Annotated in this window: 113 protein-coding genes and 3 pseudogenes (1 of these 116 only partly in view); 60 read left to right on the forward strand and 56 right to left on the reverse strand. The window is 62.8% G+C overall.

Features of this window, described 5'->3' with window-relative positions; translation table 11 throughout:
* Positions 1-183: 183 nt before the first annotated feature.
* Entirely contained in the window at positions 184-3,690 is a 3,507-nt protein-coding gene (carB, locus tag AC0L2D_RS21850) for a carbamoyl-phosphate synthase large subunit (protein ID WP_127385076.1), read from the forward strand.
* 96 nt (positions 3,691-3,786) lie between these two features.
* On the opposite strand, the gene AC0L2D_RS21855 is transcribed toward carB, so the two are convergent.
* The 5 genes from AC0L2D_RS21855 to AC0L2D_RS21875 form a co-directional block, all read right to left on the reverse strand.
* A complete protein-coding gene (locus AC0L2D_RS21855) occupies positions 3,787-4,812 on the reverse strand; it encodes a reverse transcriptase family protein (RefSeq protein WP_473542368.1) in 1,026 nt (341 codons plus the stop codon).
* A gap of 574 nt (positions 4,813-5,386) precedes the next feature.
* On the reverse strand, positions 5,387-6,160 hold the full coding sequence (locus AC0L2D_RS21860; protein ID WP_127809593.1) for a phosphoribosyltransferase-like protein: 774 nt from the start codon (positions 6,158-6,160) through the stop codon (positions 5,387-5,389).
* A 283-nt stretch (positions 6,161-6,443) separates the two neighbouring features.
* Positions 6,444-6,836: a RidA family protein gene (locus AC0L2D_RS21865; protein WP_127414963.1), complete on the reverse strand. Its 393-nt coding sequence runs from the start codon at positions 6,834-6,836 to the stop codon at positions 6,444-6,446.
* Between the two features lie 225 nt (positions 6,837-7,061).
* The gene (locus AC0L2D_RS21870) at positions 7,062-7,517 is read right to left on the reverse strand and encodes a DUF6644 family protein (protein WP_275952462.1); all 456 of its coding nucleotides are present in this window, start codon (positions 7,515-7,517) and stop codon (positions 7,062-7,064) included.
* Entirely contained in the window at positions 7,518-7,901 is a 384-nt protein-coding gene (locus AC0L2D_RS21875) for a DUF6152 family protein (RefSeq protein ID WP_275952461.1), read from the reverse strand.
* A gap of 212 nt (positions 7,902-8,113) precedes the next feature.
* Here AC0L2D_RS21875 and AC0L2D_RS21880 point away from each other — a divergent pair, with 212 nt between their 5' ends.
* On the forward strand, positions 8,114-8,434 hold the full coding sequence (locus AC0L2D_RS21880; protein ID WP_063168796.1) for a DUF1476 domain-containing protein: 321 nt from the start codon (positions 8,114-8,116) through the stop codon (positions 8,432-8,434).
* A gap of 161 nt (positions 8,435-8,595) precedes the next feature.
* Here the strand turns inward: AC0L2D_RS21880 and AC0L2D_RS21885 are convergent, their stop codons facing one another.
* Both AC0L2D_RS21885 and AC0L2D_RS21890 read right to left on the reverse strand, forming a co-directional pair.
* A complete protein-coding gene (locus tag AC0L2D_RS21885; RefSeq protein WP_013530103.1) occupies positions 8,596-9,150 on the reverse strand; it encodes a DUF4142 domain-containing protein in 555 nt (184 codons plus the stop codon).
* 134 nt (positions 9,151-9,284) lie between these two features.
* Complete coding sequence (locus tag AC0L2D_RS21890) at positions 9,285-10,028, reverse strand: DUF899 family protein (RefSeq protein WP_063172894.1); 744 nt, start codon at positions 10,026-10,028, stop codon at positions 9,285-9,287.
* 145 nt (positions 10,029-10,173) lie between these two features.
* Between AC0L2D_RS21890 and AC0L2D_RS21895 the strand changes: the two genes are divergently transcribed.
* On the forward strand, positions 10,174-10,509 hold the full coding sequence (locus tag AC0L2D_RS21895; protein ID WP_063172895.1) for a hypothetical protein: 336 nt from the start codon (positions 10,174-10,176) through the stop codon (positions 10,507-10,509).
* Between the two features lie 28 nt (positions 10,510-10,537).
* Here AC0L2D_RS21895 and AC0L2D_RS21900 read toward each other — a convergent pair whose 3' ends face one another.
* The 5 genes from AC0L2D_RS21900 to AC0L2D_RS21920 all read right to left on the reverse strand — a co-directional run bounded on the left by AC0L2D_RS21900 (position 10,538) and on the right by AC0L2D_RS21920 (position 15,325).
* Positions 10,538-11,362 carry a carbohydrate ABC transporter permease gene (locus AC0L2D_RS21900; RefSeq protein ID WP_063172896.1) on the reverse strand — a complete coding sequence of 275 codons (825 nt, stop codon included), beginning with the start codon at positions 11,360-11,362 and terminating at the stop codon, positions 10,538-10,540.
* A gap of 1 nt (position 11,363) precedes the next feature.
* The gene (locus tag AC0L2D_RS21905; protein WP_395316729.1) at positions 11,364-12,317 is read right to left on the reverse strand and encodes a carbohydrate ABC transporter permease; all 954 of its coding nucleotides are present in this window, start codon (positions 12,315-12,317) and stop codon (positions 11,364-11,366) included.
* 55 nt (positions 12,318-12,372) lie between these two features.
* A complete protein-coding gene (locus tag AC0L2D_RS21910) occupies positions 12,373-13,641 on the reverse strand; it encodes an ABC transporter substrate-binding protein (RefSeq protein WP_063172898.1) in 1,269 nt (422 codons plus the stop codon).
* 284 nt (positions 13,642-13,925) lie between these two features.
* Positions 13,926-14,414, reverse strand: a complete 489-nt coding sequence (locus AC0L2D_RS21915; RefSeq protein ID WP_063172899.1) for a GNAT family N-acetyltransferase — start codon at positions 14,412-14,414, stop codon at positions 13,926-13,928.
* A gap of 5 nt (positions 14,415-14,419) precedes the next feature.
* Positions 14,420-15,325, reverse strand: a complete 906-nt coding sequence (locus AC0L2D_RS21920; protein ID WP_027162099.1) for a lytic transglycosylase domain-containing protein — start codon at positions 15,323-15,325, stop codon at positions 14,420-14,422.
* A 181-nt stretch (positions 15,326-15,506) separates the two neighbouring features.
* Here AC0L2D_RS21920 and AC0L2D_RS21925 point away from each other — a divergent pair, with 181 nt between their 5' ends.
* A complete protein-coding gene (locus AC0L2D_RS21925; RefSeq protein ID WP_013530095.1) occupies positions 15,507-16,076 on the forward strand; it encodes a methylated-DNA--[protein]-cysteine S-methyltransferase in 570 nt (189 codons plus the stop codon).
* 30 nt (positions 16,077-16,106) lie between these two features.
* On the opposite strand, the gene AC0L2D_RS21930 is transcribed toward AC0L2D_RS21925, so the two are convergent.
* From AC0L2D_RS21930 to AC0L2D_RS21940, 3 genes are read right to left on the reverse strand one after another with little or no spacing between them, the layout of a single operon-like run.
* The gene (locus tag AC0L2D_RS21930; RefSeq protein ID WP_013530094.1) at positions 16,107-16,595 is read right to left on the reverse strand and encodes a nuclear transport factor 2 family protein; all 489 of its coding nucleotides are present in this window, start codon (positions 16,593-16,595) and stop codon (positions 16,107-16,109) included.
* A 26-nt stretch (positions 16,596-16,621) separates the two neighbouring features.
* Complete coding sequence (locus tag AC0L2D_RS21935; protein WP_013530093.1) at positions 16,622-17,011, reverse strand: nuclear transport factor 2 family protein; 390 nt, start codon at positions 17,009-17,011, stop codon at positions 16,622-16,624.
* Between the two features lies 1 nt (position 17,012).
* Complete coding sequence (locus AC0L2D_RS21940; RefSeq protein WP_473542374.1) at positions 17,013-17,915, reverse strand: MBL fold metallo-hydrolase; 903 nt, start codon at positions 17,913-17,915, stop codon at positions 17,013-17,015.
* Between the two features lie 149 nt (positions 17,916-18,064).
* On the opposite strand from AC0L2D_RS21940, the gene AC0L2D_RS21945 reads away from it, so the two are divergent.
* Complete coding sequence (locus tag AC0L2D_RS21945) at positions 18,065-18,955, forward strand: LysR family transcriptional regulator (RefSeq protein ID WP_024504141.1); 891 nt, start codon at positions 18,065-18,067, stop codon at positions 18,953-18,955.
* A gap of 26 nt (positions 18,956-18,981) precedes the next feature.
* On the opposite strand, the gene AC0L2D_RS21950 is transcribed toward AC0L2D_RS21945, so the two are convergent.
* Positions 18,982-19,311: a hypothetical protein gene (locus AC0L2D_RS21950; protein ID WP_013530090.1), complete on the reverse strand. Its 330-nt coding sequence runs from the start codon at positions 19,309-19,311 to the stop codon at positions 18,982-18,984.
* 274 nt (positions 19,312-19,585) lie between these two features.
* Between AC0L2D_RS21950 and AC0L2D_RS21955 the strand changes: the two genes are divergently transcribed.
* The 3 genes from AC0L2D_RS21955 to AC0L2D_RS21965 all read left to right on the forward strand — a co-directional run bounded on the left by AC0L2D_RS21955 (position 19,586) and on the right by AC0L2D_RS21965 (position 20,521).
* Positions 19,586-19,798, forward strand: a complete 213-nt coding sequence (locus AC0L2D_RS21955; RefSeq protein WP_010910991.1) for a cold-shock protein — start codon at positions 19,586-19,588, stop codon at positions 19,796-19,798.
* A gap of 271 nt (positions 19,799-20,069) precedes the next feature.
* Positions 20,070-20,270, forward strand: a complete 201-nt coding sequence (locus AC0L2D_RS21960; RefSeq protein ID WP_013530089.1) for a hypothetical protein — start codon at positions 20,070-20,072, stop codon at positions 20,268-20,270.
* Positions 20,267-20,521: a type II toxin-antitoxin system RelE family toxin gene (locus tag AC0L2D_RS21965; protein WP_473542376.1), complete on the forward strand. Its 255-nt coding sequence runs from the start codon at positions 20,267-20,269 to the stop codon at positions 20,519-20,521. The genes AC0L2D_RS21960 and AC0L2D_RS21965 overlap by 4 nt, the downstream gene beginning before the upstream one ends.
* 22 nt (positions 20,522-20,543) lie before the next feature.
* Here AC0L2D_RS21965 and AC0L2D_RS21970 read toward each other — a convergent pair whose 3' ends face one another.
* The 3 genes from AC0L2D_RS21970 to AC0L2D_RS21980 all read right to left on the reverse strand — a co-directional run bounded on the left by AC0L2D_RS21970 (position 20,544) and on the right by AC0L2D_RS21980 (position 23,003).
* The gene (locus AC0L2D_RS21970; protein WP_473542378.1) at positions 20,544-21,152 is read right to left on the reverse strand and encodes a glutathione S-transferase family protein; all 609 of its coding nucleotides are present in this window, start codon (positions 21,150-21,152) and stop codon (positions 20,544-20,546) included.
* Positions 21,153-21,264: 112 nt separating this feature from the next.
* Positions 21,265-22,113: an EAL domain-containing protein gene (locus AC0L2D_RS21975; RefSeq protein WP_027162105.1), complete on the reverse strand. Its 849-nt coding sequence runs from the start codon at positions 22,111-22,113 to the stop codon at positions 21,265-21,267.
* Complete coding sequence (locus AC0L2D_RS21980) at positions 22,110-23,003, reverse strand: EAL domain-containing protein (RefSeq protein WP_063168805.1); 894 nt, start codon at positions 23,001-23,003, stop codon at positions 22,110-22,112. Before AC0L2D_RS21980 ends, AC0L2D_RS21975 begins: the two co-directional genes overlap by 4 nt.
* A 207-nt stretch (positions 23,004-23,210) precedes the next feature.
* Between AC0L2D_RS21980 and AC0L2D_RS21985 the strand changes: the two genes are divergently transcribed.
* Positions 23,211-24,413 (forward strand): pyridoxal phosphate-dependent aminotransferase, encoded by a 1,203-nt coding sequence (locus AC0L2D_RS21985; protein WP_064994526.1) that lies wholly within the window; start codon positions 23,211-23,213, stop codon positions 24,411-24,413.
* Positions 24,414-24,473: 60 nt separating this feature from the next.
* Here AC0L2D_RS21985 and AC0L2D_RS21990 read toward each other — a convergent pair whose 3' ends face one another.
* Positions 24,474-25,991: an MFS transporter gene (locus tag AC0L2D_RS21990; RefSeq protein WP_473542381.1), complete on the reverse strand. Its 1,518-nt coding sequence runs from the start codon at positions 25,989-25,991 to the stop codon at positions 24,474-24,476.
* A 178-nt stretch (positions 25,992-26,169) separates the two neighbouring features.
* Entirely contained in the window at positions 26,170-26,565 is a 396-nt protein-coding gene (locus tag AC0L2D_RS21995) for a (R)-mandelonitrile lyase (protein WP_063172902.1), read from the reverse strand.
* A 310-nt stretch (positions 26,566-26,875) separates the two neighbouring features.
* Between AC0L2D_RS21995 and AC0L2D_RS22000 the strand changes: the two genes are divergently transcribed.
* Complete coding sequence (locus tag AC0L2D_RS22000; protein WP_473542383.1) at positions 26,876-28,927, forward strand: elongation factor G; 2,052 nt, start codon at positions 26,876-26,878, stop codon at positions 28,925-28,927.
* A 720-nt stretch (positions 28,928-29,647) separates the two neighbouring features.
* Positions 29,648-30,145, forward strand: a complete 498-nt coding sequence (locus AC0L2D_RS22005) for a methyltransferase family protein (protein ID WP_473542385.1) — start codon at positions 29,648-29,650, stop codon at positions 30,143-30,145.
* A gap of 66 nt (positions 30,146-30,211) precedes the next feature.
* On the opposite strand, the gene AC0L2D_RS22010 is transcribed toward AC0L2D_RS22005, so the two are convergent.
* Together AC0L2D_RS22010 and trxB are read right to left on the reverse strand one after the other, a co-directional pair.
* Positions 30,212-31,108 carry a LysR family transcriptional regulator gene (locus AC0L2D_RS22010; protein ID WP_013530079.1) on the reverse strand — a complete coding sequence of 299 codons (897 nt, stop codon included), beginning with the start codon at positions 31,106-31,108 and terminating at the stop codon, positions 30,212-30,214.
* Between the two features lie 79 nt (positions 31,109-31,187).
* Positions 31,188-32,162 carry a thioredoxin-disulfide reductase gene (gene trxB, locus AC0L2D_RS22015; protein WP_013530078.1) on the reverse strand — a complete coding sequence of 325 codons (975 nt, stop codon included), beginning with the start codon at positions 32,160-32,162 and terminating at the stop codon, positions 31,188-31,190.
* Positions 32,163-32,411: 249 nt separating this feature from the next.
* On the opposite strand from trxB, the gene AC0L2D_RS22020 reads away from it, so the two are divergent.
* Together AC0L2D_RS22020 and AC0L2D_RS22025 are read left to right on the forward strand one after the other, a co-directional pair.
* Positions 32,412-32,891 (forward strand): Lrp/AsnC family transcriptional regulator, encoded by a 480-nt coding sequence (locus AC0L2D_RS22020; protein ID WP_013530077.1) that lies wholly within the window; start codon positions 32,412-32,414, stop codon positions 32,889-32,891.
* A 253-nt stretch (positions 32,892-33,144) separates the two neighbouring features.
* Complete coding sequence (locus AC0L2D_RS22025; protein WP_063168809.1) at positions 33,145-33,939, forward strand: glycosyltransferase family 2 protein; 795 nt, start codon at positions 33,145-33,147, stop codon at positions 33,937-33,939.
* Positions 33,940-33,943: 4 nt separating this feature from the next.
* Here the strand turns inward: AC0L2D_RS22025 and AC0L2D_RS22030 are convergent, their stop codons facing one another.
* The 6 genes from AC0L2D_RS22030 to AC0L2D_RS22055 form a co-directional block, all read right to left on the reverse strand.
* Positions 33,944-34,603, reverse strand: a complete 660-nt coding sequence (locus tag AC0L2D_RS22030) for an HAD-IIIA family hydrolase (RefSeq protein ID WP_127368154.1) — start codon at positions 34,601-34,603, stop codon at positions 33,944-33,946.
* Entirely contained in the window at positions 34,596-35,168 is a 573-nt protein-coding gene (locus AC0L2D_RS22035; protein ID WP_024504153.1) for a D-sedoheptulose-7-phosphate isomerase, read from the reverse strand. Before AC0L2D_RS22035 ends, AC0L2D_RS22030 begins: the two co-directional genes overlap by 8 nt.
* Positions 35,169-35,175: 7 nt before the next feature.
* The gene (gene rfaE1 / locus AC0L2D_RS22040) at positions 35,176-36,669 is read right to left on the reverse strand and encodes a D-glycero-beta-D-manno-heptose-7-phosphate kinase (protein WP_473542389.1); all 1,494 of its coding nucleotides are present in this window, start codon (positions 36,667-36,669) and stop codon (positions 35,176-35,178) included.
* A 140-nt stretch (positions 36,670-36,809) separates the two neighbouring features.
* Positions 36,810-37,442, reverse strand: a complete 633-nt coding sequence (locus AC0L2D_RS22045; protein ID WP_024504155.1) for a LysE family translocator — start codon at positions 37,440-37,442, stop codon at positions 36,810-36,812.
* Positions 37,443-37,478: 36 nt separating this feature from the next.
* Complete coding sequence (locus tag AC0L2D_RS22050; RefSeq protein ID WP_473542390.1) at positions 37,479-37,892, reverse strand: hypothetical protein; 414 nt, start codon at positions 37,890-37,892, stop codon at positions 37,479-37,481.
* Entirely contained in the window at positions 37,885-38,298 is a 414-nt protein-coding gene (locus AC0L2D_RS22055; RefSeq protein WP_224675156.1) for a type II toxin-antitoxin system Phd/YefM family antitoxin, read from the reverse strand. The genes AC0L2D_RS22050 and AC0L2D_RS22055 overlap by 8 nt, the downstream gene beginning before the upstream one ends.
* On the opposite strand from AC0L2D_RS22055, the gene rfaD reads away from it, so the two are divergent.
* Genes rfaD through waaC form a run of 3 tightly spaced genes read left to right on the forward strand, consistent with a single transcriptional unit; the run spans position 38,270 to position 41,177 of the window.
* Positions 38,270-39,226, forward strand: coding sequence for an ADP-glyceromanno-heptose 6-epimerase (gene rfaD, locus AC0L2D_RS22060; RefSeq protein WP_063170316.1), 957 nt, complete (start codon positions 38,270-38,272; stop codon positions 39,224-39,226). The genes AC0L2D_RS22055 and rfaD overlap by 29 nt on opposite strands.
* Positions 39,199-40,206 carry a lipopolysaccharide heptosyltransferase II gene (gene waaF / locus AC0L2D_RS22065; RefSeq protein WP_473542393.1) on the forward strand — a complete coding sequence of 336 codons (1,008 nt, stop codon included), beginning with the start codon at positions 39,199-39,201 and terminating at the stop codon, positions 40,204-40,206. The genes rfaD and waaF overlap by 28 nt, the downstream gene beginning before the upstream one ends.
* On the forward strand, positions 40,203-41,177 hold the full coding sequence (waaC, locus tag AC0L2D_RS22070; protein WP_337121383.1) for a lipopolysaccharide heptosyltransferase I: 975 nt from the start codon (positions 40,203-40,205) through the stop codon (positions 41,175-41,177). The genes waaF and waaC overlap by 4 nt, the downstream gene beginning before the upstream one ends.
* A 239-nt stretch (positions 41,178-41,416) precedes the next feature.
* Here waaC and greA read toward each other — a convergent pair whose 3' ends face one another.
* Both greA and AC0L2D_RS22080 read right to left on the reverse strand, forming a co-directional pair.
* Complete coding sequence (gene greA / locus AC0L2D_RS22075; RefSeq protein WP_013530066.1) at positions 41,417-41,890, reverse strand: transcription elongation factor GreA; 474 nt, start codon at positions 41,888-41,890, stop codon at positions 41,417-41,419.
* Positions 41,891-42,161: 271 nt separating this feature from the next.
* Positions 42,162-42,695: a tetratricopeptide repeat protein gene (locus tag AC0L2D_RS22080; protein WP_473542396.1), complete on the reverse strand. Its 534-nt coding sequence runs from the start codon at positions 42,693-42,695 to the stop codon at positions 42,162-42,164.
* Positions 42,696-42,838: 143 nt separating this feature from the next.
* Between AC0L2D_RS22080 and AC0L2D_RS22085 the strand changes: the two genes are divergently transcribed.
* From AC0L2D_RS22085 to AC0L2D_RS22100, 4 genes are all read left to right on the forward strand, one after another.
* On the forward strand, positions 42,839-43,264 hold the full coding sequence (locus AC0L2D_RS22085) for a DUF3775 domain-containing protein (protein WP_013530064.1): 426 nt from the start codon (positions 42,839-42,841) through the stop codon (positions 43,262-43,264).
* Between the two features lie 132 nt (positions 43,265-43,396).
* The gene (locus tag AC0L2D_RS22090; RefSeq protein WP_473542508.1) at positions 43,397-44,536 is read left to right on the forward strand and encodes an extensin-like domain-containing protein; all 1,140 of its coding nucleotides are present in this window, start codon (positions 43,397-43,399) and stop codon (positions 44,534-44,536) included.
* Between the two features lie 116 nt (positions 44,537-44,652).
* Positions 44,653-45,459 (forward strand): extensin-like domain-containing protein, encoded by an 807-nt coding sequence (locus AC0L2D_RS22095; RefSeq protein ID WP_027162117.1) that lies wholly within the window; start codon positions 44,653-44,655, stop codon positions 45,457-45,459.
* Positions 45,460-45,533: 74 nt separating this feature from the next.
* Entirely contained in the window at positions 45,534-46,241 is a 708-nt protein-coding gene (locus AC0L2D_RS22100; RefSeq protein WP_063168816.1) for an LssY C-terminal domain-containing protein, read from the forward strand.
* An 11-nt stretch (positions 46,242-46,252) separates the two neighbouring features.
* Here the strand turns inward: AC0L2D_RS22100 and AC0L2D_RS22105 are convergent, their stop codons facing one another.
* Positions 46,253-47,275, reverse strand: coding sequence for a zinc-dependent alcohol dehydrogenase family protein (locus tag AC0L2D_RS22105; protein ID WP_063172910.1), 1,023 nt, complete (start codon positions 47,273-47,275; stop codon positions 46,253-46,255).
* Between the two features lie 127 nt (positions 47,276-47,402).
* Here AC0L2D_RS22105 and AC0L2D_RS22110 point away from each other — a divergent pair, with 127 nt between their 5' ends.
* Positions 47,403-48,317 carry a LysR family transcriptional regulator gene (locus AC0L2D_RS22110; RefSeq protein ID WP_063172911.1) on the forward strand — a complete coding sequence of 305 codons (915 nt, stop codon included), beginning with the start codon at positions 47,403-47,405 and terminating at the stop codon, positions 48,315-48,317.
* 75 nt (positions 48,318-48,392) lie between these two features.
* Positions 48,393-49,694: a hemolysin family protein gene (locus AC0L2D_RS22115; protein ID WP_013530058.1), complete on the forward strand. Its 1,302-nt coding sequence runs from the start codon at positions 48,393-48,395 to the stop codon at positions 49,692-49,694.
* Positions 49,695-49,721: 27 nt separating this feature from the next.
* Here the strand turns inward: AC0L2D_RS22115 and AC0L2D_RS22120 are convergent, their stop codons facing one another.
* Positions 49,722-49,964 carry a DUF1127 domain-containing protein gene (locus AC0L2D_RS22120; RefSeq protein ID WP_013530057.1) on the reverse strand — a complete coding sequence of 81 codons (243 nt, stop codon included), beginning with the start codon at positions 49,962-49,964 and terminating at the stop codon, positions 49,722-49,724.
* A gap of 138 nt (positions 49,965-50,102) precedes the next feature.
* Between AC0L2D_RS22120 and AC0L2D_RS22125 the strand changes: the two genes are divergently transcribed.
* The gene (locus tag AC0L2D_RS22125) at positions 50,103-51,611 is read left to right on the forward strand and encodes a winged helix-turn-helix domain-containing tetratricopeptide repeat protein (RefSeq protein ID WP_013530056.1); all 1,509 of its coding nucleotides are present in this window, start codon (positions 50,103-50,105) and stop codon (positions 51,609-51,611) included.
* 44 nt (positions 51,612-51,655) lie between these two features.
* Here the strand turns inward: AC0L2D_RS22125 and AC0L2D_RS22130 are convergent, their stop codons facing one another.
* Entirely contained in the window at positions 51,656-52,252 is a 597-nt protein-coding gene (locus AC0L2D_RS22130) for a CGNR zinc finger domain-containing protein (protein ID WP_473542400.1), read from the reverse strand.
* A 117-nt stretch (positions 52,253-52,369) separates the two neighbouring features.
* Between AC0L2D_RS22130 and AC0L2D_RS22135 the strand changes: the two genes are divergently transcribed.
* Positions 52,370-53,278, forward strand: a complete 909-nt coding sequence (locus tag AC0L2D_RS22135) for an alpha/beta fold hydrolase (RefSeq protein WP_063172914.1) — start codon at positions 52,370-52,372, stop codon at positions 53,276-53,278.
* A gap of 10 nt (positions 53,279-53,288) precedes the next feature.
* Here the strand turns inward: AC0L2D_RS22135 and AC0L2D_RS22140 are convergent, their stop codons facing one another.
* On the reverse strand, positions 53,289-54,215 hold the full coding sequence (locus AC0L2D_RS22140) for a DMT family transporter (protein ID WP_013530053.1): 927 nt from the start codon (positions 54,213-54,215) through the stop codon (positions 53,289-53,291).
* Positions 54,216-54,581: 366 nt separating this feature from the next.
* Between AC0L2D_RS22140 and AC0L2D_RS22145 the strand changes: the two genes are divergently transcribed.
* A complete protein-coding gene (locus AC0L2D_RS22145; RefSeq protein ID WP_244506977.1) occupies positions 54,582-55,304 on the forward strand; it encodes an MBL fold metallo-hydrolase in 723 nt (240 codons plus the stop codon).
* A 60-nt stretch (positions 55,305-55,364) separates the two neighbouring features.
* On the opposite strand, the gene AC0L2D_RS22150 is transcribed toward AC0L2D_RS22145, so the two are convergent.
* Positions 55,365-55,970, reverse strand: coding sequence for an NADPH-dependent FMN reductase (locus AC0L2D_RS22150; RefSeq protein ID WP_013530052.1), 606 nt, complete (start codon positions 55,968-55,970; stop codon positions 55,365-55,367).
* Positions 55,971-56,059: 89 nt separating this feature from the next.
* On the opposite strand from AC0L2D_RS22150, the gene AC0L2D_RS22155 reads away from it, so the two are divergent.
* Positions 56,060-56,428, forward strand: coding sequence for a winged helix-turn-helix transcriptional regulator (locus AC0L2D_RS22155; RefSeq protein ID WP_024504168.1), 369 nt, complete (start codon positions 56,060-56,062; stop codon positions 56,426-56,428).
* A gap of 151 nt (positions 56,429-56,579) precedes the next feature.
* Here AC0L2D_RS22155 and AC0L2D_RS22160 read toward each other — a convergent pair whose 3' ends face one another.
* Positions 56,580-56,783, reverse strand: a complete 204-nt coding sequence (locus AC0L2D_RS22160) for a hypothetical protein (RefSeq protein ID WP_081714341.1) — start codon at positions 56,781-56,783, stop codon at positions 56,580-56,582.
* Positions 56,784-57,004: 221 nt separating this feature from the next.
* Here AC0L2D_RS22160 and AC0L2D_RS22165 point away from each other — a divergent pair, with 221 nt between their 5' ends.
* The 3 genes from AC0L2D_RS22165 (at position 57,005) to AC0L2D_RS22175 (ending at position 63,446) form a co-directional block, all read left to right on the forward strand.
* Positions 57,005-57,742, forward strand: coding sequence for a response regulator (locus AC0L2D_RS22165; protein WP_473542403.1), 738 nt, complete (start codon positions 57,005-57,007; stop codon positions 57,740-57,742).
* On the forward strand, positions 57,652-59,547 hold the full coding sequence (locus AC0L2D_RS22170; RefSeq protein ID WP_473542405.1) for a sensor histidine kinase: 1,896 nt from the start codon (positions 57,652-57,654) through the stop codon (positions 59,545-59,547). The genes AC0L2D_RS22165 and AC0L2D_RS22170 overlap by 91 nt, the downstream gene beginning before the upstream one ends.
* A gap of 116 nt (positions 59,548-59,663) precedes the next feature.
* Entirely contained in the window at positions 59,664-63,446 is a 3,783-nt protein-coding gene (locus AC0L2D_RS22175; RefSeq protein ID WP_473542407.1) for an autotransporter domain-containing protein, read from the forward strand.
* A gap of 14 nt (positions 63,447-63,460) precedes the next feature.
* Here AC0L2D_RS22175 and AC0L2D_RS22180 read toward each other — a convergent pair whose 3' ends face one another.
* Entirely contained in the window at positions 63,461-63,856 is a 396-nt protein-coding gene (locus AC0L2D_RS22180; RefSeq protein WP_013530049.1) for an acyl-CoA thioesterase, read from the reverse strand.
* Between the two features lie 367 nt (positions 63,857-64,223).
* Positions 64,224-65,165, reverse strand: a complete 942-nt coding sequence (locus AC0L2D_RS22185) for a phosphoribosylaminoimidazolesuccinocarboxamide synthase (RefSeq protein ID WP_013530048.1) — start codon at positions 65,163-65,165, stop codon at positions 64,224-64,226.
* 238 nt (positions 65,166-65,403) lie between these two features.
* Between AC0L2D_RS22185 and AC0L2D_RS22190 the strand changes: the two genes are divergently transcribed.
* The 3 genes from AC0L2D_RS22190 to AC0L2D_RS22200 are packed head-to-tail and all read left to right on the forward strand — an operon-like array spanning position 65,404 to position 69,265.
* On the forward strand, positions 65,404-67,020 hold the full coding sequence (locus AC0L2D_RS22190) for a GMC family oxidoreductase (protein WP_473542409.1): 1,617 nt from the start codon (positions 65,404-65,406) through the stop codon (positions 67,018-67,020).
* Positions 67,017-68,228 (forward strand): mandelate racemase/muconate lactonizing enzyme family protein, encoded by a 1,212-nt coding sequence (locus AC0L2D_RS22195; protein WP_013530046.1) that lies wholly within the window; start codon positions 67,017-67,019, stop codon positions 68,226-68,228. Before AC0L2D_RS22190 ends, AC0L2D_RS22195 begins: the two co-directional genes overlap by 4 nt.
* Positions 68,225-69,265 (forward strand): NAD(P)-dependent oxidoreductase, encoded by a 1,041-nt coding sequence (locus AC0L2D_RS22200; protein WP_473542411.1) that lies wholly within the window; start codon positions 68,225-68,227, stop codon positions 69,263-69,265. The genes AC0L2D_RS22195 and AC0L2D_RS22200 overlap by 4 nt, the downstream gene beginning before the upstream one ends.
* A 79-nt stretch (positions 69,266-69,344) precedes the next feature.
* Here the strand turns inward: AC0L2D_RS22200 and AC0L2D_RS22205 are convergent, their stop codons facing one another.
* Positions 69,345-70,283: a diacylglycerol/lipid kinase family protein gene (locus tag AC0L2D_RS22205; protein WP_473542413.1), complete on the reverse strand. Its 939-nt coding sequence runs from the start codon at positions 70,281-70,283 to the stop codon at positions 69,345-69,347.
* Positions 70,284-71,142: 859 nt separating this feature from the next.
* Here AC0L2D_RS22205 and AC0L2D_RS22210 point away from each other — a divergent pair.
* The 3 genes from AC0L2D_RS22210 to AC0L2D_RS22220 all read left to right on the forward strand — a co-directional run bounded on the left by AC0L2D_RS22210 (position 71,143) and on the right by AC0L2D_RS22220 (position 73,386).
* The gene (locus AC0L2D_RS22210) at positions 71,143-71,577 is read left to right on the forward strand and encodes a DUF4383 domain-containing protein (protein ID WP_013530043.1); all 435 of its coding nucleotides are present in this window, start codon (positions 71,143-71,145) and stop codon (positions 71,575-71,577) included.
* Between the two features lie 6 nt (positions 71,578-71,583).
* Positions 71,584-72,714 carry a hypothetical protein gene (locus AC0L2D_RS22215; RefSeq protein WP_024504177.1) on the forward strand — a complete coding sequence of 377 codons (1,131 nt, stop codon included), beginning with the start codon at positions 71,584-71,586 and terminating at the stop codon, positions 72,712-72,714.
* A 150-nt stretch (positions 72,715-72,864) separates the two neighbouring features.
* Positions 72,865-73,386 (forward strand): hypothetical protein, encoded by a 522-nt coding sequence (locus AC0L2D_RS22220; RefSeq protein ID WP_013530041.1) that lies wholly within the window; start codon positions 72,865-72,867, stop codon positions 73,384-73,386.
* A 33-nt stretch (positions 73,387-73,419) separates the two neighbouring features.
* Here AC0L2D_RS22220 and AC0L2D_RS22225 read toward each other — a convergent pair whose 3' ends face one another.
* The 5 genes from AC0L2D_RS22225 to AC0L2D_RS22245 form a co-directional block, all read right to left on the reverse strand.
* Entirely contained in the window at positions 73,420-73,950 is a 531-nt protein-coding gene (locus tag AC0L2D_RS22225) for a dihydrofolate reductase family protein (RefSeq protein WP_063172923.1), read from the reverse strand.
* Between the two features lie 89 nt (positions 73,951-74,039).
* Positions 74,040-74,672 carry a hypothetical protein gene (locus tag AC0L2D_RS22230; RefSeq protein ID WP_473542415.1) on the reverse strand — a complete coding sequence of 211 codons (633 nt, stop codon included), beginning with the start codon at positions 74,670-74,672 and terminating at the stop codon, positions 74,040-74,042.
* Positions 74,673-74,689: 17 nt separating this feature from the next.
* On the reverse strand, positions 74,690-76,312 hold the full coding sequence (locus AC0L2D_RS22235) for an FAD-binding oxidoreductase (protein ID WP_473542417.1): 1,623 nt from the start codon (positions 76,310-76,312) through the stop codon (positions 74,690-74,692).
* Positions 76,313-76,499: 187 nt separating this feature from the next.
* Positions 76,500-76,742 (reverse strand): DUF1344 domain-containing protein, encoded by a 243-nt coding sequence (locus AC0L2D_RS22240; protein ID WP_473542419.1) that lies wholly within the window; start codon positions 76,740-76,742, stop codon positions 76,500-76,502.
* Between the two features lie 172 nt (positions 76,743-76,914).
* Positions 76,915-77,175: a hypothetical protein gene (locus AC0L2D_RS22245; protein ID WP_473542421.1), complete on the reverse strand. Its 261-nt coding sequence runs from the start codon at positions 77,173-77,175 to the stop codon at positions 76,915-76,917.
* 14 nt (positions 77,176-77,189) lie between these two features.
* Here AC0L2D_RS22245 and AC0L2D_RS22250 point away from each other — a divergent pair, with 14 nt between their 5' ends.
* The gene (locus AC0L2D_RS22250) at positions 77,190-77,684 is read left to right on the forward strand and encodes a YegJ family protein (protein ID WP_013530036.1); all 495 of its coding nucleotides are present in this window, start codon (positions 77,190-77,192) and stop codon (positions 77,682-77,684) included.
* 13 nt (positions 77,685-77,697) lie between these two features.
* Here the strand turns inward: AC0L2D_RS22250 and AC0L2D_RS22255 are convergent, their stop codons facing one another.
* Together AC0L2D_RS22255 and AC0L2D_RS22260 are read right to left on the reverse strand one after the other, a co-directional pair.
* Positions 77,698-78,648, reverse strand: coding sequence for a hypothetical protein (locus AC0L2D_RS22255; RefSeq protein WP_473542422.1), 951 nt, complete (start codon positions 78,646-78,648; stop codon positions 77,698-77,700).
* Between the two features lie 83 nt (positions 78,649-78,731).
* On the reverse strand, positions 78,732-79,787 hold the full coding sequence (locus AC0L2D_RS22260; RefSeq protein WP_473542423.1) for a CapA family protein: 1,056 nt from the start codon (positions 79,785-79,787) through the stop codon (positions 78,732-78,734).
* Between the two features lie 107 nt (positions 79,788-79,894).
* Between AC0L2D_RS22260 and AC0L2D_RS22265 the strand changes: the two genes are divergently transcribed.
* The 7 genes and pseudogenes from AC0L2D_RS22265 (at position 79,895) to AC0L2D_RS22295 (ending at position 89,356) form a co-directional block, all read left to right on the forward strand.
* Entirely contained in the window at positions 79,895-81,160 is a 1,266-nt protein-coding gene (locus AC0L2D_RS22265) for a hypothetical protein (protein ID WP_473542425.1), read from the forward strand.
* Between the two features lie 533 nt (positions 81,161-81,693).
* A complete protein-coding gene (locus AC0L2D_RS22270; protein ID WP_473542426.1) occupies positions 81,694-83,202 on the forward strand; it encodes a DUF2778 domain-containing protein in 1,509 nt (502 codons plus the stop codon).
* Positions 83,203-83,327: 125 nt separating this feature from the next.
* Positions 83,328-86,465, forward strand: coding sequence for an excinuclease ABC subunit UvrB (gene uvrB, locus AC0L2D_RS22275; protein ID WP_473542428.1), 3,138 nt, complete (start codon positions 83,328-83,330; stop codon positions 86,463-86,465).
* A 339-nt stretch (positions 86,466-86,804) separates the two neighbouring features.
* Complete coding sequence (locus AC0L2D_RS22280) at positions 86,805-88,331, forward strand: ABC-F family ATP-binding cassette domain-containing protein (RefSeq protein ID WP_473542430.1); 1,527 nt, start codon at positions 86,805-86,807, stop codon at positions 88,329-88,331.
* Positions 88,332-88,459: 128 nt separating this feature from the next.
* A pseudogene (locus tag AC0L2D_RS22285) lies at positions 88,460-88,742 on the forward strand (type II toxin-antitoxin system RelE/ParE family toxin).
* Positions 88,743-88,754: 12 nt separating this feature from the next.
* Positions 88,755-89,039: pseudogene (locus AC0L2D_RS22290) on the forward strand (HigA family addiction module antitoxin); the annotation flags it as partial.
* Positions 89,040-89,197: 158 nt separating this feature from the next.
* Entirely contained in the window at positions 89,198-89,356 is a 159-nt protein-coding gene (locus tag AC0L2D_RS22295) for a hypothetical protein (RefSeq protein ID WP_013530026.1), read from the forward strand.
* A 16-nt stretch (positions 89,357-89,372) separates the two neighbouring features.
* Here the strand turns inward: AC0L2D_RS22295 and AC0L2D_RS22300 are convergent, their stop codons facing one another.
* The gene (locus tag AC0L2D_RS22300; RefSeq protein WP_473542432.1) at positions 89,373-89,987 is read right to left on the reverse strand and encodes a glutathione S-transferase family protein; all 615 of its coding nucleotides are present in this window, start codon (positions 89,985-89,987) and stop codon (positions 89,373-89,375) included.
* Positions 89,988-90,224: 237 nt separating this feature from the next.
* Here AC0L2D_RS22300 and AC0L2D_RS22305 point away from each other — a divergent pair, with 237 nt between their 5' ends.
* Together AC0L2D_RS22305 and AC0L2D_RS22310 are read left to right on the forward strand one after the other, a co-directional pair.
* Positions 90,225-90,653, forward strand: a complete 429-nt coding sequence (locus AC0L2D_RS22305) for a VOC family protein (RefSeq protein WP_013530024.1) — start codon at positions 90,225-90,227, stop codon at positions 90,651-90,653.
* A 74-nt stretch (positions 90,654-90,727) separates the two neighbouring features.
* Entirely contained in the window at positions 90,728-91,081 is a 354-nt protein-coding gene (locus tag AC0L2D_RS22310; RefSeq protein ID WP_024504189.1) for a DUF1428 domain-containing protein, read from the forward strand.
* Between the two features lie 67 nt (positions 91,082-91,148).
* Here the strand turns inward: AC0L2D_RS22310 and AC0L2D_RS22315 are convergent, their stop codons facing one another.
* Positions 91,149-92,771, reverse strand: a complete 1,623-nt coding sequence (locus tag AC0L2D_RS22315) for a tetratricopeptide repeat-containing sulfotransferase family protein (protein WP_473542434.1) — start codon at positions 92,769-92,771, stop codon at positions 91,149-91,151.
* 195 nt (positions 92,772-92,966) lie between these two features.
* On the opposite strand from AC0L2D_RS22315, the pseudogene AC0L2D_RS22320 reads away from it, so the two are divergent.
* Positions 92,967-93,407 (forward strand): annotated as a pseudogene (locus AC0L2D_RS22320) (EAL domain-containing protein); the annotation flags it as partial.
* A gap of 31 nt (positions 93,408-93,438) precedes the next feature.
* Here AC0L2D_RS22320 and AC0L2D_RS22325 read toward each other — a convergent pair.
* Positions 93,439-93,861: a Kazal-type serine protease inhibitor domain-containing protein gene (locus tag AC0L2D_RS22325; RefSeq protein ID WP_473542510.1), complete on the reverse strand. Its 423-nt coding sequence runs from the start codon at positions 93,859-93,861 to the stop codon at positions 93,439-93,441.
* Between the two features lie 501 nt (positions 93,862-94,362).
* On the opposite strand from AC0L2D_RS22325, the gene AC0L2D_RS22330 reads away from it, so the two are divergent.
* From AC0L2D_RS22330 to AC0L2D_RS22340, 3 genes are all read left to right on the forward strand, one after another.
* The gene (locus tag AC0L2D_RS22330; RefSeq protein WP_006202520.1) at positions 94,363-94,575 is read left to right on the forward strand and encodes a cold-shock protein; all 213 of its coding nucleotides are present in this window, start codon (positions 94,363-94,365) and stop codon (positions 94,573-94,575) included.
* A 320-nt stretch (positions 94,576-94,895) separates the two neighbouring features.
* Entirely contained in the window at positions 94,896-95,108 is a 213-nt protein-coding gene (locus AC0L2D_RS22335) for a cold-shock protein (protein WP_013530020.1), read from the forward strand.
* A gap of 183 nt (positions 95,109-95,291) precedes the next feature.
* A complete protein-coding gene (locus AC0L2D_RS22340) occupies positions 95,292-95,723 on the forward strand; it encodes a BA14K family protein (protein ID WP_013530019.1) in 432 nt (143 codons plus the stop codon).
* A gap of 127 nt (positions 95,724-95,850) precedes the next feature.
* Here AC0L2D_RS22340 and AC0L2D_RS22345 read toward each other — a convergent pair whose 3' ends face one another.
* The 3 genes from AC0L2D_RS22345 to AC0L2D_RS22355 all read right to left on the reverse strand — a co-directional run bounded on the left by AC0L2D_RS22345 (position 95,851) and on the right by AC0L2D_RS22355 (position 97,983).
* Positions 95,851-96,489: an MBL fold metallo-hydrolase gene (locus AC0L2D_RS22345; protein WP_473542437.1), complete on the reverse strand. Its 639-nt coding sequence runs from the start codon at positions 96,487-96,489 to the stop codon at positions 95,851-95,853.
* 137 nt (positions 96,490-96,626) lie between these two features.
* Entirely contained in the window at positions 96,627-96,944 is a 318-nt protein-coding gene (locus AC0L2D_RS22350) for a hypothetical protein (RefSeq protein ID WP_013530017.1), read from the reverse strand.
* Positions 96,945-97,089: 145 nt separating this feature from the next.
* The gene (locus AC0L2D_RS22355; RefSeq protein WP_013530016.1) at positions 97,090-97,983 is read right to left on the reverse strand and encodes a branched-chain amino acid aminotransferase; all 894 of its coding nucleotides are present in this window, start codon (positions 97,981-97,983) and stop codon (positions 97,090-97,092) included.
* A gap of 246 nt (positions 97,984-98,229) precedes the next feature.
* On the opposite strand from AC0L2D_RS22355, the gene AC0L2D_RS22360 reads away from it, so the two are divergent.
* The 5 genes from AC0L2D_RS22360 (at position 98,230) to AC0L2D_RS22380 (ending at position 104,040) form a co-directional block, all read left to right on the forward strand.
* The gene (locus AC0L2D_RS22360; RefSeq protein WP_024505623.1) at positions 98,230-98,763 is read left to right on the forward strand and encodes a MarR family winged helix-turn-helix transcriptional regulator; all 534 of its coding nucleotides are present in this window, start codon (positions 98,230-98,232) and stop codon (positions 98,761-98,763) included.
* The gene (locus tag AC0L2D_RS22365; RefSeq protein ID WP_013530014.1) at positions 98,750-99,469 is read left to right on the forward strand and encodes a response regulator; all 720 of its coding nucleotides are present in this window, start codon (positions 98,750-98,752) and stop codon (positions 99,467-99,469) included. Before AC0L2D_RS22360 ends, AC0L2D_RS22365 begins: the two co-directional genes overlap by 14 nt.
* 49 nt (positions 99,470-99,518) lie before the next feature.
* Positions 99,519-100,934 (forward strand): ATP-binding protein, encoded by a 1,416-nt coding sequence (locus AC0L2D_RS22370; protein ID WP_013530013.1) that lies wholly within the window; start codon positions 99,519-99,521, stop codon positions 100,932-100,934.
* Positions 100,935-101,154: 220 nt separating this feature from the next.
* On the forward strand, positions 101,155-102,177 hold the full coding sequence (locus AC0L2D_RS22375; protein ID WP_027162148.1) for a glycosyltransferase family 4 protein: 1,023 nt from the start codon (positions 101,155-101,157) through the stop codon (positions 102,175-102,177).
* A gap of 288 nt (positions 102,178-102,465) precedes the next feature.
* Positions 102,466-104,040 (forward strand): hypothetical protein, encoded by a 1,575-nt coding sequence (locus AC0L2D_RS22380; protein WP_473542441.1) that lies wholly within the window; start codon positions 102,466-102,468, stop codon positions 104,038-104,040.
* Between the two features lie 114 nt (positions 104,041-104,154).
* Here AC0L2D_RS22380 and AC0L2D_RS22385 read toward each other — a convergent pair whose 3' ends face one another.
* From AC0L2D_RS22385 to AC0L2D_RS22395, 3 genes are all read right to left on the reverse strand, one after another.
* Positions 104,155-104,514, reverse strand: coding sequence for a tRNA-binding protein (locus tag AC0L2D_RS22385; RefSeq protein ID WP_013530010.1), 360 nt, complete (start codon positions 104,512-104,514; stop codon positions 104,155-104,157).
* A 27-nt stretch (positions 104,515-104,541) separates the two neighbouring features.
* The gene (locus AC0L2D_RS22390) at positions 104,542-105,042 is read right to left on the reverse strand and encodes a type III secretion system chaperone family protein (RefSeq protein WP_013530009.1); all 501 of its coding nucleotides are present in this window, start codon (positions 105,040-105,042) and stop codon (positions 104,542-104,544) included.
* Positions 105,043-105,386: 344 nt separating this feature from the next.
* Positions 105,387-105,689 (reverse strand): accessory factor UbiK family protein, encoded by a 303-nt coding sequence (locus AC0L2D_RS22395; RefSeq protein WP_013530008.1) that lies wholly within the window; start codon positions 105,687-105,689, stop codon positions 105,387-105,389.
* A 169-nt stretch (positions 105,690-105,858) separates the two neighbouring features.
* Here AC0L2D_RS22395 and lgt point away from each other — a divergent pair, with 169 nt between their 5' ends.
* The 6 genes from lgt to AC0L2D_RS22425 form a co-directional block, all read left to right on the forward strand.
* Positions 105,859-106,713, forward strand: coding sequence for a prolipoprotein diacylglyceryl transferase (gene lgt / locus AC0L2D_RS22400; RefSeq protein ID WP_337121363.1), 855 nt, complete (start codon positions 105,859-105,861; stop codon positions 106,711-106,713).
* A complete protein-coding gene (locus AC0L2D_RS22405; RefSeq protein ID WP_473542444.1) occupies positions 106,710-107,801 on the forward strand; it encodes a class I SAM-dependent methyltransferase in 1,092 nt (363 codons plus the stop codon). The genes lgt and AC0L2D_RS22405 overlap by 4 nt, the downstream gene beginning before the upstream one ends.
* A gap of 105 nt (positions 107,802-107,906) precedes the next feature.
* Positions 107,907-108,701, forward strand: a complete 795-nt coding sequence (gene pgeF, locus AC0L2D_RS22410) for a peptidoglycan editing factor PgeF (protein ID WP_127370313.1) — start codon at positions 107,907-107,909, stop codon at positions 108,699-108,701.
* Positions 108,701-109,852, forward strand: coding sequence for a M24 family metallopeptidase (locus AC0L2D_RS22415; protein ID WP_013530004.1), 1,152 nt, complete (start codon positions 108,701-108,703; stop codon positions 109,850-109,852). The genes pgeF and AC0L2D_RS22415 overlap by 1 nt, the downstream gene beginning before the upstream one ends.
* Before the next feature lie 43 nt (positions 109,853-109,895).
* Entirely contained in the window at positions 109,896-110,525 is a 630-nt protein-coding gene (locus tag AC0L2D_RS22420; protein WP_473542446.1) for a hypothetical protein, read from the forward strand.
* Between the two features lie 236 nt (positions 110,526-110,761).
* Positions 110,762-111,132 carry the 5' end (the start) of a ribose-phosphate pyrophosphokinase gene (locus tag AC0L2D_RS22425; protein WP_013530002.1) on the forward strand. Its footprint extends 565 nt past the window's final position, so 371 of the gene's 936 nt are visible here — the first part of the coding sequence; the start codon lies at positions 110,762-110,764; its stop codon lies off the right edge, out of view.

The following is a 111,132-nucleotide window of genomic DNA, read 5'->3' on the forward strand; positions in this document are numbered from 1 at the left end:
CTATTCCCCTATTCCCCTATTCCCCTATTCCCCTATTCCCCTACCTCGCATTTTCGGGGTTACATCAGTCAAAACTCTTCCCTATAAGGCCCTCCTAGCCTGATACCAGAATCGCGAGCACAACCGGCCGGGTCTTCCCGTCCCGGTTTTTTGTGCAAGCCGCCCGCCGAACGGACCTTTGACATGCCAAGACGCACTGACATCAAGTCGATCCTGATCATCGGGGCCGGCCCCATCGTCATCGGCCAGGCCTGCGAATTCGACTATTCCGGCACGCAGGCCTGCAAGGCGCTGAAGGAGGAAGGCTTCCGCGTCATCCTGGTCAATTCCAACCCGGCCACCATCATGACCGACCCGGAACTGGCCGACGCCACCTATATCGAGCCGATTACGCCGGAAGTCGTGGCCAAGATCATCGCCAAGGAGCGGCCCGACGCGCTGCTGCCGACCATGGGCGGCCAGACCGCGCTCAACACCGCTCTGTCGCTGCGCCGCATGGGCGTGCTCGAGCGCTACAATGTCGAGATGATCGGGGCCGATGCTACCGCCATCGACAAGGCCGAGGACCGCGCGCTGTTTCGCGAGGCGATGAAGAAGATCGGCCTGGAAACGCCGAAGTCGATGCTGGCCAACGCCACCGACGTCAAGAACACCGACCGCAAGACGCATGAGGCCGAGCGCGCGGCGCTCAAGGCCGAGAAGCCGGCCGATCTCGACGCCGCGCTCGATGCGCTGGAAACCCGCTGGAACCTCGGCGAAGGCGACCGCAAGCAGCGCTATATCAGCCATGGCATGGCGATCGCCGCCCAGGCGCTCGACCATGTCGGCCTGCCGGCCATCATCCGCCCGTCCTTCACCATGGGCGGCACCGGCGGCGGCATCGCCTACAACCGCGCCGAATTCTACGAGATCGTCCAGTCCGGCCTCGACGCCTCGCCGACCACCGAAGTGCTGATCGAGGAGAGCGTGCTCGGCTGGAAGGAGTATGAGATGGAGGTCGTCCGCGACAGAGCGGACAATTGCATCATCGTCTGCTCGATCGAGAACATCGACCCGATGGGCGTGCATACCGGCGATTCGATTACCGTCGCCCCTGCCCTGACGCTGACCGACAAAGAATACCAGATGATGCGCAACGCCTCGATCGCGGTGCTGCGCGAGATCGGCGTCGAGACCGGCGGCTCCAACGTGCAGTTCGCCGTCAACCCGGCCGATGGCCGCCTCGTCGTCATCGAGATGAACCCGCGCGTCTCGCGCTCGTCGGCCCTGGCCTCGAAGGCGACCGGTTTCCCGATCGCCAAGATCGCCGCAAAGCTCGCCGTTGGCTACACGCTGGACGAGCTGGAGAACGACATCACCGGCGGCGCCACGCCCGCCTCGTTCGAACCGAGCATCGATTACGTCGTCACGAAGATCCCGCGTTTCGCCTTCGAGAAATTCCCCGGCGCCGAGCCGGTGCTGACCACCGCCATGAAGTCGGTGGGCGAAGTCATGGCCATCGGCCGCACCTTCCAGGAATCGCTGCAGAAGGCGCTGCGTGGACTGGAAACCGGCCTGACTGGTCTGGACGAGATCGAAATCCCCGGTCTCAGCCATGGGGGCCTCGGTTCCGCCAATCATGCCGACGACCGCAACGCCATTCGTGCGGCGCTCGGCACGCCGACGCCCGACCGGCTGCGCATGGTGGCGCAGGCGATCCGCATGGGCACCTCGTTGGAAGACGTGCACGCCATGTGCAAGATCGACCCGTGGTTCCTCGAACAGATCGCCGGCATCGTCGCCATGGAAGCCCGCATCCGCGAGCACGGCATTCCCGAGGATGCCGTCAACCTGCGCATGCTGAAGGCCATGGGTTTCTCCGATGCCCGCCTCGCGTCGCTGACGAAGACCGACGCCGAAGTGATTCAGAAAGCTCGCGAAAAGCTCGACGTTCATCCTGTTTATAAACGCATCGACACTTGTGCGGCCGAGTTCGCCTCGCCCACCGCCTACATGTACTCGACCTATGAAGTGCCGTTCGCCGGCGCGCTGGCCAACGAGGCGCAGGTGTCGTCGCGCAAGAAGGTCGTCATCCTCGGCGGCGGCCCCAACCGCATCGGCCAGGGCATCGAGTTCGACTATTGCTGCTGCCACGCCGCCTTCGCGCTGCGCGACGCCGGCTATGAAGCGATCATGATCAACTGCAACCCGGAGACCGTGTCGACCGACTACGACACATCGGACCGGCTCTATTTCGAGCCGCTGACGGCGGAAGACGTGCTGGAGATCCTGCGCGCCGAACAGGCCTCGGGCGAACTGGTCGGCGTCATCGTCCAGTTCGGCGGCCAGACGCCGCTGAAGCTGGCGGACGCGCTGGAGAAGGCCGGCATCCCGATCCTCGGCACCTCGCCCGACATGATCGATCTCGCCGAAGACCGCGACCGCTTCCAGAAGCTGCTGCACAAGCTCGGCCTCAGCCAGCCGAAGAACGGCATCGCCTATTCGGTCGAGCAGGCCCGACTCGTTGCCGGCGAGCTTGGCTTCCCGCTGGTGGTGCGCCCGTCCTATGTGCTGGGCGGCCGCGCCATGCAGATCATCCATGACGAGGGCATGCTGCAGACCTACCTGCTCGACACCGTGCCCGGCCTGGTGCCGGAGGACATCAAGCAGAAATACCCCAACGACAAGACCGGTCAGATCAACACGCTGCTGGGCAAGAACCCGCTGCTGTTCGACACCTATCTCAGTGGCGCCATCGAGGTCGATGTCGACTGCCTCTGCGACGGCAAGGCGACCTTCGTCTCCGGCATTTTGGAGCACATCGAGGAAGCCGGCATCCATTCGGGCGACAGCGCCTGCTCGCTACCGGTGCACTCGCTGCCTTCCGAACTGGTCGACGAGCTGGAGCGCCAGACGGCAGCCCTTGCCCGCGCGCTCAATGTCGGCGGCCTGATGAACGTGCAGTACGCGATCAAGGACGGCACGGTCTATGTGCTGGAGGTCAACCCGCGCGCATCGCGCACCGTGCCCTTCGTCGCCAAGACCATCGGGCGGCCGATCGCGAAAATCGCCGCCCGGATCATGGCCGGCGAAAAACTGGAAGACGCCTTCGCCCATTACGGCGCCATGCCCGACCCCAGGAACCCCGGCCACATCGCGGTCAAGGAAGCGGTGTTCCCCTTCGCCCGCTTCCCCGGCGTCGACATATTGCTCGGCCCGGAAATGCGCTCGACCGGCGAAGTCATGGGCCTCGACCGCGATTTCGCGCTGGCCTTCGCCAAGAGCCAGCTCGGCGCCGGCGTCGACCTGCCGCGCTCCGGCACGCTGTTCGTCTCGGTGCGCGACGAGGACAAGAAAGGCATCCTGCCGGCGGTGAAGCGCCTGGCCGGCCTCGGCTTCAAGGTGCTGGCGACCTCAGGCACCGCCCGCTTCCTCGCCGAGAATGGCGTCGACGCCCAGAAAATCAACAAGGTGCTGGAAGGCCGCCCCCACATCGAAGACGCCATCCGCAACCGCCAGGTCCAGATCGTCTTCAACACGACGGATGGCCAGAAGGCAGTGTCGGACTCCAAGTCACTGCGGAGAGCAACGCTGATGCAGAAGGTGCCGTATTACACGACACTGTCGGGTGCTGCGGCGGTGGCGGAAGCGATCGCGGCGCTGAAGGCGGGGAGCCTCGAAGTCAGGCCGCTGCAGGAGTATTTTGCGTAAAGCTCAACAGATTGAGGTGACCGCATCAAGATTATGGCTACTCAGAGGGAGATCCGATTTTACGGATAAACCACCAAGAAAAATTGAAATTGCGATTTACTTCAATGGCTTCAGCTTGAGAATTTCTTTCCCGAGGCGGGCTGTCTCATTGTGAGGTTCGATAGATAGCCAGTACTCTATCTGACCCAAGAGTCTATATTTATAGATTGGGTCAGATATTCCTGCGTTATTTTTATGAGATTCAATTCCATACCTATTGATATAATGGATGGCTTGCCTCAAATTTCTACGCGATTCCTTTGGCAGTCTCAGCTCTCCACCGGAAATCGAAATGCCAGTGATGATTTTCTTTTGACCCTCAAAGGCAAGGACAGTCTTTTCCTCAGCGATTTCGAGGCCAAAATTCGACAAGCAGTCGCTAAGAAACGGAAAGGCACTCTCGGGTATTAGATCTCCGGAGAGGCAGATATCGTCCGCGTACCTCGAAAACAGAAGCCCATTTTGGTTACAAAATTCTGCAATCCGCACATCAGCCTGAAGCATCACGATATTACTAATCGCCGGACTAGTTGGGGCTCCCTGCGGAAGCACATCATCTAAAGTACACACCCTCGACAAATAATATGATATCTTTGGCGAGTATCCAACTCCAAGAAAAATATCATCGACCGCTGCATATTTGATAGAGCCAAAGAAATCTCGAATATCTATTTTTAAAATACATTTCGACGCAGCGTGCAATTTCGCATTGCCAACGGTGTTGCGCCCCTTAACAAACCCAAAAGCCGACGGATGCAGGCTGAGCTTCGAGAGAATTTCGTCCAAAATCCATCGCTGCAGCCCCGCCAGAAATGGTCGAGGTACAAAAAGGGAGCGTTCTCCGCCCCTCCGCTTTGGGATACTTCTAGGACTGTAGTAGCGGCGGTTGTCCAGAGCTACGCTCGCTATGAACTTCGCCTCAAGTCCGGAATGCCAAGCCATGTGCTGAATATCTAAGATTACAGGAAGGCCTTGTGCCTCTAACCGTTCCGCGTACGCTATGAGACCCCGTTTGGCTGCATGCTTAAGTGGCCAACGGAAAGTTCTTTGCTTTAAAAATTCACTGTATGGCTGCACCGGCACCAAGTCACCACATAATATACATATTAGTAATCGACTGCTTCATCGACAAATAACAATGTTAGTTGTCTGAGGTTCGTAGAACCTCTCGGTAATCTTCTTCGATTGCCGAATGGGCTTAACTCTAGCCTAAGTCGCCGAGGCGAATCCACCTCGTTGCGCTAGTTCCTTAATGCCGGTGCAAACTCGCTGATTCAGAAACCTCAGTCTGCCGTCTCTCCCAGTTTTGTCAAGAAGTCGAGCTCAAGGCTGGACATTCTGGGGACATACAAATCAAAGTCCTCGGCACGCGGCCGGCGCTGCGGAACGTATCTCCATTCCTTGTCAGCTCTAGGCCTCATGAAGAGCTCAGGCGCATGGGCGTCAATCCAAGCTACGCCCTGCGGCAGAAGCCTAATTCTAAGTCCCACCTCGTCATGCTCGATCGTCGCAATCTCATTGGCCTGCAGGAAATCCACACATTCGAGCATCTGGAGCGGAGACAGCCGATACCTTTTATGAAATTGGTAACCGTCAACCCATCCGCGATTGCGATATATCTCTCGCAATACCTCCAATATGAAGGTAGGATAGGTCATCACCTGAGCCTTTTAAAAATTGTCTTTCTCGGTTTGTAGTCTTTATATACAGGCCACCAGAATATTGGAAAAACATTGTTTGGGCAATTGTGATTGTGCACAGAAAACAAGGCCTCAGACGACCCATACCCCATAGAGGGCATGAACTGACCTTTGTATATCGCCGCGAGATTCTTTTCCAAGGATTTCATGATCTTTCGCTTCGAACTCACGTCTGCACCCTCGTATCTGTCCGATATTCCGCGATTGAGCCAAATTTCTGAATGATAGTCCAGGCCAAGGCCATCCAGTCGAGATTTTGCAGCAGCCATACCGGCAATAGCTAGAAGATATACCCTATTATCTTTGTACTGGCTATTTTTGACATATTCGACAAATTTCGTTGCTTGGCGCTCGATAGTCTTTCCAGTCCCGAAGAAATCATCAAACAGTACGTAATTCTTTCCATTTCCAAATGCATCACTGTAGCCGACCAAAGAGTTTCTGAAATTCTTCTCAGACCAGCCATCGACGGAGCTAAAATCATTCTTTAACTGCTGCAAAAAAGCCTGAGATCCATCGGCTTCATGGTCGTCGCTCACGGCAAAGAAAATGGTATTCTTTGCAGACAGCGACCATTTCTCTTGGACATGAGCAGAAACAGATTTCGTTATGTCCACCATATCGAAGGATGTTATTACTTTAAAATTGTTTACAAGATCTATAATTAAGTCGCGAGACTCAGCATCATGGCAATCATTCCAAAGCCTAACGAGAGCGTCATATTCACTCATCAACCATCTGCATTTTTTGCAGATGTCAAAGAGTACTTTAAAATCACCAGAGTCCATAAAATGAGTCGCGCGAGGCGCATCTGCGATGTTTTTAGTCAGAGTTAAGCTCCCCGAATTTGACGCGACAATCTACCCATTTCGGTATCTTTCAGGCAATAGCGGCGGTCGGAAATTGAACTCACCCGACGCAATTGCGAAAGCACTATACTTAAGTTGAAATATCCGCCCTTAAGCCCGCTTCTTCGCTCTACCAGGGTCAAAATCTGGTGGTGAGAGCCACCCCTCACGCCACCGCCACGCACTCAATCTCAATATCAAACTCCATCGGCCATGACGCCACAGGCACAAAACTCCGCGCCGGCGGGTTGACGCTGAAGTACCTGGCATAGACCCGGTTGATGGCGTTGTAGAAGCCGGAATTGACGGCGTAGATGCGCACCATCACCACGTTTTCCAGCGAGGTGCCGGCCGCTTCCAGGCAATGCTTCAGCGCCTTCAGCGACGCCTCGGTCTGCACCTCGATGTCGCCGCGCACCATCTCGCCGGTCACCATATCCACCGGCGGCGTCGCCGAGATGAACACGAAGCCGTTGGCCTTCACCGCCGTCGAGCACGGCAGCCCGAGCGCCCGCACCTTGGCCGACATGACGGGCACTTCGATGATTTGTTTGGTCATGGTGTTTCTCCTTGGGTTGTAAGGGAGCTTATCTCGGCACGGGCGGAACGCCAGCGCCGTTCTTCCCTTCTCCCCTTGTGGGAGAAGGTGGATCGGCGCGATAGCGCCGAGACGGATGAGGGGTGTTCCAGCGGAGTGAGACGTCGGCGTTCCCTGGAACACCCCTCATCCGACCTCGCTTCGCGAGGCCACCTTCTCCCACAGGGGGAGAAGGCCAGTGCGGCGCTAGAGAAATCCGATGAACCGTCCGGCGAAAAGCACTGATGTCCACAGCAGTATCGAGAGCACAGCCAGGATGGTGCTGCCGGCCAGCTCGTCACCGCCTCTGGCGAAGCGCAGGAAGGTGAAAAAATTGACGCCGGCGAGAAGGATGAGTGCCATCTTGGCGAGGAAAACCGGCATCGCCGCATAGGTGCTCGCCTTGACCGAAAACAGCAGCGAGCCTGTGACGAGCGCACCCGCGAATGCACTTAATGTAATGCGGCGCAGCAGCGCGACGAATGCGGCTTGCGGCAGCGAACGGAAGGCGCCGCAGATCCTCAGGTCCATGAGGAGGACGCTGGTCAACAGCGCGCCGATCGACATGATGTGGAGCGCATTGACGATGGGGTAGGCAATGAAGGAGCCCTTCAGCCACCGCGCCAACGCAAGATGCTCGATGCCAGCGAGGAGCTCGGCCATTTACGCCGGCGGCACGCGGTCGGGATAGACATCATACGTCTTGCCGCCGACGATGAGGCGCACCGCTTTCATGCGCTTTTCGCTCGCCTCGAGCGAGCGGTTGCCGATCGCGGTCACCTCGTCGCCGACCTTGGCCACCTCCTCCGTGAAGCCGGCGGCGATCGTGCGTGATGGCGGCGCCATCTCCACCCGCCAGGCCTCACCCTCCGCGTCGACATCCAGCGTGGCGTGCGGATTGCCGATATAGATGGCCGTGATCTTGCCCTTGAGTTCGAAAAACCCATCCTGTGTCCACGACCAGCCGTGATGGGCATAGGCCGCGGTGCCGGCGGCAAGCATCACGGCCGCCGTCAGCGCGACGCTGCGAATTGCCTTGAACTGCATCGCTCGTCTCCTCGGTTCATCCCGCAGGCACTTGAGAGTAGGACACGGCGCGGCAACGTCAAATCATATCGAGCGAAAGACTGGACCGCCAAGCGCCCGCCCAATCGCCGGCATGACGCCTTGTTAATGACACCCATGCACACCACTCTCTCTTTCCTGGCCGTTCTTCCCCTGGGCTGAAGATCGGACTCCCATCGGAAACGAGGCGAACCATGAGCAGCATGAGAGACCGTCAGGAAGGCTTCGAAAAGAAGTTTGCGATGGACGAGGAAACGAAGTTCAGGGCCATGGCGCGCCGCAACAAGCTGCTCGGCCTGTGGGCCGCCGAAAAGCTCGGCAAATCCGGTGCTGACGCCGACGCCTATGCCAAGGAGGTCGTGCACGCGGATTTCGAAGAGGCAGGCGACAACGATGTGTTCCGCAAGGTCCGCGCCGACTTCGACGCGGCGGGCATCGCCCAGTCGGATGGCCAGATACGCACCGCCATGGAAGAGCTGCTGGTGACCGCGGTCGAGCAGATCAGGTCGACCTGAGCGCCGCTCAGCCTTGATCGGTATAGGGCGTGCCGTGCTTAAGGCACAGGGCCATATTGTGGTGTTGGTTGGCCAAGCGGGCTGGCTTCCATCGTAGCGCTCTACGGCGCCCCCCTCTGTCCTGCCGGGCAGGACAGAGGGGGGCGCCATAGTGAACGCCCTCACCCCTGATGCGCGGCGGCCAGTTCCTTCACGTGTTTTTCGTGCATCTGCAGCGTCGGCAGGGTTTTCTTGGCGAATTCCTTCATTGCCGGGTCGTCGCCGGATTTCGCATAGCCGCTGAACAGCGCGACGGCTTCCTTGTGGGCGTTGGTCTGCATCTCGATGTATTTGGCCTGGAATTGATCGCCGCTGGCACTCTTCAGCTCATCGAGCATCTTCTGCTCCTTGGGCTGCAGGGCCGGACCGGACGGTGCGGTGGCCGAGGTTGTCTGGCCCTGGGCAAGCGCCGCCTTGAATTCCTCGCCGGCCTTGGTGTGATCGGCGATCATCTGTTTGGCGAACGCCTTGACGTCGGCGTCGGTTGCCTGTTGCTCGGCGAGCTTGCTGGACTCGATCTCGAACTCATTGGCGCTCGGCACCGTCTTGATGAAGGTCGAAGTGTCGACCTTCGTCGTGGCGGCGAGCGGCGTGGTCGTGGCGGTCGTGTTCGACTGGGCAAAGGCCGGCGCGCCGGCAAGCAATGCTGCTGCGGTCAGAATGGTAAGCGTCTTCATGGCATGTCTCCGGTTGGAATTGTCCCTCGGACAATCCAACGTCGCTTGGGCACTCCGGTTGCAGGTCATGAGGAAGAAGCCTGCGCATGTCGCCTCGATCGGCCCGAACCGCGGCGGCTGACCAGAGCTGCCTTTCAGTGGCAACACGCCTCGCCATATTGCAGCTGCTCGTTCCAGTTTGGACGCCCCTCAGGCGTGAAATCCATCAGGTTCCAAAGCGTTTCGCAGGTGCCGAGGCCACGCGGATCCTGACCGGGCTCCGTCGGTGCGAAATCCAGTTCCGAACTCCAGAAATGGCGTATGCCGTCGGGGTCGCGGTGAAACACCGACAGCAGCGGGATCTGTGAGCCGTCGGCCGCCTCCGCATTGTAGTCGCGCTTGAAGCTGTTGGAAGCCGAAGATACCAGCCGCATGTTGCGCCAGCCCCGATCTCGACCGAGCGTGACCAGGTTTTCGAGCGCGGTCTTGCCCACCACCGCGAAATTGAAGCCGGCCGCCTGGAGATGGCCGACGGCGCCGTCGAACTGGTCGAGTAGCGCCGTACAGGACGGACATGGCTGGTCCTGCCGGGCAAGCCTGGCCGTGCCGCCGCTGGTCGCGACGTCGCGCTTCTCCTGCGGGTGACGCGGAAACATCATGTTGTAGAGGATCAGGCTGTTCTTGCCGGGCGAAAACAGCTCCGACAGTTTTATTGTCGCGGGCCTGCCCTGGGCATCCAGCCCGTCGAACTCATAATCCTGGCGGATCAACCCGCCCGGCGGCAGCGCGCGCCGGGCCTCGGCGACCTCTTCCATGGCGCGGCGCAGCTCGATTTCCTTCTTCAGCAATTTTTCGCGCGCGGTGCGGTATTTCGCGGATTCGTTGGGAAAGGTGATCATGATCGGCTCCTTCAAGTCGCGGCGCCGGCGTCCCGGCGCGGTTGCTCTGCGACCCAAGGACGTTTGGCGGTGATCGGCTCCGACATTTATTGCCCATGGTGATATGTCGTAATCCCTGTTCGGGCAGCGTGATCCGGGGGACGAAATGCACGACGACGAGACCGATCTGCGCTGCCCGCAAGTGGTGGCCGACAATGCCGCCAAGGGCCTCAGGCTGCGCGGAGAATTCGGCCGCGGCGGCACCGAGATCGGCGTCGCCCGCGCCACCGAACTGAAAAACCGGGAAAAGCTCGCGCCCTCCACCATTCGCCGCATGGTCAGCTATTTCGCCCGCCACGAGGTCGACAAGCGCGGCAGGAACTACGGCAATGAGCAGAACCCTTCGGCCGGCTACATCGCCTGGCTGCTGTGGGGCGGCGACGAAGGCCGCGCCTGGGCGCTTGATCTCAAGCAGAAGATCGGCAACGCGCCGGACATCTGACAACGGTCCGCACTACGCCGACCGCTCCTCACCCCTTCACACCGCCGGCGGTCAGGCCGGAGACGATCTTGCGCTGGAAGATCAGCACCAGCACCACCAGCGGCACCGTGACGATCACCGAGGCGGCCATGATGTTGCCCCACGGGATCTCGAACTGCGAGTTGCCGGAGAGCAGCGCGATCGCCACCGGCACGGTCCGCTGTGCGTTGTTGGAGGTGAAGGTCAGGGCAAACAGGAACTCGTTCCACGCACCGATGAAGGCCAGCAGGCCGGTGGTCGCCAGCGCCGGCCACATCAGCGGCAGGAAGACCCGGGTGACGATGATCCACGGCGTGGCGCCATCGAGGATCGCCGCCTCCTCGACCTCGACCGGCAGGTCGCGGACGAAGGTGGTGAGCACCCAGACGGTGAACGGCAAGGTGAAGATCATGTAGGAGAAGATCAGCGCGAACAGCGAATTGTAGAGGCCGAACATGCGGACCAGTTCGAACAGCCCGGCCAGCAGCGCCACCTGCGGGAACATCGACACCGACAGGATGATGAACAGCAGGGCCGAGCGGCCGCGGAATCGAATGCGCGCCAGCGCGTAGGCTGATGTGACGCCGAGCAACAGCGACAGCGCGACGACTGCGCCGGAGACGAAGAGCGAGTTCGCGAGGTTGCGCACGAAGGCGCCCTCGGTCAGCACATTCCGGTAATTGGCGAAACTGATCGTCGTTGGCCACAGATCAGCCCGGAACAGATCGGTCCCGGATTTCAGGCTGGTGACGATCGCGTAATAGAACGGGAACACCGCGACGAAGACGATTGCCCCGACCAGCAGGTAAAAGGCCGTGCGCTTCACGATCCACATCTCAGCGGTCCCCGTCCAGGCTGATCCGGCCGATCCGGATGGTGACGATGGTAAGCAGAGCGAGAATGAGGAAGAGCAGGGTCGAGGCGGCGGAGCCATAGGCGAACTTGTCGAACTCGAACAGGTTCTCGCGGGCGAACACCGACATCGACTTGGTGTGCACATTGTTGGGCGTCAGCACATAGATCAGGTCGAAGATGCGCAGTGCATCGAGCGCGCGGAAGATCACCGCCACCAACAGCGCGGGGCGGATCAGCGGCAAGGTCACCCGCCAGAAGATCTGCCAGGGGTTGGCGCCGTCGAGCCTGGCGACCTCGATGATCTCCCTCGGCAGCATCTGCAGCGCGGCCAGGATGAGCAGCGTCATGAATGGCGTCGCCTTCCAGATATCGACGATGAGGACCGCCGCCATCGCGGTGTCGGCGTTGGCCGTCCAGGCGATCTTGGTGCTGATCAGGCCAAGATTGAGCAGCACCACATTGATGATGCCGAACTGGTCGTTGAGCATCCATTGCCACATCTTCGCCGAGACGATCGTCGGGATCGCCCAGGGGATCAGGATCGCCGCCCTGACGATGCCGCGGCCTCTGAATTCGGCGTTGAGAACCAGGGCAACGATGGTGCCGAGGATGGTCTCACAGGTCACCGAAATGAGGGTGAACCGCACCGTGTTCCAGACGGCACGCCACCAGACAGGGTCGACCAGCAACCCGTCATAGAGGGTCCGGCCGCTTGGCATGTGAAGTACCGAAAAGTAATTGGCGAAGCCGACCCATTGGCGCGCGTCGAGATCGGCCAGCGAGGCGTCGGTGAAGCTGAAATAGACCGTGCGGGCAAGCGGCCAGCCGGCCGCCGCGGCGAGCACCAGAAGCATTGGCGCCAGGAAAAGCCACGCCGAGCGAACGCGCTGTGCCCTCAACGGCGCGTGCGCGGCCTTGGCTGTTTCCGGTTTCATCCCTGTCATCTCGCTCCGCTCGCTGCGGTCCCGCCGGCCGGCTGTCCCGGTATCGTCACCAGCCTCGGCCCTTCAGCTTGGTCAGCGTCGCTTCGAGGTCGGCCAGATTGTCGGCGGCAGTGCCGTCGCCCGAGAGAGTGTTGTGAACGGCGTTCCAGAACTGGCTCGACGCCTCGTTGTATTTGATCCTGGTGGCGGCCGACGGGCGCGGCACCGCATTGAGAAAGATCTGCTTCCAGCGCGGAATAATCGGGTGTTGCCTGGCGATGTCGGCATCGTCATACAGCGCCTGGATGGTCGGCAGATTGGACGTCTTCAGCGCGCGGTATTTCTGCATCGCGGGCGAGGCAATGAACTTGACCAGCTCGATCGCGGCATCCGGATGCTTCGAATATTTGGAGACCGCGAGGTTCCAGCCACCCAACGTCGCGACCGGTCGGGCGCCTTCGCCGGTGCCGGCCGGCAGCGGCGCCACGTCGAACTTGCCCTTGATCGGCGAGCCCTCGCCGTTGCCGAGCGCATAGGCATAGGGCCAGTTGCGCATGAACACCGCGTTGCCGGTCTGCCAGACGCCGCGCGATTCCTCTTCCTGGTAGGCGAGCACGCCGGGCGGCGCGATGGTCCCAACCCAGCCCTTGACCATATCGAGCACCGCCGCCGCTTTTGGATTGCTGATGGAGATGGAGCCGTCCGGCTCGATGATCTGGCCGCCGCCATTCGACATCACCCATTCGAGCGCGTCGCAGGTCAGCCCCTCATAGGCGTTGCCCTGAAAGACGAAGCCCCAGATATCCCGATTGCCGGCTGCACGTTCCTTATCCATGACCAGCCTGGCGGTGTCCGCCAGTTCCTTCCAGGTGGCCGGCACCTTGGCGCCATATTTGTCGAGGAGATCCTTGCGGTAGTAGAGCGCCGGCGCATCGGTGAAGATCGGCAAGGCGACGAGCTTGCCATTGACGGTCTGCGACCGGATGATCGACGGGAAATGCTCGGCCACGATGTCCCTGGTCGCTGCGGTCAAATCGACGAGCTGGCTGGCGAGCTGCGGCGCCCAGATCACGTCCGTCTGGTAGACGTCGATGTCGCTGTTTCCGGCGGCAAGCCACAGCCGGTACTGGCCGAACTGGTCGGTCCCGGACGTCGGCATGACGACGATGTTGACCTTGTTGCCGCTGTCTTTCTCGTAACGGTCGAGGATCTCGCGCAGCACCTTGATGCCGTCGCCGGTATCGCCCGACACCATCGACAGCTCGACGGCCCGCGCCGGCGTACCAACCAGCATGGCGGCGACGCCGAGCGCCAGGAATGCGTGAGAAAACTTCATGGTGATGGACGTCCCTCCGCGGCCGGCCACGGAAAATCCTCCCACGCGCCGGCAGCTTGTCAGGCCCTCACCTCCCATTGAATGCGAAGCGGCGCTTTGGGTTCCCAAATCGCGCCGTTCCTGCGTGAGGCGACACCCATCAGGGGGTGTTGAGATTCAGGTCAGGCCGAGTCGAAAATGGTGGTTTCCGAGAACCGGAGCGGAGCGTACTTTTGGGTACGTGAGCACCGGAAGCGCAGGAAGCCATCATTTGCAGGCCGGCATCACCTGAATATCAGCACACCCTAGCCTTCCCAGGCGACAGGCATCATATCCAGCCGCTCATAGAGCCGGACGGCGGCGGGATTCTCGACCGTGTTGGTCTTGAGGTCGACATGGTCGGCGCCGCGTTCGCGAAAAACGGCGAAGGCGTGCCACATCAGCGCTTCGGCAACACCCTTGCCGCGCGCCTCGGGATGAACGGCAAGATCCTTGACGAAGGCGCGGGTCCAGCACAGCGCCGCCGCCGCCAGCCGGCCCTTGGCGTCGATGACGAGGAAGCACAGCGCCGGGTCGAATTCGGGATCGTCCGCGATACGCGGCCACCACTCGTCGAACGGACCATCGGCGCCGTCATCGAACACTTCCGTCAAAAGCGCATGCAGGGCGGGCGCGTCACCAGGCTCGAAACTGCGCATGACAAAGCCGTCGGGCCAGTGCGGCGGAACCAGCGTCTCGTCGAGGATCTTGCGCAGCCGGATGTCGTTCAGGGCCGGCGGGCGCGGTTCAGGCATCGCGCTCAGGCGTCGGGTTGCAGGCGACGGCGCTGGCGGTCGCGGCCAAGGCCGGTCGCCTCGAGCAGGCCCTTGCGCTTGGCGTCGTAATAATAGCCGGTCTGATAGAGCCAGTCGGCCTTCTTGGCGTTGCCGCCGGCCACCAGCCAGGCGCCGCGCAGATATTTGACCGCGTATTTTAGATTGGTTTCGGCGTCGAACAGGCCCTTGGCCGGTCCGTCATAGCCCATGCCGCGTGCCGTCGCGTGCTTGATCTGCATCAGTCCCCAATGGCCGTTGTTGTAGGCTTTCGGGTTGAAGGTGCTCTCGCGGTTGACGACATGGCGCACCAGGTCCACCGGCACCTGGTAGATCGCCGCATATTTCTCGATCAGCCGCTCGACATCGCCACGCACGCCCGTCGCGTGTTCTTCTTGCACGGGCCCTGCCGGAAACTGGACCAGGGCCGCCGGGTTCTGCGGCACGACATAGGCGACCTGCTGGACGCCGGGCATGCGGTCGCCCTTGGCGGTTGCCGGCACGATCAGCCCCGCGGTCGTATAAGTCTCGGCCGCCTTGACCGGTTCGTTCGCATTTGCCGGCGGCGGCGCCTGCCAGGCATTGGCGGTCATAACCGCAGGCACGGCTGGTGCCGCCGGTGTCGATCCGGCAAAAGCGGCGGTCGCCGCAGCCGGCTGTGCGGCGGAATCGGGCGGCAGCTCGGCCGTCTGAACGGGGGCGATCCCCGATGATTCCGGCAGCACCGAAACCGTCTCCGGCAGAGGCACGGTGAAGCCGGCATCAGCGCCGGCGGCGGTCGCTGTTTCGGTGAGAGCAGGCGCGGACTTCATCTGCGAGGTCGACGTGCAGCCGCTGATGCCGGCGGCGGCCAGGATCACGCCGATCGCGATAAGGTTGAGTTTTGCTGGCAAGCCGCGCTCGGGTCCGGTTTGTCGGGTTGTTAAGAAATCCCTTACACCAGCGATTCAGGCCGGGCAATCGGGGCGATCAGGTGGTTTTCGGGTGGCGAGACGCGGGCGGCGATGCCATATTGTTCCGGATATGTACTGGGACGAATCCCGGATTTCGCCACTTTGCGGGAAGGAACGCATCATGGTCACGACAGCTTCGATCACGGCCGGCCACGCAGTGTTAGAAACAGTGATCGGTTTCATGGGCATTGCCTGGAGCGAAAAGGGCCTGATCCGGCTCTGCCTGCCCGAACGCAGCCGCGAAGCGGTGGAACGGCGCCTGCTGCGTCACGGTGGCGTTTCCGCTTCCACGGCGCAGCCGCCATGGGTGGTCGAGCTGATCGCAGCGATCAAGGCCTATGCGGCGGGCGAGGATGTCGATTTCTCCGCCGTACCGGTCGATCTCGACGGCGTCGACGATTTCCGCCTCGCCATTTACGACGCGGCGCGAAAACTCTCCTTCGGCGAAACCACCACCTATGGCGAGCTGGCCAAGACCGCCGGCCATGCCGGGCTCGCCCGCGAAACCGGGGCCGCCCTTGGCGCCAATCCGGTGCCGCTGGTCATCCCTTGCCATCGCATCCTTGCCGCCGGCGGCAAGATCGGCGGCTTCTCGGCGCCGGGCGGCTCGGTCACCAAGGAGAAGATGCTGGCCATGGAAGGCGTGCGCGTCGGCCCGCCGCCCCCGGCGCAGGTATCGTTCGGGTTTTGAGCGGCGGCCGGCGTTGGCAGAAGGCCTGGATCAGTACATCGGTCGCTTATTGACCGGGTTGGCGGGCACCGGCTGCATCACGTCCCAATGCTCGGCGATCTTGCCGTTTTCAACGCGAAAAATGTCCACGATGACGGTCTCCGGCATGTTGCCTGCCTTCGGTTGAACGACCTGGGTCATGACGAGGTCGCCTTCGGCGATCACCCGCTTGAAGTCGACTTTTTGTTTTGGCCAATTGGCGACACCCATGCTTTCGAGAAGCTTTTTGACCGAGTCTCGGCCATCCGTCATCGTCGGGTTATGCTGAATGTAAGCCTCGGCCCAATAGCGGTCCAGCGCGGCAAGGTCATGGTCGCCGAACAGCGCCTGATAGGCTTTCAGGACAAGCGTCCTGTTTTTTTGAGTCAATTCATGCTGTTGCAGCACCTGCTTGACCGGCTTGGTGTTTCCCGCATGCGCCGCGGCGGTGAGCGCCGCGACCGCGAAAGCGGCCGCCGCGAAGGATTTAAGTTGCAGCACGGATGTCTCCCTCGGTTGCTTCGGTGTCAGGCCAGTGCGCGCGCAACGAGCACCGTGTCGACATACTGCCGCATGCGGATGATCTTGCCGTCCCGCAGTTCGTAGAGATGAGCGAAGGGGGCCGTCATGGATTTTCCCGTCGCCTTATATGTACCGGAATACACGCCGAAGGCCGCCACCCGGTCGCCATCGGCAATGAAGCTGTGCACGTCGGCGTGGTATCCGATCCACTCCGAGCCGAGCCGCTTGAAGACCCCCTGCATCAGGGCCTCGATGCCGACATAGGTGCCGGCATAGGGGAATCCTTCCGCCTCGGTCCATTCGATGTCGGCGGAAAGAACGGCCAGCAGATTGCGGCCGTTCTCCTCGGAAGTTCCCTCGTAGGTTCCACGGATCAAATCGAGGTTCGTCGCCATATCAGCCCCACTTCATCTCGCCCTTGGCGACCTTGGATCCGACATCGAGGGCGACGCCCATACCGAGGCCGGGGAAGCGGGTCTCCATGGCGGCCTTCAACGCGGCGCTGTCTGCCGCCTTGTCCAGTTCTTCCTCGAAGGTGAGGAGATAGGACTTGGTGAACTCCACCGCCGAAGGACCGATCGCGGCATCGGGGGCCATGTGGCCGGGCACCACGACAGCGGGCTTGCGGGCGGCAATCGCGTCCAGCGTCTTGATCCAGGCGGCACGGCTTTCCCTGGTCTGCGTGTCGGCGGTCCAGACGTGAACGCCCGAGAAGATCATCACCCCGCCGAAAACGGCATTGAGCGACGGCACGAACAGATAGCGGCGGTTGGCCAATCCTTCTTCCGCATTGACGATCTCTACAGTCTCGCCATCGACCGTCAGCGTTGCGCCGTCGAATGCCTCGGGGAGGACGATGTCGGAAAGCGCCTGCGGGCCATTTTCCTTCAGTTGCGGACCCCAGACGGCGAGCTTCTTCTCCACATTGCCCGTGATGGCTTCCAGCGTGGCGGAGGCAGCGATGACTTTTGCCTCCGGGAAGGCGTCCCGCACCGGCTTCAGGCCGAAGTAGTAATCGGGATCGGACTGAGTGACATAGATGGTGGTCAGCTTCTTGCCGGTGGCCTTGATGGCATCGGCGAGCGCCTTGCCGTCCGGATAGGTGAAGCCGCCGTCGATCAACAGGGCTTCGCTCGGCCCCGACAGCAGCACCGGCGCACGGAAGAAACCGTTTGGACCCGCCGGGAAGTGTTTCCAGCCAAGCTTGGCGCCGGCGGCCTGGCCGCTGTCGATGGGCGCGAAAACGGCGGTTGCGCCGAGGGCCAATGAGGTCTTCATGATCTGTCTCCTCGTGAACATGGAATATCTCCGTTGAATGAAAGGGGATCGGGTGCGGCTACGGGCCCGCAGGGCGGACGGTAGACGGCACGGTAAGCCCTCTGGATTAATCAATAAATTGGCCGTAATAATACAAACTGTATGTTGAAAGCTTACAATGAGCCTTCGTGGTGGAATCGATAAACCTCAATCGCCTCGCCTATTTTGCCACCGTGGTCGACGCAGGTTCCTTTACCCGCGCGGCCGAGCGGCTTGGCATCACGAAAACAGTCGTCAGCCAACAAGTCGCTCGCCTCGAGGCTGAGCTGCGGACCACGCTTCTCGTGCGCACGACGCGAAGGGTCGAGCCGACGGAAGCAGGCCGTCTTCTGCATGCACGCTGCGTTCTGATCCTGCGGGATGTCGAAGAAGCGGTCGCCGAGGTTGGCGAGGCCAACGCCGAGGTGGCCGGTGTGCTGCGTGTCTCCGCGTCCAATGACTATGGCGCGATCGTGCTGGCCCCGATCGCCGCCCGCTTTCGCCAGAGATTTCCGGCCTGCGGCGTCGAACTGGTCATTTCCGATGCCATAATTGACTTGATCGGCAACAAGATCGACCTGTCCATCCGGGTTGGCTGGCTGGATGACTCCAGCCAGCAGGCGCGACGCATCGGCACCTTCCGGCAAATCCTGGTCGCGTCGCGGGATTTCGCGGCCGGGATCAGGGTGGACAAGCCGGAAGATCTTTCTTCCTTGCCGCTCGTTGCCAATGCCGTGCTTCGCAAGCCGTTCACCTGGAACTTCACCCGAGGCGATTCCGAGCCGCGCACCATCACCCTGCGCGAGGCGTTCTCCATCAACTCGACGCCCGCCGTACTGGAAGCGACGCTCGCCGGCGGCGGACTGGCAGTTCTGCCGGACTATCTGGTCGTCGACTATCTATCGCAGGGGCGCCTCGTCCACGTGCTCCCCGACTGGGCGCTGCCCTCCGGCGGCATTCACGTGGTCTATCCGGCGGCGCGCTTTCGCCCGCAAAAGGTGACGCAATTCGTATCCATGCTCACGGAGCATATCCGGGATTGAGAGCAATGGCTGCCGGTCGACAAGCGCTAGTTGTTATGGAAGAACCGCCGGCGGAAATGCCGGTCGTTATCCGGCCGCTTGCAGTTGTAGACCGGGCAGGACTTTGTGTCGGCGCTCGGTACGTAGGCTCGTGTCCTCACCTCGCCCATGCTGCAGAATCGCTGGTTCTGCACATAGCGGTCGTAGAGCGGCAGTCCCGGCACCCGCTTCGACTGGTAGCGCAGGATGACCGCCCCCTGCCGGGCGATCGTCGCCTGAACCTTGCCGCAGCTCATACGCGTCGGGTCGTAGCGCGAGATCGCCTGAGCCTGAGCGGCGACAAGCGTCAGGCAGGCGGCAAGCAGAATGGTTTTCATGGTCCTCTCCCTGATCCGCCGCCCAGGGACGTCGCGATCCGTCGTGACGCTCTCACGCGATTGGGGCGGCCATTGGGCAGCGCCCTGATCACGGCTTTCTCACACAGTCTTGTTTTTTGTGCGAAAGCAGCCTATATGCCTTCCATTGATATTTCGGCCGATCGATCCGGGCCTCGCGATAATCGCGTTTGCTGACGTCTATCTCCAAAATCTCGATGCACACCGGCTGGACCTCGGTCCGGTCAATCTAAAGCAAATGTGAAGGACTATCTAAATGGCAACTGGAACGGTCAAGTGGTTCAACGCCACCAAGGGCTTCGGCTTCATTCAGCCTGACGCGGGCGGCGCGGACGTATTCGTCCACATCTCCGCTGTCGAGCGTGCTGGACTGTCGACCCTGGTCGAAGGCCAGAAGATCAACTTCGAGATCGAGCAGGACCGCCGCACTGGCAAGTCGTCCGCTGGATCTCTGAGCAAGGCAGCCTGATTTTGCGATAGCGCGCGCCGGGCGAGAGTTCGGGGCGCGCGGCAAGTCACGGATGTACTGACAGTCGCGCGAGAAGCGCGCTGGAGCGGAAAGACCCGACAAGCTGGATCAGCAGATAGCTGCCAGCCCGGACCGGACGCTCCCGATCAGGCTACCAAGCATGGGAAGGCGGGATTTATCCCGCCTTTTTTGCTGTCTGGGTTAGGTGGCGCAGCCTGCACTATGGTTCCAACTTGTGGTACTTTTAGCCCAGTAGTGGTACCATTCGGCCATGACCAAACTTGAGCAGATCGAAAAATCCGTCGCCGAACTGAGCCCCGAGGAACTGAAGGCGTTTGCCGCCTGGTTCGAGGCGCTCCAGGCGGATATGTGGGACCGGCAGATGGAAGCCGACGCGAAGGCGGGCCGTTTGGACAGGCTTGCCGAACAGGCGCTGGCTGACCATCGCGCTGGTCGGACGCGGCCTCTGTGAACCACGTCGCCTCTCCATCGTTCTGGGAGGCTTATGAAAAACTGCCATCGTCAATCAGAGCAAAGGCGGACAGGCGTTTTGCCCGACTGCGTTCCGATCCTTTTCATCCCTCACTGCATTTCAAACAGGTCGGTCGCTATTGGTCGGCGCGAGTTGACGAAAACTATCGGGCTGTTGCCATACGCAACAATGAAGATGTGATCTGGTTCTGGGTCGGCACCCACGCCGACTACGACCCTTTGTTGAAATAGCCCCTCCTTCAGGAGGAGAAGGCTACCCCACCCACTCGATCGGCACATGCCCCGGATCCGCTTCCACTCGGCCAAGCCATGCCGACACCGCCGGATAGGCGTCGAGCTGGAAACCGCCCTGCTCCGCCGTATGCGTATAGGCATAGAGCGCGATGTCGGCGACGCTGAGCGCGCTGCCGGCGAAGAAGGCATTGTTTTCCAGATGCCTGTTCATCACGCCGAGCGCCTTGTTGCCGCGCTCCAGCGTCACCGCCAGCCGCTCCGGGGTCGCATCCCCAGCACGTTCGGGAAAGGTCAGCAGCGCCTTGCGCACGGCGATGTAGGGCTCGTGGCTGTATTGTTCGAAGAACAGCCATTGATACGCGAGCCCACGCTCATACCTGTCCGCCGGCAGGAAGCGTGTGCCTTCCGCGAGATAGAGCAGGATGGCGTTGGATTCGGCCAGCCGCCGGCCATCGTCGAACTCGAGCAGCGGAACCATGGCGTTCGGGTTCTTGGCGACAAAGTCGGCTTTGCGTGTGTCGCCTGTGTGCGAACTCACCTCGACGTTGGTGAAGGTCAGGCCAAGCTTCGCCATCAGCAGGCGCGGCTTGTAGCAATTGCCGCTGTCGATCATGCCGTAAAGTATCATGGCTGTTCCCCCGAGCACTGTCTCCGCGCGATTATCGCAGCGGCGGCGGACTCAACCAATGATTTGTTTTGTCGCGACGATCAGCGCCGCTGATGTGTGAATAGTGGCGCCCCTAGCCGAACAGCGGGACGACATTGCCGCCGGTACCCAGCAGCGTGTCGATGTTGAGTGGCTCTTCCTCGAAAACGGTCCCCGCCAAGGCTGGGCGGGCGAGGAGAAAACCCTGCAGCAGGTCGACGCCGCCTTCGAGCGCGACGCGCAGATGGGTGGGCTGCTCGATGCCTTCGACCAGCACCTTGGCGCCGCGGTCATGCAAGCTGGAAACCAGCGGGCGGAAGAACCGTTCGGCGGCAGCGTGGCGACAGAACTCCGCGAACCAGGTGCCGTCGATCTTGACGATGTCGGGCTTGAGCAGGCTCACCCGCTCCTCGGTCGAGTGCCCGGTGCCGAAATCGTCGATGGCGATGCGGATGCCGTCGCGCCGCATTTCGCGCACCAGCCGCGCGAGAAGCGCGTCGTCCGCCGCCTGTTCGGTGATTTCGCAGACCAGCATGGCCGGCGCCAGGCCGAACTCGCCGAGATGCCTGGTCATCAGGCGAATCTCGGCCAGTGCCCGCCCGGCATGGTCGTTGATCAACGGATTGTAGTTGAAGAACAGGTCGAGCCCGTCGACGCCGATATTGCGAAAATTCCTGAGATGCAGCGCCCGGCACATGGTTTCCACAAACAGCCGGTCCGAGACGGCAACGCTTTCGAAGAACATCTTTGGCGCGCCGGGGCGGCCCGCACGGTGCGGCTCGATCAGGGCTTCGGCCGCGACCGCGTGAAGGAACCGGCCGCGCGGCGCGAAAATCGGCTGATAGGCGCTGCGCAGCCGGAACTCGCCATACATGCCGTATTCGATGCCGACTTCGTCGACCCGGATCGCATCGCCGACATTGCGCCGCCGATCACCTCTCATGTCGCCACGCGGCGCCCGAAGGCCTTGACCGGCCGCGCCGAAGGCGTTGCCACGGCAGCAGCAGACGTGTCGACGGCAGCAGCGACAGGCGCCTGCCCGGCCTTGTCGAAGACGCCAAAGCTGGTCGGCGCCAATTCGGGTCGCGCCAGCACGAAACCCTGCACCATCGACGCACCCGATTTCTCGGCGAGCTCCAGTTGCCAGCCCTCCTCGATGCCTTCGAACACCGTATGGATGCCTTGCTCCTCGAAGTTCTTCACCATGGTGGTCAGCAACGCGAAGCCGGCGCCGGACTCCATCAGCTGCGTGATCCAGTAGGCATCGAACTTGACGATATCCGGCTTCAACTCCTTGACCCGGTTGATGTCGGAATCGTCGGCGCCATAGTCGTCGACGGCGATGCGAAAACCGTTGGCTCTCAGTGCCGCGACGAAACCGTGCAAGGCTTCCTGCGACGCCGATCGCTGCTCGGTCACCTCGCAGACGACGCGGCGCGGGTCGATGCCGGCTTCGTGCAGCACGAGCCGCATTTCGCGCAAGGCAGCGTCGGCAACAGTGCGTTCGGTGAACACCGACGGGTCGAAATTGACAAAGATCGACGCTTCCTGCGGCAGGCAGGCACCGGCGTTGAGAAGATGCAGCGTCCTGGTCAGCGCCTCGATATGCAGCCGGTCGGCGGCCGGACAGGTCGAGAAGAAATTCATCGGCGATTGTGGCTCGCCGTCGCGGAACGGTCGGATCAGCCCTTCGAACGCGACCACCGACAGCTTGCCTTCCTTGAAGGCGAAGATCGGCTGGAAAGCGCTTTGCAACGTGTAGATGCCCCAGACACCGGTGGAGGTGCCGTCGTCCTGACGGATGATGTGGGCAAGCCCGACGCTGCGCGACACGGTTCCTCGCTCCGCAATTGGTCTGCGATCCTGCCACTCAAGCCTCTACCGCTCGTTAATGAATTTATTGTTGCCGACCCCGGGTCCGATCACAGCTCCTTGAGACCTGGATCAGCCGACAATGCTTGCGTTGCGCGAAATCATGCGACATGAGAAGCGCCGCGGTCGCTCCTGGCCGCGCCGATCTTCCATGGAGACGTCAAGCTCATGGCCTTTCTTGCCGACACCCTTTCGCGCGTGAAGCCTTCCGCCACCATCGCGGTCACGCAGAAAGCGCGCGAGCTGAAAAATGCCGGCCGTGACATTATTGGCCTCGGCGCCGGCGAGCCGGATTTCGACACGCCCGACAACATCAAGAATGCGGCAATCGAGGCGATCCGCCGCGGCGAAACCAAGTATCCGCCGGTTTCGGGCATCGTGCCGCTGCGCGAGGCGATCGCAAAAAAGTTTAAGCGCGAGAACAATCTCGACTACAAGCCCGAGCAGACCATCGTCGGTACGGGCGGCAAGCAGATCCTGTTCAATGCCTTCATGGCGACGCTGAACCCCGGCGACGAGGTCATCATTCCTCGCCCCTACTGGGTCAGCTACCCCGAGATGGTGGCGATCTGCGGCGGCACCTCCGTGTTTGCCGACACCTCGATCGACAACGGCTTCAAACTGACCGCTTCCGTGCTGGAAAAGGCGATCACGCCGAAGACCAAATGGCTGCTGATGAACTCGCCGTCGAACCCGTCGGGTGCCGCCTATACCGAGGCCGAACTGCGCGCTCTGGCCGACGTGCTGTTGAAGCATCCGCATGTCTGGACGCTGACCGACGACATGTACGAGCACCTGACCTATGGCGATTTCGTCTTCAAGACCATCGCCGAGGTCGAGCCTAAGCTCTACGAGCGCACGCTGACCATGAACGGCGTGTCGAAAGCCTATGCAATGACCGGCTGGCGCATCGGTTATGCGGCGGGCCCGGTCCAACTGATCAAAGCGATGGACATGATCCAGGGTCAGCAGACATCGGGCGCCTGCACCATCGCGCAATGGGCATCCGTCGAGGCGCTGAATGGCCCGCAGGATTTCATCGCCAAAAACAAGGCGATCTTTCAAGGCCGTCGCGACCTCGTCGTCTCGATGCTCAACCAGGCGCGCGGCATCACCTGTCCGTCGCCGGAAGGGGCCTTCTATGTCTATCCCTCCTGCGCCCAGTTGATCGGCAAGAAGACCAAGGCCGGCAAGCCGATCGACACCGACGAAACCTTCTGCTCGGAATTGCTCGAAGCCGAGGGCGTCGCGGTTGTGTTCGGCTCGGCCTTCGGCCTCGGCCCCAACTTCCGCATCTCCTACGCCACCTCGGAGACGCTTCTGGAGGAAGCCTGCACGCGCATCCAGCGCTTTACGGCTTCGCTGACCTGAGCGGCGCACTTTGAACGCAGAACCCGGCTTCACTGCCGGGTTTTCAATGGGCCGTCAGCCTCACGCCTCGTGCTTGGTCTCTTTGGCCGAGCGCGCTTCGGCCGGCGCCAGCACGGCAACCAGCAGTGCGGCGGTGAGGAACGCGCCGATCGCTGCCGTCAGCATGGCGGCATGGAAGCCGCCGGCATAGGCGGCAGCATAGAGTTCATGCACGCCGCTTACGCCCATCGCCGCATCGGTTGCGAAATCATGCCGCGAAATTGCAGCACGGGCGACCGCTTCCGCGTTGGCGACACCGGCATCGCCGAGATACCCGGTCAAAAGGTTGGTTGCCCGCATGCTCATCAAGGCGCCGAGCAAGGCGATGCCGATGGCAAGACCGCTCTGGCGGGTGGCATTGATGACCGCCGACACCATGCCCGAGCGTTCGCGCGGCGCATAGGACATGGCGGCAGCGCTGCCGGTCGGGATTGCAAGCGCATTGCCGAGGCCGCCGATGGCGAACAGAAGGCACAGCGTCGCGTAGGACGTCGAAGGACCGGCCCAGCACATGCCGAGCATGGACAGGCCGATAGCAACATAGCCGATGGTCATCAGCGCGGAGTGACCATAGCGCGCGCTCAGCCTGCCGATCCACGGCGACACCACGATCTGGACGATGAAGGCCGGCGCCATGCGCAGGCCGGTCTGCGTCGGCGACCAGCCCTGCACCTGCTGCAGGAACATCGAGAAGAAGAAGACGCTGGAATAGGAGGTGAAGCCGAGCGCGAACGAAGCGACATTGGCGACGGCAAAGCGGACGTCACGGAAGAGGCCAAGCGGCAGCATCGGCCGTGCGGTGCGCGCCTCGAAGCCGAGGAAAGCACCCAGGCCGACGACACCTGCGATGAGCGCCGTGACCGTCCTTGGCTCGCCCCAACCATTCTCGCCGGCCGAGATCAGGCCAAAGGTCAGCGCCCCCAGCCACAGGATGCTGAGAGCCAGGCCGACGAGATCGAGATGGGCATGTTCGGGATGCGCCGTCTCGTTGATCGAAGCAGCACCGAGCGCGATCGTGATCAGACCAAGCGGCAGGTTGATCAGGAAGATGCTTTGCCAGCCGACGGTCTCGACCAGGATGCCACCGAGGACGGGACCAACGAGCAGAGAGATGGCGGCGAACGACGCCCAGCCGCCAATGACGCCGGCGCGCTGGCGCGCATCGGGAAAGGCTTGCGTCAGGATCGACAGCGCGCCTGGAATGAGCAGCGAGCCGGCGATGCCCTGTACGACCCGGCCAGCCAGCAGCACCGGCAAATTGGGCGCGACGGCGCAGATCAGCGAGCCGGCCACGAAGATGCCGACGCCGGCCAGCCATGAGCGCTTGCGGCCATAGCGGTCGCCGATCAGGCCGGACGACAGCATGAAGGCCGACAGGCACAGCGTGTAGGCGTCGACCACCCATTGCAGGCCGCCGAAATCGGTTTGCAACGCCTGCTGGATGGTCGGCAGCGCGACATTGACGATGCTGACGTCGAGCAGAGCCACGAACGAACCAAGATAGACAGCGGCGACCAGGGGCAAACGGTGCTTTGACATGGCTAGTCCGGACGTGAGTTTCGCAAATTACTGACCGACGGTCAGTTGAACGGGCGACATGGCGCTGTCGATCCGGCGATTGAGTATGGCCTGCGCCATGGTACGAGACTCGCCGCGAGTCGCCCTCTTCTAATAATATCGCGGCTGAATAGAAGCCGGGTTCCTGCGGACTGAGCATTCAGCCGTCATATTGTTCCGATGTCACCGCTTCCAGCCAGTCGGCATGGACGCCGTCGAGCGCCTCCTGCATGGCGATATGCGTCATCGCCGATTTCGGCGCCGCGCCATGCCAGTGTTTTTCGCCAGGCGCGAACGAGATGACGTCGCCCGCCCTGATCTGCTGGATCGGGCCGCCCCACGTCTGGGCAAGCCCGGCGCCCACCGTCACGTAGAGCGTCTGGCCAAGCGGATGCGTATGCCAGTGGGTGCGCGCGCCCGGCTCGAAGCTGACCAGCGTGGCTCGTAGCCGCGCCGGCGCCTCTTTCTCGATGATCGGCGTCTGCAGCACCCGGCCGGTGAAGTATTTTTCCGGCGCGATGACGGTCGGCACGCTGCCGCAGGCAATGATCTTCATGGGTCGATGGTCCTTCAAAACAGCGGGCGACGGGTCGCCTGCTTCAGTTTCCGCCGATATCGGCCGACGTGCAACAGCTTCCGGCTGCCAGCCCCCTATATGGCCAGCACGGGTCCACGGCCGAGCAAAGGATTTCTATTTTCCTTGCCCTGCCGGCAAACAAGTGGGACGATGGCTTTGGGCAGGTGGACTTGAAAAGAACCCCGCCCGCGACGGTCGAACAGGCCGGCCGCCGCTCAGGACCGATTGACCACGCCTGAACCATGCATGCCAGTCGGTCCTGCGGGAAACGCCTGAGTGGAGGTCAGTCATGGGTACTCGCGCCGGAGGACGACGCACGGGACCGAAATGCATTGCCATAGTCGGTCCCTTCGCAAGCGGTAAGACGACACTTCTCGAAGCCATATTGGCCCGTACGGGCTCAATTCCCCGACAAAATCCCGTTTCATCAGGCAACACCGTTTCAGATCATTCGCCCGAGGCGCGCGCCCACGCCATGAGCGTCGAGGCGACGATCGCCACCACCGAATTCATGGGCGAGCAGATCACCTTCGTCGACTGTCCCGGCTCCATCGAATTCTCTTTCGAAGCCGAACCGGTGCTGGCCGCCTGCGACCTCGCGGTGGTCGTGGCCGAGGCCGATGAAAAGAAGATCCCTGCCCTGCAACTGATCATGCGCAAGCTCGACGATCTCGGCGTGCCGCGCATCCTGTTTCTCAACAAGGTCGACAAGGCAATCACCGGCGTGCGCGACACGCTGAAGATGCTGCAGCCGGCCAGTGCCGTGCCATTGCTGCTGCGCCAGATTCCGCTGCGCAAGGACGGCGTCGTCATTGGTTCGATCGACCTGGCGCTGGAGCGCGCCTACATCTATCGCGAATATGCCGAAAGCGAGGTGGCGCAGATTCCCGGCGACGAGAAGGCGCGCGAGCTCGAAGCGCGTTTCTCGATGCTGGAGACGCTGGCCGACCATGATGACCAGTTGATGGAACAGCTGCTCGAGGAGATCGAACCGCCCAAGGACGCGATCTTCGACGATCTCGCCGCCGACCTGCGCGACGGCGCGGTGACGCCGGTGCTGATCGGCACCGCCGAGAAAGGCAACGGCGTGCTGCGTCTCCTGAAGGCGATCCGCCACGACGCACCCGACATCGAGGCGACCCGCAAGCGGCTCGGCGCACCCGACGGCGCGGCCACCCTGGTCCAGGTGATGAAGACCATCCACACCTCGCATGGCGGCAAGCTGTCGGTGTCGCGCATCCTCTCCGGCCAGGTCGTCGACGGTTCCGAACTCTGGCTGCCCGGCGGCGACACGGCCAAGGTTTCCGGCATCTACCGGATGCTCGGCAAGGACCAGTCCAAGCTCTCCATCGCCAAGGCCGGCGATACGGTCGCGCTGGGCAAGCTGGACGAGGTCAAGACCGGCCAGACGCTGAGTTCGGCCAAGGGCGGCATCAAGCCGCTCGTCCAGTTCGAGCCGCCGCAGCCGGTCTTCGCCTTCGCGCTCCGCCCCAAGGAGCGCAAGGACGAAGTGAAGATGTCGGCTGCCATCCAGCGGCTGGCCGAGGAGGACCCCTCGCTCAGCCTGCGCCACAACCAGGACTCGGCTGAAACCGTGCTGTCGGGCCATGGCGAGATGCATCTGCGCGTGGTGCGCGAGCGGCTGGAAGGCAAGAACCAGATACCGGTCGAAGGCCATCCGCCGGCGGTGCCCTATCGCGAGACGATCCGCAAATCGGCGCAACAGCGCGGCCGTCACAAGAAACAGTCCGGCGGACATGGCCAGTTCGGTGACGTGGTGATCGAGATCAAGCCGCTGCCGCGCGGTTCCGGCTTCCAGTTCACCGACACCATCACCGGCGGCGTCGTGCCCAAGACCTACATCCAGTCGGTCGAGACCGGGGTGCGCGACTATCTGAAATCCGGGCCGCTGGGCTTTCCGGTCGTGGATGTCGCAGTCAACCTGTCGGACGGCTCCTACCATGCGGTCGATTCCTCCGACATGGCCTTCCAGATGGCGGCCAGGCTGGCAATGAAGGAAGGCATGGCCGCGTGCTTGCCGGTGCTCCTGGAGCCTGTGATGAAGGTCGAGATCGTCACACCCTCCGACGCCACCTCGAAGATCATCGCTCTCATCCCGCAACGGCGCGGCCAGATACTCGGCTACGACGCGCGGCCTGGCTGGCTAGGATGGGATGTCGTCGAGGCAACCATGCCGCAAGCCGAGATCGGCGACCTGATCATCGAGTTGCGCTCGGCGACCGCGGGCGTCGCCAGCTACCGTGCCGTCTTCGATCACATGGCCGAACTCACCGGCCGTCTGGCCGACGAGGCGATGAACACCAACGGCAAGGCTGCCTGATGGCGTGGCGTTCCTCTCGAACCTGATTCGAGGGCACAAAAGAAAACGACGTCCGGCGGGGACCGGACGTCGTTTTGTTCGCGGACCGTTTCCTTGGGAGGTAAAACGGCAGGTCCGCCGCATTTGGTGCCGCCGAGTTCGGCGGAAAAAACAGTTCGGACGCGGTAGCCGCCTGAGCCCGGGCCGTACGAGTGATGCCCCCATCTCCCGTCCGAACCACACCGCGTCCTATGATCCACATAGCAGGTCGCGGGCGTCCGGGCTATGTTACCAGAGGTTACATGTCACCGTTACGTGGCAATTGTGATGGAATTTTTTGCCGGCCCAGCAGAGCACAGGCAACAAAAAAGCCGGATCAATGAAGATCCGGCTGAGTTTGATTGGAGTGCCTGTTAAGGCTAACCTCCAGAGGGGAACACTCGAGGGCGCTAATGGGAGGAGAACGCGCCCAGGAGATGATCTATATATGTGCTCATCATGCCCAAGAAACAAGCATCTATTTTGCAACACACGCATGCAAAAAGACGCAGGCTGTGGTCTAACCCATTCCAGAAGCCAATAGGACCAGCAGAATCGTCGAAATGGGCCGCCGAATCGGGCAATTGCAACTACAGAATTGCCGATCTCGGCTGGCTTTCGGCTCAAAATGCCAAAACCGGGCAATGATGTGGAAGCAGGCAGCAGGCGTGCATTTCTGAGGCAATCGGGAGGAAGCAGCCAATGCGGACGTTTTCGGCGATCGCCGGCAGTGCGGCCTTCTTCATCGCGGCGCCCTGCGTGGTTGCCGGGCTGGTGCCCTGGCTGTTGACAGATCGCTGGGGCTTGCCGTGGTCTGGTCTGCCGGGCTTTGTTCCTGCCGGCGGGCTTCTGATCGCCGTCGCGATCGCAGCACTGCTTCATGCCTTCGGTCGATTCGCGCTTGAGGGCCTCGGCACGCCCGCTCCGGTCGCGCCAACCGAGAGGCTGGTGATCGGCGGCATCTACCGTCATGTCCGCAACCCGATGTATGTCGCCGTGCTGTCGATCGTCCTCGGCCAGGCATTGCTGTTCTCGAGCTGGACGCTGGCCGCTTATGCGGTCATCGGCGCGATCGCCATGGGCTCTTTCGTGCGGTTCTACGAGGAGCCGACTTTGGCTCATCGGTACGGCGCCGAATACGACGCCTACCGCCGCAACGTACCCGGCTGGTTGCCTCGACTGTCGCCCTGGCGGGGGTAGGTGAAACCGGCAGCGCCGTCTCAGGGCATGTTGAGGCTCAGGTCGGGCCAGGCAATCGACATGTCCTTAGAATGACCAGCTTCTCGCCTTGGCGATGATAAAGTCCCGGAACACGTGCAGCTTGGCCTGGTTCTTCATCGCGTCCGGATAAGCAAAATAGGTGTCGAAAGACGGCACCTCGGTCTCCGGCAGCAGCTGCACGAGGTCGGAGTCCTTGCTGATCACATAGTCGGGCAGCATGGCGATACCGGCACCGCCCTGCACCGCCCGCTTGATCGACAATATGTCGTTGATCTGCAGCGTCGGCACCCTTTGCCCGCCTTCGAAATCACCGACCGTTTCCAGCCAGTTCAGCTCCGACAGATGCGACGGCACCGGCACGCCGAAGGTGACGATGCGATGGGCCTTCAGCTCGGCGACGGAAGACGGCCTGCCATGCTTGGCGACATAGGATGGGGCCGCGTAGAGGTGGAAATGCACGGTGAACAGGCGGCGCTGGATCAGGTCCGGCTGCTGCGGCTGGCGCAGCCGAATGGCGCAATCGGCCTGGCGCATGGTGAGATCGAGCTCCTCGTTGGCGAGGATCAACTGCAGGCTGATTTCAGGATAGAGTTCGATGAATTCCTGCACCCGCTCGGTTAGCCAGCCGGCGCCCAGCCCCACCGTCGTCGTTACCCGCAGCACGCCCGACGGGCGATCCTTGGTCTCGGTCAGCCGGGACTTGATGGTCTCCAGCTTCATCAGCACGTCATGCGCCGTGCGAAACAGCATCTCACCCTGCTCGGTCAACACCAGCCCGCGGGCGTGGCGGTTGAACAGCGGCACGCCGACATCATGCTCGAGCGCGCTGACCTGCCGCGAGATCGCCGATTGTGACAGATGCAATGTCTCGGCCGCATGGGTAAACGACCCCGCCTCCGCCGCAGCGTGAAACACGCGTAGCTTGTCCCAGTCCAACGCCATGATTCCCCTCGTTCTGTTTTGGCGTCTGAATGAAAAATCAGGCTTTTACACGGCGTTTCTAAGCCGCTCTCTGAACTCTCTACTCGGCCGCTTCGCGATGCACTTCGATGCCGGCCAGATACTTCTCCGCCTCGAGTGCGGCCATGCAGCCAAGCCCCGCTGCCGTCACCGCCTGGCGGTAGATATCGTCGGTCACATCGCCGGCCGCGAACACGCCCGGCACATCGGTGCGGGTCGAATCCGGCGCCGTCCACAGATAGCCGTTCGGCTTCTGCTTGAGCTTGCCGGCGAACAGTTCAACCGCCGGCGCATGGCCGATGGCCACGAACACGCCGTCGATCTTGAGGTGCGACACCTCGCCGGTCACCGCATGCTTGAGCTTCAGCCCTTCGACCGAGGGCGGCAGCGGCGTCTTGCCGGGCCGACCGGTGATCTCGTCGACGATCGTGTCCCAGATGACGCGGACATTGTCCTTCTTCAGAAGCCGCTCGCGCAGGATACGTTCGGCGCGAAAATCGCTGCGCCTGTGGATCACCGTCACGCTCTTGGCGAGATTGGACAGATAGAGCGCCTCTTCCACCGCCGAATTGCCGCCGCCGATCACCGCGACATCCTTGCCCCGGTAGAAGAAGCCGTCGCAGGTGGCGCAGGCCGAGACTCCAAAACCCATAAAGTCCTGCTCGGTCGGGATGCCCAGCCATTTCGCTTGCGCGCCGGTCGCGATGATCAGCGCGTCGGCGGTGTAGGTGGTGCCGGAATCGCCCTTGGCACGGAACGGTCGCACGTTGAGGTCGACCTCGGTGATGATGTCGTTGATGATGTCGGTGCCGACATGCTCGGCCTGTTTCAGCATCTGCTCCATCAGCCACGGACCCTGGATCGGGTCGGCGAAGCCGGGATAGTTCTCGACATCGGTGGTGATCATCAACTGCCCGCCCTGCTGCAGGCCGGCGACCAGCATCGGCTTCAGCATGGCGCGGGCGGCGTAGACCGCCGCCGTATAGCCGGCCGGGCCGGAACCGATGATGAGAACGGGCGCGTGCTTGGTGGTCATCTAAAGCCTCTGCGGAGGGCTGCCGGCAATTGCGGCATGGAAAACTCGATCATTGTCGCGCGTAATGTAAGTGTTGCCCACGACGCCAGCAAGGCAAGTTGGAGTTCGTCCCCGGAAAGCTTTGTCACACCCTGTCGCCTGCGGATCCCGCGAAATATTCCGGGCGAAGGATGGAATGGACAGCGAAGTCGTTTAATTACAAAATCACGCAAGATTCTTGCGTATTGCCCCTCAGGATCGAGAGCCCCCATGCCGCTCAAGGCCGACCTCGACGCCATCGACTGGAAGATCCTGCGCGAATTGCAGGGCGACGGCCGCATGACCAATGTCGAACTGTCGAACCGCGTCGGCATTTCGGCACCGCCATGCCTGCGCCGCGTCAAGCGCCTGGAGGAAGCCGGCATCATCCGTGGCTACCGCGCTCTGCTCAACGCACCAGCGCTCGGCCTTGATGTCGTTGCCTTCTGCCTGGTCGGCCTGCATCATCAAGCCGATGCCGAGCTGCGCATCTTTGCCGAGCGCACCCGCGGCTGGCCGATCGTACGCGACGCCTGGATGGTGTCGGGCGAATCGGATTTCCTGTTGCATTGCGTGGCGAGCGACCTCGGCGCCTTCCAGAGCTTCGTCATCGAGGAACTGACCTCGACCCCGAATGTCGACACGGTGCGCACAGCGCTCACCATCCGCCGGGTCAAGGACGAAGGCTTGGTCTCGTTCGCACAGCCTTGAGCCGGTTGAACCGCAACCGGCTTTCGCCGATGCGGCTTGAACGCCTCGCCATATCAGCGCCGCTTTAGCGTTCGATAGGCACTTCTGTGAGGCCGGATGTCCTGCCGTAGCCGCCTTGCTGGTTTCCTAGAGCAATTCCAGAAAAAGTGTGTAACGGTTTTCCTGGGAAAAGCGCATAGCGCTTTCGGGATTGCATAATACAGGTGGCGCAGGGCAGCCCAATTCCGAGAACAGTGTGCCGTGGGGTGGGACGATGACTCGATTTTCTAGCCCGGTTTCGGCGCTGGTCATCTGTATGAACGAGGCCGACATGATCGGCGAATGCCTGGAGAGCGTCGACTTCTGCGCCGAGATCATCGTCGTCGATTCAGGCTCGACGGACAGCACTCTGGACGTCGTCAATGCGTTCATCGCCAAGGGCTACCCGATAAGGCTGTTTCACAATGATTGGCCGGGCTTTCCTCGTCAGCGGCAATTCGCGCTCGATCAGGCTACGCAACCGTGGTGCCTTTCGATTGAAGCCGACGAGGCCATCGATGACGTTCTCAGGCAGTCGATCACGAATGTGACGCAGCTTGGGAACGATGCTTTCGACGGATGGTACATCAGGCGCCGCGACAAGCTGAAGGGTTATGGTTATGCGCACCGCTGGGTGCTTCACAACAGGCTGCTGCGTCTTTTCCGGCGCGACAAGGCGACCATGGACCTCAATCTGCGGGTCCATGAGTCGTTCGAGGTGCCGGGCGAAACCGGCACCATAGAAAATGGCGTGCTGCTGCATCGCCGCGAAATGACTATTGCCGAGGATCTGGCGAGAGCCAACACCTACTCCAGCCTCAAGGTCGCCACGCTGGTCGAACGAGCCAAGAAGCCTGGCCTGATAAGACTGGTGCTGTCGCCGCTTGGCAACTTCCTGAAGTTTTACCTGGCCAAGCGCTACTTCCTGTGCGGCCGGCACGGGTTCGTCTATTCGATGCTGGTGATGGTGTATTCGTTCGCCACCGAGGCCAAGCTCTATGAAGCCTGGCGAGACAACGATCGGGTATAGACCGTTAGGGCGCGCCCGAGGCGGCCCCAAGTCCAGCTATTGCGGCGAGCAGGCCGTCGAAGTCCGCGCGGTCGCACCAAGGCCGAATTGTGAAGCCCCGTCGGACAGCCGCTTGCCCGTCTACCAGCCAGCCCTGCGAGAGGCCGGCGCGTTGACCCGCCTCCATGTCGGCCTCCTTGTCGCCGACGATCAGCGAACGCCGCAGATCGAGCCCGAGGCGCCTGGCCGCCTCCAGCAGCATGCCCGGATTGGGCTTGCGCATCGGATGATCTGCGGCCGCGAGCGGGCCGGAGCCCGCCTCGTGATAGGCGCAGGCAAGGACCATGTCGACGAACGCATTGTCGGCGCGTAGCAGTTCGAGCACGCGGCCATTGACGGCGGCGAAATCGCTCCAGCCGAAATAGCCGCGCGCGATGCCGGACTGGTTGGTGACGACGATGACGGGAATGCCGGCCCCGTTGGCGGCGGCTATCACCGCGGCTATATCCGCGCGCAGCACCATTTCGCCAGGATCATCCGGATAGCCCGTATCGATATTGATGGTGCCGTCGCGATCGAGGAACAGCGCCGGCGAGCCGGCGGCGAACACCTTTGAGCCGACCTGCTCGACCCACAGGCCCGGCTCAGCCAGCGGATAGCGGCCAGAGGTCGTGGGATCAGCCATTGCTGAGGCGCGCTTCGACCACCTCGCACAGATGATGATAAAGGCACAGATGCCCCTGCTGGATGATCGGCGTCGAGGTCGACGGAACGTTGAGCAGGATATCGGACAGAGGCTTCAGCTTGCCGCCGGTATCGCCGGTCATGCCGATCACCGTCATGTCCATCCTCCGTGCCTGTTCGGCGGCGGCGAGGATGCTCGGCGAATTGCCGCTGGTCGAGATTGCCAGAAGCACGCCGCCGGCCGCGCCATGTGCCTCGACCTGGCGCGAAAACACCGTGTCGAAGCCATAGTCGTTGCCCCAGGCGGTCAGCACCGCCGCATTGGCCGGCAGCGCGATGACATTGTAGGCCTTGCGCTCCTTGAGAAAGCGGCCGACCAGTTCGCCGGCAATGTGGATGGCGTCGCTGGCCGAGCCGCCATTGCCGGCGATGAGCAAGGCCTTCCCCGACGAAAGCGCCGTCACCACCGCGCTCGCCGCCCGCTCCATCTCACCGGTCAGGTCCCGTTCGACCATGGCTGATATGGCAGCCGCCGAGCGGACAAGGTAATCGTTCAAGTCGGACATGAAACCCTCAGTTTGTGGTGCCGCCGGCGCGCAATTTGCCAATGGTGTTGGTGGTGCTTTTTCCAGCGACGAGATCGACCAGCACGACGCGTCCGCCGGCCTTCTGCACCACATCGGCGCCGACCACGGTATCGACCGTGTAATCGGCGCCCTTGACCAGTATGTCGGGCAGCAGCGCTTCGATCAGCGCCAGCGGCGTATCTTCCTCGAACACCACGACCGCGTCGACCGAGGCGAGTGCTGCCAGCACGCAGGCGCGGTCGTGCTGGTCGTTGACCGGCCGGCCGGCGCCCTTCAGGCGCCGCACCGAGGCATCGCTGTTGAGGCCGAGCACCAGCCGGTCGCACTGGCTTCGCGCCGCGTGCAGCAAGCTGACATGGCCGGCATGCAGGATGTCGAAGCAACCATTGGTGAAGCCGACGCTCAGGCCCTCTTCCTTCCACGCCGCCACCATGCGGGCGGCCGATGTGGCGTCGAGGATGGCGTCCTTGTGGGCGGTCGGCCCATGTGAACGGAACAGCGCACCGGTGAGTTCCTCGACCGTCAGCCGCGCTGTGCCGCGTTTTCCCACAACGACGCCACCAGCGGCATTGGCGATCGAAGCGGCCATGACCGTATCGGCGCCTACGGCCAGCGCCAGCGCGAAGCTCGCGATCACCGTATCGCCGGCGCCCGAAACGTCGAACACTTCGCGCGCCTGGGTGGCGATGTGGCGCGCCTCGTCGGGGCCGACCACGCTCATGCCCTTTTCGCTGCGCGTCGCAACGACGAAATCGAAACCATGTGCCGAAATCAGCTGGCGCGCGGCAGCTACGATTTCGTCATCGGCGAACACCGCATGGCCGACGGCCTCGCCGAGTTCCTTGCGGTTGGGGGTGATGGCGGTCGCCCCGGCATAGCGCGCGTAATCGCGGCCCTTCGGGTCGACCAGCACCGGCTTTCCAGCCTCGCGGCAGATGGCGATCAAGTCGCTGGCGACGCCATCGAGCAGGATGCCTTTTCCGTAATCGGACAGGATGACGATGTCGGCGTGCGCCAGCGCGGCGCGAAAATGCCGGATCAGGCCGGCTCGCTCCGCGGCGCCGAGTGGCTTGATCTCCTCTTCATCGAAACGCAGCACCTGCTGGTTGAGCGCGCTGAAGCGGCTTTTGCACGATGTCATGCGACCACGCTCCTGCGCGAGGCCCGCCGTATCGGCGCCAAGTTCCCGCAGCATCCGCACCAGACTGTCGCCCGCCAGATCGGCTCCGATGACGGAAACGGGGACAGCGGCAGCGCCGAGCGAAACGATGTTGGCCACGACATTGCCGGCGCCGCCCATGGTCGAGGTCTCGCCGCGCCCATGCAGCACCGGGATCGGCGCTTCCGGCGAGATCCGCTCGATGACGCCGTTGACGAAACGATCGAGGATGAAGTCGCCGACCACCAGCACGGTGGCCTGGCCGAACCGCGCAATGGCGCGGTGCAATGGTTCTGGAGAAGGCGGATTGTGCTTGATCATGTCACTGGCAACGCGAGGGTAAGGCAAATCTCAATCGTGATGAAAATTGTCAATTTACGGGCCGGATCGTTCATGCCTGCCGATATACCGCAAATCCACGCAGCGCAACGTCAGGACATGACCCGCGACTGTCCGATGCGTCAGCTCTTCTGCAGGGCAACATGGACACCCAGCCCGACCAGCACCGCCCCTCCCGCCCGCTGCATCAGCCGCTGGGCGCGGCTCGAACGCCGCAGGCGGCCGATCACGGCACCCGCCAGGAACACGCAGACGATATCGGCCGAGGAGAACATCAGATTGACTATCGTGCCGAGCACGACGAACTGCAGCCAGACCGGAAACGCCGCCGAGGCGTCGATGAATTGCGGCAGGAACGCCATGAAGAAGATCGCTGTCTTCGGATTGAGCACCTCGACGGTGATGCTCTCGAAAAAGGCGCGCCGCGCCGATTTGCGCTCGATCGCGGGCAGCGCCGCATCGCCGTCCGCGCGCTTGCGAAACAGCGAGATGCCAAGCCAGATCAGATAGAGCGCACCGACCAGCTTGACCGCCAGGTAGAGCGTCGGCACGGCATGAAACAGCACCGACAGCCCGGCGGCCGCGGCGAAAACATGCACGTAGCCGCCCAGATGAATGCCCAGCGCCGCCGTCAGGCCGGACCAGCGGCCGCGCGCCATCGTCTGCGCGGCGGCATAGAGCATGGCCGGGCCTGGAATGTAGGCGAAGATCGCCGTGGTGGCGAAAAACGCGATGAGCAGTTCGGTCGATGGCATTTTGGGTCCCTCACGATCGTGCTCTGCCCTGTCGATTCAGTCCGCGCGCGGGATTGCTTTGGACTGACCCGTGCGGACAACCGCAGTAAAAGCGAACATAATTTTCTTGTGAAATGACGGGCTGAACGCGCCAATTCGCGCACCCGGCTCGAAATAGGCCGACGCTTCCAGGATATCATGATTGTACTCAACGACCATGACCCAAAGGGGCATAGGATCGAGGCCCGCACGGTGGCGTTCAATTTCCGGGATGCTGACTGCAACGCGATCACGACCCGGCTGTGTGGAAGTGATTGCAAGTATGAAGAGGTTGGTACCCCCGGCTTTCCCAGGAAGGACAGCCACAAAGGCCACAGGCCGTGACTTCCGGCCTTCGGTCTCGCCGTCTCCGTGTTGGCGATGCCAAAGATATGGATATCGCCAGACGTCCGCAGCAGCGGGTTTAATCACGGTCCAATTCCGCGGCGTACTCCTCGAGCATCTCGACATGTTCGGTCGGGGCGTCCTTCGCAGCGTAGACGCGGCGGCTGTCGTTGCCGAAGCGCGCTTCGTAGGCCTCGATGCTCATCAGGACGTATCTCGGCTTGTTGTGGCGAGTGATGGAGACCGGCTGCTGGCTGGCAGCTGCAAGCACATCTCCAAGATTCTGTTTCAGATCGGTCGACGGATAGTTTTTCATGGGATACCCTGTTTTGTCCATAATAGACAAAATGGACAAAACAGACAAGCGCATAAAATGGCAGGACAGGCGCATGCACCTGGCTTTGTCGACAGCCCGGCTAGCCTCCCCTATAAGGACCGGAATCGCAAGCAACCAGAGGTCCTTCATGATCATCGTCACGGGCGGCGCCGGCATGATCGGCTCCAACATCGTCGCCGCGCTGAATGCCGAAGGGCATGACGACATCCTCGTCGTCGACGACCTTACCGACGGTCACAAGATCGTCAATCTTGCCGATCTCAAGATCGCCGACTATCTCGACAAGGACGATTTCCTGCCCCGCATGGAGGCCGGCTCGCTCGGCCGCATCGAGGCCGTGTTCCACCAGGGCGCCTGCTCGACCACCACCGAGTGGAACGGCAAATTCATGATGGAGGTGAATTACGCCTTCTCGAAACGGTTGCTGCATGCAAGCCAGAGTTTGCGCGTGCCTTTCCTTTATGCCTCCTCGGCTTCCGTCTATGGCGGCGGCTCGGAGTTCCTCGAGGATCCCGCGTTGGAACGGCCGCTCAACGTATACGCCTATTCCAAGAAGCTGTTCGACGACTATGTCAGGCGAACCGTGTTCGCCGGGCAGGCCGACCATTCACAGGTCGTGGGCTTGCGCTACTTCAACGTCTATGGCCCGCGCGAAGCGCACAAGGGCGCCATGGCCTCCGTCGCCTTCCATCTGTTCAACCAGGTCGAGCGAGGCGAGAACCCGAAACTGTTCGGCGCCTATGACGGGTTCGGACCCGGCGAACAAAGCCGTGACTTCATCCATGTCGGCGATGTCGCCGACGTCAATCTGTGGCTGTGGAAACGGGGCTCAAGCGGCATCTTCAATTGCGGCACCGGCCGTGCCCAGCCCTTCCGCGCCATCGCCGAAACGGTGATCGACACGTTGGGTAAAGGGGAGATTGAATTCATCCCCTTTCCCGACCATCTCAAGGGCAGCTACCAGAGCTTTACGCAAGCTGATATGTCCCGTTTGCGCGCGGCCGGTTACAATGGTCAATTCCGGACAGTGGAAACCGGTGTCAGAGACTATGTCGAATGGCTGAAAGCCCAACGATCCTCGTGATCGGCCCACGCTGGGTGGGCGACATGGTGATGGCGCAGTGCCTGTTTTCGGCGCTGAAGGAGTTGCATCCCAACGCCGCCATCGATGTGCTGGCTCCGGCCTGGGCAGCACCCCTGGTCAAGCGCATGCCCGAAATCCGCCAGCAGATCGATTTTCCGCTCAAACCCGGCGCGCTCGAATTCACCCATCGCCGCCGCTTCGGCCGCCTGCTGCGCGGCCGCTACGACATGGCCTATATCCTGCCGGGCAGCTGGAAGTCGGCGCTGATTCCGTTCTTTGCCCGCATTCCGCGCCGTGTCGGCAATCTGCGCGAGATGCGCTATGGCCTGCTGACCGACATCGTGCCATTGCCCGACAGCATCAAACGACGCACCGCGCAGGCCTATTTCGGCCTTGCCCAAGGCGGCAGTTTCCGGGCGCCACGGCTTAGCGTGGACACGAAAAACCAGGTCGACCTGCTCGGCCGTTTCGGGCTGGCGCCGCAGAAATTCGTGGCCCTGATGCCCGGTGCGGAATTCGGCCCTGCCAAGCGCTGGCCCAGCGAAAGCTATGCCGGGCTTGCCAGCGGTTTCATGGGCAAAGGCTTGAAGGTTGCGCTGTTCGGCTCGAAGAACGACCGCGACGTGACGGCGGAGATCGCAGCCCTGGCCCCCGGCGTCGTCGACCTCGCCGGACAGACGCGGCTGGAGGACGCCATCGACCTGATATCCGCCGCCAGGCTGGCTGTGTCCAATGACAGCGGACTGATGCATGTCGCGGCCGCCGTCGGCACGCCGATCGTCGCCGTCTACGGCTCGACCTCGCCCGAAAACACGCCACCGCTGGCGGAGCGCCGCGAGCTGGTCTGGCTCGGCCTGTCGTGCTCGCCCTGCCACCAGAAGGTCTGTCCGCTCGGCCACCTCAACTGCCTGAAGACGCTGGAAGTCGGCCAGGTCGCGGCAGCGGCGGACCGGCTGCTGGAAATTCCGGCCGCGGCATGAAGGTGCTGATCGTCAAGACGTCGTCGATGGGCGATGTCATCCACACCTTTCCGGCGGTCGAGGATGCCCGTCGCCACCGCCCGGACCTGACCTTCGACTGGTGCGTCGAAGAGGCATTCGCCGGAATCGTCGCGCTTCACCCGGCGATCGACAAGATTCATACGGTGGCGATCCGGCGCTGGCGCAAGGCGCTGCTTGACGGCGCCACCTGGCGCGAGGCGGCCGCCCTGCGCCGCACCTTGCGCAATTGCCGCTACGATCTGGTCATCGACGCGCAAGGCCTGCTGAAATCGGCCCTGGTGGCAAGACAGGCGGGCTCACCCATTGCCGGCTTCGACCGTTCGAGCGCGCGCGAACCCTCGGCGACGCTGTTCTACGATGCCACGTATGCCGTCCCGCGCGATCTCCACGCCATCGAACGGACGCGGCGGTTGTTTGGCCTGGCGCTCGCCTATCAGCCCGATCTTTCGACGCTGGACTCCGGCATCGTGCCGCCCGCCGGCACCCTGGCGGGCACTTCTGGAAAAACCGCCTTCCTGCTGCACGGAACCAGCCGCGAAGACAAGAAATGGCCGGCCGAAGACTGGATCGGAACCGCCCGCCTCCTGATTGAGCGGGGGATGACGCCGGTCACGACCTGGTCGAACGAGCGTGAGAAAACCGTGGCCGAGGCAATCGCAGGCGCCGTGCCGTCAACGATCGTGGTACCGAAATCGCCGCTGTCCGAAATCGCCGCGACTATCGGCGGCTCGACGCTGGTTATCGGCGCCGACACCGGGCTGACCCATCTTGCCAGTGCCTTTGGCCTGCCGACGGTCGCAATTTTCCTGGCAACAGAGCCGGGTCTGACCGGCCCGCGCGGACGCTACGCATCGACACTGCTGGCCTCGCATGGGGGGCGTGTTGTGCCGGTGCAGGTAGTGGCGGAAGCAGAAAAGCTATTGGCACTTAAACTACAAGCGCCGGCATAGGACCTTTCAGAATTCGCTCTGGCGAGTCGAATAGCGTGGTTCTTCGAGAACCGGAGCGGCGCGTACTTAAAGTACGTGAGCACCGGAAGCGCAGAAAACCGCCCGCGCATGCCCCCGAAAATCGTAATTGATTTTCGGAAAGGGATCATGCGCTAACTGAAAATCCTACAGCGTCCTTTGCGCGTCCGAGAGGACGCGCGGCGCTGTAGTCGGCCGCCAGAGTAGAATTATCAAAGGTCCTAGATGAACTGCACCTGGACGATCTCATACCCCCTGGCGCCGCCAGGCGCGTTGACCTCGATGGCGTCGCCGACTTCCTTGCCGATGAGCGCACGCGCGATCGGCGAGGAGATCGAGATGCGGCCGGACTTCACGTCCGCCTCCTGGTCGCCGACGATCCGGTAGGTCTTCTTTTCCTCGGTGTCCTCGTCGACCAGCACCACGGTGGCGCCGAACTTGATCTTGTCGCCGCTGAGCTTGCTGACGTCGATCACCTCGGCGCGCGCAATATAATCTTCAAGCTCGTTGACGCGGCCCTCGTTGAGGCTCTGCGCCTCTTTGGCGGCATGATATTCGGCATTTTCGGACAGGTCGCCATGCGAGCGCGCTTCGGAGATCGCCTCGATGATGCGCGGCCGCTCTTCCTGCTGGCGCCAGCGCAGTTCTTCCTTCAATGACGCGAACCCCTCGCCTGTCATCGGGACCTTGTTCATGATGCCTGCCTTTCCTGCTGCCACCCCCGCGTATCGGGGAAAGCCTTGTCGATGGGTACAAAAAGAAAACGGGTCCGGCAGCCTCGAGCTTACGGAACCGTTTCACCGCAATTTCCCTGAATATAGCAATGTCAGCGGGTTTTTCACGCCCAAAAATCGGTTTTGCTAAAATCATCCCCGTTTTCATCAGTCGGGGGCGATGAATGAGACCGGGGGCAACAAAAAACGGCCGCGATCGCTCGCGGCCGCTTGGAAGAGCCCTGGGATCTTTTCAGCTTCTCATGAAATGGTCGATCTGCTCGGCCAGCATGCCATATTCACGCGAACCCTTGCCGGTCCGCTTCTCGATTTCCATCAACTGCTGCTGGGCGCCGGCCAGATCGCCGATCTGCAGATGCGCTTCGCCGAGATATTCGCGCACCAGCGTGTAGTTCGGATCGATGCGCAGCGCTTCCTCGTAATAGCCGAGGCCGACGGTGACGCGGCCGGAATGGCGGTGCGAATAGCCGAGATAGTTGAGGATGCGCGGATCCTGCTTGTTGGCGGCGAGGCTGAGCACGGCAATCGCCTCGTCATAGCGCCCGGCCATCGCCAGCGCGTGGCCTGCATCATAGATGCTGTCGTCGTCGAGCATGCCTTCCTGGGGCGCGACGCACTTTTTCTTCTTCTTGTCCCAGACCTGGCCCTTCTTGCACTGGGTGACGGTTTCGTCACTGGCGCCGCTGCCGGCGGCGTACACGGGAACAGCGAGGAACTGCAGCGCGAGAAGCGCGGTCGCAGCCTGGATCAGCATTCTTTTATGCATCGAAACCTCCTGGAGGGGTGAGAATGCAATACTAACGCCGGTCGGCTTGCGTTTCATCCCGGAAAAATGCGGGCGGGAGAACATCAGGTGACGGATGCCGCAAATCCGCTATCATCCGGCAAACGACCTGAGGGAGACGGCCCTTGCAGCGGCGGCTTGAAAAGGACTGGGAGCTTTCGATCGGCCCCGACACGGTGCGCCTGTTCATCCTCAAGGCCAAGGCACTGAGTGCGGCCGTCAATGAAGACTATGCCGATGGCGCCGAGCACGAGGTCGAACTCGACGGCGAGTCCCATGTCAACCATCACCATGACGGCCTTGCCGAGGAAAGCTCCGAGAACCTGACCGAAGAGGAGCTGCGCGAGCTGATCAACGACCTCAATGTCGATGAAGCAGCCGAGCTGATCGCGTTGGCCTGGGTCGGTCGCGGCGACTACGACGCCACCGAATGGGCGGACGCGCTGGCCGCCGCGCGCGAACGCGCCAACAAGCGCACCGCGAAATACCTGCTTGGCATGCCGCTGCTCGCCGACTGGCTGGAGGAAGGGCTGGAAGCGATCGGTGCGTAACGGAGCGGTTACCGTTCGTGATGCGGCCAAGGCAACCACCTTGCGTCGGCGCCGTTGAGGGCGATGGGGTCGATCGTCTTTTCCCGAATATGCAGGATTGCGTTGACCGTGGCCGTCACGGCCTTGCTGGTGATGCCGGTCGAGGCGAGACATCGCCATCGGCATCATAAGCCCCCGACGCCGCGGGTCGAGCAGCCGCTGACACCACGAGCCGACCAGCCCCTGAAACCAAGGGGCGGAAAGCGTTTGAAACCACGGCGCCACCGGCAGGTCACGCCAAAGCAGACACAGCAGAAAACGCAGACATCGCTGCCCTCGCCTGCCGATGTTCCCGTGCCCGTGCCCGAACCCGGCACTCCGATAACCCAACCCGGCATTCCGGTGCCCGAACCACGCCCGGCGGACGCACCAAAGGCTGAAGCTGCAAAGACCGAGGAGCAAAAGCGCGTAGGGCCGAAGGCCGCGGAAGCGCCCGACCGTTTCAAGGAAGAAAAATCCCGCCAGGAAAAGCAGGCACGTCCCGAGCCATTGGCTCCGGAGCCATCAACCGGGGAAAACGAGCCGGAGCCGCCGGACGTCGCGCCAACGCCGACACGAAAGCCTGACATTGCAGAACCCGAGGCCCAGCCGCCAACCGTCGCCCCGCAGCCACCGCAAAAGCCGGCGGACGCGGACGAGGAGAAGATGCTGCCCGATCCGCGCTCGGCCGACGTGCCAGATGAAAAAATGCCGGCCGAGGAAGTCGCATGCCGCGAACGGCTAAAGACGCTCGGCGTCGAATTCGAAGAGCACAAGGCGGAAAGCCAGCCCGAAATCGGCTGTTCGATTCCCTACCCCATCGTGCTGAAGACCCTTGGAAAGTCGATCGCGATTGCCCCAGGCACCGAGCTCAACTGCAAGATGGCCGAGGCGACGGCGCGTTTTGCCGCCGATGTCATCCAGCCGGCGGCAAAGGCCGAATTCGGTGCGGACCTGAAATCGATCGGCCAGGCATCGGCTTTTGTCTGCCGGCCACGCAACGGCACACGAAAACTGTCGGAACACGCGTTCGGCAACGCGCTCGACATCGCCAGCTTCACGCTGTCGGACGGCAAGAAGATCGAGGTCGGCCCGGCGCCGCCGGAGAAAGACGCCAAATTCCTCAACAATGTTCGCAAGGCCGCCTGCGGACCCTTCAAGACGGTGCTCGGCCCAGGCGCCGACGCCGATCATTCCCTGCATTTCCATCTCGATCTCGAACCGCGCCGTCATGGCGGAACGTTCTGCCAGTGATCATGGCTGATCCAGGCCGCGTGCCGCAATTCGGCCGCAGGCATGAACGCGGACGCTGAGTTTTCCTTTACCCTTGATCGTTAAAATGCCGGATATCCATCAACGGGATTCCGCCAATGGCCGGCAAATTTCGGGCCGTGTTTTTCGCCACCGCGCGCCAGTCAAAATATGCAGCAATGCTGACCGCCGGTCTGGCGCTGGCGGCGCTTTCCGCCTGCAACACCGGCAGTGTGCTGTCGCTGCAGCCGGCCGTCGACGTCGGCGCGCAGACGGCTGCCGTGCCGCAATATGCCGGCATGCAGAAGCTTGTCCCTTCCAATCCGTACATGACGCAGGCCGCTTATCCGCGCATGGACGAGCCGATGTCGCCCGTCGAGCAGATGCCGGCCAGCGAAACCGACTGCCGTCAGCAATTGAAGCGCCTCGATGTCGCCTACACCGATCTGGCGCCGATCCATGAAGGCCAGTGCGGCATCGATTATCCGGTCAAGGTCTCGGCCATCGGCAACATCCAGATGAAACCCGCCGCAACCCTGACCTGCGACATGGCAGCTACCTTTGCCGGCTGGACGAAGAACGAACTCGTTCCCTCCGCCCGCTGGCGTTATTTCTCCGGCGTCAGGACCATACACCAGGGCTCCAGCTATTCCTGCCGCCGGATTGCCGGCGAAGGCGTCCTGTCCGAACACGGCAAGGGCAATGCGCTCGACGTCATGAGCATCGAGCTCAACAATGGCGACGACATCGACGTGCGCAAGCCCGGCCTGTTCGCCTTCCGCACCCGTGGCTTCCTCAACAATGTGCGCGCCGACGGCTGCCAGTACTTCACCACCGTGCTCGGCCCCGGCTACAATTACGACCACCGCAACCATTTTCATTTCGACATCAAGAACCGCAAGAACGGTTATCGCGCCTGCCGTTAGATCGGTGCCGGGTATCCTTTGCCTGAATGCCATGACAACGCCTAATGTGATGCAGGAACATTTGAGCGGCATTCATGGGTCAACGAAGCGTTCGGCGACGCATTATGATCTGGGCGGCGACCTTGTTGGCCGCGTATCTGGCGCTCGCCTATTTCGCCGCACCGGAATTCTGGACGTTCCGCGATCGAGGTTTTCGCACGCATCGCTTCGAGATGCTGACGCACACGCCGCAAGGCATTCCGGGCGACCCGATCAATGTCGGCCTTGTCGGCACGCAGAAGGAGGTGGTCCACGCCTTTGCCGTCGCCGGCTGGGACACCGCCGACGCCGTCACCCTGAAGACCGCGATCGAGATCGGTGAGAGCGTGCTGTTCGACCACCCCTATCCCGATGCGCCGGTCAGCAGGCTGCTGTTCGATGGCCGTGCCCAGGATCTCGCCTTCGAAAAGCCGGAGGGCATCAGCGCCGACCGCCGGCATCATGTCCGCTTCTGGCAGACCGATGCAAGCGGCGACGATGGCCGGCCGCTGTGGCTGGGCTCGGCCAGCTTCGATCGCGGCGTCGGCTTCAGCCACGACACCGGCGCCGTCACCCACCATATCGGCCCCGACATCGACGCCGAGCGCGATTTCCTGATGCGCGACCTGGCCACTGCCGGCATGCTGCTCTCGACCAGCGACATATCGGGCGTCGGCGCCACCAAGGCGGGACGCAATGGCGGCGGCGATCCCTATTTCACGGACGGCGAGGCAATTGTCGGCGTGTTGAAGCAGTTGCCATGACATCGCAAAAGTCAGGTCGTCGTGATCACGATCTTGCCGAACGGCCCTTTCTCCAGATGTTGCAAGGCCTGCGGCACCTCATCGAAGCCAAAGACCTTGTCGATGACCGGCTTGATCGCCAGCGCCTCGATCGCCTGATTCATGCGCTCGAAAGCACGGCGATGGCCGATCGACAGGCCCTGCACGGTGATGCGGTTGCGCATGAAGGGCAGGATGGGAAAGCTGAGCTCCATCGCGCCCAGCAGGCCGATGATCGACAGCCGGCCGTCGGCGGCCAGCGCGTTCAGAGATCGCCGTGCATTGTCGCCGCCGACCATTTCCAGCACGTGGTTCACGCCCAGCCCGTTCGTCAGTTCACGCGCGGCATCGTCCCAGGCCGGTTGCGTGCGGTAGTTGATCCCTTGCCAGGCGCCAAGCTTTCTCGCCCGCTCAAGCTTCTCATCGCTGCTTGAGGTGACGATGGCGCGCAGGCCGAACGCAGTGGCGAACTGCAGCGCAAACAGCGACACGCCGCCGGTGCCCTGGATCAGAATGGTCTGACCCGGCACCGGTTTGGTCGCCTCGGCCATGGCGAACCAGGCCGTCAGCGCCGCGATCGGCAATGTCGCGGCCTCAATGTCGCCGAGCGACGGCGGCGCCAGCACCGCGGCGTCCTCGCCGAAGATGACATGATCGGAAAGCATGCCCGACAGCGACGACCCCAGCGTGTGCTTATGCAGCACCGGCGGTGCGTCGCCATCCGGCCAATCGGCGATCACCTGGCCAAGCACGCGCTGGCCGACCTGAAAGCGGCTGACCGCACTGCCGACGGCCACCACTTCGCCCACCGCGTCGGATGTCGGCACGAAGGGAAAGGCAAGGTCGGGGATCAGCACGCCGTCCACGATCATCTTGTCCTTGTAGTTGAGCGATACGGCCTTGGTCCGCACCAGCAAATCGTGCGGCCCTGGCTCGGGCACCTTGCCTTCCACCTGGCTTAGCCTCGACAGGCCAAAACCGCTCATCTGCCAGGATCTGTTGATTGGGGTGCTCATGTCGTCTCGCGCTCCGTGCATTGATGCCAGGCGGGACATTTATGCCTTTCGACTATAGAAAATAGTGCTTCCGTGCGGTATAATTTGACACTGATTGCGGACTAAAAGTCGACAATAGGAAATTGCCATGGAAACGGCCGACCTGCAAGGCACCGTTGCGTTTGTTCAGGCGGTGGAGGCCGGCAGCTTCACTAGCGCCGGCGAGCGGCTGCATGTGACGAAGTCGGCGATCGGCAAATCGATCGCGCAGCTGGAGCAGAGGCTCGGCGTTCGCTTGCTGAACCGCACCACCCGCAGTCTCAGCCCGACCAGCGAAGGCATCGGCTACTATGAAGCCTGCGTCCGGGCCCTGGCCGAGATCGAAGCCGCACAGTCGCTGCTCGCCTCGCGTCGGCAGGTCCCGTCTGGCCGGCTTCGGGTCGACGTGCCGCTGGCCTTCGGCCGACGCTGCGTCGCTCCCGTGCTGTTCGAGATTTCGAGGAAATTTCCGGACCTGACGGTTGAAGTCTCCTTCAATGACCGCCGCGTCGACCTGATCGAGGAGGGCATCGACCTGGCGATCCGCATGGGCGAACTCGACGACAGCCTGTCGCTAGCGGCCAGGCGCCTCTACGCTCAGCGCTCGGCCATATGCGCGGCTCGCGACTATCTCGACAGGCATGGCCGGCCGCAATCGGTCGAGGATCTCGCCGACCACAGCGTCATTGGCTACGGTCGCGAGGGCATCGTCCGCCCCTGGGTGATCAGACATTCCGACGGCCATCTCGCAACCTTCGTGCCCAAGGCGCGGCTCGTTCTCGGCCATGGCGAACCGATGCTGGATGCGGCGCTCGCCGGCTGCGGCATCGCCTTCCTGCCGACATGGCTGGCCGCCGACAGCCTCAAAAGCGGCGATCTCGAAATGGTGCTGTCGGAATGCCTGGTCGAGAACATCGTCGTGCATGCCGTCTGGCCGGTGACGCGCGCGCTCACGCCAAAGGTGCGGGTTGTCGTCGACGCCCTCGTCGAACATTTTTCGGCGCCGCCCTGGGATGCCGCGTGAGCGAAATACCGGTCATTTCTCAAAAATCACGCCGGACTATTTTCGAAGACCGCGCCACAATGCTATTGACCGCTCATGTTATACGTCGAAATCGCTATCGTGGTCGTCCTCATCTGCGTGAACGGCCTTTTGTCGATGTCCGAGCTCGCCATCGTCTCGTCGCGCCCGGCCAGGCTGAAAGCGATGATCGACCGCGGCACCAATGGCGCCGGCCGCGCCCTTGATCTTGGCTCAAATCCCGGCAAGTTCCTGTCCTCGGTGCAGATCGGCATCACCTTGGTCGGCGTCCTCTCCGGCGCCTTTTCCGGCGCCACGCTCGGCGAACGGCTGGCGCAGTTCCTGGCTTCGACCGGCATCCGCGAGACTGTCGCCGACCCGCTCGGCGTCGGCATCGTCGTTGCTATCATCACCTATTTCTCGCTGATCGTCGGCGAGCTGGTGCCCAAGCAGATCGCGTTGCGTGATCCCGAGCGGGTCGCAGCCAGGGTCGCTCCGGCGATGACCATCCTCGCCACGGTCTCGGCGCCGCTGGTCTTCCTGCTCGACTTCTCCGGCCGCACCATATTGTGGCTGCTCGGCCAGCGCGGCGAAAGCGAGGAAAAGGTCACCGACGAGGAGATCAAGATGCTGGTCGCCGAGGCCGAGCATCACGGCACCATCGAATCCGACGAGCGGCGCATGATCGCCGGCGTCATGCGGCTTGGCGACCGCGCCGTGCGCGCGGTGATGACGCCGCGCACCGAAGTCGACTGGATCAATCTGCAATCCGACGAGGCGGCCATCCGCAAGCTGCTCATGGAAACCCAGCATTCGCGCCTGCCGGCAGGCGACGGCGGCGTCGACGTCATGGTCGGCGTCGTCCAGACGCGTGATGTGCTGGCCGCACTGCTTGCCGGCCGCGTGCTCGATCCGCGCAGGCATGTGCGCGCAGCCCCCATCGTCTACGACCAGGCCGACGCGCTCGATGTGCTGCAGAAGCTAAAGGAATCCGACGTGCCGATGGCGCTGGTGCATGACGAATACGGCCATTTCGAAGGCATCGTCACCCCGGCCGACATTCTGGAAGCCATCACCGGCGTGTTCCGCGCCGACACCGACGCCGGCGACGAGGAAAACGCGGTCAAGCGCGAGGACGGCTCGTGGCTGCTCGCCGGCTACATGCAGGCCGACGAGATGGCCGACATTCTCGGCATCGACCTGCCGGAAAACCGCGATTACGAAACCGTTGCCGGCTATGTGCTGTCGCATATGCACCATCTGCCGGCGACTGGCGAATGCGTCGACGCGCAGGGCTGGCGCTTCGAGGTGGTCGATCTCGACGGCCGCCGCATCGACAAGCTGATCGCCACCCGCCTGGCCGGCGCCCCGGTGCGCTGACGGTCGACGCAATTGCGGCATTTCGCTCTATCGTTCCCAGAAGGACTTGGCGATCTCTCCCTCGACCTGCTGTATCGTCAGGCCGATGTCGTCGATCAGATGCGGATTGTCCTTCGACATTTGCCTGAGCTGCCAGCGAAAGCGTATCCGCTCGCGCCAGGTCCGATCGTGCCAGCTCGCGATGATGCTTCGCAGGGTCTTCAGGAGCCGGCGCGATGCCGGCCGCACAGGCGTTCCCGGCCGCGCTGCACAAGTGAGGGTATTGGTCATGGCAACCTCCATATGGTTTGAGGGCCTGGGCTCTCGATGGGGTTGAATTCTGCGCGATACGGACGGCGCCGTAATTAAGCCCTCCCAAATAGTTCCCAAAACTTCCAAACGAGCTAGAGCGGCCCTATAGATGCGCCTATGCAGGGATCGCGTTTTGCCTTTGGTCCGTTCGTGCTTGATCCGCGTGCGGGAACGCTGCTTCGGAACGATGTCCCCGTTGCCGTCGGCTATCGCGGGCTGAGCCTGCTTGCGGCACTCGTCGGGCGGCCCGGCGAAATCCTCGGAAAAGCCGAACTGATGGACGCCGCGTGGCCGGGCACGGCCGTCGAGGAAGGCAATCTCACCGTCCAGATCGCGCAGCTGCGCAAGCTGCTTGGCCCCGTCGGCGACAACGGCGAATGGATATCCACCGTTCCGCGCGTCGGCTACCGTTTCACGGGGGCCGTCGAACAGCTGGGCGAGGCCAGGCGAAAACCCTTGCCGCTGCCCGACAAACCGTCGATAGCCGTGCTGCCCTTCGTCAATTTCAGCAACGATCCCGAGCAGGATCCCTTCGTGGATGGGTTGACGGAAGACCTGATCACCGACCTGTCCAGAATCTCCGGCCTGTTCGTCATCGCCCGCAACTCGACCTTTGCCTACAAGGGAAAAGCGATGGACGTGCGCGAGATCGCCGGGGATCTTGGCGTGCGCTACCTGTTGGAAGGCAGTGCAAGACGCGCCGCGGGGCGCGTGCGCATCAACGCACAGCTGGTCGACGCCATGAGTGGCGATCATCTGTGGGCGGAACGCTTCGATCGCGGCCTGGAGGATATCTTTGCCGTTCAAGACGAGGTGACAGCCAAGATCGTGGAAGCGCTGCTTGGCCGGCTGCGCGCGCCGCCGCCGCGCAATCGGCCGCGAAATCTGGAGGCCTACGACCTCTGCGTGCGGGCGCGAAAGCTGATCGACGACTCGCCGCAGATGGCGCAGGAAGCGCATCTGATGCTGACGCGCGCGGTGTCGCTCGATCCTGATTATGCCGAGCCCTATCGTTGGCTTGCCATGAACCACTGGATGGGACAGGTGCATTGGGGCGGACCAACCGAGGCTGCCCGCAGCGTTGCCCTGGAGCTGGCGCGCAAGGCCGTGGCGATCGATCCCAACGACGCCGGTTGTCGCTGGATCCTGGCTTATCTGCTTGCTTATGAGCGCAGCTTCACTGAAGCGGATGCGGAATTCGCCAAAGCGATCGAGCTCGACCCGAACGAGGCCGACACCTGGGCGGCATTGTCCGACATCGCGGTCCTGGCCGGACGGGTCGAAGAGGGCCTCGAGCACATCGGCAAGGCGTTCCGGCTGAACCCGTTTCCGGCGAGCTGGTACTATCTGACGCTCGGCCAGGCGCAATATGCGGCGCGCGACTACCAAGCCGCTATCGAGACGTTGCGCCGTGACGAGACCTATCGCACAAGCTCACGCCGTTTCCTGGCGGCAAGCATGGCCCAACTCGGCCGGCTCGACGAGGCGCGCGCAGAGGCTGAACTGTTCCTCGTCGGCAACCCGCATTTCACAACCCATCACTGGGCGACGACCGAGCCATTCCGCGACGCCGCTACGCTCGAGCATTTCGTCGATGGTTTTCGCAAGGCCGGTCTTCCGGAGTGACGCGCCGGCATCCGGCCGCCCGCAGCAAAGGCGACGTGGTGGGTCTAGACGTCGGCATGATCTCGGTGGCGCGACACCTTCTCGCGGTTGCCGCAGGTGCGCATGCTGCACCAGCGCCGCTTGCCGCCTCGCGACGTATCGAGGAAAAGCCAGCCACAGCGAGGGCAGGAATGCAGCCTGTCGCGCGGCAGGGTGAAGAACGCTTGGATGGACAGCATGGCCAGCAACGCGGTGACGGCGTCCGGATCGCGCCACCGGCCAAGGGCAAGCTCCGGCCTGGTGCCATCCAGCTCGATAGACCCGGCGGCAAGCGAGCTTGCCGTGCGCGAGAACAACACGCCGAGCGGTTCGACCGCAGCCGGTTTGCCCGCGGCGATTGGATCGAAAACCTGAAATGACGCCTCCCGCATTTCGCGGACCCCTTCCACGAACCGCCCATCCGCTATCTCGGCAACGGCCTGCGCCTGACGATCGTCGGCAAGCCCTGAGGCGCTGAACCAGTTCGCAACATCCCGGACGGACTTGAAGAGTTCATTGTCTGTTGCCGGCGCCCGCCGGTCGAACACGGCGTTCGACAGGTCCAAAGCGGGATGCCCGCCTATGAAGTGATCCGGTACCCATTCGGTGTATTCATCGCCCATGGAACATAACCTCATTAACCGGATTATACGGTTACATGATGTAACCACTATCATACGGATACGTGGTGTCAAAGCCATCGCGTCGCCAGATTGGCGCGGAACCCTGGGAGGGAGAGGATGTGCAGCAATCGTTACAAGACCCGCCACGAAACCATCAATGTCGACGGCCTCGACATCTTCTACCGTCATGCCGGCGATCCCGGCAGACCGGCAATCCTGCTGCTGCACGGATATCCGACTTCGTCGCACGTCTATCGCAATGTCATCGAACCGCTGGCGGAGACAGCCTATGTGGTGGCGCCGGATCTGCCCGGTTTCGGCTTTTCGTCCGCCCCTTCCATCGATGCCTATGACTACACGTTCGACAACCTGGCCAGCACGATCGAAGCCTTCATCGAGGCCCTCGGCCTCCAGCGATTCTTCCTCCACATCACTGACTTCGGCACGCCCGTCGGCTATCATCTCGCCACACGGCGGCCGGATCGCATCCTCGGCCTGATCGCCCAGGACAGCAACGCTCATGACGAGGGGCTGGGACCGGAATGGGACGCGCCGAAGGCGTTCTTCGCCGAACCGACTGAAGAAAACCGCGCCAAACTGCCGGACTGGATGAATTTCGAGGGGACTCGAAACCAATATATCGGCGGTCTCCCCGAGCGTCTGAAAGTGTTGTTTCCGCCCGAGGGTTGGTATCTCGATACGGAGCGCCTGGCGAGGCCCGGCAACACCGACATTCAGTTCGAACTCTTCACCGATTATGGCTCGCACATCGCGCGCTTCCCGGCCATCCAGGCCTATCTCCGCGACCAACAGCCAGCATGCCTGGTGCTGTGGGGGCGCCACGACGCCTTCTTCGCGCTGGACGAGATCATGGCCTACAGCCGCGATCTCGACGCCGTCGAAATCCATGTCTTTGAGAGCGGGCACATGCTTCTCGAAACGCATCATCGCCAATGCGCGGCTCTCATCGCTCACTTCATGCACGAGGTGGAGACTGGGGTATTTCGCGATCCTGCGGGGCGTTGAACGTCGACGTTCAAACCGCCACTTCGATGGGCTCGGCAAGCCTGGGATTGGCCCGCGCGGCGATCAGGCACCCGGCGACGATCAGGCACGCTCCCGTCAGCGTGGTCCAGGTCGCCTCCTCGCCGAAGAAGAACCAGCCAAGCGCAACCGCCCAGATGAAGGCCGAGTATTCCGTCGGGATCAGATATTGCGCTTCGGCGCGGGCGTAGGACCAGCTCATCAGGAATTGCCCGGCGAGCGACAGCACCGTCACCCCGGCCAAAGGAAGCCAAAGATCGCTCGGCAGGGCGACGGCGAGCCAGGGTGCCGCGAGGCCGAGCAGGATGGCAACGCAAAGGTTCTGGAACAGCATGATCTCGATCGGCTTGGCCAACTGCGCCTGTTGCCGGGCGAGGATCAGATTGTATCCGTAGAACACGGTCGATACGAGCACCGCTGCCGTGCCGAGCATGGCGTCCTGCGAATAGTCTGCCTGCCCGAACTGGCCGGCCATGATGATGGCGACGCCGGCGATGCCGGCCAACGATGCCCAGACAGCCTGGCGTCGGATCCGTTCGCCCAGCAGCAGCGCGGCGAGAAACAGCGCAAACAAGGGCGCCACGAAGCTGAGCCCGATCGCCTCCGCGAGCGGCAGCCTGGCCAAGCCCCAGAAGAAGGATATCAGCACGACGCCGACAATTGCGGCACGCAGCGCATGCAGCCTCAGCACCGGAATGGTCGGCTTTAAGCGTGGTCCCGCCAACCAGGCTGCGCCCGCGACCACGGCCGCGACCATGCTGCGCCACAGCAAGGTGTTGTAGACCCCGACCGCGATGACCAGGATCTTCATCGCCGCATCCATCCCGGACAGCAGGAAGATCGCAAGCGCGCATACGAGCACCGGGATCATCGGGGAAACGGCGCCGGTCAGGCTGGATGTCTTCACGGCTTCACTCATGTGACGGATCGCAGCCGGATATATCAGGGCAAAGGGCGCGACCAGATGGCAGCCCGGTCGATGTAGCAGTCCAACCCCGATTGGGCCGAGGCTATCGTGACATCAGGGTATCAGCACCATGCCGGCGAGTTGAACGAAACGGACCGCCTCGCCGACTGCATCATCCGGCCACGGCAGGCGACGCACGCACCCATGGCACAGATCGAATTGACGGGGCGGGTTGCCGACGCAGCTGGCCCGTCGCATGTTGCCGGTTGTCTGCAGAACGGATCGGAAAAAATGCACCGCATGGCTTCGGGCGACCTTTATCAGACCTACGATCTTGGTGACTTGCGCATCACCTCCTTGCGCGATGGCTATGTCGACATGCCGATCGGACGGCTTCGGCAACCCGGCGACAAGCCATTTGGCGATGAATTGCCGCAACAAGTCGCATTGGTTGGTGGTCAACTCAGACTGTCCGTCAATGCCTTCGCGATTGACGATGGATACGGAATCATCCTGATCGATACCGGTGCCTCGAACGCCTGGCATCCCACCATGGGCCGACTTCCCGAGGCGCTGGACGAAGCTGGCATCGATGCCGGACGAGTCCGTGCCGTCTGTTTCACCCACACCCATCTCGACCACATCCATGGTCTTGTGCTTGCCGACGGCCGCGACGCTTTCCCGCGCCTGGCGCGTTTGCTCGTTCCCGGGGAAGAACTCGGCTTTTTTCGCGCCGAAGCGCGGCTCGAACGATTTCACGGCATGGCGGAACCCTTCGAAGCCGGAGACCGTATCGGGACACATGTCGACATTGTCGAAGCCCATGGCCATGAAGCGGGACACAGCTGCTTTCGTGTTTCGAGCGGTGGCGAACGCATTCTGATTTGGGGCGACACCGTTCACGTCCCATCGCTTCAGTTCGATCGACCTGAGGTGACGTGGGAATTCGATGCCGATCAGGACCAGGCGCGCGAAAGCCGGTTGCGGTTGCTGGCGCTTGCTGCCGACGATCATTGTTTCGTTGCCGGCGCGCATCTGGATTCGCCCGGTGTCGGCCGCGTCGTCCGATCCGGCGCCAGCTTTCGGTTTGAGCCGTTATAATTGAAAAAGGGCGGCGCAAGCGCCGCCCCGGATCCTTGGGAGGATAATTCGAACCGGCGGTCAGGCCGCCTTGACTTCCTCGGCGACGGCATCGGCCTGACGCGCTGCCTTGAGCACCTTGGCCCACCAGGCAACGTCGTTGACCAGCGCCGTGGCGGCCTGGTTCAGATGCTCGAGGTCTTCCAGCTTCTTCTCGCCCTGGCGGACGGCGAGGAAATCGCCCCAGGCGATATGGACGGCCGACTTGACCGGCGCCATCTGCAATTCGACGGCATGAAGGCGGAGCTGTTCGACGGCGCGAGCGCCACCGACGCTGCCATAGCCGACGAAGCCGGCCGGCTTCTTGTTCCATTCGTTGGCGGCGTAGTCGATGGCATTCTTCAGCACGGCGGTCGGGCCATGATTGTATTCGGCGGCGGTGAAGATGAAGCCGTCGAATTCGGCGACCTTCTTCTGCCAGCGCTGTGCCACTTCGTTCTGCGACGGCGCCCATGCGGAGGATGCGACCTCGTCGAAGAACGGCAGCGGGAAGTCGCGAAGGTCGACGATCTCGACATCGATGTCGGCATGCGACTTGGCGATCTTGGCGATCCACTGGGTTGGCACATCGGCGAAACGAGCGGCGCGCGTCGATCCGACGACGATGGCAATTTTGGGTTTGGACATAAGGGCTCTCCTTGCACGAAGTACTGGTATCATTTGGATACCTGCGCTATATGAGATACTGCAAACGCGATGCACAAGAAGGCACTTTTTTGTTACCGAGGCACCCACACCGCTCTGAAGACTGCCGCGCCATCTCGGAAATCCTGCAGCGCGTCGGCGACAAATGGACCGTTCTGGTCGTCGGCAAGCTGGGCGACGGACCGCTGCGTTTCAACGAATTGCGCGCAGCCGTCGGCGGCATCTCGCAGAAGATGCTGACCACCACCTTGCGCGGGCTGGAGCGTGACGGCTTCGTCACCCGCACCGTGTTTCCAACCATTCCGCCGCGCGTCGATTATGAGCTGACCGAGCTCGGCCACGAGCTGCTGATCCCCGTCAGCGCACTGAGCGAATGGGCGCGCGCCAACACCATGCGCGTCAAGGCGGCGCGCGAAAAATTCGACGGCGCCCGCGTCTGAAACCCTTGCGCGGCAAGGGATTCAGCCCCGCACGCAACATCCGGCTTGTCTGATCGGAAATTCTATCTCGGCTGCGCGGATCGTTGAACCGAATGCACGCGCCGGTTTGGCTGGCGGATTGCCGCTCATGCGGTCCCCTGACGGCTGCCGCTCAGGCTCCTGATGCGCGCACATCGCATCGCGCGGCGGCACAGGTATCACACCGTGCGCCCCGCTCGCCAGGAGCCTGTCCTCCACGCGTGCAGGCGACGCGCGAGATGTCTTCCTTCACCTCCGCGTAAGCGGTCACGCCGAGCAGGCAGGTCGTCGCGACCAGGGCCGCCACGAGCCAACCGTTCAGCAGATGTTGACGCATTGTCTCTCCTCCGATTGCAGCAGGATCGGGCATGGAGGCAACCGTTGGATGTCGCGAAACCGGTCCGCTACACGGCTCCAGTTACAAACGGCCATGCCCGGCTCGCTCTACCTGATCCCAGCTATGTCGGCGGCAACCGATCCATGGCAGACTGGGTACGATCGGCTGGGTATTTTCCGCCCGGCCGCTACAGGTGAAAGCCGCCATTCGCGTCGAGGCTCATGTCGTACAAGGAATATTCCGCCATCGACCTGCCCCCATCGGAAGCACTGCTGCCGAGCCCGCTGCTTGTCGTCGAGGACGAGCCGATGATGCAGGTGCGGTTGCGCTCGATACTGAAGGGCCTTGGCTATGCTCAGGAGGAGCTGTTTTTCGCCGGGTCGATCGCGCAGGCCAGGACCCTGCTCGTCGACCAGCCCTTTGCCATGACGCTGGTCGATGTCGGCCTGCCCGACGGCAACGGCATCGACCTCATCGGCTCCCTGCACGAGCACGACGCGGCGCTGCCGATCCTCGTCATCTCGGCCTGGAGCAACGAAAACACCATCCTCGAAGCCCTGCGCGCCGGGGCGACCGGCTATCTCTTGAAGGAGCGCGACGACGTCGAGCTTTCGCTTTCGATTCGCAGCACCATTCGCGGCGGCGCGCCGATCGATCCCTTCATCGCCCGGCGCATCCTGGAACTGGTGTCGGCGCCGGCGCCGTCCGGGCGTGCCCGTTCTTCCACCGACAGGCCGGGGCGCGGCAAGCCCGCCGCGGCCCCGCCTCTCTTGACGCCGCGCGAGGTCGAGATCCTGAACCTCGTTGCCAAGGGGCTCACCAATCGAGAGATTTCGGGAGTCCTTTCCCTCTCCAGGTTCACGGTCGAATGCCACATTCGCAACATCTACAAGAAGCTGTCGGTGAAATCCCGGACGGAAGCGATCTTCGAGGCACGGTCGCAAGGCTTCTTGCCCTGATATTCCTGCTCCTCGTGCCGGGCGGCATCGCCTTTGCCGCCGGCGGGGCCGTGCCGTTCAAGACGATCGAGGCCGTGCGATCCGGCTGGGACGCCGCCGCGCCGCCGGCCACCGGCTGGACCAGCGTGACCTTGCCCGACGACTGGACGGCGCGCTGGCCCGGTTTCGACGGCGTGGTCTGGTATCGCCTCACCTTCGACAGGCCCGACGCGGCCGAACCGCTAGGCCTGGCGCTGAACTACTGGACACTGGCCGGATCGATCTCCGTCAACGGCGCGGAACTCGGCCGCGACGAATCCCTCGTCGAGCCGTTGACGCGCTCATGGAACGTGCCCCGCTACTGGCAGCTCGCGGACCCGGTCCTGCATGCCGGCACCAACACGCTGCTGATCAGGGTCTCGGGCCTGGCGCCATACCAGCCAGGCCTTGGTCCGGTCCTGATCGGCCCGCCTTCGGCGACGCGTGCCCATTTTGTCCAGCAATTCTGGATTCGCCGCGAACTGCCGGTCTTCTATCTCGGCGTCACCGCGGCGCTTGGCACCTTTTTCTTCGTCGTCTGGCTGCTGCGCCGAAGCTTGAAGGCCTATGGCTGGTTCGCCCTGATGACGATTGCGTGGTTTTGCTATTCGCTCAATTTCGTGGTGACGAGCCCCTGGCCGTTCGGGGCGACCGACACCTGGCAGCGTTTTATCATGCTCTCCTTCATGGTCATGGCCGCCGCCTTCGTGCTGTTTGTCATCCGCTTTGCCGAGCGCCGCTTTCCCAGGGGGGAAGCCGTGCTGTGGGCCGCGCTGGCGATCGGCGCCGCGGCCCTGTTTGCCACGCCGCATTCCCAACTCGGCCCGATGCTCAACCTGCTGGCCTTGTTCTGGTCGCTGCTTTACATCGGCGCCTGTTTCCTGTCTATCGGCCTGACCTGGCGCAGCAATCGGCTGGACCACATCGTCCTTCACATCGTCAACGCGCTCACCATCGTGGCCATCCTGCATGACCTGATGACCTATCTCGGCATCCTTCTTGGCAATGTCTACTACGTCACGCTGACATCCCACTTTCAGATGGTCGGCATGGCGCTGGTGCTGGCCTGGAACTTCGTCGCCAACATGCGCCGCATCGAGGGGTTCAACGATGAGCTCACGGCCAAGATCGAAACCGCCAGGGAAGAACTCGCCCTCACGCTGCATCAGCAGCATGAGGTCACCCTGGCCAACACCAGGCTGGCCGAGCGCGTCTCCCTTTCCCACAATCTGCACGATGGCATGGGCGGCACCCTGGTCAATTCGATCGCCATGCTGGAGCATGCGCCGCAGAACCTGCCGGCCGATCGCTTCCTGTCCGTCCTCAAGGAACTGCGCGACGAGTTGCGGGTCATCATCGACACCGCCGCCGACGACCAGACGGGCGGCCAGTCGCTGGCCGAGTGGATCGCGCCGCTGCGCCGCCGCCACACGCTGGCATGCGAAAGCCGCGACATCGATTGCGTGTGGAACCTGACCGGGCTGGAGGACTGCCACCTGTCGCCCGCGCGAAGCCTCGATCTCGTCCGCATCCTGCAGGAAGGCCTGACCAACGTGCTCAAGCACAGCCAGGCAAGCCGCGTCGTCATCGACCTGCACCGGCGCGGCGAGACGCTGAGCCTGGCCATAAACGACAATGGCGTCGGCTTCGATGCCGCCTCGCAAGCGCCCGTCCCGGGCACCGGCCTGCGCTCGATGCGGGCACGGGCCGGACGGCTGGGCGGTACGCTCGACACGCGGTCGCGGCGCGGCGAAACCGTGCTGGCCTTGCATGTGCCCGCGGCCTGACCGGCCGATCCCGGCGCGGCGGGCATAGCTAGTTTCAACGATACCCGCCCTTGGTCTCGGGTGCTATGCCCGGGGACATGCACGACTGCGTCGGTGCTGATCTGGGGAGCTTGGCCTTGACAGGAATTGCCATCGTCTCGAAGCGAAGCCTGCTGCGCTCGACCGCTCTCGCGACCTGCCTCCTGGCCCCCCTGGCCTGGAGCCCCGCGATGGCCGACGGTGCTGGCGGACATGGCGCGACCAACTCCGCGGGCCGGGGCGGCGGCCAGGGTGGTAGCGGGAGCGGCGCAGGCGCAGCCGGAACCGGCGGCACCGGGGGAGTTTTGGGCGACGGCGGCAGCAGCGGCAGCAATGGCAGTGTGGCCGGTTCCGGCGGTTCCGGCGGAACCGTCCGCGTCGACGGTGCCGACGGTGGCGTCGGCAGTTCCGCTGCCACCCTGATCAACGATGGCGGCTTCATCACGGGCGGCGGTGGCGGTGGCGGCGGCAGCAACGGAGGTGTCGGCGGCAATGGCGGCAATGGCGTCGCCTCATCCGTAGACGATGCTTCTCTCGCCACCAGCGGCGGTCGTATCGTTGGCGGCGGCGGCGGCGGCGGCGGTGCCGGTGTTGCCGATAGCGGCGGCGGAGGCGACGGCGGCAGCGGCGCCATGTTCTCTGGAGCCCATATTGCCTTGATCAACAGAGGCACCATTGCGGGTGGTGGTGGCGGCGGTGGCGGCTATTCGCGTGGCACCGGCGGTGGTGGTGGCAGCGGCATCGTCATGTCGGGTGGCGGCACGATCGACAACAGCGGCACCGTGCAGGGCGGCACAGGTGGCGCCAGCGGCTATTCCGATCAACGCTACCTTGCCGGATCCGGAGGGGTCGGCATTGCCGGGGCTGGCCTCACCGTGACCAACAGCGGCACCATCGCCGGTGGATTCTCGATCGACGGCAACGGCCCCCAGGCTGATGCGATCCGGTTCAGCGGCGGCGTCAATACGCTGGAGCTGCGGGCCGGCTCGGCGATCAGCGGCACTGTGGAGGCCTTCAGCGCGGCCGACACGTTGAGGCTCGGCGGGAACGTCGACAGCAGCTTCGACGTCTCAGGCGTCGGACAGCAATACCAGGGTTTCGGCATCTACGAAAAGACCGGCAACGGCACATGGACCTTGACCGGCAGCACCAGCGCGGTGACGTCGTGGACCGTCGACCAGGGCACATTGAGGATCGGCGGCGACTGGTCGCTGGGCGATGTCTCGGGCGCCCTGACCTTGAACGGCGGCGCGCTGCAGGTGACCGGCAATCCGCTCAACTTCACGCTGGAGCGCCAGATAATCCTCGGCGCAAGCGGCGGCACGTTCGATGTCGGCGCCGGCAAGAACCTCATCCTCGACGGCGTCGTTTCGGGTGACGGGCAACTCGCCAAGACCAGCGCCGGCATGCTGACGCTGAACAGCGCCAACAGCTATTCGGGCGGCACGGCGGTGCGCGGCGGCGGCCTTGTCGTGACGGCGACAGGCGCGCTCGGCGACGGACTGGTCGCCATAAACTCCAACGGAAGCGGGGGATGGGCCAAGCTCTATTTCTCGGGCAACGACGCCGCCAATCCGGTCAGTGCCGAGGATCTCTCGATCACCGTCGGGTTGGGCGACCTCAACTTCCTGCGCAATGCGACCGCCGGCGCGGCCACCATCATTCTGGCGAAGGACGGCACTGGCGGGCTCAATTTCAGCACCGGAACCGATGCCGGCACGGCCAGCATCATCAACCAGGGCGGCGGCTCGGTCACCTTCACAGGAGCAAGCGCCGCCAATGCTACCATCGTCAATGACGGCCTGGGCATACCGTATTATTTCAGCAGGACGACCTTCGACGACGATTACTCAAGCAATGTATCTTCCTCCGCCGGGGACGCCACGATAACCAACCGGAATGGCGGCTCGACCATTTTCTACGGACATTCGGACGGCGGAACGGCGACGCTGGTCAACGAGGCCGGCGGCACGCTCGATTTCCAGCAGGCATCGCAGGCGGCTGATGCAACCATCCTCAACGGCGCCGGCGGCAGCGTGCTGGTTCGCTTCCGCAACCAGGACTCCGTGCTCGATGTCGGTTCGCTGTCTGGCGACGGGGCCATACTAATCGACGATTCACAGCTGGCGCCGCAGCTTTCGCTCGGCGCGCTCGGTCATGACGACGTCATCGGCGGCACCATTTCCGGAAACGGCTCTCTGACCAAGACCGGCGCGGGCAAGCTGACGCTCAACGGACAGAACAGCTATGCGGGCCTGACTACCGTCGACATGGGAACGCTGGTGGTGGGCGACGCCAGCCATGGCACAGCGAGCCTCGCCGGCGATGTCACGGTGGATTCCGGCGCGCGCCTTGGCGGCATCGGCACCATGGGCGGCAATGTCACCATCCTCGGCACGCACGGCGTCGGCAATTCCATCGGCGTCCAGGCGGTCGGCGGCAACTATGTCAATCATGGCGTCCTGGAGGTCGAGGCGACCCCATCCGGCGCCGACAGGCTGATCGTCGGCGGCACGGTCGACATATCAGGCGCCACGCTCAACCTGGTCCTGACGCCGGCGACAGCCGAGAGCTGGAACCTGCGCAACGGGCCGTACACGATCATCCAGAACAATGGCGCTGCCGATGTCGCCGGCACCTTCGCCTCCGTCGGCAACCTCAACGACCTTCTCTTCCTCGACCATCTCATCAACTACAAGGGCGGCGACGGCAACGACATCACCCTCGCCTTGGCGCGCAACGACGTCGCGGTCGCCAACGTCGCCACCACCCGCAACCAGTTCGCGACCGCCGGAGCCCTCGATCGGCTGGGCGAAGGCAATGCGCTTGCATGGGCCATGCTGCTCATGACCGACAAGGACGCAGCGCGCCTGGCGCTGGATGCCGCGTCGGGCGAGGTTCATGCCTCAGCCAAGGGGATGCTGATCGAGGACAGCCGCTTCGTCGCCGATGCCGCAACCGCCCGCGTCCGGGCGGCCATGGGCGACGTCGCCGCTCCCGCCATGCCAGTGATGGCTTATGGCGAGGGCGGCCCGGAGCTGGTCGAGGCTGACACCAGCCGTTTCGTCGTGTGGGGGCAGGCTTTCGGCTCCTGGGGCACGGCGAGCGGCGACGGCAATGCCGCCGGCCTCGACCGCTCCACCGGCGGCTTCCTCGCCGGCGCCGACACCGTGATCGGCGAAGCCTGGCGGGTCGGCCTGCTGACCGGCTACAGCCACGCCAGTTTCGACGTCGACGATCATGCCTCTTCCGGCTCCAGCGACACCTATCACATCAGCCTTTATGGCGGTAGACAGTGGGACGGCCTCGGCCTGCGCGGCGGCGTCGCCTACAGCTGGAACCGGATCGACACCAGCCGCAACGTCGTCGTTCCAGGCTTCGTCGATGCGCTGACGGCGAAATACGATGCCGGCACCGCGCAGGTCTTCGGTGAGGCCGGCTATCGCCTCGAGACGCGCATGGCTGCCTTCGAGCCCTTCGCCAGTCTCGCCTATGTCAACCTCCACACCGACAGCTTCACGGAAAAGGGGGGCGCCGCCGCACTCACATCCGCTGCCTCGACCACCGAGACCACCTTCACCACGCTCGGCTTGCGGGCCTCGGTCGGCTTCGACCTCGGCGGAATGCAAGCAACCGCGCAGGGTACGCTCGGCTGGCGTCATGCCTTCGGCGACACCACGCCGACCGCAGACATGGCCTTCGCCGGTGGCGACCTCTTCACCATTGCCGGCGTGCCGATCGCTAGGGATACAGCCATCGTCGGGGCCGGGCTCGATTTCCGGATCGCCGACAGCACCACGCTGGGGATCAGCTACTCCGGTCAGTTCGGGAAGAAGGCGGCCGACCAGGGCGTCCGCGCCACGATGGAAGTGCGGTTCTGATTTTTCGGCTTGCCTCAGCCTTCGGCGGGAACCGCTTTCGGCTTGCCCTCGCCGTCCAGCGCCACCATGACGAAATCGGCATGGGTGACCTTCTCCATCAGGTCGGAGAGGTAGCGCTGCGCCCAGGCTTCCACCTTGAGCGTCATCGAGGTGCGGCCGACGCGCTCGACATGCGTGTAGATGCACAGCGTGTCGCCGATCTTCATCGGCTTGGCGAAGGACATTTCCTTGACCGCCGCCGTCACCACGCGGCCCTTGGCGCGCTCGGCGGCGCGGATGCCGCAGGCCAGATCCATCTGCGCCATCACCCAGCCGCCGAAGATGTCGCCCGCCGCATTGGCGTCCGAAGGCATGGCCAGGGTGCGCAGCGTCAGATCGCCAAGCGGCCGTCCTTCAGCGTAGTGCACCATGCGAGAAATCCTTCGAGACTGGCTGCCCTCGATCCCGTATCGTCACGGCGCCAGAAGGTCAACGAGCCACGGCATGGCCACAGGCTCCGACTGGCAAAAGACCTGCGACAGCCGGCGCGCGGTGTCGGCAGCCTTTTTGCCGGGCAGCTTTTTCACGATAGGAATTTTTTCTTGACTGGGTGCCCTCAGCTATGGTACATTTTTGCCTATGGTGCTGATTTGCGCCAGTGACCTGCCGCACAGGCGGGTTTTTCGTTTGCTCCGTCAGCCAACACACCGGCGAAGGTTTCCGAGGACCGGTTAACCCGAGTTCGTAGACCCTGGGCATGGCCATGGGACGGCAGTTCGCATCACCGGCGAAGGTCGATCAGAAATAGCGCCTGAGGTTCGTGCGAATACGATCGAGCACGCTGTCCCCGGAAAGGTCCGGCGAGAATTCCTTGCCGGTGATCGCCTCATAAGCCTGCGCGTAAACCCGCGAGGCCTGTTCGACGATCTCGGCCGGTATCTCAGGTACCGGGTCGCTGTAGGGGTTGCAGCGCGCCGAGACCCACGACCGGACGAAATCCTTGTCAAAACTCTCCGGCCGGCAGCCGTCGGCGAGCGCCTGTTCGTAGCTCGATGCGATCCAGTACCGGCTGCTGTCCGGGGTATGGATTTCATCGGCAAGAATGATGGTCCCGTTCCTGTCGGTGCCGAATTCGTACTTCGTGTCGGCCAGGATCAGGCCGCGCTCGGTGGCGCGCTGCTGGCCGCGGGCGAACAGCCGCAAAGCGTAGCCGGACACGATGTCCCACTGCGCCTGCGTGAGAAGACCCTGTTCGAGGATCTCGGCTTTCGACAGCGGCTCGTCATGGCCGCCATGCGCGGCCTTGCTGGTCGGCGTGATGATCGGCTCGGCCAGTCTTTCATTGTCGCGCAGGCCGTCCGGCAGGCGGATACCGTACATGTCGCGGTCGCCGCGCTTGTAGCGCGTCAGGATCGAGGTGCTGGTGGTTCCCGCCAGATAGCCGCGCACGACGATCTCGACCGGCAGGATGTCGAGCCTCGTGCCGACGACGACGTTCGGGTCGGGGTATTCGAGAACATGGTTCGGACAGATATCGGCGGTTTCCTCGAACCAGTAGCGCGCCGTCTGGGTCAGTATCTCGCCCTTGTAGGGGATCGAGGTCAGGATGATGTCGAAGGCACTGAGCCGGTCGGTGGCGATGATGATGCGCCGGCCATCCGCCAGATCGTAGTTTTCGCGGACCTTGCCGCTGTAGTGGCCCGGCAGTTCGGGAATGAACGCGTCAGGGAGGGTCCGCATATGATTTCCTGCCTTCCGCAGAGTGGCCAGAGCATAATTCCGAAAAGTTATGCGCCAAGATAGTGCCACCGCATAGGCTGTCGGGACGATAGATATCAAGCGCGATTGTCGGGAATCCCCGCAAACCTGATCGGTTCGACGGTCGCTTTTTTCACAACTGATGCCGGATGGCGCGGCGACTTCGGAATGCCGTCGCGTCTAGGCTGCAGCCAATTTTTCGGAGCCTCCCATTTCCATCATGCAGACCTATGATTTCATCATCGTCGGCTCCGGCTCGGCCGGCTCGGTCCTGGCTGAAAAACTGTCGGCCTCGGGGCGCTTCTCGGTGCTGGTGCTGGAGGCCGGCGGCAGCGACCGCCGCTTCTACGTGCAGATGCCGCTCGGCTACGGCAAGACCTTCTTCGATCCCGACGTCAACTGGAACTACAAGGCCGAGCCGGACCCGGGGCTCGCCGGCAATGCCGACCACTGGCCGCGCGGCAAGCTGCTCGGCGGTTCGAGCTCGATCAACGCCATGGTCTGGATCAGGGGCGCGCGCGAGGATTTCGATGCCTGGGCCGCCGCCGGCAATCCCGGCTGGGGCTATGACGATCTGCTGCCCGCCTTCAAGGCGCTCGAGGACAACCAGGCCGGCGCAGACCAATGGCGCGGCGTCGGCGGCCCGCTGCATGTCACAGACTGTTCGGGCGCCGTCCACCCGCTGACCAAACGCTATCTCGCCGCCGGCCAGCAGGCCGGCTTGCCCTTCAACCCGGATTTCAACGGCGCTGCCCAGGAAGGCGTCGGCGTCTATCAGATCTCGACCCGCAACGGCCGCCGCATGTCGGCGGCGCGCGCTTTCCTGCGCCCGGCGATGAAGCGCGCCAACGTCCGCGTCGAGATGAAGGCGCTGGCGACCAGGGTGCTGTTCGAGGGCAAGCGCGCCGTGGGCGTCGAATACCAGCAGAACGGCGAGACGAAGACGGCGCGTGCCGGTCGCGAAGTCATCCTGTCGGGCGGCTCGGTCAACTCGCCGCAATTGCTGCAGCTGTCCGGCGTCGGGCCTTCCGCGCTGCTGAAAGGCCTGGGCATCCGGATGGTCCACGCCAACGAGAATGTCGGCGCGCATCTGCAGGATCATGTCGGCATCAACTACACCTTCAAGGGCAAGCTGCCGACGCTCAACCAGACGCTGCGTCCCTGGTGGGGCAAGCTGCTGGTCGGCATGCAATATATCCTGACCCGTTCGGGCCCGCTGTCGCTGTCGATGAACAATGCCGGTGGCTTCTTCCGCACCGACCCGGCGGCGACGCGGCCCAACATGCAGCTCTATTTCCAGGCATTCTCGACCGTCATTCCCAAGAGCGGCGAGCGTCCCATCCTGACGCCCGACCCATGGCCGGGCTTTTCCATCGGCCTGTCCAACTGCCGCCCGTCGAGCCGTGGCGAGATCATGATCCGCTCGGCCAATCCGCGCGAGTACCCCAGGATAACGGCCAATGCCTACTCCACCAATGCCGATGTCGAGGAGATGCTGGCGGCGGTGAAATTCGTCCGCAAGATCGCCTCGATGCCTGCCATGGCCGAGATCATCGAGGAAGAGGTTTTGCCAGGCCCGTCAATCACTTCCGATGCAGACCTGATTCAGGATTTCAGGAAGCGCTCGGGCACCGTCTATCATCCGGTCTCGACCTGCCGCATGGGGCCCGATCCGGCGCGCGCCGTCGTCGACCCGCGTCTCAAGGTGCACGGCATCGACGGCCTGCGCGTCATCGACGCCTCGATCTTCCCCGACAACATCACCGGCAACACCAACGCCGCCTCGATCATGACCGGTTGGAAGGGCGCCGAACTGGTTCTGGAGGACCAAAAATGAAGATCACCGACGTCAAGACCTGGGTTGTCGACAATCCGCCGCCCGGCATCGGCGGCAAGTATTTCATCTTCGTCAAGTTGACCACCGATGGCGGCGTCGTCGGCTATGGCGAAGCCTACAACGCCACCTTCTCCGCCCATGTTACCGCCCGGATGGTCGAGGACATGGCCGAGCGCTATCTCGTCGGCCGCGATCCGCACGACATCGAGAACTTCTTCCGCCGCGCCTATTCGTCCGGCTTCACCCAGCGGCCCGACGTGTCAGGCATGGGCTGCTTCTCGGCGCTGGAAATGGCCTGCTGGGACATCATCGGCAAGGAGGCCGACAAGCCGGTCTACAAACTGCTCGGCGGCCAGGTGCACGAAACGCTGCGTTCCTACACCTATCTTTATCCGCACACCGGCAGCGTCCACTCCGAGGATGCGCACGGCAAGAACGTCTACAACGACCCCGATCTCGCCGCCGCCTGCGCGCTCGAATATGTCGAACAGGGGTTCAACGCCGTCAAACTGGACCCGGCCGGCCCCTACACCGCCTTCGACGGCCACCAGCCGCGTCTTGTCGATATCGACCTGTCCACCCGCATGATCAAGGCGATCCGCGAGGCGGTCGGCACCCGCGCCGACATCCTGTTTGGCACGCACGGCCAGTTCACAGCGTCCGGCGCGCTGCGCATGGCGCGCGCCATCGAACCCTATGATCCCTTGTGGTTCGAGGAGCCGGTGCCGCCTGACATGCCTGAGGTCATGGCGCAAGTGGCCCGCGCGACCTCGATCCCGATCGCCACCGGCGAACGGCTGACCACCAAGTTCGAGTTCGCCCGCGTCATCGAGAACCGCGCCGCGACCATCCTGCAGCCGGACCTCGGCCGCTCCGGCGGCATTCTCGAAACCAAGAAGATCGCGGCGATGGCCGAGGCCTACCACATCCAGATCGCCCCTCACTGCTATTGCGGGCCGATCGTCGGTGCGGCCAACATCCAACTGGCGGTGACGCTGCCCAATTTCCTCATCCTGGAATCGCTGAAGCAGTGGGACGGTTTCCACGCCACGCTCTTGAAGAAGAAGATCGAGTGGCAGGACGGCAATGTCATCCCCTCGAAGGAGCCCGGCCTCGGCGTCGAGTTGAACGAAGCGGTCTGCGACGCGCATCCCTATACGGGCAAGGACCTGCATCTGCAGATGATGCAGACGCCGCTGATGCCGTGAGCGAAAGCTACGCCTTCATCGGGCTTGGCCATCTCGGCGGCAACCTTGCCGCCAGCCTGATCCGCAACGGCTTTGCCGTCACCGTCTTCGACCGCGATCCGGCCGCGGGGGCGGGCCCGGGGGGGGGGGGGGGGCCCCCCCCCCCCCCCCCCCCCCCCGGCCCCCCCCCCCCCCCCCCCGTCCCCCCCCCGGGGTGGGCGGACCCGGCGGGCCCGGGCGCCCGGCCCCCCGCGGCGCGGGGGGGGGCGCGCGGCGCCACTACCGCGAGCAGCCCGGCCGAGGCCGCCGCCCGGGCCGGCAATGCCATCACGTGCCTGCCTTCGCCCAAGGTCAGCGAAGCGGTGCTGGCCGGACCCGGCGGATTGCTGGAGGGCCTTCCCAAGGGCGGTACCTGGATCGAGATGTCCACCAACGGCCGCGACGAGATTCTTCGCCTTGCGGCCCTCGCCTCGGCCAGGGGCGTCGAGACGCTGGAATGCCCGGTCACCGGTGGCGTGCATCTGGCGGCGGCTGGCAAGATCACCGCGCTGGTCGGCGGCGATCCAGCGCTCTACGAACGTCATCGGCCGGCCATCGAGGCGATGTGCGCAAAGTCGTTCCTGATGGGTCCGGTCGGCTCGGCGGCGGTGATCAAGGTGATCACCAACATGCTCGCCTTCATCCATCTCGTCGCCGCCGGCGAGGCGCTGATGCTGGCGAAACAGGGCGGGCTCGACCTCGCCCAGTCCTACCATGCCATCTCAGCCTCCTCCGGCAACAGCTTCGTCCACGAGACCGAAAGCCAGCTCATCCTCAACGGCTCCTACGACATCGGCTTCACCATGGACCTGGCGCTGAAGGACCTCGGCTTCGCGCTGGCGATGGGCAGGGAATTCAGACTGCCGCTCCAACTGGCGCCGCTTGTGAGTGAGATTTTCCAGATGGGCAAACAGGAATATGGCGGCAGCGCCTGGTCCACCCAGATCGTCAAATTGCTCGAGGATGCCGTCGATACCGACCTGCGCGCGCCCGGTTTTCCGGCCAAGCTGGAACTCTGACATCAGCCAGTTATCAAGCGATTTCAGGATGTTGGATTGATGGGCGGATTCATCTGAATCAATCTGTCAACGGCTTGATTCAGTATCTGAGCGTCAATGCACCCGGCAGGATCTCGAAGGTCGCGGGTATGCGTCCCGGCGACTCGCCGTCTATATCGACCAGGGCGCCATTCTCTGACGCATCGCCGAGCGGCTCGACCACCACTTTCCTGCCGCGCAGGATGGTGATCGCCGGATGGTTGCGGTGCCGGCCGCCATAGAGCAGCCGGATGTCCCAGATCAGCTTCAGCTTGCCGGCGGCGCGCAGGATGACGATGTCGAACTGCCCGTCGGTGATTTCGGCATCCGGCGCGATCATCATGCCGCCGCCGAAGAACTTTCCATTGGCGACCGCCACCAGCGCCATGCGCGCTTCGACGGGTGCGCCGTCGTCGACCGTGATCCTGACGTCCTGAAAATGGTAGCGGATGAACTCCACCACGGTGCGCCACAGGAACAGTGCCTTGGCCGACATCCTGCCCTTGCGCTTGTCGGCATTGACGGCGCGGTCGGTGGCGCCGGAAAGTCCCAGACTGGCGATGTTGATGAAGTGCCGGCTGGCCAGCGCGCCGTGATCGTCGATGTAGCCGATGCGCCCGGCATCGACCTTGCGGCCCTTGGCTTCGGCCAACCGCTTCAGCACGGCATCCACCTCTTTCGGCAGGCCGAGCCCGCGCGCGAAATCGATGCCGGTGCCGCACGGCAACAGGCCAAGTTCAGTGATCCGGCCGCTCTCCTGGGCCGCCTGCAGAAGCCCGTCGGCCACTTCGCTGGCGGTGCCGTCACCGCCGGCCGCAATCACCAGATCGAAGCCAATCATTGCGAGATCGATTGCCAGCCTTTCGGCATCGCCTTCGGCCTGCGTTTCGCGCAGCTCGAATTCGCCGAAATGCTTTTTCAGCGACACGGCAACATCAGGCCAATGCCGTTTCAGCCGGCCGCCACCGGCAATCGGGTTGAGAACCACTCCGACTTTCAAAACACCCGCCCTCCCCGGCGCCGGACATGCAGGTCCGATCCTTTGCCGGCATTGAAGCCCGCGACCACCGGCGGAGCAAGGGGCGCTGTCGGCTCGTACGCAAAAAAGCGGGCGGGCTGTCTAAAGCAGCCGGCGCTCGAATTCCCCGGTTTGTGGCTAACGATCCCCGGTAATCCCGCTATCCACAGGGCAGCGGCCATTCCCCAGGACCCTTACCCGGCGTACGTTAAACCCATCTCAGGCGGCTACCGATCATCAAGCCGAAAGGCGAAGTGAAAGGCGGATTTCCTGAGGCCCGTACGGCCCGAAGCGAGAGCAGGCTTGCCTGTTTCGAGGGACGGAGCCGAGACCTACGGGGCCGCGGAAAGCGTGCCAACGCCTACGGCGGACCGATGCTGCCATGAAGGACGGCAAAAACCTTCGATGGTGCGCAGGGCAAAGCTCGCAAGGGTGGAGACCGGCGTGGTCCCGAACGGACGCTGCTCTCGGGCGGCGGACTGGCAGGACCGTCAAAATCAAGGCCGGCAAGGCGCGACGACTTTACGGAAGTTGCTGCCGCGACCGTGTCCTGATCTGACAGGGAGGCGCTGGGAGAAATCCCGGCGCCGACTGTCTTTTTGGCCCCCCGATGCCCTTTGGCGGCGATCTTGCGAGCGCCGCTTCTCCACGCGCTAAAATCGGTTAGTATCGCCTGGTCAGAGCCCGTTTGAAAACGCGCTCTGCCGAGTCGGATGGCGTGGTTTTCGAGAACCGAAGCGTAGCGGACCTTTGAGTCCGTGAGCATAGGAAGCGCAGAAAACCGCGTCAGGCGGCCGGCAGAGTAGCGTTTACAAATGGGCTCGTAGAAGGGGGATACTTCATGACGCTCGTCCAGAAGCTTGCCGTTGCCTACGCTTTCCTGTTCTTCGGCGTCGTCGCCATCGGCTACATACCGGCGTTCAACGATGCCGACGGCAATCTGTTCGGCCTTTTCTCGCTGCAATGGTACGACGACCTGCTGCACGCCTTCTCCGGCGTCTGGGCGCTGGCCGCCGCCTTCATCTCCCACCGCCAGGCAGTGTTCTATTTCAAGCTGTTCGGCTCGGTCTACCTGTTCGACGGCGTGCTCGGGCTGGTCACCGGTTCCGGCTGCCTCGACGCCGGTATCTTCATCAACGGCTTCCGCTCTCTCAACGATATCGAATTCCCGGCCCGCTTCTTCGCCAACCTGCCGCACATCGTCATTGGCGGCTTCGCCGTCTATGTCGGCTTCCGGCTGGCCAGGCGCGTACACGACCACTTCGCCACGGCCTGACCAGGCATGTTCCTGTTCCGCTGGCTGAAGCGCATCATCAAGACGATCCTCTGGCTGATCGTCGTCGTCATCCTCATCCCGATCGCCGGGCTGAGCTACGGCTTCCTGACGACGTCGTCGCTCGACAAGACGCCGCTGCCCGGCATTGCCGACGGCGCCCCGCCCAAGGCGCTGGCCGACAAGGTCCGCGCCGAGATCCCCGGCTACCAGCGGCCGGAGGAATCGACCTTCCTGACCTATCCGGAATGGGCGATCGTCTACGCCGCGCGCGAATATGCCGGCTTCGTCGACAAGGACCAACCGAGCGGCTTCCCCTACTGGTCCTATATCGGCCGCTTCTGGCAGGACTACGCCATGGTGATCCGCGCCAGCGCTCCCTACAAGTTCAACTACGCCAACCACCAGATGCTGGTCATCATCGGCACCAGCCACTCGATCGAGCATATATTGCAGTGGGCCTATGAGAACACGGTCGGCCGCATCACCGAGGCGACGACGGCCAAGCGCACTGCCGCCGACATTTATCAGGCCAAGGTCGCGGCGGACTATGCCGCGTTTCTCGACCAGGTGCCCTGGTATCAGTTCCCGTATGCCGACAAGCGTGCCGGCCTGTTTGCCGTGCAGCCGGCGCCGGGCGACAGCTCGATCCGCACCAGCGAACGCAAGCTGGCGTTCGGCCTCGCCGACACCATCAAGCAGGGCTATGCCGACCTGATAAAAAAGGCCCTCGCTGCCACGATGGACCCCGCCTTGCTCGACATCCATGTCTGGGCCAAGGGACCCGTCGGCGAAGCCACGCGCAACGAGCCCGACACCTTGCTCGAACGCGACATGGGCGCTGACGGCACCATCTTCGTCACCAGGCGCTATCAGGTCTTCACCGAAATGATCCTGCGCCTGATCGACAAGGGCGTCTCCTTCGTCGAGATCGGCGGCAATGACGAGATCATGGCCACGGTGCTCTCCACCGATACGATCGCCGTTCCCGAAGGCATGCGCATCCTGTTCAGCTATCCGCTGCCGGCCGATCAATCCACGCGCCGCACCGGCATGATCGTTGCCGTGCGCAAGCTGCATCTCGTGCTGCCGGCGCTGATCAAGTCCGGCGCCAGGCTCGAACACGTCTACGATTACTGAGGCCTTTCGGTCACGCCCGGCCAAGATTACGCATTTCCTGGCCTCCGTCACGCCCATTCCACAATCGCGGCCAAATCCCGCCTTGTTCGCGCGCGAAGGAATGGGAAGAAATGGAAGGGCTGCCGGGGGGCATCTCGAAGGGACAAGACCGTGATCAAGACCGCCCTTGTCGCCATGACCATTGTCGGCTGCGACTGCGACGCCAAGCTTTGCGAATATATCGGCGAGACGCCGGCCAAATGGTCGACCGTCGCCGAATGCGAAGCCGCGATGAAGAGCCAGATGCTGCACGAGCGCAATTTCAACTATCCGCTCGTCTCCGGCATTTGCCGCACGAAGGGTTCGTCGTCCTCCTCGCAGCTGGCCGCGACCGCATCGCGCCCGGAACTGAAGCCCGCCAGCCGCGTCGTCAGAACCGAAAGCCCGCTGCCGCCGGAACTCAGCCACCGGCCGAGCGTCTCGGTCGGTTCGCCGACGACCGCCATGGAAGCCGACGCCGCCCGGCCCGTTGCCTATGAACAGGTGGTCGATGGCGGAACCGGTGTGCTCTATCGCACCAAGAACGGCTACGCCGTGGTCAAGACCGATCTCGGCCGCGCCGCCTCGGCAACCGCCGACGCCGCGAAGCGCTCTGTGAACTGGCTGGCTGGCCTGATGCCGAAGGGGCTGTAGGCCCGCTGGCGTCTCGGTTCGATGACCGCGTGATCAGGCAGGCACATAGGTCAACCTGATCACGTCGTCGCCAATCAAATCGCTGGCCACAAAGCGAAGCGGCGGCCGGGGGCCGGCGAAGAATGGCTTGCCATGACCAAGCACGAACGGATGGAGGTAGAGTTGGTACGCATCGACAAGACCAAGGTCGGTCAGGCTTCGTGCCAGGCCTGGTCCAGAAACTGAAATCTCCCCGACGAGCTCAGCCTTAAGCCCGCGTATCACCGCCTCGACGTCATCCGCGACAAGTGTTGCGTTGGGGCCGACCGACTTCAGCGAGCGCGACACAACCCACTTCGGTTGGCTCCGCCACGCCGCCGCGAATTCGTGCGCCTCCGCGCTCCACTCAGGACTATCTTCGTCCCAATAGCGCATGACCTCGTACATGCCGCGACCGTACACACTGCCGCTCAAATTGCGCACTTGCTCTATCCAGTGACGAAAGATTGTCGGGCCCGACGGCATTTTCTGGTGGTCGACATAGCCGTCGAGTGACTGGTTCATTCTGAAAATGAGCTTCGCCATGCTGCAGGATCTCCAACCCCGGGGTCATCAGAATAACTTGAGCCGCCGATACGCAAAACCCCAGCCGAAATCCACACTGAGACACGATCCTAGTCCGGCCTGAACCTGACTTTCAGGCTCTGCCAGAACTTGTCGACAAGCGGCTTTTCGGTCGCCGCGTCCTCGCCGGCAATGCGGGTGATGAACAGCAGCCCCCGATCGGCCAGGCCGAAGCCGACGATCTCGAAATCGGCGGTGTCGGTGCGTGTCTTCACCTCGGCCCGGATCCCGGTCAATTCCTTGCCGTCGGCGAGTTTGCGCGTGGTCGGCCCCTGCGTCAGCTTGGCGCCGGCCTGCACCGATTGCCTGGTCATCTCCTGCAGCATCAATTGGTTGAGCGACACCGGATTCATGGCGCCATACTCCTGCACGACGACGATCGTGCCCAGCGCCGAGGCCATCAGATACTGCGTGATGTCATCGCCGAGATCGGTCTTGGTCACCGAAATGCCGCTGGGGTGGACGAAGGAAAAATCGCTGCCGGAAAAGGTAGCGAAGTCGTTGCGCTCGAGCATCACCTTGCTCTGCTTGCCGCCGGGCAGCGTCACATCGGCGCTCTCGCCGGGATCGATATCGACCGTCACGCCGTCGATGGTCAGCTTGAAGGCCTTGAGATCCTCGCCTCCGGCCGGTCCGGCGCACAGCGCGATGAGGGTGAGTGCCGCCGCCGATACCATCCGCATGGCTGTTCTCCTGCTTCTTACGACACCCCGCTCAGCGCCTTGATGGCACGGTAGAAGGTCGAGGAAAACAGTTCCGTTGGGTCATACTGCCGCTTCGCCGCCAGGAAGGCCGGCAGTTCGGGATAGGAGGCCAGCAACTGCCTGGCCGTATAATGCAGCTGGTAAGGCAGGAAGAAGCGCCCGCCATGCTTGATCGTCACGTCGATCAGCGCCCGCGTCAGCGCCCGCATCCTAGCATTGCCGTCGGCATCGGTCGGCTGGTTGACGTAGAGCACCAGCGAATAGGCCGGCTCCGGCGCGTAGGTCAGCGCCACATCCTCCCTGTGGACGATGCGCACCGAAGCATTGAGCACCGGCAGCGTCTGCTTGCGCAGGATCTCGCGCGCTTCCGCGATGAATTCGACATAGGCGGCACGCGGAATAAAATATTCGTGCAGGATGTCGGTCTCTTCCATCTGATCGTTGAACAGATAGGGCACCGAATCGTGCATCGGGTTGTTGCGGGTGACGAGACAGGCCTCGCCCTCGGCCATGGCCGACGTGCGCGCCACCGTGCAGCTTTCGAATTTCGGCTCCAGCGTCTTTTCGGTGAACCACTTCAATTCCTGGAACAGGCTGCCCCATTTCGCCAGGTTGATGATCACCCGCTTCAACCCGACCGATCCCGGCTCGCCGATCTTGGGCTGATCGGCCGGCGGCCGCTCGGCCACCTTGTCGTAACGGTAGACGATCATGTCCTCGAGGAAATTGCCGGGCGCCGTCGACAGATGGCCGTAGAACAGGCCGATATCCTTGTTCGGCTCCAGCACCTTGGCGAAGAATTCCGGAAAATCGTCCGATTTGATGATTTCGCGCGAGGTGCGGTAGACGGCGTTGTCGACGATATCGAGCGTCGCCTCCAGCACCACGCCGAACAGGCCGTAACCGCCGACGACGTGGCGGAACAGATCGGTGTTCTCGGTCGGCGAGCAGGTCGTCACCGAACCGTCGGCCAGCATCACCCGCATCGAGCGGATCGAGCCCGCCACCGAACCCGCCTGGTGGTCCATGCCATGCGCATTGACCGACAGCGAACCGCCGACCGAGAAGATGTCGGTCGACTGCATCGCCTTCACCGCGAAGTGCGGATGCAGAAGGTTCTGGATGTCGTGCCAGCGCGCGCCCGGCTGCAAGGTCATGGTCTTGGCCGCCGCATCGACGGTGACCCTGTTGAACTTTCTGAGGTCGAGCACCAGCGCGTTGTCGTCGAAGGCATGCCCGCCCATGGAATGGCGGATGGCGGCCAGCGATATTTTCAGCCCATTGGCACGCGCGAAGGCCAGGGCCTTGGCGATGTGCTCGTCCCCGCTGACCTCGACCACGCCGTAGACCGGGGTCATCGACAGGCCGCTGGCATCGTTGATGTCACCACCCTTTGCCGACCAGGGCAGTGACGCATCGAAGGCCGGCGCATTGTCCAGCGGCTTCAGAGGCAGCGCGAAGCCGTCTATATCGGCTATCCGTCCTGCGTTCTTCGGCCCCGAAGGTCCGCGTGCCAGCCGCGCCACCGTGTTGCCGCCCCACAGCACCGCGCCGCCGACGACAGCCGCACCCAGCAGCAATCGCCGCGACAGGCGAAACCCTTTTTGCTCGTCGGCCATGACTATCCCCCGCTGGCCAAGGGATAGCGCGGCTCTTTGGCAAAAACCATAGCGGCGCCGCCGGGACGGCGTTTTGCCTGGCGTCGAGGGTGGAGGGCACGAAATGGCCGGTCCCCTGAGGACCGGCCAGAATGGAACAGGGTCTGAAATTGCGTCAGCAGGCTTGCCGACGAACGACGCTGACGCCTTACGAGGCCTTCTTGATCGACGTCACGATGCCGGTCTTGTCACCGACGGTCACCGCCACCTTGGCGCCGACCTTCAGTTTCCCGATCGTCGCTTCGGGCGACAGCTGGTAGATCTTGCCGTCGTCGAGGGTGATCGACTTGGTCGTCGGATCGACGGCCTGGATGGTGCCCTGAACGGTCGCGGCATAAGCGGTGCCGAGGAAGGCGAGCAGAGCAGCGGTGGTTGCGAGGGTCTTCTTCATTGGTAAGCACTCCGTGCTGTTTCACTTTTCCGGACCGCCGCCTTGGGAAACGACAGCACCGGACGGCCTGAAACTGGACGGAAAGCGCACCCTCCGCAAATCACGTTGGGTGAATTTTCGCAAACAATATCATAGACTTAATTCCGACACATTATCTGCGACCTAGATCATTTCAGGCCGCTTCGGCTCCCCCAATGAACGCACTTCTGTCCGCGAAAAGAGTCACTTGGCCGATTGTGACGGGCGGCTTTCGATCACCACGCAGCCGCCGCAATCCATCTCGGGCGGCATCACGAAACAGAGCGCTGACCGATCGTCGATACACATTTTTTGTTTCGCGGATCAGTTCAAAAACCGCCACGCCAACGCTGATCAAACTCGCGCTACGGTTGCAAACCGACGTCGAATGCGGGATGGTGTCGACCGTTGACATGAAGGGGGCCTTCCATGAAGCTTGCAGTCCGGACTGCGATGTCCCTGATGCTGGCGCTTGCTCCAGGATTGGCCGGCGCACAAGCCACGGATCCGGGAGACGACAAAACAATTATCTTCACTCCCGGCGACCCAGAGATGGCAGCGGCGACCGCGCAGGCGCTCGCCAGCCTGGACGACTTCCTGGCACTGTCCGAGGCGCCTCCCGCCGACACAGAGAGGTTCAAATTGAAGGTCAAGGTACGGGACGGCAACGTCACCGAACACTTCTGGGTCATACCGTTCCGCCGCACCGAAACCGGATTTGTCGGCATATTGGCAAACCAGCCGGAGGAAGTGCACAACGTCGTCCTCGGCCAGAACATAGAATTCACCAGGGACGATATTTCCGACTGGGGATACACACGCGGCGGACGTCAGGTCGGCAGCTTCACCGTGTGCGTCATGTTCAACAAAATGTCGAAAGAAGAGGCGGACTACATGCGTGACAAATACGGCTTCGAGTGCTGAAAGCGCAGCCCGATCAACCCGCTTCGTCCTTCGCGCCGATCTTGCGCACAAGTGCCGCCGTCGCCAGCATCGCGCCCATGTCCGATATCATCGGCGCGACATGCCTGCTGTAGTCGAGCGGCACCGAAATATCCGGCAGCTCGAAGAAGTTCTTCGTCTGCGGCAACGGTAGGAAACCATCGCTGCCGTTGAGCGCGACGCGGGCTGGGTCGTCCGGCCAGGTTTCGCCAAGCCATTTCAGCGCCTGCGCCAGCCGGCCGCTCACCAATGGCTGTGCCGCCCCGAGATTGTCGGTGCGGAACTCGTAGGCGGCATCGAGCAAAGCATCGCCGCTGGACAGCTCTTGCAGCTTGCTGGCGAATATGCCTCGAAAGAAGCTGATCACCGCGTTGGTCCGCCGCGTCGCCACCAATATGCCGGGAAACGGCGCGATGGTCTCGAAAGCGACGATGACGCCCTGGAAGGCGGTCGAGGAGCCCTTGCCCGACCCTTCCCGCAGATGCGCCTCGTACAGTTCGAACGGAAACCCCTCATAGCGGCCCGCCACGATGTCGTCGAACGCCTGCCGGTTGAACGGACCAACCGCCGTGCGCGGCAACCGGTCGAAGGAATTCGGCGTCACGCCATGCTGGTAGCGCATGTCGGCGATGAAGCCGAATATGATCGGCAGCAGCGTCTCGCGGAACGATTGCTGCAGCCGCGTCGCCGGTTTCCTGGCCTGGAAATAGAGCAGGATCGAAGCCGCGAAGCCGATCACATAGAGAAATACATGCGGCGTCGAGACCCATTGCTCGTTGGGGTCGGCGACCTTGTTGAACAGCCAGGCGACCAGCACCACGGCCACCAGCACCAGCCCCACGAACACCGGCACCCGCCAGCGCACCTGCCGGACCGCCGAAGCCCTCGCCGCTTCATAGGCCTCGATGTCTTTCCGGATGCCGGCGATGACCGTTTCACTCGGCATGAAATCCGCTGATTCCACCGCTATCCCCGCAATCCTGCCTCTGCGGGAGCATGATAGTTGGTTTTGCAAGGGCCGCCAGATGGTTAAGCGGGAACGCCTTCATCGGTTGGTGGAGAAGGGAAGACCGCTTTCAGTCGCTCCGCGACCCTGTCACGCATTCGGCCCTCCAAAGCCTCCACCAACACCAGCCGCTCGTGGTCGCCAGCGCGCAGGCGCATGAAGGGATGCATCCGGTAAGACGCGATCCTGCCGCGCGTACCGGCATCGGCACTGACATCGACGATGAGGATAGAGCCGATGCGGCCCGGCCATGGCTGCCGGGCAAAGGCGGTACCGAGGAAATCGCCGAGCCCATAGGCGACGATCGTCCCGTCAATCTTTTCCACCGGCTGCACGACATGGGCATGATGGCCCGCGATCAGCCCGGCGCCCTGCCCGGCCAGCCGCCTGGCCAGCGCTCGCGTCCCGTCGCGCGGAAAATGTCGGAACTCCCAGTCCCAATGCGGCACGGCGCAGAGAAGGTCCAAGCCAGCGGGTGGCCAGCTCGCCGGATCGCTGTCCATCGAAACGCGCCCGGCAAACAGTTTTTCATCGGCGTTCCGCCACAGCGTGAAGGCGGCGAAGCCGATATCAAGCGATCCAACCTGAATCGGCACAACCGGACCGTCGGCCAGGCCGATCGTGCGGATGCCGAGCCGCAGCAACGCCGCGATTGTCTCGTCGAAACCGGCGATGCCCTGATCCAGCACATGGTTGTTGGCCAGCGACAGCACGAGTTTTTCGCGCGCAACACCAACCGCCGTCAGCGCCTCGGCGAGGAACGGCTCGCTCATCGCATGATGCGTGCCGAGCCTTGTGCCCAGCACCGCGCTTGGCCTGTCCACAACAGGGCTTTCGCAATTGCCGATCACCAGATCGGCAGCGCCGAGCAGCGCCTTGATCGCCGGATCGCAATCCGGCGCGCTGCGGTTGGCCACCGCCGAGATGTCGCCGACAAAGGCAAGCCGCACCGCTTGCTTCGGCGGTGGATCCATCAGCGTCCCGGCCATCGGCGCAAAGTCTTGAGCGTCGCCGGCCAGTGACGGCTTCAGGAAACGCGGCAGCCAGGACAGCTTGTAGGAAAATGGATAATTCGACACGCGATGCCCAATTGTTTGCCCTGTGTAGACCGTCCGCGGGGCGGGTTGAAGCGCGGCGCTGCAAATGGTGTATGTTTGCACTGCGCGACAAACATTGGGGGGAAAAGATGACACGACTGGCAGGCCTGCTGACATCCGCTTTCATTCTGCTCCTGCCGCTGTCTTCCGCGTCGGCGGCAATGCCAGAAGCGGCAACCACATTGTTTGAGGCGAAGACCGTGGCCGCGCGCGACACCGCTCTCTCGACGCTGGAGGCTGCCGCGCCAAAAGACCCGGCATCCGCCTATGCGGCCGGGGCGGGCGAGTTCTTTACCGCACTGGAGATCCTGGCCACCGGCCTGCACCGTCATGGTTTCGAAAGCCCGCAATCCTTCATGCTGCCGCTGATGCGGTTGCCGGTGCCCGACAATCCCAATCCCGAGCCGCTCACTTACGAGCAGTTCCGCGCCATCCTGGTCGGCTTCCGTGACCGGCTGGAGAAATCCGCAGCCACGTTTGCCTCGGTGCCGCCCAATGCCGATATCGGCATGGTCATCGATCTCACCCATGCCGGCATCGACCTCAACGAGGACGGCACCATCGCGCCGGACGAGAGCATGGCGGCGATCATCGCCTCACTCTCGCGCGGCGGTATCTCGTCGGACGCCGCCGCCCCCACGCTCACCTTCCGCTTCGACCGCGCCGACGGCTACTGGCTGCAGGGCTATGCCGAGTTCCTGATGGCGCAGGCCGATTTCTGGCTGGCGCATGATTTCAGGAGCACCTTCGACGGCTCGTTTCACATGCTGTTCCCCCACGCCAAATTGCCGCTGCAGGATATTCTGGTGCCGCCGGCCGGCGACATGGGCTCGAGCATCTTCTCCTCGGAATGGCGCATCGCCGATTTCATCTCGATGGTGCATCTCGTCAACTGGCCGGTGATCGAACCGGAGCGCCGGCAAGCGGCGCGCCGCCACCTGCTGGAAATGATCCGGCTGTCGCGCGAGGACTGGAAAGCGATCCGCGCCGAGACCGACAATGACCGCGAATGGCTGCCTGGACCGCAGCAGAAGGGCGAGAACCCGCTCACCGGCCTCGAAGTCGGCGAGGAGCAGGTCCAGGCCTGGCTCGCCGCCTTGACCATGGCCGAGGATCTCCTGGAAGGCCGCAAGCTGCTGCCGCATTTCCGCGTCACCGCCAGTACTGGGCTTGGCATCAACATGAAGCGCTTCTTCGACGAGCCAAAAAACTTCGATCTCGTGCTGTCGATCACCGGCCCGGCCATCGCGCCCTACCTCGAAAGCGGCGAGCTCGCGACCAGCGACGATTTCGACCAGATCCAGCGCCAGTTCGGCGGCGGCGGGTTTTTGACGTTTGCGCTTTGGTTCAACTGAGGGTGGGCCGTTTGAGGCCGCCTTCCCGCGAGAAATCTAGCATAGCAGGCAACAGTTTTACCGGAAACACGCGCGCCTTTTGTAGGCAGGTCTGCCGGCAGTCGGTTCGCTGCATACACCGCGCGGAGGCGCTGCATAAAAATTAGCAGTGGCTGTTTTGCTTGACTCGGCCGCCAAAAACAGGCAGCAAAACCAGGTCGGAAGGGCGACAACACCACTTTCCTGGCCGTGGACGAAGGCTGATTTGGCCAAAATCCACATCTCGTCGTTGGTTTTGAGAGGAATTGATTAACCAACTTTGTCCATATTTTGAAGCAATCGGCAACCAACTACAGACGCGGCAAACGCGTCGGGGACCACCTGGGATCACTCACAGAATGGTCGTCGCGGCTCTCAAGGCCACGTACGGGGAAACCGATTGAAGCGAGATTGGTTGCATGGCGTTGTTGAGTACACACAAAAAAAACCGGGGACAGCGTGAGGGCGGCGAGTTCGTCGATGCTCCACGTTCCCCTTCCTTCAACGCTGGCCGGGTGGCCCGCTGGGTCGCGCTGCCTTGCGTCAGCACCGCCATCGGCCTTTGGTTGATCGGCACCATGGCTGGCCTCAGTTCCGTCGGCGCCTCTCTATCGGCAACTTCGGTTGGCCTGCCCCAGACGCTGTCGACACCGGGATCGCTCGCACTTGCCGATCCGCTGAAGCAGCACTTTTTGAAAGCACCCTTCGTGCTGGCCAACGCCAATGGCGGCACTCAGGCCCTGCATGATCATTCGGTGCAGTGCGGCGCCAGCTGTTTCAAGCTGGCCAGGGTAAGCGCTGGGGCGGAAAAATCCGGACGCCTTATAGCGCAGGCAAAGCCGATGCCCGCCGCCGTGAAGTCGAAGGCGCAGGAGCGCTTCGAACGCATGGAAGCGTCGCTTTCGCCGATGAAGCTGGCCGCTGCCTTTGCCGACGCCGGAAAGTCTGCCGCCAGTGCCAACACCCGCCCGGTGATCTCCACAGTCGCACCGCGAATTGCCGAGGCGTCGTTGGTGCCCTCCGTCCAGGTCACAGCCAGCCTGTCCGATAACATGCCAGTTCCGGCGGCCGAACGTTTCGCCCGGCTGGATACCGACTCGGTGGTCGTTCAGACCGCACCGCCGCCGATGGGCTTTGCCCAATCCGGTACGCCGGACAATTCGCAGTTGGCGCTTGCTCTGGTGCAGTCCCTGCCGGCCGACGACGAGGCGTTCGCCTCACCGCTGCCGATCGAGGAATCGTCAGCCGATGTCGTGGTCTCACCCGTCGAAACCCAGCAGGATCAACCCGGCGATGCCGCCTCCCTGCCGGACGCTCTGACCGACGACGTGCCGTTGCCGACCCGGCGTCCGCAATTCGACGCGCCGCAGCCCAAAGTGGTCCAGCAGGAGCCTAAGTCCGTCCAGCAGCCGAAATCCGTTCAGCAGCCGAAGCCGGCACGCGAGACGGTCCAGCAGGCCCAGCCGGCAAAACCGACGCGGCAAGGCCGGCCGGCCGATGGCGGCGATGTGCTGGCCTATGCCAAGCCCGACACGCCCTCGGGCGGCCTTGGCAAGGCGTTCAGGAACCTCTTCAACTCGCCAGCCGCCAGGAGCGGAGCCGGCAATGGCGTCGCCGTGTACGACATCAGCAGCGCGACCGTCTACATGCCTGACGGCTCGAGGCTGGAGGCGCATTCAGGCATCGGCGCCATGGCGGACCAGCCGCGTTATGCCGACCAGAAGAATCGCGGACCCACGCCGCCCAACACCTACAATCTGTCGATGCGCGAGTCGCGCTTCCACGGAGTGGAGGCCTTGCGCCTGACACCGGTCGATGGCCGCAACAAATACAATCGCAACGGCCTGCTGGCCCATACCTACCTGCTCCGGGGCCGCTACGCCCAGTCGAGCGGCTGCGTCGCCTTCAAGGACTATGCGCGCTTCCTCGCCGCTTTCAAGAAGGGCAAAATCAAACGCCTCGTCGTGGTGCCGCGCCTGAACGGGTCGGCGACGCAGGTCGCATCAGCCGCCAGGGGCGTGTAACGACAAGAGGCTTTCGGGCGCCTTCCCACTGCTCCTGACAGCCTGCTGTCAGGAGCAGCGCTGTCCGGCACGCCTCTCCCCACCGCGCTCTTTCCATTTTGGCCAGGAAATCCCATATTCGGGACATGGCCAAATCTCCCGATCAGAAAACGCCGCCGACGGCGAATGACGACCGCGCCGCGCCGAAGCGGCGCAGCCCGCTGACCGATTTCCTCGACGCCTCCGAGCCGCTGCACAAAGGCGGCTTCGCCGAGATGCCGCAGCCGGAGCTCTCTGGCACGCCGCTGACCGGTTCGATCGCGGATTGGGCCGAGCAGATCGAGCAGGAAGCCGAAAACGAAGGACGTCTTGTCGCCAAGGGTGACGGCGGCAAATCGCCGAAGCCGTCGAAGAAGATACCCGAGCGCTCAAGCTCGCCGGGGCGCAGTTCGCGCGGCACCTCGATGGGTGGCGCGGCGTCAGCCAGGGAGCGCACGGCAGCCGGGCTCAATCCGGTCGCCGGCCTCGACATTTCGCTGGAGGACGCCGAGACCATGGCCTCGGGCAGCGTCACCGCGACGGTGGCGGCACTGTCGGCGCTGATCGAATCCGGCAATCCGCTGCACAAGGACGGCGTGCTGTGGACGCCGCACCGCCCTGCCCGCCCCGAAAAATCCGAAGGCGGCATCGCCATCAAGATGGTGTCGGAGTTCGAGCCGGCCGGCGACCAGCCGACCGCGATCAAGGATCTGGTCGAAGGCGTCGATAACCACGACCGCACCCAGGTGCTGCTCGGCGTCACCGGCTCAGGAAAAACCTTCACCATGGCCAAGGTGATCGAGGAGACACAGCGCCCTGCCTTGATCTTAGCGCCGAACAAGACGCTTGCCGCGCAGCTCTATTCCGAGTTCAAGAAATTCTTCCCGGAAAACGCCGTCGAGTATTTCGTCTCTTACTACGATTATTACCAGCCGGAAGCCTACGTCCCGCGCACCGACACTTTCATCGAGAAGGAATCCTCGATCAACGAGCAGATCGATCGCATGCGCCACTCGGCGACGCGTTCGCTGCTTGAGCGCGACGACGTCATCATCGTCGCCTCGGTGTCCTGCATCTACGGTATCGGCTCGGTCGAAACCTATACGGCGATGACCTTCCAGATGCAGATTGGCGACCGGCTCGACCAGCGCGCGCTGCTCGCCGATCTCGTCGCCCAGCAGTACAAGCGGCAGGACATCAACTTTGTCCGCGGCTCGTTCCGCGTGCGCGGCGACACCATCGAAATCTTCCCGGCCCACCTGGAAGACCGCGCCTGGCGCATCTCGATGTTCGGCGACGAGATCGAGCAGATCACCGAATTCGACCCGCTGACCGGCCAGAAGACCGGCGAGCTGAAAAGCGTCAAGATCTACGCCAATTCGCACTATGTGACGCCGCGCCCGACGCTGAACCAGGCGATCAAGTCGATCAAGGAAGAGCTCAAGCACCGGCTGGTCGAACTGGAGCGGGCCGGCCGCCTGCTTGAGGCACAGCGGCTGGAACAGCGCTGCCGCTTCGACCTCGAAATGCTGGAAGCCACCGGCTCGTGCGCCGGCATCGAGAACTATTCGCGCTATCTCACCGGCCGCCAGCCGGGCGATCCGCCGCCGACGCTGTTTGAGTACATCCCCGACAACGCACTGGTCTTCATCGACGAAAGCCATGTCACCGTGCCGCAGATCGGCGGCATGTATCGCGGCGACTTTCGCCGCAAGGCGACGCTGGCCGAATACGGCTTCCGTCTGCCGTCCTGCATGGACAACCGGCCGCTGCGCTTCGAAGAGTGGGATGCCATGCGTCCGCTTTCGGTCGCGGTCTCGGCGACCCCTGGCGCCTGGGAGATGGAACAGGCCGGCGGCGTCTTCGCCGAGCAGGTCATCCGTCCGACCGGCCTGATCGATCCGCCGGTCGAGGTCCGCCCGGCCAAGAGCCAGGTCGACGATGTCGTCGGCGAGATTCGCGACACCACCAAGGCCGGCTACCGCACCTTGGTCACCGTGCTGACCAAGCGCATGGCCGAGGATTTGACCGAGTATCTGCATGAGCAGGGCATCCGCGTCCGCTACATGCACTCCGACATCGATACGCTGGAGCGCATCGAGATCCTGCGCGATCTGCGCCTCGGCGCCTTCGACGTGCTGGTCGGGATCAATCTTCTGCGCGAAGGCCTCGACATTCCCGAATGCGGCTTCGTCGCCATTCTCGACGCCGACAAGGAAGGTTTCCTGCGATCGGAAACCTCGCTGATCCAGACCATCGGGCGCGCCGCCAGAAACGTCGACGGCAAGGTCATCCTCTATGCCGACCAGGTGACCGGCTCGATGGAACGGGCGATGGCCGAAACCAACCGTCGCCGCGAAAAGCAGATGGAGTGGAACGCGGCCAACGGCATCACACCGGAATCGGTCAAGTCGCGCATCTCCGACATTCTCGATTCGGTCTACGAGAAGGACCACGTCCGCGCCGATATCTCGCAGTTCACCGACGGTGCCGGCGCCATGATGGGCAACAACCTCAAGGCCCATCTCGACGCGATGGAAAAGCAGATGCGCGATGCCGCGGCCAATCTCGACTTCGAGAAGGCGGCCCGCATCCGCGACGAAATCAAGCGCCTGCGTGAGATGGAACTGTCCATCTCCGAAGACCCGCTGGCCAAATACGCCGACATGGAAAGCCCGGCCTCCGGCCGCGAAAAGGGCAAGCACAACAAGGGCGTGGCCAAACATCGTACAGCAGAGGAACAGGAGCGTTTTCGCAAGCTCGACGAAGCGCGTGCCGCCGAAGAGGCAGCCAAGGCTGCCCGGCCCAACCTCTTCCGCAAGCCTGATCTCGACGAGATGGGCGCCGATGGCACTGTGCCGGTGAAAAAGCCGCTGTTTTCGAAACCCTCGATCGACGACATGGGTCCAGGTACCGACATGCCGACGCCGGCCGGCGCGGTGTCGCGCTCGCTGTTCAAGAAACAGTCGGCATCCGAGGCACATGGTTCCGACTTCGGCATTCCCGGGGACGCCACAAAGCCGCTGTTCAAGAAGAACTCGCTGGACGAGATGACGGTGCGGCGGACGGAAAAACCGATCGAAGGAAAAGTGCCGGCCAAGCCGCAGCCAATCTCCCCCCTCGTGGGGGACGAATCCGCCAAGCCAGTTGTTCGCCAGCGAACAGGCATTGGCTCCTACGAAGACCCCGCCGACGCCCGTCGGGAAAAGCGCCGGCCGGGTAAGACGGGTAGGCCGGGAAAGTAGCGCCTTCCCCTTCTCCCAGAAGGGGAAGGGAAGCGCTCCGCCGCCGCCGCATTCCGCCGACCCACTTGCCACCAGCCCCGCCTTTGGTGTAATCGCTCCGACACACTCGAACGTCTTGAAAGGAGGGCTCACGTGTTTGATTTTTCTCGTCACCATCGTCAGCGTGGCCCGATTTCTGCCCTGCGAGCTAGCTTGCAGGGCTGACCAGGGACGGTCCGGGTTTTTCCCGCTTCGATTTTTTGGTCTGCCCTTCGTGGTGCGTAATGCCGAGCCTGATGGCCGGAAAGCGCACCGTCAAAGTGGACCGGAGTAGTCTCCGGCAAGACCAGAGAAATCAAAATGGCCCTGATCAGCCTCAAATCCCTCGGCGTCACCATGAGTGCGCCGCTGTTTGCCAATCTCGACCTCACCATCGGCACCGGCGACCGGCTCGGCATTGTCGCCGCCAATGGCCGCGGCAAGTCGACTTTGCTGAAATGTCTGACCGGCGAGATTGAGCCGACCTCCGGTGACATCACCCGCACGCGCGGCCTGCGCGTCGGTCATGTCGAACAGTCGGTTGCCCCGGCCCTTCTCACCCGTATGTTCCGGCAGGTGGTGGCGGATGCCTTGCCGTCCGAGCGGGCCGAAAGCGAGATGTGGCGTGTCGACGTGGTTCTGGATTCACTCGACGTGCCCGAGCCGATGCGCGAGCGGCCAATGCAGGCGCTGAGTGGCGGCTGGCAGAGGCTTGCGCTAATCGCACGCGTCTGGGTCACCGATCCGGACGTGCTGTTGCTCGACGAGCCGACCAACCATCTCGACCTTGTCCGCATCAGCCAGCTCGAAACCTGGCTGAACTCGCTGCCGCGCGAGGTGCCCGTCGTCATCGCCAGCCACGACCGCGCCTTCCTCGACGCCACCACCAACCGGACCCTATTCCTGCGCCCGGAACAGTCGCCGGTGTTTGCCCTGCCCTACTCCCGCGCCAGGCAGGCGCTCGACGAGGTCGATGCTTCGACCGAGCGCAAGTTCCAGCGCGACATGAAGGTGGCGCAGCAATTGCGCCGGCAGGCGGCCAAGCTCAACAACATCGGCATCAATTCGGGCAGCGACCTTTTGACGGTGAAGACCAAGCAGCTCAACCTGCGGGCCGAAAAACTGGAAGAAGCGGCCGCACCGGCGCACCGCGAAAAGTCGGCGGGTGCCATAAAACTGGCCAATCGCGGCACCCACGCCAAGGTGCTGATCACGCTCGACGACGCGGCTGTGGAAACACCCGACGGCACCCCGCTGTTTCGGACCGGCAAGCGCCATATCTGCCAGGGCGACCGCATCGTGCTGCTCGGCCGCAACGGCGTCGGCAAGTCGCGCTTCGTCACCCTGATCCGCAATGCCATTGTCGAACCGGACACGGTGCCGAATGTGAAGGTGACGCCGTCGACGGTGCTAGGCTACAGCGACCAGGCGCTGTCGGGCATCAGCGGCGACGACACGCCGCTGATGCTGGTCTCGCGCCGCTACGATGTCGGCGAGCAGCGTGCCCGCTCGCTGCTGGCAGGCGCCGGCGTGGTCATCGAGATGCAGGAGAAAAAGATCGGTGCGCTGTCCGGCGGCCAGAAGGCGCGGCTGATGATGCTGGCGCTGAGGCTCGCCAATCCCAACTTCTATCTGCTGGACGAGCCGACCAACCATCTCGACATCGACGGCCAGGAAGCCCTGGAAGCGGAACTGCTGGCACATCAGGCAAGCTGTGTGCTCGCCTCGCACGACCGCTCCTTCATCCGCGCCATCGGCAACCGCTTCTGGCTGATCGAGAAACGGCGGCTGACCGAAGTCGAAGACCCAGAGGATTTCTTCCGCTCGGTGGCGGAGGGCGCTGGCTAATCGGTGAACAAAACTGCCGATGAAGTTCCGGCCTGTCGAGCGCAGGCCGGAGTTTCGTATCATGTTACGAGACGTCTTCTTGACTTCCGAAGCGTATCATGCCATGGTACGCCACTCGGGTCGGCAAGATGATAAGCTCCTCCAAAGACAAGACCAGCGAAGCCGTTTCGAACGGCAAGTCTCCGAAGGGCTTCCCATCGGACCTTTGTCCGCTCAGCCCAGCGGAAGCTGTTCATGATCGACAACGCCGCCGAACTGTCGAATCTGAAGACGCCTCCCGGCAACAGGCTTGAGCCGCTGAAAGGTAACCGTGCGGGCCAGCATTCGATCCGCATCAACGATCAATTCCGCGTCTGCTTTCGGTGGGTGGAAGGGCAAGCGGAGGATGTTGAAATCACCGACTATCATTGAAGAGGGTTCAAAATGCTGAACATCAACCCACCTATCCATCCCGGAGAAATTCTCCGTGAGGAATATCTCGTGCCGCTCAATCTGAAGCCTTACACGCTGGCCAAAAAGCTGCATGTGCCCCGCACACGCATCGAGCGCCTGGCCAGCGAGACGACACCGGTAACGCCCGACACCGCTTTGCGCCTTGCGAAGTTCTTCGGAACCACGCCGCAGTTCTGGATGAATATGCAGGCGAGCTACGACCTCGCCGTAGAGGGAGAGGCGAAGAAGGCCGATCTTGAAACAATCGAACGTCTACAACCGCGGCCTGAAGTAATCGCGTTAGCAACAACCCGCTTCAAGCAGGCTACGGAGCTAGCGATAAAAAAATCTCGACGGTCTGTCGGATAGCCTCAGCCCGTCGCGTCCTTGGGATGCCGACACGATGATGCCGGCCCAACCCAGGGAGAATTATCATGTCGGTTCTTTCGTCCATCGGTCGCATCGCAACCCGGTATGCGGCAGCGCGCGCTCGTCACCGCAGCGAACGCGTCCTGCGTTCACTGCCTGCCTCGCTGCGCAAGGATATCGGTTTTCCGGACGTCTTCGATGCGCAAAACGGCCGCCGCCCCTGACCTCGCGGGGCGCCAGTCAGTCATGCGTATCGCCCGAAAGCGGCGTCGCCTGCATCGATACGCGTTTTTCGAAAGCCTCGAACCAGCGCGTCAGCAGTGCCCGTGAGCGAAAAGGCGGAAGGTGACGGAACGCCATCCAGGACAGCGTGGTGGCCAAGGCGATGTGGCCGATATGGAGCGGCGCCTCGTCGTCCAGCGTGCTCTCGATCCAGTCGTAGCTCGCCTCGATCTTTTCCCGGTATCCGTCGGCGAGAGCACCATAGCGCAACTTTTCGGGTCTCCTTTCCGTCTCCCAGCGCAAGGCTATACCCGTCTGCGCCAGGCCCTGGGCGACCGCCTGCAACCGCAATGCCTGCCAGCGCGCCTCGCCGTCGTGCGGCAGCAGCTTGCGACCGTCATGCAGCATGTCGAGATAGGCGCAGATGACATCGGAATCGAAGATCGGCGACGCGTCGGGCCGCAACAGCACCGGCACTTTGCCGAGCGGGTTTTCGGTGTAGACGCGGGCATTGCGCAAAGTCGGACTGGTCTCGTGATGAATGACCTCCAGCCGATCGGCAATGCCAACCTCGTGGGCGAAGACGAGCGCCTTGCGCGCGAAGGGTGAGTGGGTCTGATAGTAGAGGATCATTGTCGTCCCAGGATTTGAAGAGGCGTTCGCCTGATCCATCTGTTCTAGCCTGCGAGCCGAGAGAATTGCGCTCTGATTGGGCGCGGTCGACGCAAGTTCGTTTCACGCCTCTCGTCCAACTGCGGCTGCGTGGACTGTCCAGGGCCGGTCGGCCAAAAAAATCTGCCGGCCATGTAGGAACGCCGGCACCTCATCCGTCCTTTGGCTCGCAAGGCCAAACGCAAAGAGGAACAACAAATGACCGATCAGACCCCCGTTCAGCCCGCGGCCAAAGTGCTCGGCGGATTGACCCCCTATCTGCAGCTGGATGGCGCCTTCAAGGCTGCCGAATTCTACAAGAAGGCCTTTGGTGCCGAGCAGGTCTTTGCCTATCCGGCGGACGAAAAAGGCCGCACCATGCACATCCACCTCCACATCAACGGCTCGACGCTGATGCTCTCCGACTTCTATCCCGAAAACGGCATGCCTGCCGTCAAGCCGCAGGGTTACACCATGCAGCTTCACCTCGGCAGCGACGACATCGAAGCCTGGTGGAAGCGCGCCGTCGATGCCGGCTGCGAAGTCGCCGTGCCGCTCCAGATCATGTTCTGGGGTGACCAGTGGGGCAATATGCGCGACCCGTTCGGCGTCGAATGGGCGATGAACGCGCCGGTCAAGAAAGCCTGATCTATCGCCAATGGCGAAGTCCCTCACCGGCTGGCGTCGGTGAGGGATTGTGAACTTCCAGGAGGAGACCCACAATGTCCTATGTCGATGGCTTCGTGCTTGCCGTGCCCAAGGCAAATCTCGATGACTACAAGAGGCTGGCCAACCTCGCAGGCCCTATATGGATGGAACACGGCGCGCTCGGCTATGTCGAATGCATCGGCGACGACGTGCCCTATGGCGAGGTCACTTCGTTCCCGCGCGCCGTGCAGGCCAAGGACGACGAGATCGTCGTCTTCGCCTGGGCCGTCTATGAGTCGCGGGAGAGCCGCGATGCCGTCATGGCCAAAGTGATGGCAGATCCGCGCCTGAAGGCCGATTGGGCGGACATGCCGTTCGACGGGAAGCGCATGATCTTCGGTGGCTTCAAGCCATTCATAGAGCTTTGAGCAGCCGGTAGCAGATTGGCAGAAGCCCCTCAGCTTCGTCATCCTAGGACGAAGCAGGAGCGTTGCGCTAATCCAGCCTGTCCAGAAGCGGCTTCAGCCGGTCACCATAGCGCTTCCATAGATCGACCGACCCCTGATACATCGGCTGGCGCACCTGTGCGGCTGAAGCCGTGCGCACCGGTCGGTCGGTCTCGTGGAACGATAGTGCCGCGTCGTCCCAGGGCAGGCCGAGATGGGCGATCAATGCCCGCGTCTGGCCTTCCTGGTCGGCGACAAAATCCTCGTAGCGTACATCGTGCACGACGCCTGGCAGCACCGCGTGCCAATGCTTCATGATGTCGGTGTAGAGATTGTGGAAGTCGGCGAGCTCGCCGAGATCGTAGCCATAGCGATGGCTGTCACCGCGGAAATGCACCTTGTAGATCGACAGGCAGGTGGCCGCCGCATCGCGCGCGCAGTGGATGATCCTGGCCTTCGGCATCATCATGTGGATGAAGCCGACAAGCAGGAAGTTGCCCGGCATTTTGTCGGTGACGTGGCGCATGTTCGGATAGCGGGCATGGAGCATGTCGAGATAGGCTTGGCCTGCCTCGGCAAAATCCGAATCGCCCGTATCCGATACGCCCCATGGGAAGCCACCCGGCATAGTCGCCGGGAACTGCCTGCCGACCGCCTTCTTCAAAATGCTGAGCTCGCCTGCGCCATAGACCTGCGGATGGCTGGCAATGATCTGCTCGACCAGCGTCGTGCCCGAACGCGGCATGCCGACAATGAAGATCGGCGTGTCGTCGCTGATTGAGCTGGGCCTGTGCTTCTCGAAGAAGCCGGCATCGAAGGTGGCCTTCATCGCCTCGAACTCGGCCCGCGTCCTGGCCTGGTCGTAGTCGATGCCTTTGCGGCGGATCGCATTGCCCTCGGCGAAATAGTCGAAGGCCCGGCCATAATCCTTGAGATCGTCATTCGCCTTGCCGAGTCCGAAGGACAGCTGCATGCGCGCCAGGCTGTCCTGCGGCGCCTTGGCATGCTGGGCTTCCATGCCCCCAAGTTCGCTGTCGCGCTCCTTCTGGCGCTTGACCTGCGTCAGCATCAGCCAGGCTGTGGCCATGGCGGGGTTGATCGCCAACGCCTGCCGGAACAGGTCGGCCGCCTCGTCGAGCTTGCCCTTTTCCATCAACCCGACGCCGAGCCCGTGCAGCAGGTCGGCATCCTTGGGCCGTATCGCCAGCGCTTCGCGGAAGGCAGCCAGCGCCTCATCCAGCCGCCCGGCTTCCTGCAGGGTTTCGGCAAGCCCGATGCGGGCGCGCACATGAAATGGATTGCGTGCAACCGTGCCGCGATAAATCTCTTCGGCCTCTTCGAACTGGCCGACCTGTTTCAGCGATGAGCCGAGATTGTCGCGCGCCGCGAGTTGATCCGGCCGCAGATCCACTGCGCCGCGGAAGAAATCGATGGCCGCAGCAGGGCGGCCGAGGTCGCGCATCACCGTACCGAAATTGTTGAGGAAATCGGGATTCGTCGGCTGCAGGCTCACCGACCGTTCGATGAGATCCAGCCCTTCTTCGCTGCGCCCGGTCTGGTGAAGCAGCAGTCCCAGGAAATGCGCCGCGGCCGCGTGCTTGGGCTGACGCGCCAGCACCTGCCGGTAGATCGTCTCAGCCTCTTGCCGGCGCCCGGCCTGATGCAGTTGCAACGCCTGCTGCACATACTGGTCGAGGCCCAGCGGCGGCTGTCCGCCTGCGCCAGACCTGGCTCCCGCACCCGCCGCTCGTCTTTGATCTCTGTTGATGGGAAACCTGCCGTGTTTTATCCGCCTGTGGCGATCTAGGCCATCGGCGCCCTAGGTTCAAGGCTTCGCTTGCTGTCTCATCCTTTCGTCGGTGCGGAAAGATCAAATCAGCACACCGGGATCCGGCCCCAGCAAATCTGGCTCGAGGCCACGGAGCGCGCGTTCATCGATATCAACTCGGCCCGCTCAACGCTCGTTCGTGCCCGCGAACTTGGCCACGCAGTGGCAATCGACGACTTCGGCACCGGCTACTCCAGCCTGTCCTATCTCGAGGGGCTGCCGCTCGATGCGCTCATAATCGACAAATCGTTCATCGATACGATCAGCACGAATTCCGCCACCAGTTCCGTCGCCCCATATATCATCGACATGGCCAAGACACTAAAGCTGAAGATCGTTGCCGAAGGCGTGGAAACGCAGGCGCAGGCCGACTACCTCGCGGCGCGCGACGTCGACTACGGCCAGGGCCGGCTGTTTGCCAGACCCATGCCCGCGTCCGAGTTCATCGCCGACTGTCGCCAGGTGAAGCCGACGGCTTGATGCTTGTCGTCCTCAACGAGGCGCAGCGTTCTCAACACGGCCCATCGCCAACGACGCGATAGTCCGCGGCACGGGCTTCGCAGGAATTGGGGAAGGTGCGCATCTCGCCATGCCGGCGCGCGCACACCGGCGCATATTCGCGGGTGCAGAACGTCTGCTCTTCACCATCGCCACCGCCACCGCCACCGCCACCACCGTCGCGGCACGGACCGTCGCGCACGATGCGGTAGCCGGCCCGGTCGGCAAGACAGGCATTGGCGAAGGTCTGGCGATCGCCGCCGCGCCGGGCACAGACCGGCTCGTACTGCTTGCTGCAATATTGCGGTTCCGGCCGGGGCGGACGCGGACGCGGCCCTGGTCCGTCATCGACGACGACGGTGCAGGCGGCAAGAAGTGCCGACAGCAACAGGATGACAAAACCCTGCCGCGAAAAGATTGCCGCCAGATATTTCATGATGATCTCCCACGATCGCGTCCCCGGTTGCCGATCCTCGCCATTCCCTTGCCAAATGCAACCCCCGTTTGCAGCCCTTTCAGTCGGAAACGCGCTGGGGCTGTAGGCGGCGTCGACCTCCTCGGCCACCTCGACATCTGGCCCATTCGTGGCCCGGTTCTGGCCGATGACCCGGCCGGCAAGCAAGCCTATGCCGAGCCCATCGATGCTCAGGTCAGTCGATTGATGCGTCGGGATGCGCCAGTACGGCGGCCCGCGGCGGTATCTTGCAACCATCACGTTTCCGTGCGATAAATTCCGTGTTCGGGCATTTGCGACCCGGAGAGCGGAACGTTTTGGACGACCTTTCCCCGATACTGTGAATCTCTGACGGCCCCGTTTTCGGCGGGGGGTTTGACCATGCGCCAATGCATGACTGCCGAAGCAACCACCGGGAACTGCCCTTTGCGCCAGGCGGCGGGCGGGACCACCAAAGACTGAACGGGTGAAGGAGTTTCCCCAATGGCCCAGACCGGCACCGTTAAATTCTTCAACGCGACCAAAGGCTTCGGTTTCATCACGCCCGATGGTGGCGCCAAGGATGTGTTCGTCCATATCTCCGCGATCGAAGCTTCCGGCTTGCGCACGCTCGTTGACGGCCAGAAGGTCACCTTCGACGTCGAGCCGGACCGCATGGGCAAGGGCCCCAAGGCCGTCAACCTCCGCGCAGCCTGAGCCATCGGCGCGCCGCATGTCACTCAGACGTGCGACGGAGGCTCCATGCCTGCACCTGGCCTGGAGAGGGATCTGAATTTTGAAAGGCGCGGCGATCTTCGTCGCGCCTTTTCCTTATCGAAGGCGCGGGCCAGTGATGTCGCCCAAGCGGCCGGGTTCTGGGCAACGACTTGCATAAAAACAAAGACCCGAAGCATGCCGCAACGTGCTTTAGACGCCCGCAAAACTTTCTCTTGCCGATGACGCTAAAATAAAGGACAAATTTCCACTCGGGCATTTGCCGGCCCGAGACTGGAGTTTATGGGACAAAGGAGCTTCCCATGCCGCAGACCGGCACCGTCAAATTCTTCAATCATGCCAAGGGCTTCGGCTTCATCACGCCCGATGATGGCGCGAAGGATGTTTTCGTCCATATTTCAGCTGTGCAGGCGTCCGGTCTTCCCGGCCTCGAGGATGGGCAGAAAGTGTCGTTCGATACCGAGCCGGATAAGCGCGGCAAGGGTCCCAAGGCCGTCAACCTGTCGGTCGGCTGAGCCGGCTTCGAACCGGCGCTCCCGGGCAGATCGCTCCCTTGAGAGCCTGTGATTTTTGACGTCCGTTTTGAATAAACACGTTAAAATCCGTTCAGCCCCCGTTCAGCCACGGTCGCATATTAGTCTTCGGTAAAGCCGGACCGCATCCCCGAAACTGCACGGGCCGGAACGAAGGAGACCGACATGAACCGAATTTTCAAAACCGCCGTCCTGGCCGCTGCCGTGGCCGCCACCACGCTCACGGCCTTGCCCGCCGCGAATGCGCGCGACTGGCGCCGTCATCATGGCCATCATGGCAATGGCGATGCCATTGCCGCCGGCGTGCTCGGCCTCGCGGCCGGGGCGCTGATCGGTGGCGCATTGGCCAATGACCGCCCGCCGCCCGACGCTGACCGCTACTACGATGACGGTTACTACGATCGTGACGTCGTGGTGCGCCCGGCCCCGGTCCGCCGCTATTATGCGGAGCCGCGGGTGGTCTACGCCAATCGTTATGCCGAACCGTGGACGCGTGACTGGTACGAATATTGCTCAGACCGCTACCGCAGCTTCAATTCCCGTACCGGCACGTTCACCGGCAATGACGGCGAACAGCATTTCTGCACTGCCAACTAACCAAGGGCTTCCCTGCCCCAAAACAGAAAAGCGCTGACCGCAAGGCCAGCGCTTTTTTGTTGTGGTCTCTACAATGTCAACGGTCTGCTTGAGGCTGATGACAAACAGCTACGGTTCCGAGCCTGGTTCAAGTCAAAAAAGGATTGGTCCGCCTCTCCTCGCCAAAACGTCCGCCGGGACCGTGGCCACAGATGAAGCCGATGTCGTCGCCGAGCGGCAGGAGCTTGTCCTTGATCGAAGCGATCAGCGCCGCGTGGTCGCCGCCCGGCAGGTCGGTGCGGCCGACCGAGCCGCGGAACAGCACGTCGCCGACATGGACGAACTTGGCTGCGCGGTTGTAGTAGACGACGTGACCGGGCGCATGGCCGGGGCAGTGCAGCACCTCGAACACATGGCCGCCGAACGACACGGTCTCGCCTTCGGCCAGGAACCGGTCGGGCACGCAGTTGCGCGCTCCGGCGATGCCGTAGCGCTTGCCCTGGTTTTCCAGATTGTCGAGCAGCGACTTGTCGGCCTCATGCGGACCGATGATCTCGACGCCGAGCGCCTCCTTCAACTCCATTGCACCGCCGGCATGGTCGATGTGGCCATGCGTTATCCAGATAGCTCCGGCTGAGATCGCATTGTCCTTCAGCACCGCCAGTACCTTATCGATATCGCCGCCCGGATCGACGACGACGCCATGCTTGTCATCCATGTCGAACAGGATGGTGCAATTCTGCTGGAACGGTGTGACCGGCACGATGCCGGCATTGAGCTGACCCATGATCGTCCTTTCGATGTTCACGGGTGATGTAGAGGTGCCGACAAAGGGCGTCCACCCTCGAAAGACGAACAGTCAGTAGCCCCAAAACGGAAATGGGCGGCCGAAGCCGCCCATTTGAAAAGACCGAAACGGCCTGCTTACTTCTTCATGGCGCCCATGACCGCACCGAGAATGGCGGTCAGGATCGCGCCGCCGCCAGCGCCGCCGACGATGTTCTGCAGGTTCAGCGCGCTGCCGAGACCGCTCGTTGCTGCTGCCGCAGCCGCCGGATCGACCGCACCGCCACCCAGCAGGCTGCCGAGGATCGCCGCACCACCGACGCCGCCAATGGCTCCGCCCAGGATTTTGGGAAGCTGACCCATCGCCGCCGTCTTGAGCGCCGCACCGACCGCCTGACCACCGATGATGCCAGTAATCACCTGTATGATGATCGGAAGAAGCGTGTTCATGTCCATATGATTAGTCCCTCCATAGCTGTCAGCCTCCCGGGCCGACACCATCATGAGACGCCGAATTGGACGAAAGTCAAATGCAGAAACGCTGAAATAAAAGGGGCGGCCCGAAAACCGCCCCTACTTCCTAAAAAAGCTGTGGCTTTCGTTATTCTGCGGCGATCGCGTGCTTGGGCTGAACGGCCGCAGAATAGTCATTCATAAGATTCTTGGCTATTTCGCCGACCTCGAATCGGTAAGGCCCGATCTCCGAAACCGGCGTCACTTCCGCTGCCGTCCCGGTCAGGAAGCACTGCTCGAAGCTTTCCAGCTCTTCCGGCAGGATGGCGCGTTCAATTACCTCCAGGCCGCGATCCTTGGCCAACCCGATGACCGTGCGGCGGGTGATGCCGTCGAGGAAGCAGTCGGGCTTGGGTGTGTGGATCTTGCCGTCCTTGACGAAGAAGATGTTGGCTCCGGTCGCTTCGGCGACCTGGCCACGCCAGTCGAGCATCATGGCGTCGGCATAGCCCTTGGCCTCGGCGGCGTGCTTGGACATGGTGCAGATCATGTAGAGCCCGGCGGCCTTCGACTTGGAAGGCGCGGTGCGCGGGTCGGGCCGGCGCCATTCCGCCACATCGAGACGGATGCCTTTCAGCTTCTGCGCAGGATCGAAATAGCTCGGCCATTGCCAGATGGCGATGGCGCAGTTGATGCGGTTGTTCTGCGCCGAGACGCCCATCTGCTCACTGCCGCGCCAGGCGATCGGCCGGACATAGGCGTCCTGGAAACCCTGCTTCTTGAGAAGCGTGGAAGAGGCGTCGTTGAGTTCGGCCACCGAATAGGGGATCTTGAAACCGAGCAGGCGTGCCGATTCATGCAGGCGCTCGGTGTGTTCGTTGAGCTTGAATATCTCGCCGCCATAGGCGCGCTCTCCCTCGAAAACAGCGCTGGCGTAATGCAGCCCGTGCGTCAGCACATGGATCTTGGCGTCACCCCATTGGACGAATTCGCCGTTCATCCAGATGAAGCCATCGAGTTGATCGAAGGGAACGGATGCCATGGTAACCTCCCACGGGCGGCAGCCCGGATAGTTGTATCGTTGTGTGTTTCGTGTCGGCCGCCCAAAGCGGCTTTTATGGTGGAGCGTAGGCGGATAATTGCGCTCTGGCAAACTTAGGAAATTCCGGAAAAACCGGCTTCCCTTGCCTTTTCGTTCGCAATCCGCCCAAAAGCTTGTCAAAAATTACCATTGCAGGGAAATTACGTCAATAGTACTGACATAATCTCTCTTTCCCACGGAGAAATAATGACGGATCGAAGCCCAGCCGCCGGAAAACCGATCAGGACCGCAATGTCGGTCGAGGACGGCATCGACTTCGCCATCATCGAGCTGCTCTTCTTTGCCTATCGCGACTTCACCTCCGATCCGGACCAGATCCTGGCCGATTACGGCTTCGGCCGGGCCCACCACCGGGTGCTGCATTTCGTCAACCGCAGGCCGGGCCTGACGGTCGCCGAACTGCTCGACGTGCTGAAGATCACCAAGCAGAGCCTGGCCCGTGTGCTCAAGCAACTGATCGACACCGACCATATCGTGCAGTTGCAAGGTCCGCGCGACCGCCGCCAGCGCGAACTTTATCCGACAGCCAAAGGCCGTGCGCTGGCGCTGGCGCTGGCGCGGCCACAGTCGCGCCGCATCCATGCTGCATTGGGGGATTCCGGAGTAACCGAACGGACCTTGGTGGAACGGTTCCTCGAAGCGATGGTCAATCCGGAACTGAGGGCGCAGATCGACGTTGGGTCCGCAAAAATGTCAGGGAAAAGCCATGGAGAGCACTGAACGGGTCGATCACGCGGCCGCGCCGGACGACGACGCGCCGCATCTGCTTGTCGTCGACGACGACACCCGCATCCGCAATCTTCTCAAGCAGTATCTGACCGAAAATGGCTTTCGCGTCACCGTTGCCGGCAATGCCGGCGAAGCCAGGCGCAAGCTTGCCGGCCTCGACTTCGACCTTCTGGTGCTGGACGTCATGATGCCCGGCGAGACGGGCGTCGACCTGACCAAGTCGCTGCGGGCCGAAAAGAACGTACCGATCCTGATGCTCACAGCGCTGTCGGAGACCGACAGCCGCATCTCAGGGCTGGAGGCTGGCGCCGACGACTATCTGCCAAAGCCGTTCGATCCGCGCGAGCTGATCCTGCGCATCAACAACATCCTGCGCCGCGGTGGCCCGGCGACCACGCCCAAGGTCGAGCAGTTGGTCTTCGGCCCCTACACGTTCCAGATCGCCCGGCGCGAATTGAAGCGTGGCGGCGAGGCGTTGAAGCTGACCGATCGCGAGCAGGAGATCCTGGCGATCTTCGCCGCGCGGGCGGGCGAGACGATACCCCGCCACGAGCTTGTCGGCGACGATTCGGAAGTCGGCGAGCGCACCATCGACGTCCAGATCAACCGGCTGCGCCGCAAGATCGAGCGCGATCCGTCCAATCCGGTCTGGCTGCAGACCGTACGCGGTATTGGGTATCGGCTCAGCGTGGAATAGAATGCCGCCTGCGGCCGGCTGAACGGCTGCGGGCAAGCGAAAAGAGCGAATGGCAACCACGGAACTGGAACAGCCGGGCAATGGCGGCTTGAGCGCACGCGCCGCGCGGACGCTGAAGGCGGTGCCGCGCGCCTGGAACCGCTTCTGGCGCCTCGTCTCGCTCTATATGCCCAAGCGGCTCTATGCCCGCTCGCTGATCATCGTCATCGCGCCGATGATCCTGCTGCAATCGGTCGTCGCCTTCGTCTTCATGGAACGTCACTGGGCAACCGTGACGCAGCGCCTGTCGCAGGCCACCGTGCGCGACATCGCCGCCATCATCGACCTGATCGAGACCTATCCGCGCGATGCCGACTACACCAACATCATCCGCATCGCCCAGGACCGCATGCAGCTGAAGGTCGACCTCTTACCGCCCGACCCACTCCCCGCGCCCGGTCCAAAGCCGTTTTTCTCGATTTTGGATGATGTTCTCTCGTCCGAGATCACCCGCCAGATCAACCGCCCGTTCTGGATCGACACGGTCGGCAACTCCAACATCGTCGAGGTGCGCGTGCAGCTCGAGGGCAAGGTGCTGCGCGTCTTCGTGCGCCGCAGCCAGGCCTATGCCTCGAACACCCACATCTTCCTGATCTGGATGGTCGGCACCTCGCTGGTTCTGTTGATGATCGCCATTCCCTTCCTGCGCAACCAGATCCGGCCGATCCTGATGCTTGCCGAAGCCGCCGAAAGCTTTGGCAAGGGCCGGCCGATGCCGCGCGATTTCCGGCCGCGCGGCGCCGAGGAGGTTCGCCGCGCCGGCTTTGCCTTCATGCAGATGCGCGAGCGCATCGAACGCCAGATCGAACAGCGCACCGCCATGCTGACCGGCGTCAGCCATGACCTCAGAACCATCCTCACTCGCTTCAAGCTGCAGCTGGCGCTTTCCGGCGGCAAGGCCGAGACCAAGGCAGCGCTCGACCAGGACATCGACGACATGCAGTCGATGCTCGAAGGCTATCTGTCCTTTGCCCGCGGCGAAGCTTCGGAAGACGCCGGACGGTTCGATCTCGAGGCCTATTTCGAAAAGCTCGACGAGGAAGCCAGGCTGCGCAAGCGTAAGCTGTCGACGACGCTTGCCGGCGATCACGATGTGCATGTGCGGCCCAATGCCTTTGCCCGGCTGATGTCCAACGTCATCGGCAACGCCTTCCGCTATGCCAAGACGGTGGAGGTCAACGCCACCCATGGCCGCGGCTCGCTGCTGGTCACCATCGATGACGATGGTCCGGGCATTCCCGCCGATCGACGCGAAGACGTGTTCAAGCCTTTCGTGCGGCTCGACGAGGCCCGCAACCTCGATGCCAGCGGCACCGGGCTCGGCCTGTCGATCGCCCGCGACATCGCCCGCTCCCATGGCGGAGACATCACTCTTGAAGACAGCCCGCTCGGCGGACTGCGCGCCATCATCAAGGTTCCGGCATAACCGGGCACGATTCCGAAAAGTGGAAACGGCTTCATCCGCCCGTCATGAAACCATGATCAAGAGCGCGCATGAAGCGCGCGACCTCAATTGATTCGGCCTTGCCGCCTCACTTCGACCCCGTACCTGTCCGGGTGCGCTGGAGCGAAGCGAGAGCAGCAGGCTGGTCGCCGTTCCGGCATCGTCTCAAGGCAACCGTCGACCTTTCAAGCAAAGGGCCGCCATGCGCATACTGATGGTCACCGATGCCTGGCGCCCGCAGGTCAACGGCGTCGTCCACACGCTGGAGCGGCTCACCGAGACGCTGAAGTCCTTCGACGTCGCGGTGGATTTCCTGACGCCCAATATCTTTCGCACCCTGCCCTTGCCGACCTATCCCGACATCAGGCTGGCGCTGACCACGCCCGGCCATGTCGCGCGCCTGATCGACGCCGGCAAGGCCGACCACATCCACATCGTCACCGAAGGACCGCTGGGCATCATGGCGCGGCGCTATTGCCGCAATGCCGGCCGTCCATTCACCACCAGCTATCACACGCGCTTTCCCGAATATCTCAGCGCCCGCCTGCCGGTGCCGGAAAGCTGGGCCTATCGCTGGCTGCGCGATTTCCATAATTCCGGCCAGGGCACGCTGGTCGCCACCCAGTCGCTCGCCGACGACCTTTCCGCGCGCGGCTTCACCAAGCTGCGGCCATGGACGCGCGGCGTCGACACCGACCATTTCCGCCCGGACAGGAAGAAGGACCTCGGCTTCCCCGGCCCGATCTTCCTCTGCGTCGGGCGCGTCGCCATCGAAAAGAACCTGGGTGCTTTCCTCGACCTCGACCTGCCCGGCAGCAAGGTGATCGTCGGCGAAGGCCCCGAGCTTGCCAGACTGAAGGCGAAATATCCGCAAGCGCATTTCCTCGGCCATCGCCCCAACGACGAACTGGCCGAGATCTATGCCTCGGCCGACGTCTTCGTCTTCCCGAGCCGCACCGACACGTTCGGCAACGTCATCATCGAGGCACTGGCCAGCGGCACGCCGGTTGCCGCCTATCCGGTGACCGGGCCGATCGACATTGTCGGCGATGGTTTTGGCGGCGCGGTCTCCAACGATTTGCGCGAGGCCTCACTCGCCGCGCTCAACGTCGACCGTGCCGAAGCCCGCGAACGCGCCATGCGCTACAGCTGGAAGGCCTGTGCGGAAATGTTCCTCGATACGGTCGAGGAAGCACTGGGCACACCGCGAAAGCTGGCGGCCTGATCGTGCTTTTCGTTATCCAAGGGCGAAGCTGACACACCGCCACGGATGACAAAGCGCGGCGACGCACAATCAACCGTTAGTCTGCCACGGCACCTTGTTTCAAAGGGATGTTCGGCATGACGTATTGTGCGACTTCGAAGCCATGACCAAGTCAGATTGACAACGCAGTTCAGGGCTGCGTAGTCATCCATACTTGAGCCGCGCCGTCATCTCGCCCTCCCAACGACATGGAGAATCCTTGGCAATTGTCGGCGACTCAAAATTTACCATTTCTACCTACATTGTGGCATGCTCGAAGCAACAGCCAGTAACAAAATCAACAGTTACACGAGCCATTTCATCAGGCCCGAAGGTACCTTGCTGATAGTTCTGCTGGTGGTGGCTTTCTTGCCCGTACTGCTCGTCGACATACCCGCTATGGCAGACTATCCAAATCATCTCGCAAGAATGTCGATCCTGATGCGCGCCGGTACGCCCGAAGCCCATCCCTACTATGAAGCCGCGTGGGCACCCTACCCTAATCTAGCCATGGATCTCGTCGTCCCGTTCGCTGGGCGCTTGATCGGGATCGAGCTGGCATCAAAGCTTTTCTATCTAGTCTCGCAAATGCTGGTCGTCAGCGGGGCAATGGCCGTCGGAGCGGCCGCACAGGGGCGTGTGATCCTCAGCGGCTTCGTCGCTTCGCTCTTCCTCTACGCCATGCCTTTCGCTTTCGGATTCGTGAATTTTGAATTTGGACTGGGGATCGTTCTTTGGTCCATCGCGGTTTGGATTTGGCTTGCGGAAAGACCTTTGCCGCTGCGCCTTGCGATCCACGCCGTCTTCGTCGTGGTTCTGTATATCTCTCACCTATTTGCCCTCGGCCTGTATGGCATTGTGGTGGGGCTGTACGAACTCTCCCGCTGGCCAGACCATATTGAGAATTGGAAACGCACGATCTTGCTGGTTGCCGGAATGGCTGCTCCGGTCGTCGCAGTTGGCGCCCTGGCGCTCGCCTACGGCGGCAAAGTGGGTGGCGAAGGAACCGAATGGGCCCTGTCGGCGAAATTGTTGGCGCTGGTTCAAGTCAACGGCTTCAGCAGATACACTTCCTCAGCCGTGACCGTGGTGCTGGTCATTCTCAGTTACCTTGCGGTGAAGCACAGGATGGTGGCGGTCTCTCGCGTCGGCTGCTGGATAGGCTTTGGGCTCTTGTGCCTGTTCATTGTCATGCCGTTTCGCGTTGCGGACACGGCCTTTGTCGACGGGCGCGTCCTTCTGGCGCTTATTCTGATCCTGCCAGCCTTCGTCACGATCAAGCGTCCGCAAGACTCGCGTGGAACACTTCTCGTCGCGCTGGCGTTTGGCGCCGGGCTTGCAAACAGTGGCATCGCGATCTGGGCCCAATTATCGTGCCGCAGCGAATATCGTGCCCTTATGACCGCGTTCGACGCCATTCCAATGGGTTCGCGAATCCTTACCGGCCAGAATGGCCTTCCAGACGACCCGCCAACGAATCTGCTCCTTTATCCAATGTACAATGCTGCCGCGTTGGCCGTAGTCACACGCAATGCACTGATGCCAACGCTGTTCACCTATCCGGGAAAACAGCCGGTGAGGCCCCGGCCGGAAGTGGCAAACCTGACCGTACCGCAAGGCGGGCCTATCCCGATGTCTGAGCTGGAGGCCTACGCCGCCGGTGCTTTACCACCGGTCGAGGCAGCGTATGCAGCGCATTGGACCCGTGACTTTGACTATCTGCTGGTAATCGCGCCGGAGCGCAGCCCGCCACGACACGGCAATCTTGAATTAATCGCCGAAGGCAAACAGTTCAAATTTTACAGAATAAGGAAATTGGTCGACGCGGACAGGAAAAGCGGATGATGTCCACGCGCGACACTCCTGTCACGACATGGCATGAAATTCATGCTGAAGCATCTGCCGAAAGGATTATCAATCCATCCCGGTTCGCGGGGATTCCGATCCCCAGTTGAGACCCTAAAACAACCGCCCGCCATCCGGCACCTTACGCTCGATCGCGCCGAGCACCACGGCGCCCTCTTCGTCGGGAAAGCCGAGAGTGAGCACTTCCGACATGAATGGACCGATCTGGCGCGGCGGGAAATTGACCACCGCGAACACCTGCCGGCCGATCAGCGTCTCCGGTGTATAGTATTTGGTGATCTGCGCCGACGATTTCTTGATACCGATGCCGGCGCCGAAATCGATCTTCAGCTTGAACGCGGGCTTGCGCGCTTCGGGAAACGGCTCGGCCTCGACGATCGTGCCGGCGCGGATGTCGACACGATCGAAATCGGCAAAACTGATCTCGGGCTTGCGCTCGGTGTTCGAACTCATCTTGGTCTTGTCTGCCTTAACGGGGACTCAGGCGTTGCCGTAGGTCTCGAACAGCACGCCGGCCAGGGCATCCTTGGCCGAGGTTCCCGACCAGACGACGAACTGGAACGCCTGGAAATAGCATTCGCAGGCTTCCAGCGCCGACGACAGCAACACTTCGACCTGCTGGCTCGACGGCTCGACCCCGCCGGCCAGCAGCAGCGACTGGCGGAACATGATCGCGCCCTCCTGCTCCCAGAGGTCGAAATGGCCAAACAGCATCTGCTCGTTGATCAGCGACAAGAGCCGCATCACTTCCAGCGTGCGGGTCTCCGGCACCTTGATATCGAAGGCGCAGGCCAGGTGCAGCGCCTCGAAATCTTCCATCCACGAAAAGGAGACGTGATAGTCGGTCCAGCTTCCGGCAACCGAGATCGAAATCTCGTCGTCGCCGGCCCGCTCGAAAGACCAGTCGTTGTTGTGGGCCACCTGCTCGATAACATCCACCGGATGGATTTCGCGGGAGAATTCGAGTTCGAGAAGTTCCATGGAATGCTTCCTGTCGTTCTGTACGAGCGCCGCCACACGCTCCGCGGGAGGGCACACACAACGAACAATCTTGTCTAGAACTCGGACGGCCAGGACTTTCTTCGCGCAAAGACGACTTCTCGACGCAAAGACCCCAGACCGGACCCCACCGCCCGGTCGCATGACCCTGCTCCGAATCATGCAACAAATTCAGTCTATTGATCGGGAGTCGCGTGAACAGCCCAATTTTTCGCACTGCGTCATTCGCATGTGGAAAGCCGCTGTCACAAAGATTCATGCAATGCCGTTAAGCGATTCACGGCAAAGCGCTTTTCAGGATCGGGCTATGTGGAAAAGTTTAACGATTATTTTTTTGTGCGCGGCTTGGCGGCCGTCGCTGGTGTGGCGTCACCGGCCAGTTCGGCAAGCTTCGCCTCGAGCGCCTCGATGCGGGCGGCAAGGCGGGTGTTTTCTTCCCGCGCCTTGGCGGCCATCTCGCGCGCGGCTTCGAACTCTTCGCGCTGCACCACGTCCATCGTGTTGAGAATGCGCTCGGCCTGCCCCTTGAAGGCGGTCTCCACCTCACGGCGCACGCCCTGGGCGGCCCCGGCGGCGTCGGTCATCAGCTTGGCGAATTCATCGAGAATGCGGTTCGGTCCGGTCGACATGGCAAATCCTCGCGCTTGCACAAAATTGACGTAGTGGCGCCGCGCGTCGAATGCAAGCTTGTTGCACCTTGCTGCGGCATCAAGTCGAGTGCGCCCACCTTGCCTTGACCCTGCCAAAACCCTGCCGCATGGTCCGCGCCCAAACACGTTCGCAACCGAGAGTTCCCCGTTGAACGAATATTTCCTGCTGCCGCTGGCCTCCCTGCCCTTCCCCAACATCAACCCGATCCTCATCCAGATCGGGCCGCTGGCGGTGCACTGGTATGGCGTCGGCTATATCGTCGGCATCCTGTTCGCCTGGTGGTATGCCAAGCGGCTCGCCGCCAATGCCAGGCTGTGGCCGAACGGCGTCCTGCCGATGAAGCCGGAGGATCTCGACGATTTCATCGTCTGGGCGGCCATCGGCGTCGTGCTCGGAGGCCGCACCGGCTATGTGCTCTTCTATGATCTGGCGCGCTACATCGCGCACCCGCTCGATATCTTCGCCGTGTGGCAGGGCGGGATGTCGTTCCATGGCGGCCTGCTCGGCGTCATCCTCGCCATGACGCTGTTTTCCATCAAGCGCGGCATCCGCACCTGGTCGCTGTTCGATGTCGTGGCGGCCGGCGTGCCGGTCGGCCTTGGCCTGGTGCGCGTCGCCAACTTCATCAATTCCGAACTGTGGGGCCGACCAACCGACGTGCCCTGGGCGTTCGAGTTTCCCAATGGCGGGCCGTTTGCCCGTCATCCGAGCCAGCTTTACGAGGCGCTGCTCGAGGGTGTGGTGCTGTTCCTTGTGCTGCGCATTCTCACCCATTCGCGCCTCAGGCTGAAGACGCCGCGCTTCGTCGGCGGCGCCTTCATCTGCGGCTATGGCCTGTCGCGCATCTTCGTCGAGTTCTTCCGCGAACCCGACCAGCAGCTCGGCTATCTCCTCGGCACCAACTGGTTGACCATGGGCATGATCCTGTCGTCGCCGATGGTGTTGGCCGGCATCTGGGCGATGGCGACCGCCAAGCCGGTGACACAGCCGCAGCCGGCATGACACGGCTGAAGACCCGCATCGTCGACCTGATCGAGGCCCTGGGGCCGCTTCCCGTCAACGAGTACATGGCGCTCTGCCTGTTCGACCCGGCGGACGGCTACTACACGACGCGCGAGCCCTTTGGTGCGGGCGGCGACTTCATCACCGCGCCGGAGATCAGCCAGATGTTCGGCGAACTGGTCGCCGTGTGGCTTTATCAAGCCTGGCTGGCGGGCGGCCGGCCGCGGTCGGCCACCATCGCCGAGATCGGACCCGGCCGCGGCACGCTGATGAAGGACATGCTGCGCACGCTGTCGCGGCTCGACCCTGGCCTGGCCAACGGCGCCACCTTCGCCATGATCGAGACCAGCCCGCGCTTGACCGAGGTGCAAAAAAAGACGCTTGGCGTCACGCCCTTCGCGGTTGGCTGGCATGAAACCATCGAGACCCTGCCGCAACAATCGCTGTTCATCGTCGGCAACGAACTGTTCGACGCGGTGCCCATCCGCCAGTTCATCCGCGCCGGCGCCGGCTGGCGCGAGCGCATGGTCGGCCTCGACGAGACCAACGACCTTTGCTTCTTCGCCGGCGCCGGCTCGGTCGACCCGACGCTGCTGCCCGCCGATGCCGCTGACGCGCCGCAAGGCGCGATCGCCGAAGTGGCGCCTGCCCGCACCGCGCTCATGGCAACAATCGCCGAGCGCATATCCAGGCATGGCGGCGCCGGCCTGTTTCTCGACTACGGCCATTTCCAGCCGGGTGTCGGGGACACGCTGCAGGCCTTGCGCAGCCACGATCACGAAGATGTGCTGGCCAATCCCGGTGAGGCCGACCTCACCTCCCACGTCGATTTCGCCGCCCTTGCCGCGATCGTGCGTGCACATGGCCTCGAAGCCCATCTGACGACACAGGGCGACTTCCTGCTCGGCATGGGTATCCTCGAGCGCGCCGGCCGCCTTGGCGCCGATGCCGGCCAGGCGGCGCGCGAAAGGATCGCCGGCGACGTCGAGCGCCTCGCAGGGCCGCAAGCCATGGGCGAGCTGTTCAAGGTGCTTGCGGTGCTGCCTCGCGGCGGCGTGGCGGTTCGGCCCTTTGCCGAGGCGGATTGACTTTTTACCGCCGCCCCTCCCAATCTCCCGTCCGCGCTTTGCAGCCTGTTCTCGACCAAGCACCTTCTTCTTGACGAAACCGCCCACACGGACAACAACGCCCGCATGCTGAATCAGACCAAACCGGATCCCGTTCGGTCGCCGCTGCTGGACAAGGCGCAGGCACAAGGCATCCGCCACGGCTATTTCACCCGCGTCGGCGGTGTTTCCGGCGGCATCTATCAGGGCCTCAACATCGGCACCGGATCGAATGACGACCAGGCGCTGGTTGCCGAGAACCGCAGCCGCGTCGCTGCCTGGATGGGCGTGCCGGCAAGCCATCTGTTGACCGCCTGGCAAATCCATTCGCCCGATGTCGTCATTGCCAGGGAGCCCTTTGCCGGCGAGCGCCCCAAGGCGGACGCTATCGTTACCGACCGGCCGGGCATCGCCATCGGCGCCTCGACCGCCGATTGCGGTCCCGTGCTGTTCGCTGATGCGCAGGCGCGCATCATCGGCGCTGCGCATGCCGGCTGGAAAGGCGCGTTCACCGGCGTGCTAGAAAACACCATCCTGGCGATGGAAAGCCTCGGCGCCCGGCGCCAAAACATCGTCGCCGTGCTAGGCCCCTCCATCGGCCCGCGAAACTACGAGGTCGGCCCGGAATTCGTCGCCCGCTTTGTCGAAGCCGACGCCGAAAACATCCTCTATTTCGCTCCGTCCGCCAATGCCGGCCATGCGATGTTCGACCTCAACCGCTACACGGTTGACCGGCTGGCCAAGGCAGGCGTGACGGCTGAGGGCCTAGACCGCTGCACTTACGCCGAGGAAGGCCTGTTCTACTCCTATCGGCGCACCACGCATCGCAAGGAGCCCGATTACGGCCGGCAGGTTTCGGCAATTGTCTTGGAGAGGGAATGATGGCGCTGCATTTTGAACGATCTGAATTTGACGCGCGGCGCGACCGGCTGATCATCGAGATGGCCGAAAAGAAGCTCGACGCCATCCTGCTGTTCGCGCAGGAAAGCATGTATTGGCTGACCGGCTACGACACGTTCGGCTTCTGCTTCTTCCAGTGCCTGGTGGTCAAGGCCGACGGTTCGATGGTGCTTCTGACCCGCTCGGCCGACCTGCGCCAGGCACGTCAGACCTCGATTATCGACAACATCGTCTTGTGGACCGACCGCAACGGCGCCAATCCCGCGGTCGACCTGCGCAATCTGCTCAACGAACTCGACCTGCTCGGCGCCCGCATCGGTGTCGAATATGACACCCACGGCCTGACCGCCTTCAACGGCCGCCGCCTGGACGAGCAGTTGCAGACCTTCGGCCAGATCGCCGATGCGTCCGGCATTGTCGGCCGGCTGCGCCTGTTCAAGAGCCCGGCCGAGATAGCCAAGGCCGAGAAGGCCGCCAATCTCTCCGACGATGCGCTCGACGCGGCACTGCCGCTTATCAAGCAAGGCGGCGACGAAGCTCTGATCCTGGCCGCCATGCAGGGCGCGATCTTCGCCGGCGGCGGCGACTATCCGGCCAACGAGTTCATCATCGGCTCCGGCGTCGATGCGCTGCTGTGCCGCTACAAGGCCGGCCGCCGCAAGCTCACCAAGAACGACCAGCTGACGCTCGAATGGGCCGGCGTCTTCAACCACTACCATGCGCCGATGATGCGCACGGTGCTGACCGGCAAGGTGTCGAAGCGCCATCAGGAACTGTTCGACGCCGCCCGCGCAGCACTCCTGGCTGTCGAGAAGGCGATGATGCCGGGCAACAGCTTCGGCGACGTCTTCGATGCGCATGCCCGCACCATGGAGGCACACGGCCTGACCAAGCACCGGCTGAACGCCTGCGGCTATTCGGTCGGCGCCCGCTTCACCCCGTCCTGGATGGACATGCCGATGTTCTACCAGGGCAATCCCGAACCGATCGCGCCCAACATGACGCTGTTCGCCCATATGATCATCATGGACTCCGACACCGAGACGGCGATGACGCTTGGCCGCACCTACCTGACCACCGAATCCCAGCCCAGGCCGCTGTCCCGCCATGATCTCGACTTGATCGTAAAGTGAATCCACAGTGGGAGGCGTTCTTCGCCAAGGAGTTAGAAGGCAAATGAGACGATCGCATGTGACGACCGTGTCATTGCTTGTGGCATTGGCTCTTGCCGCCTGCACCAACGCAAAGGACGTGCTCGAACCGTCGGCGATCACCCCGCCGGCGACGTCGACCCAGACGCTGCCCGCAACGTCAGGCAACACGGCGGCAACGGTTCCGGCCGGGCCCGCCACCAGCACGTCTGGCGCTCCCGTAACCGCCGCCGCACCGGTCACATCAGCCCAAAGCGCTGCCATCCTGTCGAAGACCCGCTTGCAGATCGCGCCGATCGTCGGCGCTTCGGTGGAAGCTGCGACACCTCTGACGGCGGAGTTGCAGACCCGTGCCAGGCAGCGCGGCATCACTCTCGCCGGCAGCGCCGACCAGACCGTGACACATGTGCTGAAGGGCTATTTCTCGACGATGTCCGAAGGCGCCGACACCACCGTCATCTATGTCTGGGACGTCTATGACCCCGCTGGCAACCGGCTGCACCGCATCAATGGCCAGCAGAAGGCTCCGTCGGTCAATTCCGGCGGCAGCGCGGGCGGCGACAGCTGGAAGGGGATCTCGCCGGCCACCATGCAGGCGATCGCCGACCAGACCATCGACCAGTTCGCCGCCTGGCTCGGCGGCAAGGCGGGCTAGAGGCATCGACCCCAAAGTGGAGACGGTTTTGGGAAAATCCGATGCCCAATGAGAAGAAGAACCAGCACAAGTCCCCTGCTCCCTGTTGCAGTCCGGCGATGGCGCGGAGCTTTCTTGAGTTTAGCCGGCGGATTCCCGATCTCGGCGCTTGCAATACCAGCGCGGGCCGCTAAAAGCCCGGTTAAAGGGCGCAAGCGAGTCCGTCAGGCCTCATCATCCTCCACCAGGAACCGTGCATGAAACTCTTCGCGGGCAATTCCAACAGGGTGCTGGCCGAAGCAGTCGCCCGGTACCTCAATGTCCCGCTGGGCAAAGCCACGGTCAGGCGCTTCGCCGACCAGGAAATCTTCGTCGAAATCCAGGAAAACGTGCGCGGCGAGGATGTCTTCATCCTGCAGTCGACCTCGTTTCCGACCAACGATCATTTGATGGAACTGCTCATCATGATCGATGCCTTCATGCGCTCCTCGGCCAAGCGCATCACGGCGGTCATCCCTTATTTCGGATACGCCAGGCAGGACCGCCGCGCCTCCGGCCGCACGCCGATCTCGGCCAAGCTGGTTGCCAACATGATCACCCGCGCCGGCGTCGACCGCGTTCTGACGCT

It is taken from the genome of Mesorhizobium sp. WSM4833, from assembly GCF_055811095.1.

Coding starts and splice junctions, on each gene's coding strand:
- AC0L2D_RS22005 (WP_473542385.1), top strand. CDS start 29,648: ATGCGGACGTTTTCGGCGATCGCCGGCAGTGCGGCCTTCTTCATCGCG.
- AC0L2D_RS21915 (WP_063172899.1), bottom strand. CDS start 14,414: ATGCCTGAACCGCGCCCGCCGGCCCTGAACGACATCCGGCTGCGCAAG.
- AC0L2D_RS21940 (WP_473542374.1), bottom strand. CDS start 17,915: ATGTTCACGAGGAGACAGATCATGAAGACCTCATTGGCCCTCGGCGCA.
- AC0L2D_RS21900 (WP_063172896.1), bottom strand. CDS start 11,362: ATGTGGATCGTGAAGCGCACGGCCTTTTACCTGCTGGTCGGGGCAATC.
- AC0L2D_RS21950 (WP_013530090.1), bottom strand. CDS start 19,311: ATGAAAACCATTCTGCTTGCCGCCTGCCTGACGCTTGTCGCCGCTCAG.
- AC0L2D_RS21890 (WP_063172894.1), bottom strand. CDS start 10,028: ATGATCACCTTTCCCAACGAATCCGCGAAATACCGCACCGCGCGCGAA.
- AC0L2D_RS22195 (WP_013530046.1), top strand. CDS start 67,017: ATGAAGATCACCGACGTCAAGACCTGGGTTGTCGACAATCCGCCGCCC.
- AC0L2D_RS22165 (WP_473542403.1), top strand. CDS start 57,005: ATGTCGTACAAGGAATATTCCGCCATCGACCTGCCCCCATCGGAAGCA.
- trxB (WP_013530078.1), bottom strand. CDS start 32,162: ATGACCACCAAGCACGCGCCCGTTCTCATCATCGGTTCCGGCCCGGCC.
- AC0L2D_RS22035 (WP_024504153.1), bottom strand. CDS start 35,168: ATGTCCGACTTGAACGATTACCTTGTCCGCTCGGCGGCTGCCATATCA.
- carB (WP_127385076.1), top strand. CDS start 184: ATGCCAAGACGCACTGACATCAAGTCGATCCTGATCATCGGGGCCGGC.
- greA (WP_013530066.1), bottom strand. CDS start 41,890: ATGAACAAGGTCCCGATGACAGGCGAGGGGTTCGCGTCATTGAAGGAA.
- AC0L2D_RS21860 (WP_127809593.1), bottom strand. CDS start 6,160: ATGAGTGAATATGACGCTCTCGTTAGGCTTTGGAATGATTGCCATGAT.
- AC0L2D_RS22045 (WP_024504155.1), bottom strand. CDS start 37,442: ATGCCATCGACCGAACTGCTCATCGCGTTTTTCGCCACCACGGCGATC.
- AC0L2D_RS22215 (WP_024504177.1), top strand. CDS start 71,584: ATGTTCCTGTTCCGCTGGCTGAAGCGCATCATCAAGACGATCCTCTGG.
- AC0L2D_RS22310 (WP_024504189.1), top strand. CDS start 90,728: ATGTCCTATGTCGATGGCTTCGTGCTTGCCGTGCCCAAGGCAAATCTC.
- AC0L2D_RS21905 (WP_395316729.1), bottom strand. CDS start 12,317: ATGAAACCGGAAACAGCCAAGGCCGCGCACGCGCCGTTGAGGGCACAG.
- AC0L2D_RS22235 (WP_473542417.1), bottom strand. CDS start 76,312: ATGGCCGACGAGCAAAAAGGGTTTCGCCTGTCGCGGCGATTGCTGCTG.
- uvrB (WP_473542428.1), top strand. CDS start 83,328: ATGGCCAAATCTCCCGATCAGAAAACGCCGCCGACGGCGAATGACGAC.
- AC0L2D_RS22325 (WP_473542510.1), bottom strand. CDS start 93,861: ATGAAATATCTGGCGGCAATCTTTTCGCGGCAGGGTTTTGTCATCCTG.
- AC0L2D_RS22055 (WP_224675156.1), bottom strand. CDS start 38,298: ATGCCGGCGCCGCCCGTGACGATGATCATGAAGGACCTCTGGTTGCTT.
- AC0L2D_RS21910 (WP_063172898.1), bottom strand. CDS start 13,641: ATGAAGTTTTCTCACGCATTCCTGGCGCTCGGCGTCGCCGCCATGCTG.
- AC0L2D_RS21865 (WP_127414963.1), bottom strand. CDS start 6,836: ATGACCAAACAAATCATCGAAGTGCCCGTCATGTCGGCCAAGGTGCGG.
- AC0L2D_RS21935 (WP_013530093.1), bottom strand. CDS start 17,011: ATGGCGACGAACCTCGATTTGATCCGTGGAACCTACGAGGGAACTTCC.
- AC0L2D_RS21895 (WP_063172895.1), top strand. CDS start 10,174: ATGCACGACGACGAGACCGATCTGCGCTGCCCGCAAGTGGTGGCCGAC.
- AC0L2D_RS22120 (WP_013530057.1), bottom strand. CDS start 49,964: ATGACCAATACCCTCACTTGTGCAGCGCGGCCGGGAACGCCTGTGCGG.
- AC0L2D_RS21925 (WP_013530095.1), top strand. CDS start 15,507: ATGGTCACGACAGCTTCGATCACGGCCGGCCACGCAGTGTTAGAAACA.
- AC0L2D_RS21955 (WP_010910991.1), top strand. CDS start 19,586: ATGGCAACTGGAACGGTCAAGTGGTTCAACGCCACCAAGGGCTTCGGC.
- AC0L2D_RS22420 (WP_473542446.1), top strand. CDS start 109,896: ATGAGACGATCGCATGTGACGACCGTGTCATTGCTTGTGGCATTGGCT.
- AC0L2D_RS21990 (WP_473542381.1), bottom strand. CDS start 25,991: ATGTCAAAGCACCGTTTGCCCCTGGTCGCCGCTGTCTATCTTGGTTCG.
- AC0L2D_RS22255 (WP_473542422.1), bottom strand. CDS start 78,648: ATGCCGAGTGAAACGGTCATCGCCGGCATCCGGAAAGACATCGAGGCC.
- AC0L2D_RS22180 (WP_013530049.1), bottom strand. CDS start 63,856: ATGGTGCACTACGCTGAAGGACGGCCGCTTGGCGATCTGACGCTGCGC.
- AC0L2D_RS22340 (WP_013530019.1), top strand. CDS start 95,292: ATGAACCGAATTTTCAAAACCGCCGTCCTGGCCGCTGCCGTGGCCGCC.
- AC0L2D_RS22305 (WP_013530024.1), top strand. CDS start 90,225: ATGACCGATCAGACCCCCGTTCAGCCCGCGGCCAAAGTGCTCGGCGGA.
- AC0L2D_RS22380 (WP_473542441.1), top strand. CDS start 102,466: ATGCTCGAAGCAACAGCCAGTAACAAAATCAACAGTTACACGAGCCAT.
- AC0L2D_RS22100 (WP_063168816.1), top strand. CDS start 45,534: ATGGGTCAACGAAGCGTTCGGCGACGCATTATGATCTGGGCGGCGACC.
- AC0L2D_RS22280 (WP_473542430.1), top strand. CDS start 86,805: ATGGCCCTGATCAGCCTCAAATCCCTCGGCGTCACCATGAGTGCGCCG.
- rfaD (WP_063170316.1), top strand. CDS start 38,270: ATGATCATCGTCACGGGCGGCGCCGGCATGATCGGCTCCAACATCGTC.
- AC0L2D_RS21995 (WP_063172902.1), bottom strand. CDS start 26,565: ATGAAGATCATTGCCTGCGGCAGCGTGCCGACCGTCATCGCGCCGGAA.
- AC0L2D_RS22025 (WP_063168809.1), top strand. CDS start 33,145: ATGACTCGATTTTCTAGCCCGGTTTCGGCGCTGGTCATCTGTATGAAC.
- AC0L2D_RS22000 (WP_473542383.1), top strand. CDS start 26,876: ATGGGTACTCGCGCCGGAGGACGACGCACGGGACCGAAATGCATTGCC.
- AC0L2D_RS22080 (WP_473542396.1), bottom strand. CDS start 42,695: ATGCATAAAAGAATGCTGATCCAGGCTGCGACCGCGCTTCTCGCGCTG.
- AC0L2D_RS22010 (WP_013530079.1), bottom strand. CDS start 31,108: ATGGCGTTGGACTGGGACAAGCTACGCGTGTTTCACGCTGCGGCGGAG.
- AC0L2D_RS21975 (WP_027162105.1), bottom strand. CDS start 22,113: ATGAGAGGTGATCGGCGGCGCAATGTCGGCGATGCGATCCGGGTCGAC.
- AC0L2D_RS22225 (WP_063172923.1), bottom strand. CDS start 73,950: ATGGCGAAGCTCATTTTCAGAATGAACCAGTCACTCGACGGCTATGTC.
- AC0L2D_RS22300 (WP_473542432.1), bottom strand. CDS start 89,987: ATGATCCTCTACTATCAGACCCACTCACCCTTCGCGCGCAAGGCGCTC.
- AC0L2D_RS22365 (WP_013530014.1), top strand. CDS start 98,750: ATGGAGAGCACTGAACGGGTCGATCACGCGGCCGCGCCGGACGACGAC.
- AC0L2D_RS22345 (WP_473542437.1), bottom strand. CDS start 96,489: ATGGGTCAGCTCAATGCCGGCATCGTGCCGGTCACACCGTTCCAGCAG.
- AC0L2D_RS22020 (WP_013530077.1), top strand. CDS start 32,412: ATGCCGCTCAAGGCCGACCTCGACGCCATCGACTGGAAGATCCTGCGC.
- AC0L2D_RS22250 (WP_013530036.1), top strand. CDS start 77,190: ATGAAGCTTGCAGTCCGGACTGCGATGTCCCTGATGCTGGCGCTTGCT.
- AC0L2D_RS22185 (WP_013530048.1), bottom strand. CDS start 65,165: ATGCGGACCCTCCCTGACGCGTTCATTCCCGAACTGCCGGGCCACTAC.
- AC0L2D_RS22125 (WP_013530056.1), top strand. CDS start 50,103: ATGCAGGGATCGCGTTTTGCCTTTGGTCCGTTCGTGCTTGATCCGCGT.
- AC0L2D_RS21970 (WP_473542378.1), bottom strand. CDS start 21,152: ATGATACTTTACGGCATGATCGACAGCGGCAATTGCTACAAGCCGCGC.
- AC0L2D_RS22245 (WP_473542421.1), bottom strand. CDS start 77,175: ATGTCAACGGTCGACACCATCCCGCATTCGACGTCGGTTTGCAACCGT.
- AC0L2D_RS22030 (WP_127368154.1), bottom strand. CDS start 34,603: ATGGCTGATCCCACGACCTCTGGCCGCTATCCGCTGGCTGAGCCGGGC.
- AC0L2D_RS21875 (WP_275952461.1), bottom strand. CDS start 7,901: ATGCAGTTCAAGGCAATTCGCAGCGTCGCGCTGACGGCGGCCGTGATG.
- AC0L2D_RS22385 (WP_013530010.1), bottom strand. CDS start 104,514: ATGAGTTCGAACACCGAGCGCAAGCCCGAGATCAGTTTTGCCGATTTC.
- AC0L2D_RS21880 (WP_063168796.1), top strand. CDS start 8,114: ATGAGCAGCATGAGAGACCGTCAGGAAGGCTTCGAAAAGAAGTTTGCG.
- AC0L2D_RS22150 (WP_013530052.1), bottom strand. CDS start 55,970: ATGTCCAAACCCAAAATTGCCATCGTCGTCGGATCGACGCGCGCCGCT.
- AC0L2D_RS22395 (WP_013530008.1), bottom strand. CDS start 105,689: ATGTCGACCGGACCGAACCGCATTCTCGATGAATTCGCCAAGCTGATG.
- AC0L2D_RS21870 (WP_275952462.1), bottom strand. CDS start 7,517: ATGGCCGAGCTCCTCGCTGGCATCGAGCATCTTGCGTTGGCGCGGTGG.
- AC0L2D_RS22360 (WP_024505623.1), top strand. CDS start 98,230: ATGACGGATCGAAGCCCAGCCGCCGGAAAACCGATCAGGACCGCAATG.
- AC0L2D_RS22210 (WP_013530043.1), top strand. CDS start 71,143: ATGACGCTCGTCCAGAAGCTTGCCGTTGCCTACGCTTTCCTGTTCTTC.
- AC0L2D_RS22130 (WP_473542400.1), bottom strand. CDS start 52,252: ATGGGCGATGAATACACCGAATGGGTACCGGATCACTTCATAGGCGGG.
- AC0L2D_RS22350 (WP_013530017.1), bottom strand. CDS start 96,944: ATGGACATGAACACGCTTCTTCCGATCATCATACAGGTGATTACTGGC.
- AC0L2D_RS22415 (WP_013530004.1), top strand. CDS start 108,701: ATGGCGCTGCATTTTGAACGATCTGAATTTGACGCGCGGCGCGACCGG.
- AC0L2D_RS22110 (WP_063172911.1), top strand. CDS start 47,403: ATGGAAACGGCCGACCTGCAAGGCACCGTTGCGTTTGTTCAGGCGGTG.
- AC0L2D_RS21985 (WP_064994526.1), top strand. CDS start 23,211: ATGGCCTTTCTTGCCGACACCCTTTCGCGCGTGAAGCCTTCCGCCACC.
- AC0L2D_RS22140 (WP_013530053.1), bottom strand. CDS start 54,215: ATGAGTGAAGCCGTGAAGACATCCAGCCTGACCGGCGCCGTTTCCCCG.
- AC0L2D_RS22240 (WP_473542419.1), bottom strand. CDS start 76,742: ATGAAGAAGACCCTCGCAACCACCGCTGCTCTGCTCGCCTTCCTCGGC.
- AC0L2D_RS22190 (WP_473542409.1), top strand. CDS start 65,404: ATGCAGACCTATGATTTCATCATCGTCGGCTCCGGCTCGGCCGGCTCG.
- AC0L2D_RS22370 (WP_013530013.1), top strand. CDS start 99,519: ATGGCAACCACGGAACTGGAACAGCCGGGCAATGGCGGCTTGAGCGCA.
- AC0L2D_RS22090 (WP_473542508.1), top strand. CDS start 43,397: ATGCCGGTCGAGGCGAGACATCGCCATCGGCATCATAAGCCCCCGACG.
- pgeF (WP_127370313.1), top strand. CDS start 107,907: ATGCTGAATCAGACCAAACCGGATCCCGTTCGGTCGCCGCTGCTGGAC.
- AC0L2D_RS22115 (WP_013530058.1), top strand. CDS start 48,393: ATGTTATACGTCGAAATCGCTATCGTGGTCGTCCTCATCTGCGTGAAC.
- AC0L2D_RS22160 (WP_081714341.1), bottom strand. CDS start 56,783: ATGCGTCAACATCTGCTGAACGGTTGGCTCGTGGCGGCCCTGGTCGCG.
- rfaE1 (WP_473542389.1), bottom strand. CDS start 36,669: ATGATCAAGCACAATCCGCCTTCTCCAGAACCATTGCACCGCGCCATT.
- AC0L2D_RS22330 (WP_006202520.1), top strand. CDS start 94,363: ATGGCCCAGACCGGCACCGTTAAATTCTTCAACGCGACCAAAGGCTTC.
- AC0L2D_RS22135 (WP_063172914.1), top strand. CDS start 52,370: ATGTGCAGCAATCGTTACAAGACCCGCCACGAAACCATCAATGTCGAC.
- AC0L2D_RS22095 (WP_027162117.1), top strand. CDS start 44,653: ATGGCCGGCAAATTTCGGGCCGTGTTTTTCGCCACCGCGCGCCAGTCA.
- AC0L2D_RS22145 (WP_244506977.1), top strand. CDS start 54,582: ATGCCGATCGGACGGCTTCGGCAACCCGGCGACAAGCCATTTGGCGAT.
- AC0L2D_RS22335 (WP_013530020.1), top strand. CDS start 94,896: ATGCCGCAGACCGGCACCGTCAAATTCTTCAATCATGCCAAGGGCTTC.
- AC0L2D_RS22390 (WP_013530009.1), bottom strand. CDS start 105,042: ATGGAACTTCTCGAACTCGAATTCTCCCGCGAAATCCATCCGGTGGAT.
- AC0L2D_RS21885 (WP_013530103.1), bottom strand. CDS start 9,150: ATGAAGACGCTTACCATTCTGACCGCAGCAGCATTGCTTGCCGGCGCG.
- AC0L2D_RS22265 (WP_473542425.1), top strand. CDS start 79,895: ATGACACGACTGGCAGGCCTGCTGACATCCGCTTTCATTCTGCTCCTG.
- waaF (WP_473542393.1), top strand. CDS start 39,199: ATGGCTGAAAGCCCAACGATCCTCGTGATCGGCCCACGCTGGGTGGGC.
- AC0L2D_RS22105 (WP_063172910.1), bottom strand. CDS start 47,275: ATGAGCACCCCAATCAACAGATCCTGGCAGATGAGCGGTTTTGGCCTG.
- AC0L2D_RS22375 (WP_027162148.1), top strand. CDS start 101,155: ATGCGCATACTGATGGTCACCGATGCCTGGCGCCCGCAGGTCAACGGC.
- waaC (WP_337121383.1), top strand. CDS start 40,203: ATGAAGGTGCTGATCGTCAAGACGTCGTCGATGGGCGATGTCATCCAC.
- AC0L2D_RS22170 (WP_473542405.1), top strand. CDS start 57,652: ATGCCACATTCGCAACATCTACAAGAAGCTGTCGGTGAAATCCCGGAC.
- AC0L2D_RS22230 (WP_473542415.1), bottom strand. CDS start 74,672: ATGCGGATGGTATCGGCGGCGGCACTCACCCTCATCGCGCTGTGCGCC.
- AC0L2D_RS22405 (WP_473542444.1), top strand. CDS start 106,710: ATGACACGGCTGAAGACCCGCATCGTCGACCTGATCGAGGCCCTGGGG.
- AC0L2D_RS22355 (WP_013530016.1), bottom strand. CDS start 97,983: ATGGCATCCGTTCCCTTCGATCAACTCGATGGCTTCATCTGGATGAAC.
- AC0L2D_RS21960 (WP_013530089.1), top strand. CDS start 20,070: ATGACCAAACTTGAGCAGATCGAAAAATCCGTCGCCGAACTGAGCCCC.
- AC0L2D_RS22295 (WP_013530026.1), top strand. CDS start 89,198: ATGTCGGTTCTTTCGTCCATCGGTCGCATCGCAACCCGGTATGCGGCA.